We start from the raw sequence: 107299 nt of genomic DNA, 5'->3' as shown, positions 1-107299 counted from the left end.
GACGGGGTGGTCGAGGTCAAGGCCACCAGCGGTGACAACCACCTGGGCGGCGACGACTGGGACAACAAGGTCGTCGAGTGGCTGGTCGAGCGGTTCAAGAACGCCAACGGCGTCGACCTGTCCAAGGACAAGATGGCGCTGCAGCGGCTGCGCGAGGCGGCCGAGAAGGCCAAGATCGAACTGTCGTCCTCCTCGGAGACGCAGATCAACCTGCCCTACATCACCGCCTCGGCCGAGGGCCCGCTGCACCTGGACGAGAAGCTGTCGCGCGCGGAGTTCCAGCGCATGACCGCCGACCTGCTGGAGCGCACCAAGGCGCCCTTCCGGCAGGTGGTGAAGGACGCGGGCATCTCGGTGGGCGACATCGACCAGGTGGTGCTGGTGGGCGGCTCGACGCGCATGCCCGCGGTGACCGAGCTGGTCAAGGAGCTGACCGGCGGCAAGGAGCCGAACAAGGGCGTCAACCCCGACGAGGTCGTGGCGGTGGGCGCGTCGCTGCAGGCCGGTGTGCTCAAGGGCGAGGTGAAGGACGTCCTGCTGCTGGACGTCACGCCGCTGAGCCTGGGCATCGAGACCAAGGGCGGCATCTTCACCAAGATCATCGAGCGGAACACCACCATCCCGACCAAGCGGTCGGAGGTGTTCTCGACCGCCAGCGACAACCAGCCGTCGGTCGGCATCCAGGTGTTCCAGGGCGAGCGTGAGATCGCCGCCTACAACAAGAAGCTCGGCACGTTCACCCTCGACGGGATCCCGCCGGCGCCGAGGGGCGTGCCGCAGATCGAGGTCGCCTTCGACATCGACGCCAACGGCATCGTCCACGTGTCCGCCAAGGACCTGGGCACGGGCAGGGAGCAGTCGGTCACCATCACCGGGGGGTCCGCGCTGCCCAAGGACGACATCGACCGGATGGTCCGGGAGGCCGAGCGGTACGCCGAGGAGGACCGGCGGCGCAAGGAGGAGGCGGAGGTCCGCAACGAGGCCGACACCCTGTCGTACTCGATGGAGAAGTTCCTCAAGGAGAACTCCGAGAAGATCCCCGAGGACGTCAGGAAGGAGGTCGAGGAGGCCGTCGCCGAGGTCAGGAAGAACCTGGAGGGCGACGACGTCGACGCCATCCGTGCCGCCACCCAGCGGCTGGGCCAGGTCGGCCAGAAGATGGGCGCCGCCATCTACGCGCAGGGCCCGCAGGCGGGCGAAGGCGCGTCCGGCGCGTCCGCCGAGTCCGGCGAGGGGGAGGCCCGGCAGGACGACGACGAGGTCGTCGACGCCGAGATCGTGGACGACGACAGGGCCAAGGACGCGCGCTAGGCGGCACCCGATGAGCACGCCCATCGACGACGACACGCCCGTCTACGTCATCTCGGTCGCGGCGCAGCTGTCCGGCCTGCATCCCCAGACGCTGCGCGCCTACGAGCGGATGGGGCTGGTGACGCCGGTGCGCGCGGGCAGCCGCAACCGGCGCTACTCCATGCGCGACATGAGGACGCTGCACGAGATCCAGCGGCTGTCGCGCGACGAGGGCGTCAACCTCGCGGGCGTCCGGCACATCCTCGACCTGCGGCGCGAGACCGAGGCGCTGCGGGCGGAGGTGCGGCGGCTGCGCGAGATGGTCGACCAGCTGGGCAACGAGCTGGAGTCCACCCGCAGCGTGGCCGCCCGCCTGGCCCGGGAGCTGCGCAGGCGGGGAAGGGCGGGGGACGGCGCGCTGGTGCCCGCCTCCACCCGGGCGGACGTCCGGCCGCCGCCCCCGGCCCCGTGAAGTCCCGTGCCGGTCCGCGCCGGCTCAGGCCGCGCGGCCGGCGGGCGTCACCGGGCGGTCCCGGCCGGTCGGGTGCCGGATGAGGAAGGTGCCGCAGCACACCACGACCCCTGACACGATCAGCACCAGGCCGGCGGGGGCGATGCCGAGCGGTGGCGGACGCGTCCGGGCGAGCACGTCGTCGGCGGCGCCCGCCGCCAGCGCGGCCGTGGCCAGGCCGCACCGCAGCACGGCGTGGAAGGCGGTCAGCCCGAGCGTGCGGCAGGCGCCGTCCAGGCTCTCCTGCAGGTAGGTGACCGCGCCGACCAGCGCGCCGGTGGCGGCGGCGCCGAACAGCACCGCGCCGAGGAACGCCCAGGCCGGCGACGCCAGCGCGCCCATCGCGATGATCACCAGGCCCTGTGTCGCCGTGGCCAGCCTGACCTGCCCGACCAGGCCGTGCCGCCCGTACAGGCGGGTGCCGAGCAGGCCGAGGAGCGCACCGACGCCGAACAGCGCCACCAGAGCGCCGAACCCGACGGGCCCGGCGCGCAGCACGTCCCGGACGAACGGTATGCCGACCGAGAACAGCGACCCCAGCCCCAGCGAGACGACCGCCACCGCGGGCAGCACCGCCGCCATCACCGGCATCCGCAGCGCGGCCAGAAGCCCCGCCCCCGGCCGGACGGCGTCGCCGGCGGGCCGCCGTTCGCCGCGGCGCGGCCCGAGGTCGGGCAGGCCGCGCACGGCGACGAACGAGACCAGGTAGGTCACCGCGTCCAGCCAGAACACCGCGACGAAGCGTCCGTGGCCGGTCCAGCCGAGCGAGTCCGACAGGAACAGCAGCGCGCCGAACGCCCCCGCGCCCACCGGGATCATGCCGTAGGACGTCGCCATCGTGATGCCGTTGGCCAGCTGCAACGTCCCGCGGTCGGGTCTTCCGTCGCGGCCCCCGACGATGACGGGGACGGCCGAGTCCCGGGCGGGCAGGAACATCAGGCCGACGACCTCGATGGCGAACGCCCACGCGTACACCCACCACAGCGACGGCACGACGGGCAGGACGAACGCCATGCCCGCGCGGACCAGGTCGGAGGTCATCATCACGCTGCGGCGCCGCCACCTGGTCACCACCCGGGCGGCCAGCGGCGCCCCCAGCGCCGAGGGCAGCAGCCGCAGGACCAGGACGCCGCCGACCGCCGTGGTGGAGCCGCTGAGCTCCAGCACCAGGTACATCAGGGCGAGCGTGCCCATCCAGTCGCCGAACGAGGACACCGTCTGCCCGGCCAGCAGGCGGCGGAAGGCGGGGCGGTTCAGCCGTTCGGCGGTCCCCATGGGATCCCCGAGACGGCGCGTCCGGCGGGCGGGATGTCCACAGCGACCTGCTTCCCCGCCAGCCGCGCGGCATGCTCGAACGGCCCCGCCGCGGCCCCGTAAGCTGCGGGAATGATGTTCCGGCGGCGGCATTCGGCGCGGGGGAGGGTCGCTCTGGTCACCGGCGCGTCGGCGGGCCTGGGCCGGGCGATCGCCGTCGCCCTGGCGCGCGACGGCGCCCGCCTGGTCGTGCACGGCCGCGACGAGCGGCGGCTGGCGGAGACGGCCCGCGCCACCGGCGGCGTCCCGATCACCGCCGACCTGGCCGACCCGGCGCAGGTGCGGCGGCTGGCCGACGAGGCGCTGCGGCGGGCCGGGCGGGTGGACGTCCTGGTGCTCAACGCCGGGGCCGGATGGGCCGGACGGTTCACCGACATGCCGGAGGGCGGCGTCGGCCACCTGCTGGCGGTCGACCTGGCGGCGCCGATCACGCTGACCCGGGCGCTGCTGCCGCAGATGCTGGCGCGGGGCGGCGGGCGGCTGCTGTTCGTCACCTCGATCGCCGGGCGGATGGGGGTGGCGGGCGAGGCCGTCTACGCCGCCGCCAAGGGGGGACTGGACGCCTTCGCCGAGAGCCTGCGCCTGGAGCTGCGCGGCACCGGCGTCACCGTCGGCGTGCTGGTCCCCGGCGTGGTCGACACCGGGTTCTTCGAGCGGCGCGGCGCCCCGTACGCGCGGCGCCGTCCGCGGCCCCTGCCGCCCGAGCACGTCGCCGAGGCCGCCGTGCGGGCCGTCGCCACCGGTTCGGCCGAGGTCCATGTGCCCGGCTGGCTGCGGCTGCCGATCGCCGTCAAAGCCACCGCCCCCGGGCTTTACCGGACCCTCGCGGGCCGATTCGGGGAACGTGTCTGACGGCCTATTTGCCGCGTCGCCGAAAACATTTCCGACACCCTCCGTCTGCTTTTCCAAAGAGGGGGCAGCGATTGGCGGGCGAACGGGCATGACTGCTGCTGAGAGTGACAGGCGGGTGCTTTGTCCGAATCCCGTCGCACCCCGGTCGTGGTGACCGGCCTGGTGGCCTGGCGTGCAACTGGCCTGGTCCTGGTGCCTTGGTCGGCCGGACACCGAAGGGAGGACATGTCCGCGAACGCGCAGGCGTGGGATCCGGCAGCAGGTCCACGGACACTGGACGAATTCGCGCGCCGGGAGAATTTCCCGGTCGCCACGCGATTGCTGCCCGCTCGCCATCGCATGCACCTCCTGGCGGTGTACCGGTACGCCCGCTTCGTCGACGACATCGGGGACCGGGCGCCTCCGCGGGAGCGAAAGGCGCTGCTCGACGAGGTGGAGACGGACCTGCGCCGCCTGTACGAGGGCGGCGCGCCCGAACTGCCGCCGCTCGTCTCGCTGGCCGCGACGGTGCGCGACTGCCGCGTCCCGGCCGAGCCGTTGCGCCGCCTGATCGAGGCCAACCGGCAGGATCAGGTCGTCACCCGGTACGAGACGTTCGACGAGCTGGTGGCCTACTGCGCGCTGTCGGCCGATCCGGTCGGCCGCGTCGTGCTGCACGTCTTCGACGCGGTCACCCCGGACCGGCTCGCCCTGTCCGACCGCGTCTGCACCGCCCTGCAGATCATCGAGCACTGCCAGGACGTCGGCGAGGACTACCGGCGGGGACGGATCTACCTGCCGGAGTCGGACCTGCGCCGGTTCGGCTGCGCCGAGCGGGACCTGACCCGCTCCGCCACCCCGACCCGGCTGCGCGGCGTGATCGCGCTGCAGGCCGCGCGGGCGCGCCGCCTGCTCGACGAGGGCTCGGCGCTGGTCGGCGTGCCGGCCGCCGCCCGGCCCACGGAGCCGGGAGGCGTCGCTTCGGCGCGGCTGCCGGGGTTCGCGCGGCTCGCGGTGGCCGGATACATCGCGGGCGGGCGCGCCGCCCTGGCGGCTCTGCAACACCGCGGCTACGACGTTCTCGCGGATCCGCCGCGTCCCGCGAGAACACGGCTGCTGATCGAGTGGTCACGGATGCTCGGAAGGAGATGACCAGTGGATCCGTCTGACGGCTACCGGTACTGCGAGCAGGTGGTCCGCTCGCGGGCACGGAACTTCTCGTACGGGATCAGGCTGCTGCCACCGCCCAAGCGGCGGGCGTTAAGCGCGGTGTACGCGCTGGCGCGCCGCATCGACGACTTCGGCGACGACGACGCCACGCCCGCCGACAAGCGGCTGGCCGCGCTCGTCGCCACCCGCAAGCAGATCAGCGACCTGGACAGCAGGCCGACCGATCCGGTGTTCGTCGCGATGGCCGACGCGGCGCGGCGCTACCCGATCCCGCTGGAGGCGTTCGCCGAGCTCGTCGACGGCTGCGAGTCCGACGTGCGCGGCGCCGCCTACGAGACCTTCGAGGACCTGCTGGCCTACTGCCGCCGCGTCGCCGGGACGATCGGGCGCCTGTCGCTCGGCGTGTTCGGCGCCACCGACCTGCGGGCCGCCGAGCCGCTGGCCGACGCGCTCGGCGTGGCGCTGCAGCTGACCAACATCCTGCGGGACGTGCGCGAGGACGCCCTGCGCGGCCGCGTCTACCTGCCCGGCGAGGACCTGGCCCGGTTCGGCTGCTCGCTGCAGCGCGACGCGTCCGGCCGGTTCACCGACCCGCCGTCCCGGCTGGTCGCGCTGATGCGCTTCGAGGCGGCGCGGGCCAGCGAGTGGTACGACACCGGTTTCCGGCTGATCCCGATGCTCGACCCGCGCAGCGGCGCGTGCGCCTCGGCGATGGCCGACATCTACCGGCGGCTGCTGGCGCGCATCGCGGCCGACCCGCTCGCCGCGCTGCAGGGCCACGTGTCGCTGCCGCCGTGGGAGAAGGCCGCCGTGGCGCTGCGCTCGCTGTGGATGGTGCGGTGATGGGCGCGGCGGCGGAGGACGCGCACGTCGCCGTCGTGGGCGGCGGCCTGGCCGGGATCAGCGCGGCGCTGGCCCTGCAGGAGGCGGGCCTGCGCACGACGATCTACGAGGCGCGGCCCCGGCTCGGCGGCGCCACCTGCTCGTTCCGGCGCGACGGCCTGACCGTCGACAACGGGCAGCACGTGTTCCTGCGCTGCTGCTCGGCCTACCAGGGGCTGCTGCGCAGGCTGGGCGTGCAGAACCGGGTCCGCGTCCAGGACCGCTTCGACGTCACCGTCCTCACCCCGGACGGCACCGCGGGACGGCTGCGGCGCGCCCGGCTGCCCGGCCCGCTGCACATGCTGCCCGCGCTGGCCGGGTACGGGCTGCTGTCGCCGTCCGACCGGCTGCGCGCCGTCCGCGCGTCGCTGGCCCTGAACCGTCTCGACCCGGGCGACCCCTGGCTCGACCAGCTCGGCATAGGCGCCTGGCTGGCCGCGCACGGCCAACGGCGGTGGCCGCGCGAGGCGCTGTGGGAGCTGTTCGTCACCGCCGCGCTCAACATCCGGCTGGACGAGGCCGCGCTCGGGTCCGCCGCGATGGTGTGCCAGACGGCGCTGCTCGGCCGGGCCGACGCCGCCGACATCGGCGTGGCCGCCGTGCCGCTCGGCGAGCTGCACGGCACGCCCGCGCTGCGGCGCGTGCAGCGCGGCGGCGGGCAGGTGCGGCTGCGGGCGAAGGTCGAGGCGGTGCGGGCCGGGCCGAAGCTGGTGGTGGACGGCACGCCGGTCGCCGCCGACGCCGTCGTGGTGGCCGTGCCGCACCAGGCGGCCGCCGGGATCGTCCCGGACGAGGCGTGCCCCGACCGGACGCGCTGGTCCGGCCTGGGCGCCAGCCCGATCGTCAACGTGCACGTCGTCTACGACACCAGGGTGACGGATCTTCCGTTCGCCGCCGCGGTCGGCTCGCCCGTGCAGTGGGTGTTCGACCGCACCGCCGGGGCCGGCCTGGACCGCGGCCAGTACCTGGCGGTGTCGGTGTCGGCGGCCGACCGGTGGATCGACGTGCCGGCGGCCGAGCTGCGCGCGGTGTTCGTCCCCGCGCTGGAGCGCCTGTTCCCGGCCGCCCGGCGGGCCGGGATCGCCGACTTCTTCGTCACCCGGGAACGCCACGCCACGTTCCGGCAGGGCCCGGGCAGCGGCGCGCTGCGTCCCGCCGCCGAGACCCGGATGCCGGGCGTCTTCCTGGCCGGCGCGTGGACCGACACCGGCTGGCCCGACACGATGGAGGGGGCCGTGCGCAGCGGCCTGACCGCCGCCCGTCTCGTCCGCCGCCACCTGCTCGACCAGCGTCCGCGCGAGGGGGTGGACGCGCGATGACCGGCGTTCCCCTCGCCACCGCCGGCCGCGCGCTGGTCGACGAGGCGATGCGCGCGGCGATCGAACGGCTCGACCCGTGGACCCGCCGCGTCACCGCCTACCACCTCGGCTGGGTCGACGCCGACGGCAGGCCCGTCACCGGGGGCGGCGGCAAGGCGCTGCGGCCGGCGCTGGCGCTGCTGTCGGCCCGCGCCGCCGGCGCGGCGCCCGAGACGGCCCTGCCCGGCGCCGTCGCGGTCGAGCTGGTGCACGCCTTCTCGCTGCTGCACGACGACATCATGGACGGCGACCGCACCCGCCGGCATCGGCCCGCCGCCTGGACCGTCTTCGGCCCGTCCGCCGCCATCCTCGGCGGCGACGCGCTGATGACGATCGCGATCGAGCTGCTGCTGGACGAGGACAGCCCGGCGGCGCAGCGGGCGGCGCGCGTCCTCACCGAGGCCACCCGGCGGCTCATCGCCGGGCAGGCCCGCGACCTGGACTTCGAGTCCCGCGACGACGTCTCGCTCGACGAGTGCCTGGCCATGGTGGCCGACAAGACCGGCGCGCTGCTGGCCTGCTCCTGCGCGATCGGCGCCACGCTCGCCGACGCGCCGCCGGCGCTGGTCGACGCGCTCGACCGGTTCGGCGCCGAGCTCGGCACGGCCTTCCAGCTCGTGGACGACCTGCTGGGCATCTGGGGCAGCCCGGACGCGACCGGCAAGCCCGTCCTGTCGGACCTGCGTGCCCGCAAGAAGTCCCTGCCCGTGGTGGCCGCGCTCGCCGCCGGGACCGCCGAGTCGCGGCGGCTCGCCGAGCTGTACGCGCGCCCGGCGCCGCGGCCCGAGGACGAACTGCGCGAGACGGCCCGGCTGATCGAGGCGGCGGGCGGCCGCGCCTGGGCCGAGGCGCAGGCCGCGCACCGCCTGGAACAGGCCGAGACGCGGCTCGGACGGGCGCGGATGGACGACGGCGTCCGCGCCGAGCTCCGCGACATCGCCCGCTTCGTCACCGCTCGCGACCACTGACCGACCACTCGGGACCACCCGGAACGGATGGCGACATGAGCCCGACCCAAGCGACCACGACACAGAAGACCACGACGCCGGACACCACCCGCACGACGACGGGCGCGCCGCCCGCCGCCGCGCCGCGCACCGAGGACGTGGCGGCCGCCCTGCACCGGGCCCGCGACCACCTGCTGGACCTGCAGTCGCCCGAGGGCTGGTGGAAGGGCGAGCTGCAGACCAACGTCACCATGGACGCCGAGGACCTGCTGCTGCGCGAGTTCCTCGGCGTCCGCACCGCCGACGACACCGCCGAGGCGGCCCGCTGGATCCGCTCCCAGCAGCGCGCCGACGGCACCTGGGCCAACTTCCACGACGGCCCGCCCGACCTGTCCACGACGATCGAGGCGTACGTGGCGCTGCGGCTGGCCGGCGACCCGGTGGACGCCGAGCACATGCGCCGCGCCGCCGCGTACGTGCGCGACGCGGGCGGCATCGAGGCGAGCCGGGTGTTCACCCGCATCTGGCTGGCGCTGTTCGGGCAGTGGTCCTGGGACGACCTGCCGGTCATGCCGCCCGAGATGGTGTTCCTGCCGTCGTGGTTCCCGCTGAACGTCTACGACTGGGCGTGCTGGGCGCGGCAGACGATCGTCCCGCTGACCGTCGTGTGCGCGCTGCGTCCCGTCCGGCCGCTGCCGTTCGACCTGCCGGAGCTGCGCACCGGCCGCCGTCCGCGCCGCGCCAAGGACGCCTGGGGGCACGCGTTCGGCGCGCTGGACCGGGCACTGCACGTCTACCAGAGGCGGCCGGTGCGCACCCTGCGCACCGCCGCGCTGCGCCGCGCCGCCGAGTGGATCGTCGCCCGCCAGGAAGCCGACGGGTCGTGGGGCGGGATCCAGCCGCCGTGGGTGTACTCGCTGATGGCGCTGAACCTGCTCGGCTACGACCTGGAGCACCCCGTCATGCGGCGCGGGCTCGACGGGCTCGACCGGTTCACCGTCCGCGACGAGACGGGCCGCCGCCTGGAGGCGTGCCAGTCCCCGGTGTGGGACACGGTGCTGGCCGTCACCGCCCTGGCCGACGCGGGCCTGCCCGCCGACCATCCCGCGCTGCTGCGCGCCGCCGGCTGGGTGCTGGACGAGGAGGTCAGGGGACCGGGGGACTGGTCGGTGCGGCGGCCGTTCCTGCCGCCCGGCGGCTGGGCCTTCGAGTTCGACAACGACATCTACCCCGACACCGACGACACCGCCGAGGCGATCCTGGCGCTGCGCCGCACCGCCCACCCGGACGCCGGACCGGCGATCAGGCGGGCCGTGCGCTGGCTGACCGGCATGGCCTCGCGCGACGGCGGCTACGGCGCCTTCGACGCCGACAACACCCGCGTGCTGTGCGCCCGCCTGCCGTTCTGCGACTTCGGCGCGGTGATCGACCCGCCGTCGGCCGACGTGACCGCGCACGTCGTCGAGGCGTTGTGCGGGGAGGGCCTGGCCGGGTCGCGGGTGGTGCGGCGGGCGGTGGTGTGGCTGCTCAACGCCCAGGAACCGGACGGCTCCTGGTTCGGACGCTGGGGCGCCAACCACGTCTACGGGACGGGCAGCGTGGTGCCCGCGCTCGTCGCCGCGGGCGTCCGCCGCGACAGACCGGCGATCCGCCGCGCGGTCGCCTGGCTGGAGGCGCACCAGAACCCCGACGGCGGCTGGGGCGAGGACATGCGCTCCTACGACGACCCCGCGTGGATCGGCCGGGGCGTCTCCACCCCGTCCCAGACGGCCTGGGCCCTGCTCGCCCTGCTCGCCGCCGGTGAACGCTCCGCCGCCGTGGACGGCGGCGTCGGCTGGCTCGTCCGGAACCAGCGCGAGGACGGCACCTGGGACGAGGACCACTTCACCGGCACCGGCTTCCCCGGCGACTTCTACATCAACTACCACCTGTACCGGCTGGTGTTCCCGGTGAGCGCCCTGGGCCGCTACCTGGAGGAGGCGATGCCGTGATCCCCGGCGAAGACATGGCACGGCTCGTGGTCTGCGCGGCCCTGGGGATCGAGGCGCGCGCCGTCGCCCGTCCCGGCCTGCGCGTCGTCACGGTCGGCGCCGGACCGCACCGGGCGTACCGGGCCGCCGCGCGGCTGCCGCGCTTCGACGCGCTCGCCGTGACGGGGTTCGCCGGATCGCTGGACCCGCGCGTCCGGCCCGGCAGCCTGTTCGTCGCGACGGAGATCCGCGGCCCGGACGGAACCGTCCCCTGCCCGTCGGCCGAACTGCTCGCCGGGCTGCTGGAACGCGACGGCGCGCCCGTGCACCGCGGCCCGCTGCTGACCAGCGACCACGTCGTGCTGGGCCGCGGCGAGCGCGCCGCGCTCGCCGCCACCGGGGCGCTGGCGGTCGACATGGAGTCCGCCCCGCTGGCCGCCGCGGCGGCGGGCCGGCCCTACGCCGTCGTCCGCGCGATCGTGGACACGCCCGACCGCCCGCTGCTGAGCCCCGCCACCCTCACCGGCGGGCTGGCCGCGCTGCGCCGGCTGCGGACGGTCGGCCCGGCGCTGGCGCGCTGGGGGGCGGCCGTCGGGCCGCGCCGCGTCCTGCTGGCCTCGCCGCGGTCGTTCTGCGCGGGCGTGGAACGCGCCATCGAGATCGTGGAACGCGCGCTGGCCGAGCACGGCCCGCCGGTGTACGTGCGCAAGCAGATCGTCCACAACGTGCACGTGGTGGCGGACCTGCGGCGGCGCGGCGCGGTCTTCGTCGACGACCTCGCCGAGGTGCCCGCCGGAGCCGTCGTGGTCTTCTCCGCGCACGGGGTGGCGCCCGCCGTGCGCGCCCAGGCGGACCGCGCCGGGCTGCGGGTCATCGACGCGACCTGCCCGCTGGTCGCCAAGGTGCACGCCGAGGCACGGCGGTCCGCCGCCCGCGGCGACCTGGTGGCCCTCATCGGCCACGCCGGGCACGAGGAGGTCGAGGGCACCCTCGGCGAGGCGCCCGGCGCCACCGTCCTGGTCGAGACGGCCGAGGACGTGGCGCGGCTGCCCGCCGACCGGCCCGTGTCCTACGTCATGCAGACCACGCTGGCCGTGGAGGAGGCCGAGGAGATCGCCCGCGCCATCACCCGCCGCTTCCCCGACGCCCGGGGGCCGCGCACCGACGACATCTGCTACGCCACGACCAACCGCCAGCGCGCCGTCACCGCCGTCGCCCGCGACGCCGACCTGGTGCTGGTGGTCGGCTCGGCGAACTCGTCCAACTCCCGCCGCCTGGTGGAGGTGGCCGAGCGCGGCGGGACGCCGGCCCTGCTCGTCGACGGGCCCGCGGACGTCCCGCTCGACCGGCTCGCCGCGGCCCGCGTCGTCGGCGTCACCGCGGGCGCCTCGGCGCCGCCGGCGATGGTGGGCGCGGTCGTGGACGCCCTGCGCGGCCTGGGCCCCGTCGAGGTGGAGGAGCACGCCGTGACCGTCGAGACCACCGAGTTCACCCTGCCCAAGGAGGTGCGGCCCTGATGGGCATGCCGCTCCGCCAGACCCTGCGCATCGGCTCCCACATCCTGCGCAACAAAATCCGCGGCCGGGACAGGTTCCCGCTGCTGCTCGAACTGGAGCCGCTGTTCGCCTGCAACCTGGCCTGCGCCGGGTGCGGGAAGATCCAGCATCCGGCCGACGTGCTGAAACGGCGCATGCCCGTCGAGCAGGCCGTCGCCGCCGTCCAGGAGTGCGGCGCGCCGATCGTGTCCATCGCGGGCGGCGAGCCGCTGATGCACCCGCAGATCGGCGAGATGGTCGAGGAACTGGTGCGGCTGCGCAGGTACGTGTTCCTGTGCACCAACGCGCTGCTGATCCCCAGGAAGATCGACCAGTTCCGGCCGTCGCCCTACTTCGCGTGGGCCGTGCACATCGACGGGCTGCGCGACCGCCACGACGAGTCGGTCTGCAAGGACGGCGTGTTCGACGAGGCGGTCGCCGCCGTCCGCGAATGCCGCCGCCGGGGGTTCCGCGTCACGACCAACACCACGTTCTTCAACACCGACACCCCGCGCACCGTCATCGAGGTGCTCGACTACCTCAACGACGAGCTCGGCGTCGACCAGATGATGATCTCGCCGGGCTACGCCTACGAGAAGGCGCCCGACCAGGACCACTTCCTCGGCGTCCGGGAGACCCGGGAGCTGTTCCGCAAGGCGTTCGCCGGGGGCAACCGCAAACGCTGGCGCCTCAACCACTCGCCCCTGTTCCTCGACTTCCTGGAGGGCAAGGTCGACTTTCCGTGCACCGCGTGGGCGATCCCGTCGTACTCGCTGTTCGGCTGGCAGCGCCCCTGCTACCTGATGGCGGACGGCTACGCGCAGACCTACCGGGAACTGCTGGAGGACACCGACTGGGACTCCTACGGCCGGGGCCGCGACCCGCGCTGCGCCAACTGCATGGCCCACTGCGGCTACGAACCCACCGCCGTCTTCACGACCTTGTCGTCGGTGAAACAGTCCCTACGGGCTCTGCGCTCCGCCTAGGGGCGCCCGTTCCGTGGACGGTGCGCAGCAAAACCACCTGACAGCCCATCGCCGCCACGGCGCCGAGCACCGCCCGGCGCGCCCGTACGCCGCCGGGCCGCCCGGGGCCGGAGCCGGCGGCCGTCCTCATGACCGAGGGTGTTGATAGCCTGCGGTTTCCCCGCATCTCGGGCCGAAGCGTGCCCGTCGGCGCCACGTTGATGAGGAACTCATGGGTCATGTCCCGCGGTACGCCAGCAGTCACACCATCGACGTGCCTGACGAGGAGGCGGCCCGGCAGGTCGCCCGGCTGCTGGTGGAGCGCGGTCACTCGGTGGTCCGCATGCCTGCGCCCGGACCGTCCGGCGGACCTCTTTCCGGGAAGGGGTGGCGCAGGGTCCACAGCATTGACGAGGGGCCCTATCCGGACGACGACGAGTCGTGGTGGCGGGCGGTCGAGCAGCAGGCCGTCGCCAAGATCGCCGACGCCTACGGCGGCAGCCACATGACCGGAGTCGCCCACGCCGAGACGTTGCGGAGCTTCGTCGCCGAAGGGGAGACCATCGCCGACCGCACCGTGGAGCAGGTACGCGACCTTCGTCTGGCGGCGCTGTCCGGGGAACCCGCCCGCGCCCCCGCCCCGGTCATCGTCCACGGGCTCGACACACCGGAACCCGTCGGCGACCGGTTCGGCGTGCCGATCGAACTGGACGGTCTCGACGACGTCGACTGGGCCGCACTCGGCCACGCCTACGGTGCGGACGACTCCGTCCCCGCCATCCTGCGCGGGCTCGCGGCCAACGACGAGGGCTGGAAAGAAGCGCAGTTCGAGTATTTCAGCGCCGTGGTCCACCAGGACACCTGCTACGCCACCACCCCGCCGACCATCGGGTTCCTGACGCGGCTCGCGCTCGCCCCCCAGCTGAATCCGCCCTACCGGCTGGAACTGCTGATCGATTTCGTCTACCTGGCGACGATCGACCCCGGCCCGGCGTCCGGCGAACCGGTCGGCGAGGACAGTTCCGACGAGGCGCTCACCTGCCAGGCCGTCATCGACCACCTGCCGCAGGTGCTCTCCCTGTGGCCCGACGGCACGCCGCCGCTCCGGGCCTGGTTGACCGTCCTGGCCGCCCTGGACCCGGCCGCCGCCACCGCCCTGCTCCCCGGAATGCGGGACTTCCGGCGGCGGGTCGAAGGGCCCAGCCCCGCACTGGACCTGGCGTTGGCGCTCCTCACCGGCGACGACGACGCCGCCCTCGACCTCACGGCCGAGGCGGCCGCGCGCGACGAGCGGGTGTCCGACCTGCTGGAGCACCCGCTGCCGTTGCGCGCCCGCCATCTCAAGGTGCTGTTCCACCTGGCCCTGGAGGAACTCGCCCCGAAGACTCGCGGAGGCGGCCACTAGGCTGCGCCGGTGGCCGAAATGATCATCGATGGCAGGGCGCCCCCCGGTGGATCACGGGATGCCGGTCATCTAGACACCGGCCGGCTCCGTCCCCATAGGCCCGGTCTTGTGGGCGGTGACCGGCGCGGACCTGGCCCTGCTCGGCTGCGCGCCCGTGCTGCACGTCCTCCTGGACCGCCCTGCCGCCCTCGGCCCGGCACTGGCCGCCCAGGCCGTCACCGGTGCCGCGACGCTCGGCCTGTACCTGCTGCGGGCGCGAACACGCTGATCGAAGGGATTACTGGATTCCGGCGTCCTTGCACTTGGCGGCGTAGGCGCCTTTGCAGAGGTCTTCCTTCTTGACGAACCCGTCGTCGACGACGCGCTTGACGTTGTTCTTGTCGACCCCGATCGGGGTCAGCAGGACCGACGGGACCTGCCGTTTGCCCTGGGGGTCGTTCACCGTGCCGTTGGTCTCGGCCTTCTCGCCCTTGATGAGCGCGACCGCCAGTTTGGCCGCCGCGTCGGCCTCCTGCTTGACCGGCTTGTAGACCGTCATGCACTGGTTGCCGTCCAGGATGTTCTGCAGCCCCTCCAGGGTGCCGTCCTGGCCGGTCACCGGGACCTTTCCGGCGGCGCGGTTCTTCTTCAGGATCGAGATGGCCGCGTTGCCCACGCCGTCGTTGGCGGCCAGCACGCCGTCGATCTCGCCGTTCTGCTGCGTCCACATCTGCTCGAAGATGGTCGCGGCCTGCTGGGGCTCCCAATCCGGCACCGCCTGCTCGGCGACCTTCTTGTAGGTGGAGACCTTGTCGAGAATGTTGTGGGCGCCCTGCGCGAACAACGTCGCGTTGTTGTCGGTCGGCGCGCCGTTGAGGTAGACGATGTCGGCGTTCTTGTCGCCGAGGCACTTCTGCAGGCCCTTGCCCAGTTCCTCGCCGACCTTGACGTTGTCGAACGAGACGTAGTAGTCGGCGACGCCGCCCAGGGTGAGCCGGTCGTAGTCGATCGTCTTGACGCCCTGCTGCTGCGCCTTGCGCTGCACGGCCGCGGCCGAATTGGAGTCCAGTCCGCTCACGGCCAGGACCGTCACGCCATTGGTGATCATCTGGTCGGCGATGGTCTGGAACCGCTGGGGGTCGCCCTCGGCGTTCTGGATGTCGTACTGCACCCCGGCCGCCTTGAACGCCTGCTCCAGATAGGGCCGGTCGAAGTTCTCCCAGCGGACCGAGGACGTGGTGTCGGGCAGGATCACGCCGACCTTGCCCTGGGCGGCGCCGGAACCGCCCTCGTCGTCACCGGAGTCGCCTCCGCACGCGGTGAGGGTCAGCGCCGCGGCCGCCGACACGGCGGTGAGGCCGAGGACCCCTTTGCCGAGGAACCGCCTGCGGAAACCCGTGCCGCTTTTGTCCAGCGCGGACGCTCGTGTGCGCACGCCAACTCCAAAGGGGGTGGGAAGCCGGGCCGGCACCGACCGCCGGCCGCTGACTTTGGTGAACTGTAGAAATCGCGGTTAATCAGCGTCAAGGACGAATAAGGCCGGATACGGCCATAGTTAATACGGAGTCAGGAGAAAGTGGCTAAGGTGCGGTCATGGATGACTCGCCGGGGTCCCTGGCATCGCTGCGGTCGCGGAATCGGCTGCTGGTCCTGGAGACCGTCCGGCGGCACGGCCGGATCAGCCGGGTCGGCATCGCCCGCGCGACGGGCCTGTCCCGCACGACCGTCTCCAGCCTCGTCGCCGACCTGCTGGCCGAGGGCGTGCTGAGCGAGGCGGCCGCGTCCGCGCCGCCCTCCGCCTCACGGGGCGGCCGTCCCGCCACCCCGCTGTCGCTCAACCCCGAGGGCGGCGGCGTGCTCGGCGTCCATCTGCGGCACACCGACATCCGCGTGCTGCTGGCCGACCTGTCCGGAGGCGTTCTCGGCGAGCGCCATCGCGGGCTCGACGTCGACCACCAGCCCGGCCGGGCGCTGGACTTCGTCGCCGAGACCGCCCTCGACCTGGTCGCGACCGAGGGCCGGGGCATCGGCCGCGTCTTCGGCATGGGCGTGGCGGTGTCGGCGCCCGTCCGGTCGCGGTCGCACACGCTGAGCACCCCGTCCATGCTGGCCGCCTGGACCGACGTCGACATCGCCGCCCGGCTGCGGGAACGCGTCGGGCTCCCGGTGCACGTCGGCAACGACGCGAACCTGGGCGCCCTGGCCGAATGGACGTTCGGGGCGGCGCGCGGCGTCCACGACATGATCTACGTGATGCTGTCGGACGGCGTGGGCGCCGGGCTGATCCTGGACGGGCGGCTCTACGAGGGCGCCACCGGAACCGCGGGCGAACTCGGCCACGTCCCCGTGGTCGACGGCGGGTACGTGTGCCGGTGCGGAAACCGCGGCTGCCTGGAGACCGTCGTGGGCGCCCGCGCGCTGAGCTCGGCGTTCTCCCACATCCGCGGGCCGGACACCACCATCGCCGACCTGGTGGCGCTGCTGGCCGCCGGCGATCCGGGGGCGCGGCGGGTGGTGTCCGACGCGGGCCGCATGATCGGCCAGGCGCTGGCGGGCGTCTGCGCGGTGCTCGAACCCCGCCTCGTGGTGATCGGCGGAGAGGTCGCGGCGGTCGGGCGGCTGCTGCTCGACGGCGTCCGCGACGAGCTGACCCACCGGCTGCCCCCGGCGATCGGCCACGCGGTCGCCGTCACCGCCGGCAGCCTCGGCGACCGCGCCGAGGCGTTCGGCGCCATCGTCCTGGCCACCCACCAGACCTCCGCCCACCTGCTGAAACCCTGACGCGCGCCGGGTGCGGAGCGGCCCCGGGCGGGAAGGGTGAGCCGTGAGGTCCGAGTCCGGCAGGACGGCCCACGCGGACCGGCCACGGCGGGGACGGTGATGTCGCGATGCACGTCTCGATCATGCTCTTCACCCGTGACCTGCGGGTTCGGGACAATCCCGCGCTGGCGGCGGCGTGCCGGGCCGAGCGGGTGGTGCCGCTGTTCGTGTTCGACGACGCCATCCTCAACGGGCGGTTCGCCGCGCCCAACCGCGTCCGGTTCCTCCTCGACTGCCTCGGCGACCTGCGCGAATCGCTGCGCGGCCACGGCGGCGACCTGGTGGTGCGCCGCGGCGATCCGGTCGCGCACGTCGCCCGGATCGCCGCCGAAACAGGCGCCCGCGCGGTGACGCTCGCCGACGAGCGATCGGCGTTCGGGACGCGGCGGCTGGCGGCGCTGCGGGAACTGCGCCTTGAGGTGTCGGCGCACCCGGGCGTCACGGTGGTGCCGCCAGGGGAACTGGCCCCGTCCAGCGGCGACCACTACCGCGTGTTCAGCCCGTACTGGCGGGCCTGGGAGGCGGCCCGGTGGCGGCCGGTCGCCGACGCTCCGGCGAGGATCCGGCTGCCCGGCGGCGTCGAGCCCGGGACGCTGCCGGAACTGCACGACCTGACGTCCGGTTCGCTGTCACCCCACCTGCCGACGGGAGGCGAGCACGCGGGACGGGACCGCATGGCGGCGTGGCTGCGCAGCGACGCCGCCGCCTACGAGCAGGCCCACGACGACCTGGCCGCCGACCGCACCTCGCGGCTCAGCCCGTACCTGAAGTTCGGGTGCGTCTCGCCCCTGGAGCTGGCCAACGCGACCGGCGGGGCCTACCGGCGGCAACTCGCCTGGCGCGACTTCCACCACCAGGTGGCCGCGGCCTTCCCGGACCTGCCCCGCCGCGACTACCGTCCCCGAGAACGACGCTGGAACCGCGAGCACGACGCCCTCGCCGCCTGGTGCGACGGGACGACCGGTGTCCCCATCGTCGACGCGGGCATGCGCCAGCTGCACCGCGAGGGCTTCATGCACAACCGGGCCCGCCTGATCACCGCGTCGTTCCTCACCAGGAACCTGGCCGTCGACTGGCGGGAGGGCTTGGCCCACTTCGGCGACTGGCTCATCGACGGCGACATCGCCGACAACGCGGGCAACTGGCAATGGGTCGCCGGAACCGGCAACGACACCCGCCCCAACCGCGTCATGAACCCGCTGCGGCAGGCGGCCAGGTATGACCCGACCGGCGCCTACGTCCGCACCCACATACCCGAACTCGCCGCCGTCCCCGCACCGCACATCCACCACCCCTGGACGCTCCCCGCCGAAACGCGCCACCCGCTCGCCTACCCACCCCCCATCGTCGACCTCCCCTGACCCGGCGCGACGCCAAGCGATCACCGGGCAGCGGCCATCGCCGACATGATGCCCTCCTCGCCGACTTGGCTCGGCGGCGACGGCGCACACACGCATGACGACGCGGTAAGAGCCCTCCATCAGCTCGCGCGGGTCGAAGGGATGAGCAGAACGACCAAACCCTGGACCGCCGGCTCGCCCAGCGCCTCAGCCCTGACGCCACGTCCAGGCCCTGCGTCGGCCGTCCAGACAACAAGAGAGGCCGCCCGGTGTGCGCGGCCTCTCTTGTTACGTGACCGGCGCCGACCACGGTGAGGGCAGCAGTCCCGATCGGGTGTCACCCACTGCAGTGATCGGCGAGAAGACGCCCGCGAAGTGAACCGGACCGCTCGCAAATGAGGTGTCATGCCCACCGTCCCGGGACGACCGATCGCCTGCGACGCGCCGGTAGGAGATCAAGATCAGTACTCGACCTCGAACCACGTGGTGCGACCGGTCGCGTTCTGGTCGCTGCCCCAGTCATGGGACAGGTTCTGGACGATGATCAGGCCGCGGCCACCGGTCTCGTCCCACAGGTCGACGTTCCGGACGCGGGGCGCCCTGCCGTTGCCGCTACCGGGATCGGTCACCTCCACGCGCACCGTGCACCACGTGTAGGCGAGCAGGACGCGTATCGAGTCGCCGGGCTGCTGATCAGCGTGAACGACCGAGTTGGCGATCACCTCGTCGGCGCACAGCACGATGTCGTCGATCACCTCGGTGTCGATGTGCGCGGGCTCGGGAAACCGGATCGTCTCCTTGATCCGTGACACGATCCAGCCGCGAGCCGCCTCGGCACTCCGCGGATCCTGTGGAAACCGGCGCTCCCCGAAGACCCTCGTCGCGTTGACCGGTATCGAGTACTCGCCCCGCGTCCGGATGTCCTGGGCACGCCGCCACCACTCCGGAAGACGCCACTCGACCAGCGGATTACTCGCGATCACGCCGACCACCCGTCAAGTGCTGGCGCGTGGTCCGGCCGGCGCCTGGTCGCGACGCGGAGTTGGGCACGGCGCAGTGTCTCGATGATCGCGATCGCCGCCTGCTCGATGTCATCAAGGACATCGATGGGTCGCCGCGGCTTGGCCCACCAGAACCATTCGCGGCCTACGAGAATCTCGACCGATCCCACGTCCGGGACGTCAAGAACAAGGGACGGTCGGCTACCGGTGGGCGCGCGTTCCGTGATCGTGAGCCCGTCGAGAGCCCCGGCGAGCCGCTCACCGAGGGGCCTGAGATACCGCTCAGCCCGATCAAGGTCGGTTGATCGGACGATGGGCTGGGGGACTACTGCTGATCTCATGTGACCTACCCGTCTGGCCGTAGAACGGGGCGGATGGAACTGCTGGGTTTCCCTGCACGTGTTCTGTCGTGCTGGCAGTCTTGGACTGTCTGTTAGCATCCATGTACTCACCGTTAAATGCAAGCTTCTACTTAGAACCTTCTATCGATGGAGGAGGGCAAAGATGGCCAAAGGTAGACATGTCCCGACAGTCGCGAGCGCTCGCTTGGCGCGCGAGCTGAGGAGTCGGAGAGAAGCGGCCGGTTTCAGCCAGGAGACCGTGGCGGAGCGCATGGGATGGGCCGAGAGCAAGCTCTATCGCATCGAGAACGACAAGAGTCGCGTACTGATCAGGGACGTCAAGCGGCTGCTCGACCTGTATGGCGTCACCGGTCAGGAAGAGGAGGCGATCGTCGAGCTGTCGCGTCGCGCTCGCGAACCTGACTGGTGGCACCCGTACTCCGGCGTCATCCCGGAGTGGTTCCAGATGTACGTCGTGCTTGAGTCGACAGCGTCTGAAGTGCACGGATACTGGTCCGAGCTGGTTCCGGGCATGCTGCAAACCGAGCGCTACGCGCGGGCGATCATGTTGACCAACCCGACGCTCGACGTGGACGAAGGCGAGATCGAGCAGACGATCAAGGTCCGGGTCAGTCGACAAGCGCGTCTCAGCGGCGAGAACCCCCTGTCGGTATGGCTGGTCCTCAATGAGGCCGTCATAAGGCGCATCGTGGGCGGTCCCGAGATCATGCATGAGCAAGTAGAACATCTCGTCGCGATGGCACGGACATATCGCAACGTGACCTTGCAACTCCTGCCGTTCGACGCTGGCGAGCATGGCGCGATGCACGGAGCGTTCTCGCTCCTCAAGTTTCCGATGCCCGGCGACCCTGACAAGGTCTACCTGGAGCAACAGATCGGCGGGCTCTACACCCAGAAACCCGCAGAAGTGGCCCGGTACGCCCGAGTCTTCGACCAGTTGCGCGCCAAAGCACTCAGTCCGGAACGGACCCTGCAAATGATGGCCGAGCTAGCAGTAGAGTTGACGTAATGCAAGCACCTCGAGAGTTTGAGAGTGTGGGGAAGATGCATCTGGCCGGTGCCGTATGGCGCAAGAGCACCCGTAGTGGCAACAACGGCGGCGAGTGTGTCGAGGTCGCCGCTCCTACCTCCTCCCTGGTCGGCGTCCGGGACTCCAAGAACCCGGACGGTGGTCACCTGTTGCTCGCGCGTGAGGCGTGGGTAGCCCTCACGAACGCGATCAAGGACGGTCGCCACGATCTGTAGGGCTCTCGTCCCCCAGCCGATCTTCACCCAGCACCCCGAGAGCCCGAGAGTGTGGGACTGATCGTGGCTGCGCTGCCCCGTGGGACTCCCGAAGTGTGCTTCTCGACAGGGGCGAGACGCTGTGATGATCAAGTGGCGCAAGTCCAGTCGTAGTGATACAAGCGGCGGGCAATGTGTGGAGCTCGCGGGCATCGAGGGCAGCGTTGGTGTCCGCGACTCGAAGTCCCGTCCGGGCCCAAGCTCATGCTGACTGCGGACGCGTGGCGCGCGTTGCGTGCGGGCATCGTGGACGGCCGTCACGGCTTGAGCTAGCAGCAGCGGACGAAGGTGACGGAGCCGGGGGCGCCCCGGCCCCGTCGACAGCCCGAGAGCGGCGGGCGGTTACCTGTTGCTCGCGCGTGACGCGTGGGGAGCCCTCACGAACGCGACCAAGGGCGGTCGGCACGACTTGTAGGACCCTGTTCTCCAGGCAATGTGCCCTCGGATACCGCCGTAAGCCCAACTGGTGATCAAGGTGGACATGACTGGCGCCGTGTGGCGCAAGAGCCGCCAAAGCAACAACGGCGGCAACTGTGTTGAGGTTGCCAAGCTCCGCAAGACGATCGGTGTCCGTGATTCCAAGGACCCGGACGCCGGTCACCTGTCGCTCACGCCCGCCGCGTGGGCAGCGTTCACGTTGGCCATCCGGGGTGGTCACCACGACCTTTGGGACTCCCGTCCTGCAGGTCAAGTGCTCTCCTAGCACCTGAGAGTCCGAGAGTGGGGCAAGAGAGTGGGCGAAATGAACCTGAACGGCGCCGTGTGGCGCAAGAGTCGGCGGAGCACCCAGAACGGTAGTTGTGTCGAACTCGCCGCCATGAGCCACGTGATCGCCGTTCGGGACTCGAAGAACCCAGAGGGCGGTCACCTGTTGCTCGTGCGACACGCGTGGACAGAGCTGGCGACCGCGATCAAGGACGGTCGGCACGATCTGTAGACAGACCCTCGTGCCCGTCTTACAAATGAAGCGCAGTGCTTCAGATGCAAGCACCCCCGAGGGTTCGAGAGTGGGGGCAAGATGGACCTGACTGGCACCGTGTGGCGTAAGAGTGCTCGTAGCGGCAACGGCAACAACTGTGTGGAGGTCGCTGCTCCTGTCCCAGGCCTGATCGGTGTCCGGGACTCCAAGAACCCGGACGGTGGTCATCTGTTGCTCGCGCGTGACGCGTGGGCAGTATTCGTGGCGGCCGTCCGGGATGGGCGCCACGACTTGTAAGGCTCTCGCTCTACGCGTCCCGAGAGTTCGACCTGATCGCGGCGGACACGCTGTCCCGTGGAGATTCTCGAAGAAACGCTCCTCGAGAAGATGGAGACGCTGTGATGGCGAAGTGACGCAAGAGGTCGTGTAGTGACTCGAGGGGCGAGGGTGTGGAGGTGGCGAGGCTGGCCGACGTCATCAGCGGCGTCCACGACACGAAAAACCCGTCTGGTCCCGACCTCCAGCTGTCGCCGGACGCGTGGCGGGTGCTGCGGGCCGACATCGTGGACGGCCGCCACGACCTGAGCCTCGTGCCGCGTCAGGCACGGTTCGCGCTATCGGCAGTCTGCGAGGATGGGCGACATGGACGAGGATGTCATTCCCATTCTTCGCGTCGAGGACGCTGCGGTGGCGGTCGGGTGGTACGAGCGACTGGGCTTTGCAAAGCTGTGGGAACACCGCTTTGAGCCGGGATTTCCCGCTTTTGTGGAGGTCGCCCGGGGCGGGGCACGGTTGTTCTTGTCGGAGCACAAGGGCGACGCCCGCCCTGACACGTTGGTTTACCTCCGCGTTCGTGATGTCGATTCCATCGCGTCCGAGTTCGGTGTGCAGGTGGAGGACGCTCCGTGGGGGCGTGAGATCGAGCTTCGTGACCCTGACGGCAACCGGCTTCGGATCGGCTCGCCGACGGAATGAACATTTGCCGTCAGGGCGCGGCAGGGAAGCTGTTCTCCCCGTCCGTCGGCCGCTGGTCGACTGACAAGGGATGTTTCGTGCCTGAGAAGAGCACCGTGAACACCCGGCCGGGGTGTCCGCGAGGGGAGACGCCGGAGGTGGCGGCGCCTGCAACTGCGGCTGCCCACCCTGCCGACCTGGGACACCTGGTCGGAGCACCAGGTCAGCCTCCCCCTCAGCCAGGCCCACCCGCTGACCTCCGTGTTCGGCCCGAACGACAACGGCAACGTCAACCTGGACAACATCACCCTCGAACCCGACCCGGGCGTCATCCGCCGATAGCCCACGTCACCAGCACGACAAGCAGGGCGGCGCCGACACCCCACGGCGCCGCCCAACGGTCGGCGCGACCTGGAGGACTTACCCGCTACAGGTCAACCGCCGTGCGCTGAGCCGAGGGCGGGCGGCGCCCGTACGGTCAGGCTTGGTCCATGTCGGCGTACCGGCGGGCGGCGGCGAGGGCCTCGCGCAGCGTGGCGGCGTCCACCGCAACCGGCTTGTCCCAGCCTTCCGGGCCGTCACTGGCGTAGAGGGCCGCGTAGGCGGCCGTGTCGCGCTGGAAGCGCCACCCTTCCGCGAGCGGGCCCGCGTCGACCGTGTCGTAGCCGATCGTGTCCAGGAACTCGGTCACCGTGGCCTTGGCGGCGTCGTCGTCGCCGGCGATCGGCAGCGCGGTGCGGTCGGAAGATCCCGCCGGACGCGCCAGCGCGAGCAGGTGCTTGAAGAAGATGTTGTTGAACCCCTTGACGACCTTCGACCGCGGCAGGTGCGCCTGCAGCAGCTCGCTGGTGGTGGTCGACTCGTCGTCCAGCTCGGGGAACCGGCCGTCCCGCTCCGGGTAGTAGTTGTTCGTGTCGATGACGACCTTGCCCGCGAGCGGTTCGACGGGCACGTCGCGGTAGGCCCGCAGCGGGATCGTCACCACGACGAGGTCGCCGGCCTCCGCCGCCTCCGCGGGAGTCGCGGCACGGGCGTGCGGCCCGAGCTCGTCGACGAGTTCCTTCAGCGTCTCGGGGCCGCGCGAGTTGCTGAGTACCACGTCGTAACCCGCGGCCACGGCCAGCCTGGCCACCGTGCCGCCGATGTTGCCGCTTCCGATCAAACCAATCGTCGTCATGCCCGCGACAACCCGCGGTCACCGCTGGGCATTCCCCCGACCGCACGGCAATGGGCGGGAGCGGGACCTGAGCCCACCGTGGCGTGGCCGCATCCAGCAGCCGGTGGCTCGTCGCCGTCCGGAATCGGTAAACGACCTGCGCATCGGCCAGGTGATCCCATCGCCGGACGAGCCCACGTCCGTCTCCCCGGACGGCCGCCTGTTCGCCACCGCGCACCAGGTGTCTCCCGGCTACCAGCTCAAGAGCCCTGGAGACCGAACGGTCAGCCGTTGCGTACGATTCGCCAGCGGTTGTCGGCGGTGCCGTTGTCCGAGTCCTGGACCGCGAAAGCGCCGACGGCGGTCGAATTGTTCTGGATGCCGAGCAACTTGCCGCTGTTCACGTTGCGGATCTTGTACGTCCCGTCGCCCTGGTCGAGCAGCGTCCACCTGTGGTCGGCGGTGCCGTTGTCCGACCACTGCAGGACATTCGCGTTGTCCGCCGTGGACATGTCCTGAACGCCGAGCACCTTGCCGCTGTGGGCATTGCGGAACCGGACCGCGTTCCCGTCGCCGACCACTTCCCAGTTGTGGTCGGCGGTGCCCGAGTCGTGCCACTGCAGGGCGCGCCCGCCATCGGCCGTGGACATGTCCTGGATGCCCAGCACCAGGCCGCTGCCCACGTTGACGAGCCGGACGGTGCCACCGCCCTGGCCGCTGACGTTCCAGTAGACGGTGTAGTTGTGGCCGTGCGCGTCGTAGAACGGGCCGAGATCGACCGTGGCGCCGTTGGCGGTGGCGGTGAAGGCGAGCGAACTGCCGCTGGTCCGCGTGATCGAGGAGGTGTTCAGCGACGGCAGGGAGCCGAGCGAGGTGTTGCCGTAATTTCCGGACAGCACCACCGGGCCGTAGGTCACCGCGGCGACGTTCGCGTTGTCGTTGGCCGCCCGCATGATCACCCGCATGGGCAGGCGGACCGTGACCGTGTCGCCGGAGGTCCACGAGCGGGTGAGGGTGGCGTAGCCGCCGGGCGTGGTGGAGATGTTCTGCGCCACGCCGTTGACGCTGATGGTGGCACCGGTGGTCCAGCTCGGGATGCGGACGCGCATCGACCAGGTGCCGCTGACGTTGCCGGTGACCTGCAGGGCCGTGGTGTCGCCGACCGGGTACGACGTGGTCTGGGTGACCGTGATTCCGCGCTGCGACCAGGTGAGCACCGAGGGCAGGAACATGTTCACGATCAGCGTGGTGTCGCTGTGGAAGTAGACGGAGTCCATCAGGCTGGTGTGCATTTCCAAGCCCGTGCCCTGGCAGCACCAGAAGGAGTTGTAGTCGGTGCTCCAGGTGCCGCCGCCCCACGCCGGGCCCACCCCCCGGCGGCCCCCCGGATTGAGCGGCGTGAAATAGGTGACGTGCCCGTGGCCGTCGGCCGGGTTCTGCTGGCCGATCATCTGGTTCAGCCACGCCCGTTCGTAGTAGTCGAACAGGGCGGCCCGGTCGGGATCCAGCGTGAACAGCTCCCGGGTGAGCTTCAGCATGTTGTAGGTGTTGCAGCTTTCGCAGGTGTCCTGTTTCAGATAGGCGGCGATGGCGTTGGGCGGGCGGAAATGCTCGGCCTGGCTGTTGCCGCCGATGACGTAGGTGTGCGCGTTGACGCAGATGTTCCAGGCGTTGGTGGCGATGTCCCGGTAGCGGGTGTCGCCGGTCGCCTTGTACTCCCGCGCGGCGCCGATCCACTTGGGCACCTGGGTGTTGGCGTGCAGGCCGTTGAGCTGGTCCTGGTTGGCCGCCAGCGGGTTGAACACCGCCGCGTGGTCGAACCGCCGGGCGGCGGTGAGCCATCGCGCGTCGCCGGTCTGCAGGTACAGGTCGGTCAGCACGGCGTTCATGCCGCCGAACTCCGTCCCCAACATGGCCTGCATTTGCTGGCTGCTCAGCCGCCCGGTGCGCCAGTCGACCCACCCCGCCAGACGCAACAGGACGTCACGGGCCTGCGTGCTGCCCATGTGGCGCCACACGTCCAGCAGGCCGGCCAGGGTCTTATGGATGACGTAATACGGCACGTTGCCGTTGGAAAGCGTCCGCGCCTCCAGCGCGCTGAATTCGGACTCGGGGAAACCGGACAGGTACCCGCTGTTGAACCCGACGGCACCGTTGTTGGCCTGGCACTTGGCCAGCTCCGCCACCATGTGGTTCGCCTTGTCCCGGCAGGTGGTGTCCCCTGTCACGGCATACGCCTGCGCCCACGCCGTGAGGAAATGGCCCTGCATATGGGTGCGGAACGGGAACGTCGGCGCGTCCCAACCCCCGTTGGGGGCGGCACCGCCGGTGGACAACCCGTGGTTGGCCCGGAAGTTGTACAGCAGCCGGTTCACATCGACGAACCGCAGGTAGGCCAGCGTACGGTTCTGGTTGTCCAACCACCGGCTCGCGGTCAGCCGCACCTGGCCGAGCTCGAAGGGGGACGCCGACGCCCCGACCGGGGCGGCCGCCGCCCGGGCGGGCGAGCGGCCGACGGCGGATCCGGCGACGGAAGTGACGGCCACGGCCCCTGCGGCCTCCAGAAACCGCCGGCGGCTGACGGAGGAGGACATCACCACACCCCTTCCAAGATCAATGTTAGCGCTAACATTGAGAGGGACATTGCGCGCATCTTCCTGCCGCCCCGGCATCGACGCAACCCCTCGTTTCCGATCGCGCGAATATTTCAGCGCCGCCGACTCCCGTGGACGCCTTTCACGAGCCACCGCCCGCACAGCTTCATGCCCGGTCAGCCTCGGGAGGGTGTTCCGCGCGGGTCACGGTCTCGGGTCCGAAGGCCTCGCGGCGTTCCCTCTCGGTGGCAGCTCAGATTGGGGCCGTAATGCCTACGAGCGCGCGCACTTTCCGCTCGGCACGCGACCGGCGGCCAGGGCGGACATGATGGCGTCCTCGGTGATCTGGGGGCCGACCAGTTCGGCGGCGACGGTGCCCTCGCGCATCACCACGACGCGGTCGGAGCCCTCCACGAGTTCGCGGGGATCGGACGAGATGAGCAGGACGGCCAGGCCCTCGACGGCCAGCTCGTCCAGCAGCTCCTGCAGTTCGGCCTTGACGCCCACGTCCACGCCCCGGGTCGGCTCGTCCAGCAGCAGGACCTTGGGGTGGGTGGCGAGCCAGCGGGCCAGCAGGACCTTCTGCTGGTTGCCGCCCGACAGTTCGCGGACCTTCTGGTGCGGCGAGGTGGCGGTGATGTGGAGGCGGCGCATGAACGTCGCGACGACGCGGTCGATGCGGGCGGGGGAGACGACGCCGAAGCGGGACAGGCGGGGAAGCGCGGCCAGCGCGATGTTGTCGCGGATGGACAGCGACGGGACGAGCCCCTCGGCGGTGCGGTCCTCGGGCAGCAGGCTGACGCCCGCCCGGATGGCGCCGGTGATGGAGCGCTTGCGCAGCGGCGCCCCCGCGACGGTGACCTCGCCCGCGTCCAGCGGCAGCGCGCCCGCGATCGCCTTGGCGGTCTCGGTGCGGCCCGCGCCGAGCAGCCCGCCGAGCCCCAGCACCTCGCCCTGCCGCAGCGCGATCGACACGTCGGACAGCGCGTGCTTGCGGGTCAGGCCGGTGGCCTGGAGGTACGGCGGGTCCTCCGGCGGCAGCGGGGCCGTCACCGGCACGGGCTCCGGTGCGGCTGCCGGTGCGGGCTTGGCGCGGGGACGGGGAACGTGGCTGCGGCCGAGCATGAGGGAGACCAGGGAGAGACGGTCCAGCGTCGCCAGGGGGCCGGTGTGCACGACACGGCCGCCGCGCAGCACGGTGACGCGGTCGCAGATCTCGTACAGGTCCTCCAGCCGGTGGCTGACGTAGACCACCGAGCGGCCCTCGGCGCGCAGCGCCTTGACGGTGCGCCGCAGCGTGGCGGCCTCGGCGGGCTCCAGTGAGGCGGCGGGCTCGTCCAGGATGACCACCCGCGCCTCGGCGGAGCAGGCGCGGGCCAGCGCGACGAGCCGGCGCGCGCCCGGGGGCAGCGATCCGAGGGGGCGGCGGACGTCGGCGGTCACCTCGTAGCGGTCGAGGATCTCCCGCGCGCGGGCGTTCATGCGGGCGGTGTCGATCAGCCCGAGGCGGGTGCGGGGCTCGCGGCCGAGGAACAGGTTGCGGGCCACGCTCATCAGGGGCAGCAGGCCGGCGTCCTGGTGGACGGCGCCGATCCCGGCGCGCCGGGCGTCGCGTGGCCCGGCGAAGCGGACGGGCTCGCCCGCGACGCGCACCTGGCCCGCGTCGGGACGGTGGATCCCCGCGAGCACCTTCAGCAGCGTCGACTTGCCCGCGCCGTTCTCCCCGACGAGCGCGTGCACCTCGCCCGGGACGAGCGTCAGGGAGACATGGTCGAGCGCCACGACCCCCGGGAACCTCTTGAGGATCCCGGCGGCCTCCAGGATTCTTTCCGCCACGCGTTGCCTCCCGGCCCTCCGGCCGCCGCGCGGTTCCCTGCGGCCCTGTGCGCGACGCGGCTCCCGCTGCACCGATGGTGATCGCGTCGTGTAACGATCGTGGAACGATTGGGGGCAGGTTCGGTCACGGTCGATCGAAAGCGGTCAGAGACGGCCCGCGCTGAGTCATAGCCGGGCCACGTGCAGGCGGACGCCCCGGGCGCTCAGCTCGTCCAGCTCCTCCTGCGGCGCGTGCTCGTCGGTGACCAGGTGGTCGATCCGGTCGGCGGGGACGGTCTGCACCATCGTGTCGACGCCGATCTTGGTGTGGTCGGCGAGCACCACGACCTCCTCGGCCGCCCCCGCCAGGGCGCGGTCGGCGCTGGCGACCTGCAGGTTCGGGGTCGACAGCCCGCGCTCGGCGGTCAGCCCGTTGCCGGAGATGAACGCCCGGCGCACCCGCAGCCCGGCCAGCGCCCGCTCGGCCTCGCTGCCGACCAGCGCCTGGGTGGAGCCGCGCAGGATGCCGCCGGTGAGCATGACCTCGATCCGCGGTGACCCGGCCAGGGCCTGCGCCACCAGCAGCGCGTTGGTGACGACGGCCAGCTCGGTGCGACCGGTCAGCCGCTGCGCCAGCGCCAGCGTCGTGGTGCCGGGGCCGATGACGACCGCGTCGCCGTCCTCCACCAGCGCGGCGGCCAGGTCGGCGATGGCGGCCTTCTCGGTGGAGGCGACCTGCGCCTTCTGCAGGTGGGTGGGCTCGCGTGACAGTTCGCCGGGCAGCGAGGCGCCGCCGTGGTGCCGGTTGAGCAGCCCGTCGGCCTCCAGCGCCCGCACGTCGCGGCGGACGGTGACCTCCGACGACTGCACCGCCTCGGCGAGCTGGCGCAGCGACAGCGCGCCGTTGGCCCGGACCAGCTCCAGGATGCGCCTGCGGCGTTCGGCGGCGAACACCGGCCTGCGCCCGTCCGCCGGTCCCTGGTTCTCGCTCACTGTCTCCCGACCTCGACTCGGCGACCCGAAACGATCCGACCGATTCCGATCGTAGTCAGTCAGGCGGGCCGGTGGGCGCGGTCGGGGCGGACGGCCGGAACCTGTCAAGCTCCGATCGTTTTCGATCGAAAGTGACCGAGATGTCTTGACCGACGCGATCGTTCGGTGCTTGGTTGGGATCGGCCAAGGGTTCATATCTGTTCGTTTCGATCGGTTCCGAGATCCATCCGTCCCCGATCCACCCACCCCCTGCGCAGAGGATCCCCCGGATGAACGCGAAGAGACCCCGTCCCCGAACCAGACCCCGACCCGTGCTCCTGGTGGCCCTGTTCGCCGCGCTCGTCTGGCAGTGCGTCGCGGCGCTCCCGGCCTCCGCCGCCCCGGCCGGCGCCCCCGCCCAGGCCGAGGCGCGCCAGGGCCTGCGCGGCGACTACTACGTCAGCTCCGGCGCCGGCAGGTTCGACTTCCACCAGCTCAAGGCGACCGTCGTCGACCCCGCCATCGAGATGCCGGACCTGGAGGGCGCCTTCCGGGAGCTGACCGGCCAGAACGACGACGTCACGGTGCGCTGGACCGGAAGGATCAGGCCCGCGCACTCCGAGCCGTACACGTTCTCGATGATCGGCGACAACGGCTTCCGGCTGTGGGTCGACGGCCGCCTGGTCATCGACAACTGGACCGACACCTGGGACCAGGAGAAGACCGGCGCGCCGATCGACCTGAAGGCCGGGACGGAGTACGACTTCAAGATCGAGTACTTCGAGCACTACGGCGGCTCCAACCTGCGGCTGCGCTGGCAGAGCCCGTCCCAGCCGAAGCAGATCGTGCCCGCGAGCGCCTTCACGCTCCCGGACGGCTTCGACCCGCCGGGGCCGGGCACGGCCGCCGTGAGCACGTCCGGCGACACGGTGCGGCTCGGCTTCGGCTCGCCGCTCGCCGCCCCGCCCGCGGGTGCGCACCAGCACTTCACCGTGACCGTCGGCGGCACCCCCTGGCCCGTCGACTCCGTCACCCGCGACTCCGGCGACACGTCCGCGTTGCGACTGAAGCTCGCCCACGCGATCCCCCAGCAGGCCGGCAACGGCGTGCGCGTCACCTACGACGGCGCCGGCGGCGTCACCCGGGCCGACGGAACCGCACTGGAGGCGTTCAAGTACGCCCTGGCGTGGAACGAGTCCACCTACACCATCAGGACGCGGTGGGCCGACAAGGTGAACCCGCGCGACCCGCTGCCCGAGTACCCGCGCCCACAGCTCACCCGCGAGCGCTGGCAGAGCCTGAACGGCACCTGGCAGTTCGCCTCCGCCCGCCAGGGCGAGGCGCCCCCGTCCGGCCGCACCCTCGGCGAACGGATCGTCGTGCCGTACCCGGTCGAGTCGGCGCTGTCGGGCATCCAGCGCGCCGAGGAGCGCATGTGGTACCGCCGCACGTTCACCGTCCCGGCCGGCTGGCGGGTGAACAACGGCCGCGGCGGGCAACGGCTGCTGCTGCACCTGGACGCCGTCGACTGGGAGTCCACGGTCTACGTCAACGGCAGGCGCGTCGCCGCGCACAAGGGCGGCTACGACCGGTTCAGCGTGGACGTGACCGACGCCCTCAAGCCGGGACGCGGCCCGCAGGAGCTCATCGTCGGCGTGTACGACCCCACCGACCTGGACGGCCAGGCCGTCGGCAAGCAGCGCAAGACGCCCGGCGGCATCTGGTACACCCCGGCGTCGGGCATCTGGCGGTCGGTGTGGATGGAGCCGGTCGCGCCCGCCCACATCACCGGCCTGCGCAGCACCCCCGACGTCGCCGGACAGGCGCTCCGCGTCACCGTCCAGGCGCAGGGTGCCCAGAACGGCGCCCGCGCCGTCGTCACCGCCCGCGACGGCCGCCGCGTGGTCGGCCGCGCAACCGGCGCCCCCGGCACCGAGCTGCGCGTGCCGGTGCCCAAGCCGAAGCTGTGGTCGCCCGACCGGCCGTTCCTGTACGACCTGGACGTCACCCTGCTCGACGCCCGCGGCCGCGCCCTCGACCGGACCGGCAGCTACTTCGGCATGCGCACGATCGAGGTCAAGCAGGTCGGCGGCGTCAACCGGATGCTGCTCAACGGCGAGCCGGTCTTCCAGATGGGCCCGCTCGACCAGGGCTTCTGGCCGGACGGCATCTACACCGCGCCGACCGACGCGGCGCTGCGCTACGACCTTGAGGAGACCAAGCGGCTCGGCTTCAACACCGTCCGCAAGCACGTCAAGGTGGAGCCGGACCGCTGGTACGCCCACGCCGACCGCCTCGGGCTGCTGGTGTGGCAGGACATGCCGTCGATGTTCGGCTCGTCCGACGCGGCCGAGCGGGCCCGGTTCGAGACCGAGCTGCGCGCCCTGGTCGACCAGCACCACAACTTCCCGTCCATCGTCATGTGGGTGCCGTTCAACGAGGGCTGGGGCCAGTACGACCAGGCCCGCATCGCCGACCTGGTCAAGAGCTGGGACCCGTCCCGCCTCGTCAACAACATGAGCGGCATCAACTGCTGCGGCGCCGTCGACGGCGGCAACGGCGACGTCATGGACTACCACATCTATCCCGGCCCCGGCACGCCGGGCGCTCCGTCCGCCGCCCGCGCCTCGGTGCTCGGCGAGTACGGCGGGCTCGGGCTGCCCGTCATCGGCCACACCTGGTCCGGCGGCGGCTGGGGCTACGCGGTCGAGCCCGACCCCGAGGCGCTCACCAACCGGTACGCCGGGATGAGCGAGCAGCTGCGCAGACTGCGCACCTGCAACGGGCTCAGCGCCGCGATCTACACCCAGACCACCGACGTCGAGACCGAGCTGAACGGGCTCATCACCTATGACCGCGCGGTGGTCAAGCCCGACGTCGACCGGATCCGGGCCGCCAACCGGTCCGTGATCGACGAAACCCCCGTCAGCTGCGGCTGACCCGGCCCATCGCCGCGGACGGGCGGCGCCGCGGAGCGCCGCCCGTCCCGCCCCCTCCCCCCCACCCCGGCACGTAAGGACTCGCGATGCCCAAGCAGCCAGGCCGTTCCCGTCATCTGCCCCTCGCGGCCGTCACCGCCGCCGCCGTCCTGGTCGCGGGCGGCTGCGCCAAGACCGAGGACGACGCCTCGTCCCAGAGCACCCCGGCCGCGCAGGCGCAGCAGCAGGTCGCCCAGTCCCCGGCCGGCACCGCCGGGAAGACCTGCACGCTCCAGCAGTTCGGGGGCGCGAAGTTCGACCTGAAGGGCTCGGTGGTCGGCTTCTCCCAGTCGGAGAAGGAGGCCAACCCGTTCCGCATCGCCGAGACCAAGTCCATCAAGGACGAGGCGGCCAGGCTCGGCATCTCCAAGCTGCGCGTCACCAACGCCCAGTCGCAGTTCTCCAAGCAGATCGCCGACGTGCAGCAGCTCATCGCCCAGGGCGCCCGGCTGCTGGTCATCGCGCCGCTCAACTCCGACGGGTGGGAGCCGGTGCTGCGGCAGGCCGCGGCCAAGAAGATCCCGATCATCACCGTCGACCGCAAGATCAACGCCAGGCCGTGCGGCGACTACCTGACGTTCATCGGCTCGGACTTCTACCAGCAGGGGCAGCGCGCCGCCGACCAGATGATCAACGTGCTGGGCGGTAAGGGGAAGGTCGCCATCCTGCTCGGCGCCCCCGGCAACAACGTCACCACCGACCGCACCAACGGCTTCAAGGACCGGATCAAGGAGAAGGCCCCCGGCATCCAGATCTCCTTCGAGCAGACCGCCGAGTTCACCCGCGAGAAGGGCCAGCAGGTCACCGAGCAGCTCGTGCAGTCCAACCCCGACATCAACGGCGTCTACGCCGAGAACGACGAGATGGCGCTCGGCGCCGTGACCGCGTTGAAGGGCGCGGGCAAGAAGCCCGGCGACATCAAGATCGTCTCGATCGACGGCACGCGCGGGGCGGTGCGCTCCATCGTCGACGGCTGGCTGCAGGCGGTGATCGAGTCCAACCCGAGGTTCGGGCCGCTGGCGTTCTCCACGGCGCAGAAGTTCCTGGCGGGCGAGCCGATCCCCGAGAAGGTCGTCATCGCCGACCGCGAGTACACCACGGCCAACGCCAAGGGCTCGCTGGGGCTGGCCTACTGATGGAGGCGCCGATGGGGGCGCAGGACGCCCCGGTGCTGGAGGCCGACGGCGTGTCCAAGCGGTTCCCGGGCGTGCTGGCGCTGGACGAGGTGTCGTTCGCGCTGCGTCCCGGCGAGGTGCACGCCCTGGTGGGGGAGAACGGCGCGGGCAAGTCCACGCTGATCAAGGTGTTCACGGGCGCGCACCGGCCGGACGGCGGGCGGGTGCTGGTCGGCGGGGAGCCGGTCGCGTTCGGCTCCCCGCTGGACGCCCGGCGCGCCGGGATCTCCGCCGTCCACCAGGAGGTGGGGCTCGTCCCGGCCATGAGCGTGGCGCGCAACCTGCTGCTCGGCCGCGAGCCGCGCACCCGGCTCGGCGTGATCGACCTGCCGCGCCTGCACGCCGCGGCCGAGGAGACGCTCGCCGGGCTCGGGGTGCGCGCGGACGTGCGGGCGCCGCTGCGGTCGCTGGGCATCGGCACGCAGCAGATGGTGGCCCTCGCGCGGGCCGTGTCGGTGGACGCGCGGGTGGTCATCATGGACGAGCCGACGTCCTCGCTGGAGCCCCGGGAGGTGGAGACGCTGTTCGGCGTCGTCCGCGAGCTGCGCGGGCGGGGCATCTCCACCGTCTACGTCAGCCACCGTCTCGACGAGCTGTACCGGCTGTGCGACCGTGTCACGGTGCTGCGGGACGGACGGGTGGCGCACACCGGGCCGCTGGCCGACCTGGACCGGCTGCGGCTGATCTCCCTCATGCTCGGCCGCGACCTGGCCGACGTGCGGGCCCGCGGGGTCACCCGGTTCTCCGGCGAGCACGAGGCCGCCGGGCCGCCCGTCCTGCGGGCGCACCGCCTCACCCGGCGGCACGTCCTGGACGGCGTGTCGGTGACCGTGCGTCCCGGCGAGGTCGTCGGGCTCGGCGGCCTGCTGGGCGCGGGCCGCACCGAGACCGCCAAGGCGATCGTCGGCGCGCTGCCGCTGGACGACGGCGAGGTGGTCGTGGACGGCACGCCGCTGCGCCGCCGCCGGCCCGTCGCCGCCGCGCTGCGCGCCGGGGTGAGCCTGCTGCCCGAGGACCGCAAGGCCGAGGGCATCGTGCCCGGCCTGTCGGTGCGCGAGAACATCGCGCTGGCCGCGCTGCCCAGGCTGGCCCGCGCGGGCCTGGTGTCCGAGGCGCGCATCGACCGGATGGTCGCGGAGTTCATGCGGCGGCTGCGCATCAAGGCCGCCTCGCCGCACCAGCGGGTCGACGAGCTGTCGGGCGGCAACCAGCAGAAGGTGCTGCTGGCGCGGTGGCTGGCGACCAATCCGCGGGTGCTGCTGCTGGACGAGCCGACCCGCGGCATCGACGTCGGCGCCAAGGCCGAGGTGCAGGCGCTGATCGACGAGCTGGCCCGCGACGGCCTGGGCGTGCTGCTGATCTCGGCCGACCTGGAGGAGCTGGTGGAGGGCTCGGACCGGGTGGTCGTACTGCGCGACGGGACGGTGGCCGGGGAGCTGGACGGCGACGAGGTGACCGAGGACCGCGTCATGGCCGTCATCGCCGGCGACCGTCCCGAAGAGAACGAGCGATCCGGCGAGGGACCTGGAGAGGAGCGCCATGGCTGAGGCCGTGGCCGGACGCGGCACCGGCCTCGACCGGGCGCGCGTCCTGGCGTGGCTGCGCGAGTACGGGGTGTACGCCTCCGTGCTGGCCCTGCTGCTGTTCAACGTGATCTTCACGCCGAACTTCCTGGACACCGGCAACTTCCGCACCCAGCTCGTGCAGGTCGCCCCGATCGTCATCGTGGCGCTCGGCATGGCGCTGGTGATCGGCACCGAGGGCATCGACCTGTCGGTCGGGTCGGTGATGGCGCTGGCCGCGTCGATGGTGGTGCTGTACCTGGGCTACGGGACGGTCCCGGCCGTGCTGGCGGCGCTGGCGGCGGGCGCCGTGGTCGGCGCGGCGGGCGGCGCGCTGGTCGCCTACGTCGGGGTGCAGCCGATCGTCGCCACGCTGGCGCTGCTGGTCGGCGTGCGCGGGCTGGCCAACGTGCTGGTCCCGCAGCTCAAGGAGATCGGCGACCCGGGGCTGCTGACGCTGGGCAGCGGCTCGGTCGCGGGCGTGCCGTACGTGGTGCTGGTCGCGGCGGCGCTGACCGCGGTGATGGCGTTCGTCGTCCGCCGCACCACGTTCGGGCGGCGGATCGTGGCGATCGGCGGCAACCGGACCGCCAGCGAGCTGTCCGGGCTGCCGGTCCGGCGGCTGCTGCTGGCCGTCTACGTCATCTCCGGCACGCTGGCGGCCGGGGCCGGGGTGCTGGCCACCGCCCGGCTGCAGGCCGGCGACCCCACGTCCCTCGGCCTGTTCATGGAGCTGTCGGCGATCACCGCCGTGGTCATCGGCGGCACCCCGCTGAGCGGCGGCCGGATCCGCGTGCTCGGCACGGTCATGGGGGCGCTGCTGATGCAGCTGCTGGGCGCCACCCTGATCAAGCACGACCTGCCGCAGTCCTGGGCGCAGATCGTCCAGGCGGCCATCATCCTCGCCGCGGTGTACGCGGCCGGAAACCGAGGTGCGCGATGACCGACCCCACCGCGATCACCGCCGGCGGGGCGGCGGGACGCCCGGCGCCGCCGCCGGACCCGCCCGCCCCCGGGACCGGCGCCGCCCGCCGCGAACGGCTCGGCCACCTGCTGCAGCACCACGGCGCGGCGCTGGTCCTGCTCGGCCTGGTGGCGTTCGGGACGCTCGCCTTCGACTCGTTCGCCACCGGCGCCAACCTGCGCGCCGTCACGGTCTCCTCGGCGTTCCTGGCGATCGTCGCGCTCGGCATGACCTTCGTGATCATCAGCGGCGGGATCGACCTGTCGGTCGGCTCGCTGTTCGTGCTCGGCGGGGTGCTGGCCGCCTACGGCTCCCGCGCGGGGACGCTCGCGGCGCTGGCGCTGCCGCTGGCGGTGTGCGGGACGATCGGCCTGCTGCAGGGCGTGCTGATCGGGCGGCTGGGGATGGCGCCGTTCATCGTCACGCTGGCCGGGCTGCTCGGCGTGCGCGGGATCATGCTGGCGGTGTCCGACGAGGGCGCCACCACCTACCTGGTCGAGGACCGCGCCTTCGCCTCGCTGGGGCAGGACGGGCCGTTCGGCCTCACCTGGCCCGTCCTGATCACGGTGGTGCTCGCCGTCGCCGGGGTCGTGCTGCTGCAGCGCACCGGCTTCGGGCAGAACGTGTACGCGGTCGGCGGCAACGAGGAGGCCGCGGGCCTGATGGGCGTGCCGGTGGTCCGCACCAAGATCCTGGTCTACCTGCTGTCGGGGCTGCTGGCCGGGCTGGCGGGCGCGCTGAACGCGGCCCGCCTGTCGTCCGGCGTGACCATCCTCGGCATCGGCCTGGAACTGGACGCGATCGCCGCCGTGGTCATCGGCGGCACCCTGCTCACCGGCGGGGTCGGCGGCGTGACCGGCACGATGGCCGGGGTGCTGCTGCTCGGCGTGATCCAGAACCTGATCAACCAGGTCGGCAACCTCACCTCCGCCGTCCAGCAGGTGGTCAGCGGCGCGTTCCTGGTCCTGGTCGTGGTCGCCCAGCGGGTCCTCAGCAGGACCCAGCGCCTGACCTGACCGGGCCCGCGCCGCCGACCGCCCGTCACCCTGTGCCCCGCCGCCTCAGGCGCTCTGCTCGGCGGCGGTCACCGGGTCCAGCCTGGGCGCGGCGGCCCGCGCCCTGAGCCGGGCCTTCGGCGGGTCGGCGGGCCGCCGCAGGTGCCAGTCGGTGACGGCCTGGTAGGCCGCGACGACCTCCAGCAGCCGGTCCTCCTCGTAGGGGCCGCCGCCGAGGATCGTCCCGACCGGGACGCCCGCCGCGTCGAACCCGATGGGGAAGCCGATCTCGGGCAGGCCGAGGATGTCGAACGGCACCGGCCCGGTCTGCAGGACGACGTCGCAGTCGTCCAGCACCCCGTCCAGGACCTCGCCCAGCAGGTGCGTCTTGGCCCGCTGCCCGGTGACCCACTCGTCGCCCGACAGCATCAGCCCGGCCAGCCAGCTCAGCAGCGAGACCCCGAACAGCCTGAGGTCCTTCTGCAGCCAGGGCCGGAACGGCTCGGTCCGCTCCGCCAGCCGGATGTCGTTGAACGCGCCCGTCAGCAGCGACCAGTCCGACGGGTAGGACACCTCGACGAGCCGGGCCCCGGGGATCGCCTCCAGGTCGGCGAGGAACTTGCGGCGCAACGCGACCACCTGCGCGTTCCCGCCGCCGAGGTAGTCCGGGGGAACGCCGATGCGCGTGGTGCGCCGCAGCCGCACCTTGCCGCCCCGGCGGACCGGCGTGGCGGCGCGGACGAGGTCCGGCACGGGCGGCAGGCCGAGGGTCCGCACGTCCCTGGGGTCGGGGCCGGACAGCACCGACAGCATGATCGCGGCGTCCAGCGCGTCCCGGGCGATCGGCCCGCTGTGGTCGCGGGTGAACGACAGCGGGACGATCCCGTAGATCGAGGTGCGGCCCATCGTCGGCTTGAGCCCGGTCAGGTTCTGCCGGTTGGCCGGCAGGACGATGCTGCCGCCGGTCTGCGTGCCGATCGAGGAGGTGGCCAGCCGCCCGGCGACCGCGGTCGCCGGGCCGGTGGACGACCCGCCCGGGTCGACCGACGGGTCGGCCGGCGTCCAGGCGTTGACGGTGGTGATCCGGCCGTCGGGCGTCGTCGCCCGGGTGGTGGCCAGCGGCCCCATCTGCCCCTTGCCGATGACGATCCCGCCCGCGTCCTTCAGCCGCGCCACGGCCGTCGCGTCGTGGTCGGGGACGAAGTCGTCGAAGATGAACGAGTTCGCGGTCGTCCGGACCCCGGCGGTGAAGTAGTTGTCCTTGACGCACAGCGGGATGCCCGACAGCGGGCCGGTGCGCCGCCGGTCCGCGGTGCGGGCCGCGGCGAGGGCCTGCTCCGCCGTGACGGTGACGAACGCCTGGTAGGTCGTCTCGTGGGCGGTGATGCGGTCCAGGTGCGCCTGGACGAGCTTCACGGCGGTGATCTTGCGCTGCCGCAGCAGGGTGGCCGCCTCCGCCAGCGTCGCCTCGGCCGGGTCGGCCACCGCCTCGGGGCGCACGGGGACGTCCGGCAGGTCGAGGGCGGGCTTTCGCGCCGCGGCCGAGGCGGCACGGGGAGCGACGGCCGCCGCGGCCACGGCGGCCGTGGTGACCGCGCCGGAGCGGGCCAGGAACAGGCGGCGCGAGACGTCGCGGTTCACTTCGCCTCCGTCCAGGCCGTCGTGATGGACGGGTACTCCAGCGGCGGGGCGGCCTGCTGGGCCAGCGCGGCCGCGTCCTCGCCGGTCGCGGGCGGCCGCCAGGTGTTGATCGCGCCGGGGCGCCCGCCGGTGCGGGTGCCGCCGCTTCTGGCGCCCGCCAGGAACGTCCGCAGGTACTCCATGGCCTGGGCGCGCGTCGGCGCGCCGGTCGCGGGGTCCGGGGACTCGGGAAGCTGGTCCAGATCGACGCCCGCCAGCGCCAGCCGCGCCCTGATCAGCGCGTCGAGCTCGTCATCCGACGGCATGCCCACGGGTCCTCCTCCACTCGTAGATCACGATCGGTGAGGAAATCGGACATCCGTTTCGGGGAGATTTCGGCGGTGTCGGGATGAGGTAACAAGTGTGACAAGTGATGCGATGTGAGGCTTGCGTCCGGCTCTGTACCACATGCGAAGTTGGCTCTCGCCGCCGGCATGCCGCGGGCCGAGTCGGTTCCCTGTTGGTTTCAGAGAGCGAGACGTGTGCGGCTCATGAACGCGTCCTGACCCACCTGGAGAATCCAAAAAAATCTTGGCGGAATTCGCGGGCGGCGACGCGGTTCGGACGGTGGCCGGAGGGGACGTAGCTGTGCCGGACCGGGCACCGGCTTCCGGCGTTCCCCTGTGCGCGCGGACGGGCCGGCCCCGCTGGACAGGAACAGGGAGGGCGTCGATGCCGCACCACGTCGTGGTCGTCGGGGCCGGGTTGTCCGGGCTGTCGGCCGCGCTGCACCTGCTGGGAGCGGGATGCCGGGTCACGGTGGTGGAGCGTTCCGACGAGCCGGGAGGCCGGGCGGGACGGCTCGACCTGGGCGGGTGCCGCGCCGACAGCGGCCCGACCGTGCTGACCATGCCGCACCTGGCCGACGAGGCGTTCCGCGCCGTCGGCGACCGGCTCGCGGACCGGGTGGAGCTGCTCGAACTGCACCCCGCGTACCGCATGGTGTTCCCCGACGGGTCGGCCCTGGACGTCCACACCCGGGCCGAGGCGATGGAGGAGGAGGTCCGCCGGTTCGCCGGCCCCCGTGAGGCCGAGGGCTACCGGCGGCTGCGGGCCTGGCTGCGCGACCTGTACGGCGTGCAGATGCGCCGGTTCATCGACGCCGACTTCGACTCCCCGCTGCAACTGCTCACCCCCGACCTGGCCAGGCTGGCGGCCCTGGGGGGATTCGGCCGCCTGGACGCGCGCGTCGGCCGTTTCCTGTCGGACGAACGGCTGCGCCGCGCGTTCACCTTCCAGGCCCTGTACGCAGGGGTGCCGCCCCACCGGGCCCTGGCCGCCTACGCCGTCATCGCCTACATGGACACCGTGGCCGGGGTGTACTTCCCGCGCGGCGGCATGCACGCCCTGGCGCGGGCCATGGCGGACGCGGCGGCCGACGCGGGAGGCGAGTTCCACTGGGGGAGCGAGGTCACCGCCCTGGACCGGCGCGGCGACCGCGTGACCGCCGTGCGCACCCGCGCGGGCGGCCGCATCCGCTGCGACGCGGTCGTGCTCACCGTGGAGCTGCCGGCCGCCTACCGCCTGCTGGGCCGCGAGCCGCGCCGCCTGGTGCCGCTGCGCCACTCGCCCTCGGCGGTCGTCCTGCACGCGGTCACCGCCCGCACGTGGCCGCGGCTCGGGCACCACACGATCTTCTTCGGCAGGGCCTGGAAACGCACGTTCCACGAGATCACGCGAACCGGCCAGGTCATGAGCGACCCGTCGCTGCTGGTCACCCGTCCCACCGCGAGCGACCCCGCGCTGGCGCCCGAGGGCAGGCAACTGCTCTACATCCTCGCGCCCTGCCCCAACACCGCCATCGGCCCCAGCGCCCGCGACTGGCACGCCCTGGGCCCGCGCTACCGCGACGGGCTGGTGGCGGAACTGGAACGCCGCGGTCTCCACGGCCTGGACGCCTCCATCGAAAGCGAACGGCTGGTCACCCCGGCCGACTGGACGGCGCTGGGCCATGCGGCGGGGACGCCGTTCTCGGTCGCCCACACCTTCGCGCAGACCGGCCCGTTCCGGCCGCGCAACCTCGTGCGGGGCGTCGGCAACGCGGTCCTGGCGGGCTGCGGCACCACCCCCGGCGTCGGCGTCCCCACCGTGCTCATCTCCGGAAAGCTGGCCGCCGCCCGCCTCGTCCGGCCGGGCGCGGCCCGCCGCTCCCGGCCGCACCGCAAGAGGCGGTCGCCATGACCCGGCGGGAACTGGACGCGGCGGGCATCACCGATCCGGCCCTGCGCCGGGCCTACGCGCGCTGCCGGCGGCTCAACGCACGGCACGGCCGCACGTACTTCCTGGCCACCCGGCTGCTGCCCGCGGCGCGCCGGCCCGCCGTCCACGCGCTGTACGGGTTCGCCCGCTGGGCCGACGACATCGTGGACGACCTCGACCGCGATGTCACACCGCGCCGGCGCGCCGAGGCCCTGCGCGGCCTGGAGGAACGGCTGGTGGCCGGGCTGCGCGACGGCACGAGCGCCGAACCCGTCGTCCGGGCCCTGGCGCACACGGCGGCGGCCTACGCCATCGACCACCGGTACTTCCTGGACTTCCTGGCCTCCATGCGCAGCGATCTGGAGGTCACCCGGTACCCCACCTACGCCGACCTGGAGATCTACATGCACGGCTCGGCCGCCGTCATCGGGCTGCAGATGCTGCCGGTGCTCGGCACGGTGGCGCCGCGGGAGGAGGCGGCCCCGCACGCGGCGGCGCTCGGCATCGCCTTCCAGCTGACCAACTTCCTGCGGGACGTGGGCGAGGACCTCGACCGGGGTCGCGTCTACCTGCCGGAGGACCTGCTGGACGCGCACGGGGTGGACCGGGAGCTGCTGCGCTGGAGCCGCGACACCGGCCGGCCCGACCCCCGGATCCGGTCCGCGCTGCGGGCCGCCGCCGACCTGGCCGAAGGGGTGTACCGGGAGGCCGCGCCGGGCCTGGACATGCTCCACCCCGTCTCGCGGCCCTGCATCCGCACCGCCTACGTCCTCTACCGCGACATCCTGCGCGTCATCGAGGCGGACGGCTACGCGGTGCTGCACCGGCGGGCCGTCGTGCCGCGCGGGCGGCGGGCGGCGGTGGCGCTCGGCGGCGCCGCGCGGGCGGCGGCCGCCCGGCTGCGGACCCGCGTGCCGCGCCGGGGTATCGACGCGCCGGAGGCCCCGCGGTGACCGCCCCGCGCCGGTCCCTCCTGCCGCTGCGGCTGCGGCGTCCCGCGCGCTGGCAGGACCAGCGGGCCACCTGGCGGGACGCCCGGCCCTCGATCATCGCGGCGGCGTTGAAGCGGGCCGCCGCCCGGCCGTCCGGCAACTGGTACGTCCTGGGCGCCAGCCGGGACATCGGCCACGGCGGGCGCCCCTACGCGCGGACGGTCGCCGGTCTGGAGGTCATCGCGTGGCGCGGCCGCGACGGGCTGCTGCGGGCGGGCACCGGCACCTGCCCCCATCTGGGCGCCCCGCTGCGGGACGCCCGCGTCCTGTGCGGCACGGTCGTCTGCCACTGGCACGGGCTCGTCCTGGACGGAAGCCCCTACGCGGGGTGGGAACCCTATCCCGCCTACGACGACGGCGTGCTGGCCTGGGTGCGGCTCGACGCGGCCGGCGGCGAGCCGCCGCTGGAGCGCCCCGTCGTGCCGGGCAGGCCGGAGGCGGCGCGCCGCATCGAGGCGGTGTTCGACGCCGAGGGCGTCTGCGAACCGGAGGACGTGATCGCCAATCGCCTCGACCCCTGGCACGGCGGGTGGCTGCACCCGTACTCGTTCGTCGACCTGACGGTGCGGCGGGCACCGGCGGAGCGTCCGGAGCGTCCTGGGGAGGGGGTCGGCGAGGGGCAGGGCGAGGACGACTGCTTCCTCGTGGACGTGTCGTTCAGGGTGGCGGGCCGCGCCGTCGTCCCGGTCCGGGCCCGGTTCACCGCCCCCGGCCCCCGCACGGTCGTCATGCACATCCTCGAAGGCGAAGGCCGCACGTCGGTCGTGGAGACGCACGCCACACCGCTCGGGCCGGGTCCGGACGGTGCTCCGCGGACCGCCGTCGTGGAGGCGGTCCTGGCCGTCTCCGAGCGGCCGGGTTTCGCGGTCGCCCGCGCGATGGCGCCGCTGCTGCGCCCCCTGATGCGGCGGGCCGCCGGACGGCTGTGGCGGGACGACCTCGCCTACGCCGAACGCCGCTGGCGGCTGCGCGCGTCCGGCCGGTTCCCCGGCTGAGACCAGGCCCGTCCGGCTCAGCCCCGTCCCGGCTCAGGCCCGTCCCGGCTCAGGCTCGTCCGACGAGGGCGGCCACCGCGCGCAGCGCCCGCGAGCGGCCCGCGCGGGGGACCGTCCACAGTGGCTGCCCCCGGACGCCCCACCGTGCCAGCAGCGCGTTGGCGGCCAGGAAGCCGCTGGTCGCGGCGCGCTCCATCAGCGCCACCGGCAGGTCCGTGCGGACCAGGTCGCCCGCCACCACCACGTCCGGATGCGGTGTGAGCACCGTCGGCCTGTCGCGGTGGCCGCCCGTGGCGAACAACGGGCAGTCCTCCCGCCACAGGTGCCGGACGTCGACGATCCGCGCCCCGCGCGTCTCCGGGTAGACGCGATGCAACTGGGCCAGGAGACGCTCCTGTTCGGCCCCCCGGTCACAGGTCGCGGGCAACGCGTAGGCGTGCAGCTCGACGACCGAACCGCCGGTGCGCGCGGCCCAGCGCGCGGCCTCGCCCTCCCACCGGTCCAGCACGCTGACGTTGTCGAGCGTCCCGAAGCCGCTGGTGGCCAGGAACGCGGCGCGATGGGCGTGCGGCGGACGGTCCAGCCACAGCCGGGTCACCAGGAAGGGCGGCGCGGTGCGCAGCCGCTGGACGCGCGCCCGCCACGACCGGTCGCCCAGATCGGGCGAACGCGCGACCACTCCGCGCAGCCCGTTGACGTCCAGCGCGAGCACCACCGCGTCATAGCGGCCGAAGTCGCCCTCGGCCACGATGTCGGCGCCGCCGTCCGCCCGCGGCCCGACCCGCTCCACGGGGGTGCCGGTGAGCAGCCGCACCCCCAGCGCGGCCAGGTAGGCGCCCAGCGGGTCCCACAGCGCCTGCGGGAACGGTTCGCGGACGACGTCGAACAGCAGCCCCTCGGCCGAGCCGAGGAAGTAGACGTGGAACATCAGGGCCAGCTCGGCGGCCGACAGCCGGTCCGGGTCGGCGAAGAAGCTGCGGGAGAACACCTCGAATGCCAGGTGCCGGGCCGCGTCGGGGAACCCCACCGCGGCCAGGTACCGCGCGGCGCCGGTGGCGTCGAGCCGTTCGTAGATCTCCGGGACGCGCACGTCCAGCAGGGGCCCGGCCGCCGCCAGGTTCATCCGGGCCAGGTCCCGCCAGCGGAAGCTGGGGCTGAGCGCCACGAAGCCCAGCGCGTTCCACGGCGGCCTCCTCGGCACCCTGGCGAACCGGTCGGACCGGCCGTCGCCGTGCAGGAGCGGATAGTCCGGCAGGCCCGCCAGCATGCCGAGGCCCCCGTCCACGCGGCGCAGCAACCCGCGCAGGTTGTAGTACTGGCGGAAGAACGCGTGGAACCCCCGGGTCATGGTGGCGCGGGATCCGTCGGCCAGCGTCACCGGCCATCCGGCCACCCGCCCGCCGAGCGCCGCCTCCCGCTCGTACAGCGTGACCCGTGCGCCGCGTTCGGCGAGCACGGTCGCGGCCGCCATCCCCGCGATGCCCCCGCCGACGACCGCGACGGCGGGCGCGTCGCCGCTGAACCGGTTCCGCCCGCCGGGCGCGGCGATCAGCTCCGCGCGCCTGTCCCTGCCGGGCCGGTGGTTCACGGCCCCACCACCGAGCGGTCCGCCGCGGACGCCGGGACGGGACGGGCGGGACGGTCCCTGCGGGGCAGCAGCGGCAGCTCCGCGGCGGTGCGCAGCATGGGCAGCACGGGGGTGCGCATGCCGATCGCGATGTCCTCCCACAGGCGCGTGCCGCCGTCCAGGAACCGCAGCAGACGCGCCGTCGGCGTGTTCTCGAACAGGTCGGTGAAGAACCGCGCGCCGTCGACCCGCTCCCGGACCAGGAGCCTCAGCAGCACCGCGTCCATCGCGCGGGCGCGGGCGGGGTACGGTGCGGGCGGCACGGGCACGGCCCCGCGCCGGTAGGCGGCGGCGATGGCCCGGCTCTGCCGCTGCACCGCCGCGAACGTGTAGCCGGTGGCGGGACGCGTCGCACCACCGGCCGTGCCGATACGGAACACCGAACGCCCCACCCGGCGCGGGAACACGGCGTCGGTCATGGGGATCACGCCCTGCTCGCACCTGTGAACCCGTGCGGAACCGAGCCCCAGCACCTCGCGCGTGTAGTGCCGCAGCCGTCGCTCGTAGGCGTCCCGGGTCAGCGGGGCGGGGGAGAACTCGGTGTACTCCACCAGCGCCTCGGCCGGGCCGGTCGGCAGCACGTAGCCGAACGAGACCCCGTGGCGCGGCTGGGGGGTCCGGAAGTCCATCAGCAGCGCGACGTCGGGGTCGAAGGCGGGCGCCTCGGTGCCCACGAACCAGCCGCGGAAGTGCTGCAGCAGGGTGCTGCGGGCCCGTGGCAGATCACGCGGCGGACGCGAGTCGAACACCCAGCGGGCCCGCAGCGTCACCCGCCGCCCTCCGTCCGCGGTGCCGCCGACCTCGGCGCCGCCGCGGACGTCGCGCACCGTGTCGACGTCGGCGTGCACCGTCCGTACTCCGGCGTGCCGGGCGAGCCCGCGTCCCACCAGCTCCTGGAACGCGGTCGAGCGGATCATCTTGTAGCGGTAGGGGGACGTCCGGTGCGAGCCCCCGGTGCCGTCCGCGCCCACCACCCGCAGCCATCGCCAGGACGCGGTGACGGCGTCCTCGAACTCGCCGTCGCCCTCCTCCCAGAAGCACCAGGTGCGCTCGGGCGGGCGCAACGCCTCGTCGAGCGCGTCCACGAGCGTCACCGTGGGCGGCGCTCCGGGACCGTCCGCCCCGACGAGGTGATGGGCCAGTGACAGACCGGCCGCCCCCGCGCCGACGATGATCACGTCCGACTGGTCCATGCCCCCTCCCGTCCCGCCCGCGTCCTCCCCGAAGGGGCGGCCGTTACACTCGCCGCCGAGCCCCCGTAGCGCCACCGCGACTTCCGCGGTCCGGAAAATCCGGTTGATCGTCCTTCGCCGCGCGGGCCGTGCTCTCAGCACATTCTTAGATTTCTCTCAGTTCGCTTATAGATCGGCCACAGCGCGGTCATAAAAATGGCTGGGTACGTTCTTTCGTGTCAGGGCCGTAAAGGCCGGACGACAAAGAACGGGGGTTCTCTCATGAGCTTCCAGAAGATCTTCCCGGGGGCCGGTGGGGGGCAGCCGTATCCGAGGCCGCGGTACCGCAGGCACCGCAGGTTCCACAGGCGGCACCGCCGGTTCTACCGCAGGCACCGCTGGTACTAGGCCGGTCGCGCCGAGCGAACGGGTGATCTGAGCAGAGCCGGGCGGGTGAACGGCCCGCCGGGCTCTTCTCGTGAGCAGGGGAGGGCTGCGTGCCGCTGCTGGCGGTTTCCGGTGAGGTGCGGTCGGTGGTGGCCGCGTTCCGGCGTTTCTGGCCCTACACGCGGGGCGATCGCCGATGGCTGCTGTTCAGCGGAGTGTGCGCGGTCGTCGCGGCGGCGTGCGAGGTCGCCGCGATCTGGCTGTTCGGCGTCATCACCGACAAGGCGCTGGCGACCAGGGACCTGGACGCGTTCTGGACGCCCGCGCTGTCCTGGCTCGCGCTGGCGGTGGCGGCCGGGCTGGTGAGCTTCGGCGGCGAGTACACCACGGCGCTGGCGGGGGAGCGGTTCCTGCTGCGGCTGCGCGACGGGGTGTTCGCCCACATCCAGCGGATGTCGCCCGACTTCTTCGACCGGCGGCGCCTCGGCGACCTGATGGCCCGGCTCACCGACGACATCGAGGCGATCGAGGAACTGGTGGCCTCCGGCCTGGTGCAGGCGGTGACGGCGGCGGTCAGCGTCGTGTTCTTCGCGGGCGCGGCGCTGTACGTGCGGTGGGACCTGGCGCTGGTGGCGTGCGCACTGGTGCCGCTGTTCGTCGTCACGGCCAAGGTGTTCGCGGCGCGGCTGCACGCGGCGGCGGCCCGGGAACGCGCCAGCAACGGCGTGATGAACAGCATCGTCGAGGAGGGCCTGGCCAACCAGGCGCTGGTGCAGTCCTGCAACCGGCAGGCCACCGAGGCGTCCCGGCTGCACCGCGAGGGCCGCCGCTGGATGGCCGCCAAGATGGCCGAGGCGCGGCTGACGGCGTCGTACGGGCCCCTGATCGAGGTGCTGGAGACGGTGTGCGTGCTGGTGGTGCTCGGCATGGGCGTCTGGGAGCTGTCGCGCGACCGCCTCACGCTGGGCGGGCTGCTGGCTTTCGCCGCGTACCTGGGCTACCTGTACCCGCAGATCCAGGCGCTGGGACGGCTGGCGCTCACCGCGGGCGAGGCGGCGGCGGGCGCGGACCGCGTCCTGCAGGTGCTGAACACCCCGCCCGAGATCACCGACCGGCCGTCCGCGCGGCCGCGGGTGGCGGGGCGGGGCCGGGTCGCCTTCGACGCCGTCACCTTCGGCTATCCGGGCACGGGCCGGCCGGTGCTGGACGGGCTGACGTTCCGGACGCGGCCCGGGGACCTGGTGCTGGTGACCGGACCGAGCGGCAGCGGCAAGTCCACGATCGCCAAGCTGCTGCTGCGGTTCCACGACCCGGTGGCGGGCGGCATCCGCCTGGACGGCGTGCCCATCCACGACCTGACCCTGCACGCCCTGCGCGCGAGCGTCACCCTGCTGGCGCAGGAGAACCTGCTGTTCTCCGCGACGGTCCGCGACAACATCGCCTACGGGCGGCCCGGCGCGAGCGAGGACGACATCGTGGCGGCGGCGAAGGCGGCCGACGCGCACGACTTCATCACCGCCCTGCCGCAGGGCTACGACACGCCGGTGGGGCAGCGCGGGCGGCTGCTGTCGGGCGGGCAGCGGCAGCGCATCGCGATCGCCCGCGCGATGATCCGCGACACCCCGGTGCTGATCCTGGACGAGCCGACCACCGGCCTGGACGAGGCCGCCGCGCGCCGCGTCCTGACCCCGCTGCGCCGCCTCATGGAGGGCCGCACCACCATCCTGATCACCCACGACCCGCACCTGGCGCCGCGTCCCGACCAGGTCATCGACCTGGGCGCCGGCGCCGCGTCCCTGCGCGCGGTCGGGGACGGCCGCGCGGACCGGACCGGGCCGGCGGCACAGCCCACCACGAGCCGGTGACCGCGCGGGCCGGCGGACCACGGCCGGCTACAGCGGGCCTTCGCGCAGTGTGTAGCCGACGCCGCGCACCGTCTGGATCAGCCGGGGCTCGCCGCCCTCCTCGGTCTTGCGCCGCAGGTATCCGATGTAGACGTGCAGCGAGTTGGAGTTGCGGCCGTAGTCGCAGCCCCACACCTCCTCCTGCAGCCAGCCGCGTTCCAGCACACGCCGCGGACGCCGCAGCAGGATCTCCAGCAGCGTGAACTCGGTGGGCGACAGCGTCAGCCGGCGCATCCCCCGCCACACCTCGCGGGTCGCCACGTTCATCGTGAGGTCGGCGAACCGCAGCACCTCCCCGTCGCCGCCCGTGGTCTCGCCCCGTGAGCGGCGGATCAGGGCGCGCAGCCGGGCCAGCAACTCCTCCAGCGCGAACGGTTTGCACAGGTAGTCGTCGGCGCCCGCGTCCAGCCCGGTCACCCGGTCCTCCACCTCGGTGCGCGCGGTGAGCATCAGCACCGGCACGTCGTGGCCGCGGCCGCGCATCATCCGGCAGGCGCCGAAGCCGTCGAGGCCGGGCATCACCACGTCCAGGACGACGGCGTCCGGCCGCGTGTCCTCCAGGGCGGCCAGCGCCTCGATGCCGTCCCCGGCCAGGTCGACGTCATAGCCGTGGAACCGCAGGACGTGGTCGAGCGCGGAGCGCACCGCGGGGTCGTCGTCGACCACCAGGATCCGTGCCCGCCGAAGGTCCCCCATAGCGTCGAGCGTAAGGAGAGCAAAGTCAGATTCCGGTCAGCGCAGGATGAGATTCACCTGACGAATCGGGGTGAACAGCCCGTTAATGGCGCTGTTTCCGTCGTTTTTGCGCGGGATGCAGGACGCGGTCGAGGCGCACGGCGACGTAGCCGAGGACGGACAGGCCCAGCACGGCCCCCAGCTCCCCGGCGGTCAGCGGCTCGGTGCCGAGAAGGTCGCGCAGCGGCGGCAGGTAGAGCCCGGCCAGTTGCAGCGCCAGGGCGGACGCGACGGCGACGAGCAGCATCGGGTTGCTGCCGGAGCCCGGCCGGGAGCGGGAGCCGATCGCGACCGCGAGCTGCGTGGCGCCGAGGGCGAGGAACGCCATGCTCTGCCAGGGGTGTCCGGTGTGGTGCGCCCAGACGGCCACCCCCAGGGTGACGGCGGTGAGGACGATCGCGATGCGCAGCACGCGCTGCCACAGCCCGGCGCCCACGATGCTCTCCGAGGGCGGGCGCGGCGGCCGGTCCATGGCACCGCGTTCCACCGGCTCGCCGCCCAGGGCGACGCCCGGCAGCCCGTGGGTGAGCAGGTTGATCCACAGGATCTGCGCGGGCAGCAGCGGCAGCGCCGGCCCGAAGGCGGGGCCGAGCAGCATGACGGCGATCTCGGCGGCCCCGCCGGACAGGGCGTAGACGAGGAAGCGCCGGATGTTGCCGTAGACGCGGCGGCCCTCCTCCGTCGCGGCGACCACGGTGCCCAGGTCGTCGTCGGCCAGCACCAGGTCGGCGGCCTGGCGGGCGACCTCGGTGCCGCGCCGGCCCATGGCCACGCCGATGTCGGAGCGGCGCAGCGCCGGCCCGTCGTTGACCCCGTCCCCGGTCATCGCGACCACCTCGCCGCGCTCGCGCATGGCCTGGATGATGTCCAGCTTCTGCGCGGGGGTGGCGCGGGCGAAGACCGCCGTGCCGGGGTCGTCGGCCGCGTGCGGGACGCGGCAGTCGGCGACCGGGTCGTCCGGGCCGATGACGCCCAGCTCGGCGGCGACGGCGCGGGCGGTGCCGGGATGGTCGCCGGTGATGAGGACCGGCCGGATCCCCGCGCGGCGGCAGGCGGCGATGGTCGCGGCCGCCGCCGTCCGGGGCGGGTCGACGATCGCGACCAGGCCGAGCAGGCGCAGGCCCCGCTCCAGGGGCTCGCCGGGGCCGGGGGCGGACGGCCGGGTGGCCGCGGCGACCGCGAGCACGCGGAAACCGTCGCGGGCCAGCTCGTCGGCGCGGGCGGAGGCCCCGGCCACCAGCTCCGGGTCGTCCGTCAGCACCGCGGCGCCGAGCATCGTCTCCGGCGCCCCCTTGCAGACGACGCGGAACCGACCGTCGGGCAGCCGGTGCACGGTGGTCATGCGCTTGCGGTCGCTGTCGAAGGGCCGTTCGTCCTGGCGCGGAAAGCGTTCGTGCAGGTCGCGGCGGTCGATGCCGAGTTTGGCGGCCGCGGCGAGCAGGGCGGCCTCGGTCGGGTCGCCCAGCGCCGTCCACTCTCCGTCGGCGTCCCCGGGAGGGGACAGCCGCGCGTCGTTGCACAGCACCGCGGCCGTCAGCAGTTCGGTCATCCCGTACGGGTCGGGGCCGTCGAGCGCGCGGCCGCCGACGTCGATCCGGCCCTCCGGGGCGTATCCGGAGCCGGTGACGGTGGCCTCCGCGGCCGGCGTCCACAGGCGGCGCGCGACCATCCGGCCCTCGGTGAGCGTGCCGGTCTTGTCGGTGGCGAGCACCGTGACCGACCCCAGCGTCTCGACCGCCGACAGCCCCCGGATCAGGGCGTGCCGCGCGGCCATCCGGCGGGCGCCCAGCGCCAGGCCGAGCGTGACCACGGCCGGCAGCGATTCGGGGACGGCCGCCACCACCAGGCTGATCGCGGTGATCACCATCAGCTCGACCGGCTGCCCCCGCACCAGCCCGAGCGCCAGCACGACCGCGCACAGGAAGACCGCGACACCGGCCAGCATCCGGCCGACGCCGGCCAGGCGCCGCTGCAACGGTGTCAGGCCGGCGCCGCCGCCCAGCATCGCCGCGATCCGCCCCGTCGTGCTCGCCGCCCCCGTCGCGGTGACGACGGCGCGCCCGCGGCCCTTGACCACCACCGTGCCCGCCGACACCGACGCGTCCTCGGGGACGGCGGCGCCGTCGCGCGCGGCCGTCGCCGTCTTGAGCACCGGGACCGACTCCCCGGTCAGGGCGGACTCGTCCACCAGCAGCGCCGCCGCCTCCACGACCGCGGCGTCGGCCGGGACGATGTCGCCCTCGGCCAGCACGAGCAGGTCGCCCACGACGACGTCGGCGGCGGGGATCTGCAGCTGCGTCCCGTCCCGGACCACCCGCGCGGCCGGTGCGGTCAGATCGGACAGCGCGCTGATCGCGCGGTCGGCGCGGATCTCCTGGCTGACCCCGACCGCGGTGTTCACGACGATCACCAGGAGGATCACCGCCATGTCGGTCCAGTCGCCGGTGGCCAGGGTCAGCGCGGCCGCCGCCAGCAGCACCAGGATCAGCGGGTCCCGCAGCTGGGACAGGACCCGCCGCCACGCGGGCACCGGTGGACGCAACGGCAGGACGTTCGGCCCGTCACGCCGCAGCCGAAGCGCCGCGTCCGCCGACGACAGGCCCTCCGCAAGGGGCGTCGATGTGTCCTCGCGCTGCGTCACAGGTCTCCCACCATCCCGCCGAACCATGGCCGCGCGACGGCGCGGCCAGGCTCCCAGTCTTGGCGGGGCCCTGCCGCGCGGACAGGGACGAAGGTCCCGCCGCGCGGGGCGACGGGACCTTCGGACCGGGCGGCCGTGACGGCGCTCCGTCGGCGGGGCCCGGCGGGTGTCGGCGGGTCAGCCCCGGCCGAGTCGCCTGAGTGCCCGCTGGAAGGCGCGCATGTGCTTGGCCTCGTCCGCCGCGTTGTGCCGGAACCGCGCGGCGGCCTTGGCGTCGCCCGCGGCCTTGGCGCGCCGGGCGAACCTCGGGTACATGGTGCGGGACTCGTACCGCTCCCCGGCGATGGCCCTGGCCAGGTTGGCCCGCGTCGCGCGGACGAGCCCGTACAGCCGGGCCTCGCCGGCGAAGTGCTCGCGCAGTTCCATGGCGGCGGCGCCCCGGAACAGGCGGGCCACGGCCCGGTTCCGGGCGTGCTCGGCGAACCACATGTACTTGGCGTGCGCCAAGGCCTCGCCGTGCATGGCCGTGTCCAGGTTGCGCATGGTGCGCCGCGCGCGGACCTTCGGCGGGCCCGCCTGCACCCGCTCCGGCGTGACCTTCGCCGGCGCGGGGACCTTCCCGCGCCCGGTCTGCAGGAAGCGCAGCGCGGCCCTGAACCTGCGCAGGTGCCCGCCCTCGTCGCGGGCGATCTCGGTGAACAGCGCGGCCGCCGCGCGGTCACCGTCGGCCCTGGCCTGCCGGGCGAACCGGGGGTACATCGTCCGGTGCTCGTAGCTCTCACCGGCGATGGCGTTGCGCAGGTTCGCGGCGTCGCCCCTGGCCAGCCTGCTGAGCATGGCCTCCTCCCTGAAATGCTCGGCCAGCTCCACGCGGGCGGTGCGGTCGAACAGGCGGGCCGTGGACCGCAGGCCCTCCCGCCGGGCCTGCGCGGCGAACAGGCGGTAGGAGGCGTAGGCGAACGCCTCGCCCCGCATCGAGGTGTTGAGATCGGCGAGGGTCCGCGGTTTCGGAACGCGCCCGGTGGTCCGGGCGGTCGGACCGTCCGCCAACGGTGCGGCCAGCGCGCCGCCGGGGGGAGCGCAGAGCGTGAGGGTGGCCGCACCGGTCGCCAGTACCCGCGTCGTCAACAGCCGCATGGACGACCTCCTCGTGGATGGGCACGCGGTGCCCGCGTTCGGTCAACGGCCGCTTACCCAGCGAGTCGGTCGATGGCAGTACATTATGGGCGAAATCGGTACAAGCTTGGCGCCCTCCTTGGCTGCCCGGCCGCGTCGTCTGCCGGGGCAGGCCGTCTCCCGGGCGGGGATCTACAGGAGGATCACGACGGCGGCCAGGTTCTGATGGAGCAGGGCGTGGTGCAGGCCGAGCGCCTCCTCGGTGTCACGGAGACCGCCACGGTTCCGGCTCGGTGACCGGCCCCGGCAGCCGGCTGTGCCGGAGGAGCCGGGTCAGGTCGTCGCCGGTGACCATGCCGACCAGCCGCCCGCCCTCGGCCACGACGGCGACCAGCTCGCGAGCGACGGGCGGCCGCTTGAGCAGCGGGAACACCGGATCGTCGGGCTCGACGACGTGGTCGGGCTCGAGCGGCACGGCGATCTCCCGCAGGGGGACGTCGGTGGCCTGCGGCGGCACGCGGCCGAGCAGGTCGAGGGTGACGACTCCGGTCGGGCGGCCGTCGAAGTCCACGACCGGGAACACCGTCTGCCGGGACCGCCGCGCCACCTCGGCGACGAACGCGCCGACCGTCGACCACGAGGCGCCGTGGTCGGGATCGGCCGTCATCACGTCGCGGACGCGCAGCCCGGCCACCGCGGTCCGCAGCGCGCCGACGCGCTCCTCGGCGGCGGCGGCACCGGCGATGAACCACCCCACCAGCGCCACCCACAGCCCGTCCAGCCGCCGGTACAGCAGCACCTCGGCGCATCCGAACGCGATGAGGACGTAGCCGAGGACCGTCCCGGTGCGCGTGGCGATCCGCGTGGACCTCGCCCGGTCGCCGTTGAACCGCCACAGCAGCGCGTGCAGGATCCGCCCCCCGTCCAGCGGGGCGCCGGGCAGCAGGTTGAACACGGCCAGGATCCCGTTGATCAGGGCGAGCCAGGTCAGCGGCGCGATGACCAGAGCGGGCCCGCCGAGGGCGGAGACGCCGTGGGCGGCCAGCAGGAACACCCCGCCGATCAGCGCGCTGACCAGCGGCCCGACACCGGTGATCCGCAGTTCCGCGCCGGGGGACGGGACGTCGTCGGCCAGTTCCGCCAGGCCGCCGAGCATCCACAGCGTCAGCGACCTGACCCGCACCCCGTTCCGGCGCGCCACCAGCGCGTGCGCGACCTCGTGGGCGCACAGGGACGCCAGGAACAGCAGCGCGGTCGGCACCGCGACCGCCCAGTACAGCCCGGCCGCCCGGCCGGGCGCGCCCGCGGGGAGCACGGCCCCGGCGAGCCCGCCGACGATCAGCGCCAGGACCGCCAGCACCGACCAGTGCACCCCCACGGGGATCCCGGCGATGCTCCCGAGTTTGACCGTCTGCTTCATGCCGATCTCCGTTCGGCCCCGGACGCCGCCGCCCCCTCAAGGCCACCACCGGACGCGGCCGGCCGACATGGACGAACGTCCCCACCGGCCCGGACTTTCGCCGCGACCGGCCGGGCGGACCTTGGGGACGTCGGTACCGGGTCTTTGTCCCCGCTGGTGGATCGGTGCCCGATGCCCGGGTAAGTCCTGCCTGCCGCCCCGAGCAGCGCAGGCGCTCATGGCGGAGGCGTGACCGGTGGCCGCTGCGGCCGTGCGCCGAAGGTGGACGGGGATGGGACTGCCAGGTGATGAGCGTGCCGTGCTGCGGCGGATCGACGCGGACCTGGAGCGCGACGATCCGGACCTGGCCCGGCGGCTGAGGACCTTCTCCCGCACGGACGGGGACGCCGCCGAGACGGCCGTGTCGTGGCGCCCGCCGCGGGTCGCGGTGGCCGTGGCGGCGTCGGTCGCCGCGGTGGCGGTGTTCCTGGTCGCCGCGGTGGTCCTGGCCACACGCCATCCCTGCTCGCCGCCCACCGGCGCGGCCACCGCGGACGAGCGCGCGCACGGGCACAGGTCCGCCGCCCTCTCCGGGGCGAGGCCGTGTTGACCGCGCGTCCCGCCGGCCGCCGTGCCGTCCCCGCGCCGCCGGGCCGCCCAACGGACGAGCGAGGCACCCTGTGACCGACGTACGGAACCCGCCCGAGACCACGCCGCCGGCCGCGCCCGCGCCCACCCTGCGCGGCAGGGTGGTGGACTGGCTGACCACCACCGACCACAAGAAGGTCGGCTACCTGTACCTGGTCGCCTCGTTCTCCTTCTTCCTGGTGGCCGGGCTGCTGGCGCTGCTGATCCGCGCGGAGCTGGTCCATCCCGGCCTGCAGGTGGTGCGGCCCGAACGGTACAACGAGCTGTTCACCCTGCACGGCACGATCATGATGTTCCTGTTCGCCACCCCGCTGTTCGCCGGGTTCGCCAACGTGATCATGCCGTTGCAGATCGGCGCGCCGGACGTGGCGTTCCCGCGGCTGAACGCGCTGAGCTTCTGGCTGTTCCTGTCCGGCGGCCTGATCGTCCTCGGCGGGTACCTGACCGGCATGGGCCCGGCCAAGTTCGGCTGGTACGCCTACGCCCCGCTGACCCTGGACACCTACTCCCCGGAGATCGGCGGCGACCTGTGGGTGCTGGGCCTGATCATGTCGGGGGTCGGCACGATCCTGGGCGCGGTCAACTTCATCACGACCGTGGTCGGGATGCGCGCGCCGGGCATGACCATGTTCCGGATGCCGATCTTCACCTGGAACGTGCTGTTCACCTCGATCCTGGTGCTCCTGGCGTTCCCCGTGCTGGCGGCCGCGCTGGCCGCGCTGTGGGCCGACCGCAGGCTGGGCACGCACATCTACGACCCGGCGACCGGCGGCGCGCTGCTGTGGCAGCACCTGTTCTGGTTCTTCGGGCACCCGGAGGTCTACATCGTCGCGCTGCCGTTCTTCGGGATCATCACCGAGGTCATCCCGGTGTTCGCGCGCAAGCCCCTGTTCGGCTACGTCGGCATGGTGTTCGCCAGCATCGGGATCACCGGCCTGTCGATGGCGGTGTGGGCGCACCACATGTTCGTCACCGGGCTGGTGCTGCTGCCGTTCTTCTCGTTCATGACCTTCCTCATCGCCGTCCCCACCGGGATCAAGTTCTTCAACTGGACCGGCACGCTGTGGCGCGGGCAACTGGAGTTCAAGTCGCCGATGCTGTGGGCGATCGGTTTCCTGGTCACCTTCCTGTTCGGCGGCCTGACCGGCGTCATCCTCGGGTCGCCGCCGCTGGACTTCCAGGCGAACGACTCCTACTTCGTGGTGGCGCACTTCCACTACGTGCTGTTCGGCACCGTGGTGTTCGCGATGTTCGCCGGGTTCGCCTTCTGGTGGCCCAAGATGACCGGCAGGATGCTGGACGAACGGCTGTCGAAGATCCAGTTCTGGATGCTGTTCGTCGGCTTCCACACGACCTTCCTCGTCCAGCACTGGCTCGGAGTCGGGGGCATGCCGCGCCGCTATCCCGACTACGCCGCCGAGTTCACCACCCTCAACCTGGTCTCCTCGGCCGGGGCGGCGCTGCTGGGGCTGTCCATCCTGCCGTTCCTCTACAACGTCTGGCACACCGCCCGCAAGGCACCGCGCGTGGAGACCGACGACCCGTGGGGCTACGGCAACTCGCTGGAATGGGCCACCTCCTGCCCGGTTCCGCGGCACAACTTCAAGGCCATCCCCGCCATCCGCTCCGAACGCCCGGCCTTCGACCTGCACCACCCCCATTCCGACCTCGCAGCACGATCCGCAAGCGAGCCCACCACCCCGTGACCATCGAGGCCGGCGCCCCGCCGAGTCGCCCGGCCCACACGCCGAGTCGGCAATCCCTGGAGCGAAAGGGGAAAGGCGCCACGGGCGGCGTGATACCGGACGCTCTCGGCTTAAGAGCGGGTGCGGCGATGACACCAATCCTGGACGGAGCCTGATAAACGGCTCTCAAGGTGCTTTTGCTTTGCCAATAATTTGCGTCCGGGGACGTTTGTCATGGTTGGCCTGTCGTGCCTGCCCGTAGCCCTCCATGCAGGTCAGCGGCCTCTGCTGGGGGGTGGCGGAGTCCGGGTGACGGTCGCGGGTGAGAGGCCGACGGGTGGTGTGCGACAGGTTTATGGGGGCCTTCTTCGGATAGACCGAAAATGCCCTGCATCTCCGATTCGAGGAGGGGCCATGACACATGAGAGAGAGCCCGGTCGACGGGGCGTGCCGGTCGGCGAACGTCGGGGGCCGGAGGAGTTCCCCGAAGAGCACGCCGTCTGGGAGGACCGCACCCGCATCTTCCTGCAGCCGGTGGCGGCCCCCTCCATCCTGGGGTTGTTCGGCCTCGCCACCGCGCTCATGATGGTGGGGGCCTGGATGGCGGGCTGGTACGGCACCGGCGTGTCGCCCGTGCTGCTGTCCCCGTTCGTGTTCATGTTCAGCGGGCTCGCGCAGTTCCTCGCCGGAATGTGGTCCTACCGGGCGCGCGACGGCCTCGCCACCGCCGTGCACGGCACGTGGGGCTCGTTCTGGCTGGCGTTCGGCCTGCTGTACCTGCTCACCGGCGTAGGCGCGTTCCCGGTGGTGCTGACGCCGGTGGTCGGCGTGTCCAATCCCAGCTTCGGGTTCTGGTTCGTGGCCCTCTGCGTGATCACCGGGTTGACCGCGCTCGCGGCGCTCGGCCGGAACATGGGAATGGCGGCGCTGCTGATCGTGCTGTCGGTGGGCGCCGGGTTCACCGCGGCCGGCTTCTGGTCCGGGGCCGTGTGGCCGGTCCGCATCGGCGGATGGCTGTTCGTGATCTCCTCCGTCATCGCCCTGTACGCGGCGGCCGCCATGCTGATGGAGGACACCTTCGGCAGGACGATCCTCCCGCTGGGCAAGTACCGCGCCGCGGCCAACATCCCCGGCCGCCGGGCCCACCGGCCGCTGGAGTACCCGTACGGCCAGCCGGGAGTCAGGATCGGGCAGTGATCCGGCCGTCGGACGAAGCGGGGGCCCTCGCCACCGGCCGACCCTCGGCGCCGCGGGCGCCGGTCGGGCCCCGGGACGAGGCTCCCGCCGGCCGGTCCTGACGTGACCCCCGCCCGCCGGCCCCGCGGGCGGCCGAACGCCAAGCCGGGGTCAAACGCTCCTCTATTCGTGCCATACCCTTGGGTTTTGTCCCGAGCACGGCATCTGATGGAGGAGCGATGTCAATCGCGGCACGGTACTGGCGGCGGATGGTCCGCGCCTACCATCTCGCCTGCGCCCGCGACGACGCCGCGGCGCACGGCGTCTCGGCCCCGAGCGGGGTGTGGGTCTGCCACGTCTGCGAGCTGCCCGTGCTGAGAATGACCACGCTGGTGCGGCACGTGCGCGCCGAGCACGTCCTCTGACAGCGGCGATCCTGGGGGCCGGTCAGTTCGGCCCCTGCGCCGGAGGCCAGGGATCTCCCCAGTCGGTCTTGCGGGCGGCCCGGTAGACCTCGCCCTGACGCTTGGAGACCGTGGCCTCCAGCAGCCCGTCCGCCTCCGTGCACAGCCGCAGGGACACCATGCCCTTGCGTTGGACGGGGCGCCGCACGACCCGGCCGGCGGCCCGTGACCGGTCGCCCCTCGCCGCCGCGACGTAGGAGAACTTCTCGTCCTCGAACCCCAGGGTGCCGACCTTGATCCTGCGGTGCAGGGCCGTCCTGTTCAGGCGCTCGGCGAAATGGCACCAGTCCTCGCCCCGGGGGATGGGGCAGGCGCGGTCGTGCGGGCACGGCGCCACCACCGACAGGCCCAGTTCGACGAGCAGGTCGCGGGCCTCGATGACCCGTTCGTACCCCGCGGGGGTGCCCGGCTCGACCAGGACGACCATCTCGCTGTCGGCCGCCAGCGAGCGCACCGCGTCCGCGCGCACACCCGGCGGGAGCTCGCCCAGCACGTACGTCATGGTGACCAGGTCGGCGGCGGGCTTGCGCACCGGCCCGGCGATCACCGTCCGCCGCCAGCGTGCGTCCCGCACCGCAGGGGAGTCCGACCGCTCGGCCAGCCGCCGGCCGAAGGCGATCGCCTCGGGCGCCTGCTCCAGCACGGTGGTCTCCTCGATGGACGGCCACACCTCGGCCGCGGCCCAGACCGCCGCCCCGGTGCCCGCGCCGACGTCCACGTGCGTCCGGGGGGAGAAACCGGGCATCAGCTCCGCGCTGCGCTCCAGCGCGGCGACCACCGCGGCGTAGGTGGCGGGCATCCGGTAGGCGGCGTACGCGGCCACGTCGGTCGCGGAGCCGAGCACCATCCGCTCGGCGGGGTCGAACCCGTCGCGGTACTGGTGCATGAGTTTCTGGACCGACCTGCTCAGAGTTCCCGAGTCGGCCCTGCTCAGAGCCTCGTCCAGGGCGGCGCTGAGGTCGCCGGGCAGCTCGGCCATGCGCGTGATGATGCCAGTCGCCCGGCGGCGTTGTCGAACCGCTCCAGAGCCGCGTTCCACCGGAAATCCGGCCCTCCGGGGCGGAGGGCCGGATCGTCACGGCGAATCCCGGACGGTCACCCGGCGCCGGCCGCCGCGGCGAGCGCGGTGAGCGGCCTGCGCGGGGGACGGGCGCTTGTCGGTGGACTGACGCTTGGTCTGTGCACGGTGAACCTCCAGTGGGAGCGGCACCGGCGCCCGCGCCGCGGACGCCGGTGACCGCGATGTGCCACCAAGCGGGAAAGCGCTTTCCAAGCTCTGTCGCCCTTGTACCCCGGCCTGCGGGCGGCGTCAACCCCCGCGTCTCCGGCTCCGGTCGGCGCCGGAGGCCCCCGTCCTGGTGACGACCGGCGCCGCCGCGTCGGCGCGCCGCCGTGAAAGAACCGTGAAAGAGCGGGCTCTCGGCGGTGCCGCGCTCAGGTGGCCTGGCACGGCGCGGAGACGAGCGCGTCCCGCGAGACGCAGGGGGTGGCGCCCGCCTGCTGGAGGATCTTCCGCGCCGAGTCGCTCGCGAGGAACGTGAGGAACGCCGAGGCGGGGCTGTTGTTCGGGGGCGGCCCATGGGTGTAGAAGACCTCGGGCGCGACGAACGGGTAGCGGTTCGCCGCGGCGGAGGCGGCGTCGGCCTTCCGGCCATCCAGGGCGAGGATCCGCACGTTCGGGTAGCGGCGGGTGTTCGCGGCGACGTGCAGCTCGGCGTAGCCGATCGCGCCGGGGAGCTGGTTGACGGTGTCGAGCACCTGGCCCTGGCTGCTGCGCTCGCAGCGGATCACACGGGCGGCGGCGCGGATCTCGTCCTTGCGCCGGCAGTCCCTGGACGACAGCTCCGGCTCCGGTTCCCGGAGCACCTGCTCCTCGAAGATCGTCCGGGTGCCCGAGCCCTCGGTCCTGCTGACCATCCGGATCGGCACGTCGGCGCCGCCCCGGAACCGCTTCCAGCCGGCCGGGCCGCCGTCGCGGGTGTAGATGGACCGCAGGTCCTGCACCGACAGGCCGGTCACGTTCGTGTCCTTGTGGACGACGACGGCGAAGGCGACCAGCGCGACGGGGAAGCCGCGGAACCCCCGCATCCGGATCTCGTCGGAGCCGGGTTTGAGGTGCCCGTCGTGCATGGCGATCGTCGAGGCCGCGTTCGCGGGGGTCAGCGCGCGCACCCCCTCGTTGGAGCCGATGGACTCCACCTCGATGTTCGCGTCCTCGCACAGGGCCTCGTAGCCCCGGCGGATCGCGTCGGCCGTCTGCTCGAAGGCGGTGGACCCGACCAGGTGCAGCGTGCCGCTGAAGCAGATGGAACGATCCGCCGTGCCGCCGCCCGCGCCCATCGCCCGGCCCGCCCCGACGCCGCCCGCGAACAGCAGCGCGGCGACGGCCGCCGACAGCGACCGCCGCTCGCGGGGATCCCACCACCTCCGGTCGCGCCGCGTGTCCGCGGCCGGCGGGGGAAGCGGGGGAGGTGGGGGATCGCGCCGGCTCTCGGCCGCCGCCAGGCGGGCGCGCAGGTCCTGCGCCTCGGCCTCGGCGGCGGTGAGCCGGCGCCGCAGCTCGGCCGCCTCGGCGCGGGCGCGGGCCAGGTCGTCCGGCGGTGCGACGTGCCGGAGCCGCTCGTAGGCCTCGACCCAGCGCGCGACCTCCGCCTCGGGCAGCCCGCACGCCATCGCGAAGTAGCCGACCCGGACACGTTCCCGGTCACTGGTGGTGCGCCAGCGGTCCTTCTGCAGCATCGCGCTGATCGTGGCGTCGGGCAGCGTGCCCCACGAGCGTTTCTCGATCTCCGACTGCCGGGGCGAGCCCGCCCACTCCCGCAACTGCGCCAGCAGCCGGTAGAACTCGCGGATGTCGCCGGCCGTCGCCGGATCGGGCAGGCCGCGGGCGGTGCCGAACGTCGGCAGGGTCCACGGTTCGAACGTCACGGGATGCCGCGAGGTCAGCCGCCGCCACGGGATCCTCGGCCGGTGGCTCTCGACGAGCTTGGCGGGTTTGCCGTTCCGGTTGCGCTCGAACGCGGCGCGGAGGTCGTCGCCCCGCTCCTCCCACAGGGCCTGCTCGGCCGCCGCCCACCGGTCGCGCACCGCCGCCACGTCGCCGCCTTCGACGCCCGCCGCGGCCAGGCACGCGCTGACGACCTCCCACGACATCAGCTCGCCGTCCCCGGCCAGCACCGCCCGGACCGTCACCTCCAGCAGCCCCGTGCGCCGCGCCAGCGCGGCGGGGTCGGTTCCGTCCAGACGGACGACCAGATCACGGGTGAAGTCCGCCTTCCGGTCGAGATAGGAGTCCACCGCCCGCTCCGTCCATCTCCCGCATCGCCCCGCACAGGCGCCCCCCACGGGGCGGCCCTCCATGATGCGGTTCGGGCCGGAGCGAGATCAGCGAGTTGTCCGGAAGTTCGTGTTCTCGTCCCCCTCCGTACGATCGCCGGCCCCGTCCAGGACGTTTCCGGGAGGCGCGGCGGAATTCCTGGAAGCGACCAGGAACCCCCGGAATCCACCAGGACATGGGCGAATCGATCATCCGGCCGGGTGGTCCGCCACGCTGAGGTCATGAGCCGAGGACGCAGCCACCGCTCCGTTTCGTACGCCGACCTGGCGATCGCCCGATTCCGGAACTGGCCGCTGAAGGCATGCCGCGCCGACTGCCCGCCCGGCCGCGCGCTGGCCCTGCCGGGCCTGCAGATCGTCCACTTCCACCACGGGGACCTGGCGGAAGTATTCCTCACCCAGCGGGTCGTCCGCCGTCTCACCGCGACCCTCACCACCTCCGGCCGCGTCGACCTGTCCCCGGACGGCGGCTGGGTCCAGGTGCACCTCGACACCGACGGCGACCTGTTCCTCCTGGAGTCCCTCGTCAGCCTGGCCATCCAGGCCAACGACCCCGTCGTCCGCCCGCTCCGCCACACGTCCCCGGGCTGCCCCCACACGACCTCCGGCCCCCGGCGCGCAGAGGCCGCGACGGCCGGCCCTCATCCTCAACGGCTCGCGCTCGGCCTCCTGACCTCTTCCGGGCGCACAGCTCGGCATGCCGGGCGACGGCAACCTGACCAGGGCTAACGCCTTTACACCCCCGAGCTTCGGGGAAGAGCCCTCCTCGGGGTCACGGCGACGTTGCGGGCCGTGGACGTTTCGTGCGCACGGGGATGGGCGACTTGGCTATCGGGCATGCGGCGGGGGGCCTGCCGGGGCCGCGTCGGGACGTGTCACCTGCGGTTCGATGATCGCGGTCGTGTGCGCGTTGCTCGCGGCGGCGAGCAACGCGCTGGCGTCGGTGTTGCAGCGCCGCGCCGCGCGTTGCGCCCCGGAGGAGTTCGCCTTCCGTCCCGCCCTGCTGTGGAGCCTGATCCGCCGGCCGGTGTGGCTGGCGGGCATCGCGGCGCTCATCGCCGGGTTCCTTCTGCAGGCGCTGGCACTGTCGAACGGCGGCCTGGCCCTGGTGCAGCCGCTGCTGGTGGCGGAGCTGCCGTTCACCATGATCCTGCTGGCCCGGATGTCGCGGATCCGCCTGGACCGGCGCACGTGGGTGGCGGTGGCGGCGATGACGGCCGGGCTGGCCGGGTTCCTGGCGGCGGCGTCGCCCACGCCGGGACGTCACATGCCGGGGACGCTGGACTGGGTGCTGGCCGCGATCGTGACGGTCGGGGCGATCGTGGCGGTGGTCGCGCTGTCCAGGCTGCTGTCCGGCACGTTGCGGGCGGCCGTGCTCGGCGCCAGCGCCGGAACCGGGTTCGCCTTCACCGCGACGTTCATGAAGGCCACCACCAACCTGGCCGACCAGGGGATGGTCGTCCTGCTGACGTCGTGGGAGCCGTACGCGATGGTCGGGGCCGGGGTCGGCAGCGTCTACCTGCTGCAGAACGCCCTGCAGAGCGGCACCCTGGTCGCCGCCCAGCCGGCGTTGACGATCACCGATCCGGTGGCCAGCGTGGTGTACGGCGTCACGATGTTCGGCGAGGGCGTCCGGTCGGGCCCGTGGGTGATCATCGAGGTGGCCGGGTTCGCGCTGATCCTGTTCGGCAGCGTGCGGCTCAGCCAGTCCCGCCCCATCCGCATGCAGGCGGAGACCGAGACCGCCTGAAATCAGCCCGGCCCCTGACGCCGGACCGTCCCGCCCGAGACTGGCAGCGGGCGGTCAGACGGGTTCGCGGCTCGCGGCGGCGATGACGCGGTTGAGCGTGCGGTTGAGGTCCTGGAGTTCCTCCAGGCTCATGCCGAGGCGTTCCATGATGGTGGCGGGGATCTTCTCCGCCCGTTCCCGCAGGGCCTGCCCGGCGGGCGTGACGGTGACGGCCAGCAGCCGCTCGTCCCTGCTGTCGCGCTGGCGGCGGATGAGATCCGCGCTCTCCAGGCGTTTCAACAGGGGAGACAGCGTCCCCGGATCGAGCTGCAGCAGGCGGCTGAGCTCCTTGACCGACAGCCGGCCGTGCTCCCACAGCGCCAGCATCACCAGGTACTGCGGGTGCGTCAGCCCCATCGGCTCCAGGATGGGCCGGTAGTGGGCCAGCACGGTGCGCGAGGCCACCACCAGGGCGAAGCACACCTGGTTCTCCAGGGCGAGCGGGTCGGGAATGTTGCTCAGATCACCTGCCACGGGTCCTCCGTTGCCGGGCGGCTCGGGTTATAAAGATTATACGGCAATGATTGGTGCACCAACTATTAGGGCGGCAATGGAGGACGCGTGTTCCGCAGGGAACCACTGGAGGAGCGCATCGCCCGGCGTCAGGCGGAGCTGCCGCCGCGCACGGGCCGGCGCAGCCAGTTCGACCAGCCCGCCGCCAAGGTCCTGCTGATCCTGCTGGCGGCCGTGACCATCGCCGCCCACGTCATCGGCGGCGTCCTGCTCGCCGTCTGGGCGCACTGAGGAGGCCCTCATGCGACGACCGTCCTTCCTGCCGTCCCTCGACCAGCTGGAGCAGCAGGCGCTGGACCGCTCCGCCCAGCGCTCCCGGCCCGGCTCCCAGTTCGACCACCCCACGGCCAGGAACGTGCTCATCGCCGGACTGATCCTGACCGTCCTCGCCCACGTCGTCGGCGGCATCCTGTTCGCGGTCGTCTTCTGAGCCCCGGCCGTTCTGAGCCCGCCCGCCCCGCCCGGGCGGATCAGCGCGGGCGCAGCCGGGCGAAGGCCGCCGCGGCCGCTCCGGCCAGAGCCGCCGCGGCCGCCCAGGCGACGGAGGGAGCGGCCTCGGTCTCACCGGGGACGCCCGTGGTGGCGGCGGCGGTCAGCAGCAGGGCCGCCGTGCCGGCCGCGGCCCCGATCTGCGCGCTGGTGTTGACGATCCCGGACGCCGTCGCACGGGGCCCTTCCGGCACGCCCGTCGCCAGCGACGTCGTCGCCACCGAGGACAGCCCCAGGCCGAGACCGACGACCGAGAGTCCCCCGGTGAGCAGCGTTGACGACGCCGGTTCCAGGAGCGGCACCGCGAGCCCGGCCCCGATCAGGCCGAGGCCCGTCGCGGCGACCCGCTCGCCGGGACGGCGCGCCAGGAGCCGTGCCGCCGCGGCCGAGCCCGCGATGACCAGCGCGCAGTACGGGAGGAACGCCGCCGCCGCCTGCAACGGCGTCCGGCCGAGCGCGCCCTGCAGGTACAGGGTGATCAGTGTCGCCGCGCCGGTGGTGGTGGCGGTGTTGAAGAAGGCTCCGACGGTGCCGCGCAGGACCTGGGGACGTCCGAGCAGCGAGCCCGGCAGCAGCGGTTCGGACGACCGGGAGTCGGCGACCGAGAACACGCCGAGGACTCCCGCCGCCACGGCCAGCAGGAGGGCGCCCGCCGGCCGGTGCGGTGGTTCGCCCAGGAGCGTGGCGCCCACCACCGCGAGCATGACCCCGGCGGTGAGCAGCACGGTGCCCGTCACGTTCAACGCCCTGGCGTCGCCGGGGCGGGGGACCGGCGGGACGAGGGCGACGACCACCACGGCCAGTACGCCCGCCATGCCCGCCAGGCCCCAGAAGATGAGCCGCCAGCCGCCGGTCTCCGCGACCGTCCCGCCGACGACGAAGCCGGAGGCGCCGGCCGCCGCCCCGGCGGCGCTCCACGCGGCGACCGCGTGGGCCCGCGCCCGGCCGTCGCGGGTGACCGAGGTCAGCATGCGCAGGGCGGACGGGACGGCGGTGGCGGCGCCGGCGCCCTGCACGCAGCGGGCCGCCGCCAGCACGAGCGACGAGGCGGCCGTCGCGGCGAACACCGAGCCCGCGGCGAACACCGCCAGGCTGCCGAGGACGCACCGGCGGTAGCCGATGCGGTCGCTCAGCCGCGCGCCGAACATCAGCAGCCCGCCGAAGAACATGGCGTAGCCGGTGGCCACCAGCGTGCCGCCGGAGGGCGCCGCGCCGACGTCGGCCAGCATGCGCGGCAGCACCGTCAGGACGACGGTGACGCCCATGACGTCGACGAACTGGACGAGGCACAGCGCGGCGACGGCCCCGCGCACCCTTGCCGCCGATGGTGCGTCGGGTTCCGGCATGCGCTGTCTCCTCGGCTGGGACGGGCGATCTCCCGGCAGGGCTTCCCCCGGCCGGACGGTCCAAGCACGTCCCTGGTCTTCCACGCGCGATCGCGACGCGTCGCCCCTGCGGGCCACGGCATCGGCTTCCTGGTGACATGCTGGAGGCGGGCGGGCGTCCCGATGGACGAGGTGCCGGCCGGCGGCGGCGTGGGCGGCCGGTGAGCGACCGCCCGGCGGCCACGTGTTGTTGGTGGGAGGTTTCAGTGGCGAGGTCTGGAAAGATCATCAGGTTCGATGACGCCCGCGGCTACGGGTTCATCGCGCCCGACGGCGGTGGCGAGGACGTCTTCGTCCATGCCAACGAGCTGCTCGAGGACAAGGCCCTGTTCACCCCGGGCACCGCGGTGACCTTCGAGGTCACCGAAGGCGACCGGGGACTGAAGGCGTTCGCCGTGCAGACCGTCGAACGTCCGGCGCCGGTCCGTGTGCCGGCCATGCCGTTCGGCGGGTCCCGCGAGCACGACGCGGACGACGACGTGTGCGACGTGCTGTCCATCGCCGAGATCACGCAGGAGATCACCGAGGCGCTTCTGGCCGGCGCGTCCACGCTGACCGGCCAGCAGATCCTGCAGGTGCGCCGTGTCATGACCGAGCTGGCGGTCAAGCACGGCTGGGTGGAGGGCTGAGCTTCCTTCCACGCGGGGCCGGGCCCTTCGGGCGACTGCGGGTGCCCGGCCGCTTTCTCCTGTCCGCGTGCGGGCCGAATTCGCGAGCCCATTCCGCGGGGCCATTCCGCGGGTCCCATTCCAGGGGCCGATTGCGGCGGCCGAGGACCGTTTCCGGCGGTCGTGAGCGACCCTGAGTGGACTCGACGCGCCGGACATTGCTACGGTGGCGCCCATGTCCAGTCCCGAGGCGTCAAGACGCTAGCCACCGGTCGTCCGGTGGCTCGCCGGTATTCCGTCGCATAGCGCCGTGCGGCCCATGACGCCGCGGCCTGCGATCTCCGCCATCGGATCACCGTAAGGACTGTCTCCCACCCGCGCTCTCGTCGTTGCGGCGACCCGTGCGGGTTCTTCCGCGCGGCAGCCGCGCGATCCGGGCCGGACGTTTCGTCGATCCCACTCCGCCCCGGAATCGCGCGCGGCGCCGTGTCTCCTTTTCCGTGATGCGATGACGGAGTTCGTTGTGCCATTCGCAATTTATGTCCTGGGGCTCGCGGTCTTCGCCCAGGGCACGTCCGAATTCATGCTGTCCGGGCTGGTGGAGGACATCGCCCGGGACATGGGCGTCTCCATCGGGACGGCCGGGACGCTGACGTCGGCGTTCGCCCTGGGAATGATCGTCGGGGCGCCGCTGATGGCCGCGGCGAGCATGCGCTGGTCCAGACGGCGTGCGCTCCTGGTCTTCCTCCTGGTGTTCCTGGCCGTCCACGTCGTCGGCGCGGTCACCACCAGCTTCGCCGTGCTGCTGGCCGCGCGCGTCGTCGGGGCGCTGGCGAACGCCGGGTTCCTGGCGGTCGCGGTGGCGACCGCGGCGGGCATGGTCGCGCCGAACGCCAAGGGCCGCGCCACCGCCACCCTGCTCGCCGGCGTCACCCTCGCCTGCGTCGCGGGGGTGCCCGGCGGCGCCGTGCTCGGTCAGCTGTGGGGATGGCGCGCCGCGTTCTGGGCGGTGGTCGTGCTGTCGGTCCCGGCCGTCTACGCGATCGTCCGGTCGGTACCGGCCGGCGCCCCGGACGCGGCGGCCCCGAGCGCACGCAGCGAACTGCGCGCGCTGCAAAGCCCGCGGCTGCTGGTGATCCTGCTGCTGGGCGCCCTGGTCAACGGGGCCACGTTCTGCAGCTTCACCTACCTGGCGCCGCTGGTCACCAACGTCACCGGCTTCGCGCAGACGTGGGTGCCGCTCGTACTGGCGCTGTTCGGCCTGGGCTCGTTCGCCGGCGTCACCGCCGGCGGCCGGATGGCCGACACCCGTCCGCTGCGGCTGCTGGGATACGGCAGCGTCGCCCTGCTCGCCGGCTGGGTCGTGTTCGCGCTGTCGGCGGGCAGCCCGGCGGCGACGCTGCTGCTCGTGTTCGTCCAGGGGACGCTGTCCTTCGGCGTCGGATCGACGTTGATCTCGCAGGCCCTGTACGCGGCGACCGACGCCCCGACCCTGGCCGGCGGGTTCTCCACGGCGGCCCTGAACGTGGGCGCCATGGTCGGCCCCTCGCTGGGCGCCGTCGCGCTGGACGGGGGCCTGGGCTACCGCTCGCCGCTGTGGATCAGCGCACTCCTGGTGGCCGTCGCCCTGCTCACCGGCGCCGCGGCTCAGGCGCGGACGCGCCCGCGGACGAGGACGAGGGCGCCGAGCAGCAGTGCCGCGGCGGAGTAGGCGGCGAGCACGCCCAGCCCCGCCCACGGGCCGATCGGCTGCCGGTCGGGTGCGACGGTCGCCTGGACGCTGAGGCCCGCGCTCATCGGCGTCCACTTCTCCAGGCGTTCGTGCCACCGCGGGTCGGTGACGAACTCGGCGAAGGTGGGGGACAGGTACAGCAGCGCGAAGACGGTCGTGAGGGCCGCGGCGGTCTCCCGGACGGCCGCCGCGACGCCCAGCGCCAGCAGCGCGACCAGCGCGAGATACAGCACGGTGCCGCAGGACGCGCGCAGCGTCGGGCCGTCCGCCGGCGACAACGGCGGGTAGCCGTGCGCCGTGGTGAAACCGCCGCCGGGCAGCAGCACGCGGCCGACGACCAGGCACAGCAGCACGGTGACCAGCCCGGACGCCATCACCGTCGCCGTCACGACCACGGCCTTGGCGGCCAGGACGGCGGACCGCCGGGGCATGGCGGTCAGCGTCGGCAGGATCGTTCCGGTCCCGTACTCGGCGCTGACCGCCAGCACCGCGAGGACCACCGCGAGGACCTGCCCCAGGCGGACACCGGTGAGCGCCAGCTTGGGGGTGTCCTCGAAGCACCGCTCCGGCGTCGGGCAGCGGGCGGTGTCGGCCGCGCCGGTGGCGGCCGCGCTCACCACGACGGTGAGCGCGACCATGCCCACCAGCAGCAGGCCGGTGCTGCGCAGCGTGCGGAGCTTGGTCCACTCGGCGTGCAGGGCGTGCCTCACGCGTCCCGCCTCGCCAGGAACCGCGCCGCCAGGGCCAGGCAGACGACCGCGTACAGGGCCAGCACGGCCAGCCCCGCCCACGGTCCCATCGCCGTGTCGTAGCGGTGGAAGGTCTGCTGGGCCTCGAATCCGGCGGCGGGCGTGAGCCGCTGCGTCCAGCGCGCCGCCTCCAGCGGCAGGCCGGTCGCGACGATCCTCGGGACGAGCAGCGTCACCAGCGCCACCGCGACGGCGGCCGCGGTGTTCCGGAACAGGGTCGCCAGGGCCAGGCTGAACACCGCGACCAGCGCGACCAGCAACGCGGTGCCGAGGACCGCCCGCAGCACGACCGGATCGGCGAGCGACAGCTCGTCCCGGCGGCTCACCCGGACGAACGGCCTGGTGAGCAGCAGGGACAGCGCGGCGGCCACGGCCCCCACCAGGAACCCCGCGCCCCCCAGGACGAGCGCTCTGGCGGCGAGCACCCGACGCCTGTCCGGGGTGACGGTGAACGTCGTCAGCGCCATGCCGCGCCGGTACTCGGAGGTGACGAACAGCACCGCGACGCCGACGACGCCGATCAGCCCCACGAGGATCCCGGTGAGCGTCATCCTGGTGATGTCGTCGGCGTACGGGTCCGGGCCGACGTCCCCGACGCCGACCAGTGTGGCCTTGCCGTCCGCCCAGGTGAACGGGGCGTGCCGTGGCCCGCCGCCGCGCACCCGCCAGCCGTCGGGACCCGGGGTGACCCGGTCGAAGACCGCCTGGGCGTCGGGCATCTCCGAATGCACGCGTTCCTCGCCGAACCACCGGACCATGGACATCTGCGCGGGGGAGGCGACGAACAGGCCGAGGTGGGCGGTCCCGCCGAGCCGGTAGGTGCCGAGCGCCTTCCAGTTCGTCCCGTCGGCGGACGCGTAGCCGGTGACCCTCGTCCCGGTGCGGGCGAGTTTCAGCCAGGTCCCGGTGCCGGCCGCCATGTCGGCGAAGTCGGCCTGCATCCGCACCCCGTGGGCGGGGGTGAGCATCACCGCCGCGTACCTGGCCCCCGGATCCTCGCTCGCGCGGATCATCAGCCCGGCCTTCGCCCACGGCCCGGTGTTCTTCTGCGCGGCGACGCGCGCCACCAGGCTCCCGTCCCCGGTCAGCTCCCGGTAGGCGAAGGCGCCGCCGTCCTGGTGGCCGCGGGGCGGCTTGGGGGCGTTCACGGCGCCCGGCCCGCCGCCCGAGGCGGTCTTCGCGCCCGCCGTCGTCAGCAGCGCCACCAGCACGGTCAGGGCGACCGCCGCGCCGAGGGTGAGCAGCCAGCGCGGCACCGACCGCAGCTTGGTCCACTCCGAGCGGACCAGCCCGCCGAACTCGTTCACGCGTTCTCCCTGTAGTCGACGACGTCGCGGGTGAGCTCCATGTACGCCTCCTCCAGGGAGGCGCGGTGCCCGGCGAGGCCGGTGAACGGGACGCCTTCCCCGGTGAGGACCGCCACGATCCGTTCGGCGGGCAGCCCCGAGACCGTCACCTGGCCGGGCCCGCCGCTGGCGACCGTCGCCCCGGCCCGCGACAGCACGGTCATCGCGTCGCGGCGCCGGTCGGTCCGGACCACGACCCGGTCGTCGGACGCGGCGGCCAGCAGCGTCTCGACGGGGGTGTCGGCGACGAGCCGCCCCCGGCCGATGACGACGAGGTGGTCGGCGGTGTCCTCCAGCTCGCCCATCAGATGGCTGGACACCAGCACGGCCCGTCCCTCGGCGGCCAGGGAACGCAGCAGCTCCCGGATCCACCGCACGCCTTCGGGATCCAGCCCGTTCACCGGCTCGTCGAAGATCAGCATGGGCGGGTCGCCGAGCAGCGCCCCGGCGATGCCCAGCCGCTGCCGCATGCCGAGCGAGAAGCCGCCCACCGCCTTGCGCGCCACCGACGCCAGGCCGACCTGGTCGAGCACCTCGTCCACCCGGCGCGCGGGCAGGCCCGCCGCGTGCGCCATCCACAGCAGATGGTCGCGGGCCCTGCGCGCGGGATGGACGGCGGAGGCGTCCAGCATCGCGCCGAGGTGCCGCATCGGGCCGCGCAGGCTCCGGTACGGACGCCCGCCGACCAGCGCGGTCCCGGCGTCGGGCCGGTCCAGGCCGAGGATGAGCCGCAGCGTGGTGGTCTTCCCGGCGCCGTTGGGCCCGACGAAGCCGGTGACGCGGCCGGGAGCGACGCCGAACGTCAGGTCGTCGACGGCGACGGCGGAGCCGTAACTCTTGCGCAGGCCCCGTACTTCGATGGTCGTCTCCATGGCACCGGACGCTACGGCTCCCGGCCCCCGCGGGGCGTCCCGCGACGGAGCCGTGTCCGGCGTCCCCGTCCCAGGGGACGCGCCGGGCGGGGTCCCCCTGCGGAGGGACGTCCGGCGACCCGGTGGGAGGGATGTCCGGGCAGTGCGCCTGCCGACAGAATGTCCGGCATGAAGCATGCGCACCGCTGGGCGGCGGCCGGTCTCGCGGCGGCGGCCGTGGCCGAGGCGGTGATCCGGTCGGGTGGTTCGCTGCCGCTGGTGCTGCCGTTGGCCGCCGCGACGACGGCCCCGCCGGCCTTCGCCAGAGGGTGGCGCACCGCCCTGGCGGTGACCGTCGCGGCCGTGCTGCTCTCGGCGGCCTACCGGTCGCCGAGCCTGGCGGGCGTGCTCGCCGTCGGCGCCGCCTGGCTGCCGGTCGTGCGGCGGCGGCTGCGCGTGCGCCGCGAGGAGGCCGCCGCCCGCGCCGCCGACCAGCGCGCCTTCGAGGCGTCCCTGCTGGAGCTGACCGCGCGCGGCGAACGCGCCCGCATCGCCCGCGAGCTGCACGACGTGGTCGCCCACCACATCTCGATGATCTCAGTGCAGGCCGACACCGCGCGGCTGGCCGTGCCGGGCATGCCGCCCGACGGCGTCCGGCACCTGGTCGCCATCGGCGAGACGGCCCGCGCCGCGCTCACCGAGATGCGCCGGCTGCTCGGCGTGCTGCGCGAGGACGCCGAGCCGTCCCCGGCGAACCGGCGTCCGCAGCCCGGCCTGGGTGACCTGCTCGACCTGGTCGACGAGACCCGGGCGTCCGGCGGCGGCCCCGCCCGCCTGATCGTCAGCGGCCCGGTCGCGCCGCTGGACCCCGGCGTCGAGCTCACCGCGTACCGGATCGTCCAGGAGGCCCTGACCAACGCCCGCAGGCACGCGCCCGGCGCGGCCGTCGACGTCGAGGTCGCCTACGCCGCCGCCGAGCTGCGGCTGCGGATCCGCGACAACGGCCCCGGCTCGCCGGCCGCGGCCCGCGCCGCCGGACACGGCCTGCTCGGCATGCGCGAACGCGCCGCCACCGTCGGCGGGACGCTGCGCACCGGCCCCACGACGCCCACCGGCTTCCTGGTGGAGGCCACCCTGCCCACCGGGGCCGCCTCGTGATCCGGCTGGTCGTGGTGGACGACCTGGAGGTCGTGCGGGCGGGATTCGCGGCGCTCCTGGAGACCCAGCCCGACTTCACCGTGACCGGCACCGCCGCCGACGGCGCCGAGGCCCTGGAGGTGTGCCGCTCGGCCGGGCCGGACGTGGTGCTCATGGACGTCCGCATGCCCAGGATGGACGGCATCGAGGCGACCCGGCTGCTGACCGCCGTGCCCGATCCGCCGCGCGTCGTCATGCTCACCACGTTCGACCTGGACGAGCACGTCTACGACGCCCTCGCGGCGGGCGCGAGCGGCTTCCTGCTGAAGGACGCCTCCGCCGAGCGGCTCTTCGACGCCGTCCGCGTCGTCGCGGCGGGCGACGCCCTGATCGCCCCGGCCGTCACCCGCCGCCTGATCTCCGAGTTCGCCCGCAACCGCCCCCGGCCCGCCCCGCCCGCGATCGACGTCCTGACGCCCCGCGAGGTGGACGTCCTGCGCCTGGTCGCCGAGGGGCTGTCCAACGCCGACATCGCCGCCCGCCTCGTCCTCGGCGAGGAGACCGTCAAGACGCACGTCAGCCGGATCCTGCGCAAGCTCGGCCTGCGCGACCGCGCCCAGGCGGTCGTCACGGCCTACGAGTCGGGCCTCGTCGTCCCGCGCTCCCCGCACTGACCGGCCGCCGCCGGCCGATCACGCCCCACCGGAACGGCTCACCGCGTCCGGCTGCCCGGCCGCGGCAGCCACGCCGGTTCCCGCGCCACGGGCGTGCGGAAGCCCTGTCCAGGTTCGGCCGGTCGGCCGTGTCGGTCAGCACGCCCCTCCGTCGAACGCGTCGTCGTCTTCGGCCGCACGGCGTTACGTCCCGGCGGGGCGGGCGTCCATTTCATTGATTGAAAGACGAGGTGGCCGGTTCCGTTCGATCCGGTTAACACAATGTCCGGGAATCCGCACGCCTTTCGCGCGAAACCCGGCTTCGGCGGTGTCCAACTGCAGGAAATGCGCAGTTGGACGAAACGGCGGCGCACGCCGTTAGAGTAAGTTGGCCGAGCCGGACGACGGGTGTCATGACGGAGGTGTCCAATGGAGATTCGGTCGGTGGACCACGGTGAGTTATTCGCCGACGATATTGAAAGGGCGGTGAATCGCCCGCGCGACTCCCATGGCGGCGGTGGCGACACCGCCCGGCCCCTGTACGAAGCGGTGGGACGCCGGCAGGCGGCCGACCCGGCGGGCCGGGACTGAGCGGAGGGAGCAGGCGCCATGGTCGTTGTCATGTCTCCCGACGCCACCGAGGCGGACCTGGAGGAAGTGGTCGAGGTCGTCCGGGCGGCGGGCGCGCAGGCCTTCGTCAGCCGCGGGGTCTCCCGCACCATCGTCGGCGTGGTCGGCGACCCCGCCCAGCTCGGCATGCTGAGCCTGCGCAACCGCCGCGGAGTGGCGGACGTGGTCCGGATCTCGGCCGAGTACAAGCTCGTCAGCAGGGAGCACCACCCCGAGCGGTCGGTCATCGAGGTCGGCGGCGTGCCCATCGGTCCCGGCTTCCTGACCGTGATCGCGGGCCCCTGCGCGGTGGAGACGCCGGAGCAGACGCTGGCCGCCGCCCGCCTGGCCCGCGCCGCGGGCGCGACGCTGCTGCGCGGCGGCGCGTACAAGCCGCGCACCTCCCCGTACGCCTTCCAGGGCCTCGGCGAGGAGGGCCTGAAGATCCTGGCGGACGTGCGCGCGGAGACCGGCATGCCGGTCGTCACCGAGGTGGTCGACGCCCACGACGTCGAGCTGGTCGCCGGCTACGCCGACATGCTGCAGATCGGCACCCGGAACATGCAGAACTTCGCGCTGCTCCGGGCGGTGGGCGCGGCGTCCAGGCCGGTCCTGCTCAAGCGCGGCATGAACGCCACCATCAAGGAGTGGCTGATGGCCGCCGAGTACATCGCCCAGCGCGGCAACCTCGACATCGTGCTGTGCGAGCGCGGCATCCGCACCTTCGAGACGGCCACCCGCAACACCCTCGACGTCAGCGCGGTGCCGGTCGTCCACCGGCTGTCGCACCTGCCCGTCATCGTCGACCCGTCCCACTCGGGCGGGCGCCGCGACCTGGTCCTGCCGCTCGCCCGGGCGGCCGTCGCCGCCGGCGCCGAGGGGCTCATCATCGACGTCCATCCCGACCCCGCGATCGCCCTGTGCGACGGCGACCAGGCGTTGTCCGGCGACGACGTCGAGAAGGTCGCGGAACTGACGGCGAGCCTGGGCGCCCTGATGGGCCGCGTCCCCGCCACCGGCCTGGCGGCGATCCCGGACTGAACGCCGCCCCGCACCGGAAGCCGCCGTGGGCCTGGTGGGTCACCGCGACGTCCCGCCGCCACGGCACCCGTCCGTGACCGGTCAGGTGGCGGTGGTGCGGTAGGTGTCGCGGAGGATGTAGCGCTGGGTCTTGCCGCTGGGCGTCTTGGGCAGGCGGTCCAGGTAGTGGATCGCGCGGGGATAGGCGTGGGCGGCGTAGCGCTGTTTGACGAGCGACTGCAGCTCGCGCGTGAGCTCCTCGGACGGCCGGGCGTCCGCGCTCAGGACGACGCAGGCGTGCAGCACCTCGCCGCGGATGTCGTCGGGGACGCCGATGACGGCGACGTCCACGACGGACGGGTGGGCGATGAGGACGCTCTCGACCTCGAACGGCCCGATGCGGTAGCCGGCCATGATGATGACGTCGTCGTCGCGGGCGGTGAAGAAGAAGTCCCCGTCCTCGTCCTGGCGTCCGGTGTCGGCGGTCAGGTACCAGCGGCCGTCGGCGGTGAACCGTTCGGCGGTCTTGTCGGGGGCGTCGACGTAGCCGGTGAACCACATCAGCGGGCTGTTCACCGTGTCGACGGCGAGCTGCCCGTTCTGGATCCCCACCGTGAAGCCGGGCAGGGCGCGTCCCATGGAGCCCGGTTTGACCGGGGCGCGGACGGCGTCGTGCCAGCCGTTGACGATGACCATGCCGAGTTCGGTCTGCCCGTAGTGGTCGCGCACCTCCACCCCCAGGGCGTCGCGTGACCACTCGGGCACGTCCGGGGTGAGCGGTTCCCCCGCCGACGACGCCCGGCGCAGCGAGATGCCGCTCACCGCGGGGTCCTTGCTGAGGGCGCGGTACACGGTGGGCGCGGCGGCGAAGTTGGTGACGCCGAACTCGCGCAGCACGCGGGCGGTGAGCTCGGCGGAGAAGCCGGCGTGCAGGAGCAGGCTGCGGTGGCCGAGGGCCATGGGGCCGAGGATCGCGTAGTACAGGCCGTAGGCCCAGCCGGGGTCGGCGGCGTTCCAGAACACGTCGTCCTCGGCGACGTCCAGGCCGTACCGCATGTAGGAGACGAACGCCGCCAGCGCGTGCACGGGCACCGGGACGCCCTTGGGCCGGCCCGTCGTCCCGCTGGTGAACAGCCGCACCAGCGTCCCGTCCCCGCCGACGGCCACGGTCCCGGTGAACGGCTCGCTCGTGGCGACCAGGTCGTCGAACTCGGGGCCGCCCTCGATCACGGTCAGGCCGTCCAGGGCGTCGATCTTCGGGCGCTGGTCGGCGTCCACGACGATCACCCGGGCGCCGCTCGCGCGGACGCGGAACTCGATCGCCGGGGTGGCGAACGCGGTGAACAGCGGCAGGTGGACGGCGCCGAGCCGCCAGATGCCCAGCAGCGCGACGACCAGCCGGTCGCTCTTGCCCATGAGCACCGCGACGGCGTCGCCGCGGCCGACGCCGCGCGCGGCCAGGGCGGTGGCGAACCGGCGCGAGGCGTCGGCGAGCTCGCCGTAGGTCAGGTCGCGGGACGACAGGTCGGGCTCGATCACGGTGAAGGCGACCGCGTCACGCGGGTGCCGGTCGCACAACAGGTCGGCCGCGCACGCGTCCGGGCCGCCGAAACGGGCGAGCCAGGTGCCGACGTCTGACGTTGCGAGATCCATGGGATGCCGTCCCCGGGGGTTCAGGAAGGTGGTCTGCATCACGTACATTCCAGGCGATGCACAGATGACCGCCACCCTCCGAAGAGGGGGGTGGGTGCGGGGAGCTCACATGACTCAGGTGCCCTTGGAGCGGCAGATCGCCGCGACTCTCCGGCGGGTGCGGCGCGCCACCGGGGTCTCCCTGGCGTTCGCCGGCGAGGTGCTCGACTCCCGCCAGGTGCGGCTCTCCTTCTTCGACGGGCCGAACGTGGGCGCGATGCGCGGCGTCGAACTGCGGCCGGGGCACGGCCTCGGCGGCAAGGTCGCCGCCCTCTCCCGCACGATCGCCCTCAACGACTACCTGGCCACCCCGCTGATCACCCACCACTACGACCGGCTCATCAGCGCCGAGGGGCTGCGCGCGATGGTCGCGACGCCCGTCATCGTGGAACGTGCCACCGTCGCCGTCGTCTACGGGGCGTTCCGCGACACCCAGGTCATCGGCGACCGCATCCAGGACGCCGTCACCGCTGAGGCCCGCGCGCTGGAACAGCGCCTGGCCGTCGCCGCGGCCACGGAGAACACGCTCGCCGACCCGGCCGACGCGTGCGAGGCCCACCGCCTGCGCGAGCGGATCCGCGACACCTACAGCGACCTGCGGGCCCTGGCGGCCCGTACCGACGACCCCGAGACCAGGGCCGCCATCCTGCGCGCCGGGCGGCGCCTGCTGGACGACGACGCCGAGCCGCCGCCGGTCATGCTCACCCCGCGCGAGTGCGACATCGTCGCGCACGCCGCCCGCGGCCTGTCCAACCGGCGAATCGGTGAGGCGCTCGGCCTCACCACCGGCACCGTCAAGAGCTACATGAAGTCGGCGATGAACAAGCTCGGCGCGTCCACCCGCCACGAAGCGGTCATCTCCGCGCGCCGCACCGGCCAGATTCCCTGAGCGCCCGCCCCGCCGCCGGGGCGAGGCGCCGGGCGCGGCATGCCGCATAGCCGGTCGAACGCACCTCCCCGCGCCCGGAGATCGGGGCGTCAGAGGGCGGCGGCGAGGGCGGTCAGCGCCGGGCCGAGCGGAGCGTCCAGCGTGAGGAGGGCATGGGCGTCGCCCCGGGTCGGCCCCTGGTTGACGATCGCCACCGGGATTTCGTGCTGGTGGGCGCGGCGGACGAACCGCAGGCCGGACATGACCGCCAGCGACGAGCCGAGGACCAGCAGAAGCCCCGCCCGCTCGGTCAGGGCGTAGCACTCGCGGACGCGGGCCGGCGGCACGTTCTCGCCGAAGAACACCACGTCGGGCTTCAGCACACCGCCGCAGTCCGCGCAGTCCACCACGCGGAACGACCGGATCTGCTCGTCCGCCAGCACGGCGTCGCCGTCGGGGTTGATCGCGTCGACCCGGGCGTCCCAGCCGGGATTGGCCGCGAGCATGCGCTCGTCCAGCAGCCGCCGGGGTGTGCGGCGGCCGCATCCCAGGCACACCACCCGGTCGAGGCCGCCGTGCAGCTCGATCACGTCGCGTGCCCCGGCGGCCTGGTGCAGGCCGTCGACGTTCTGGGTGATGATCCCGGCGAGCAGCCCGCGGCGCTGCAGCTCGGCGACCGCGCGGTGGCCGGCGTTCGGCCGGGCGCCGGCGATGTGCCGCCAGCCCAGGAAGCTGCGCGCCCAGTACCGCCGGCGCGCCTCGGCGCTGCCGGTGAACAGCTGGTACGTCATCGGGGTGGCCCGCCGCCGTCGCCCGGTCTCCCCGCGATAATCCGGGATGCCGGACTCGGTGGACAGCCCCGCACCGCTCAGCACCACCACGTCGCCGTCCGCGACGAAGTCCGCCAGCTCCCCGAGGCGGGCGGAGACGTCCGGTGCGAGGGCGAGACCTTCCTCAACGGCCTGAGTCACCCCTCCATGGTGCACGACGAGGCGACGTGCCGGCGGGTGTGCTCACCAGCCCTGGCGTTCGCATTCCTCCCGCCACCAGTCCGCGGCCCGGGCGATGTCGAAGCCGGTGGTCCACAGGTCGGCCGGGTCGTCGGGCATCAGCCGTTCCCGGAACGTCCCCAGGCGGCCGTTGTCACGGCGGAACGCGTGACCGAAGTTCCAGTCCAGCCGTTCACCCTTCGTGGCTTCGAGCAGGTCGACGATCTCGTCGGGAAGGCCCGGGTCGTCCCCCGGCGGCAGGGGCCGACGCCGCAGATGGCCGTCCTCGTTCCCGTACAGGAGATCGACCGCCTTCGCCGTCGTGAGGCCGGTCCGCGCGGCCAGTTCCCGTGCCGACTCGGCGCGGACCGGGGGCGGCCCCTTCTCGGCCAGCAGGCGCTCCAGGCGCAGCAGCCTGTCCTGGGAGAGCCATCCCTGCGGCACGGGGCCGCCGACGAGGTCGCGTTCGGGAAGCCCGATCGGGACGAACCGTCCGTCCGGCGAGTACTCGACCGCCGCGAAGCCCCGGCGGTGCCACCCGCTGAACGACAGCAGCGAACCGTTCCGCGTGCGCCACACCTGGATCTTCGGCGTCGACGGCGGACCGGGGGACGGCTGCCCGAACCACAGCAGCCGGTAACGTCCGCTTCCGTCGCCCCAGCCGGAGTTGGCCCAGGCTCTCAGCCCGTCCAGGCTCCACTGGGCGTGAGGCCGCTGCCACGGCCACAGAACGGGTATGACGTGGCGCGCCATCCCACCGAAGTCCTCGATGAGGAAGTCGTCCCCCTGCGGATGCGCGACCTCGCGCAGCAACCGGGGCTCCGCCGCGTCCGGTTCCTCCACCGCCGCCAGCAGATGCCCTTCGAGCACCCGCAACGACACCAGCTGCCGCAGGCCGACCACCGGCAGTTCGGGATGGACGTCGAGCAGCGGGGCGAGCGGCGGGCGGGGCGCCGTCCCGGCCTTCATCCGGAGCCAGTGCTCGTTCAGCAGGCACTGTGCCGCGCTGTACGTCCGTTCCGCCACCGCGGTGGCCAGCGAAGGTTCGGTGATCTCGGGCACCAGGCGGGCGAGTTCTTCCCGTACGGGCCTCAGCACCCCGCGAGAGGCGGGCAGCGCGGCCAGCACCATGCGCTCGGCCGTGGCCCTGTCCAGCGTGCGCAGCGCGGCCGAACCGGCCGGGTCCACAGGGCTCCGCCTGCCCCACACGCCGGGCGGCGGCACCGCCGGATTCCGCGGGGAGTAGTTCAGCCGGGTGGTCTGCGAGCCGTCGGGCGCGGTGACGGTGATCTCGCCGCGGCGGAGCCGGACCCGGCTCGGCGCGGCGGCCCCCGGAAAGGTGACCTCGCCGGTTCCGGGCGCCTCGGGACGGGCCGTGCCGGCACCGGGCTCGTACGTCAGCGCGAGGTCCTCGCCGTCCCCTCCGACGTCGACCGTGCCCTCCGCCCGGAACGTCTGCCAGCGGCCGCCGGGCCGCACCCGCGACACGCGCATGACCTCGCCGTCGTACCAGGGGAACAGCTCGGCCGGGAAGCGGCCGAGACGCACGGTCCACGGGGATCCGCGGCCGTCGTCGACCTCCACCTCCCGGCGGGTCCGCACGGACAGGTACTCGCGGTGCTGGACGACGGACCGTGCGACCCGGCCGGACAGGGCGACGGGGATCCCGAACTCCTCCGGGACGCCGGCGCGCAGCTTCGCCAGCAGCGCGTCCACCGGATCACAGAACTCCAGTTCGCGCGCGAAGCCGGGATTGCGCTCCAGGAACGGCCGCCCCTTGTCGAACAGCCACGACAGCGCCCGGTCGAGGCGGTCCAGGCAGCCCGCCTCGACGTCGGCCTTCAGCAGGGTTCTCATCTCGGCGTCGGGCACGTCGTCCCACGGCGCCCGCCTGGCCGGGATCGTCGCCGGATCGGTGTCGGGGTCCGGCCCGCCGGCCGGCTCCGCGTCGTCGGGGAACAGCCGGGGTCCGGCCTGGTCGACGAGCGTCAGCAGCACGTCGACGGCGCAGCGGCGGCCGGTGGTGGCGAACCAGTCCGCCGGCAGCCGGGCACCCGCTCCCGCGTCGGCCAGCGTCGCCAGCCACATCTGCCTGATCTTCTCGGCGAGCTCGGAGCCGCCGTCCTCCTCGTGCCGCGCCCGGTCGGGTTCGGCCGCGATCAGAAGATCCAGCAGCTCGGCGTCGCGGCGCGCCACCGTCGCGAGCGCGGTGCCGGCGGCGGCCCAGATCGTCTGCGAGGCGCCGGGCAGCAGCCCGTCCCGCAGCAGCCGCGCCGCGAGGAACTCCTCCTCGTCCTGCCGGGTGATCCCCGCGGCGACGGCCAGCTTCCGCAGGTCGGGGAAGAGCCGGGCGTAGGGGACCAGCCCGGCGGCGAAGCCCGCGCAGATCACCTCGCGGAACCGTGCGTGCGCCTGGCCGGGCGGGAGATGCCCGGCGAGCGTCTTGGCGTAGTCGCGAAGGGCGGTCGCGGCCACCACGCCCGCGGGGACGAACTCCAGGAACAGCGCGTGCAGCCGTTCCACGTCCCGCAGGCTCTCGTCGTCCTTCTCGACCTTGCGGGCCTGGGTGAAGGACCAGGTGGCGAGCTCCGTCGCCGTGTCCGACGCGTCCGCGGCCGTGAACGCGCGGCACGCCTCCTCGAAGAAGCCGATCCGGTCCGCCGCGGGCAGCGGCCGGGCCAGTGTGGTCAGGGCCGACTTGAGCTTGCGCGGATGGCCGGATCCGGCGCTCGCGGCGAGAGCGGCCAGCTCCGGGGCGTGGGGGGAGGTGCTCACCGGAACGATCTTAGTGTTCGGACGAACGTGGGCCCTGAACATCGGACGTTGGATGTCCTATGTCAAGTACCATGGACCGCATGACGGAGAGGCCGGGTCGGCGCGTTCTCGCCCGGCGTACGGGAGAGCTGCTCCAGCAGGAGATCATGCAGTTGATCCTCGACCGGGGCCTGCGCCCGGGCGATCCGCTGCCGACCGAGAACGACCTGATGGACGACCTCGGCGTCAGCCGCAACTCGGTGCGCGAGGCACTGAAGGCGCTGCGGGCGCTCGACATCGTAGAGGTCAGGCACGGGCACGGGACGTACGTGGGCAAGCTGTCGCTCACGCCGCTGGCGGACGGGCTCACCTTCCGTACGCTGCAGGGCTCGGAGAACGACGTGCGGGCCCTCGGCGAGATCCTGGAGGTGCGGGAGGCGCTGGAGGCCGGCCTGATCCGGCGGGTGGCGGCCACCATCCCCGACGAGGACCTCGCCGCGCTCGACGCCGCCGTCCGGAAGATGGACGCCAAGGCGCGCGCGGGCGAGCCGTTCCCCGACGAGGACCGCGAGTTCCACGAGCTCCTCTACCGGTCGCTCGGCAACACCCTCGTCCCGCAGCTGCTCGGGGTCTTCTGGAACGTCTTCGACCGGGTCGCCCAGGTCCGCGGCTGGAACCACGACCCCTCGCCGATCGGGACCGTCCGCCGGCACCGGGCGATCGTGGCGGCGCTGCGGCGGCATGACGTGGAGGAGGCCGAGCAGGCTCTGGCCCGCCACTTCCGCACCATCGACAGCCGGGTGGAGAAGGCCGCGCGCCGCCGCTGAACGGCGGCCGGCGCGGCGGGCGCGCCGGTGTCAGAGGAGCCCGGCCTCGGTCAGGTGCTCGGCCACCCGCGCGGTCTCTTCGGCGTCGAGGGGGATCTGCGGAGGCGCGGTGGTGGGGTGGTCGATGACGCCCCGCAGGTGGAGGGCCGCCTTGAAGGCGCCCAGCGCGGAGGAGCCGCCGCCCATGCGCGACCTGGCGACCTTCACCAGGTCGTAGAGGCGGAAGAGACGTTCCTGCTCGTCGCGGGCCGTGGTCCAGTCGCCCTTGGAGGCGGCGTGGAAGAGCCGGGTGTAGCCGTGCGGGTCGATGTTGCCCAGGCCGGGCACGACGCCGTCCGCGCCCATCCACAGGGCGGTGTCGACGGTGAGCTCCGAGCCGGTGAGCACCGAGAACGACGCGATGCCGCGGTCGCGGCGGCCCAGCAGGACCTCGCGCAGCGCGGCCTCGTTGCCGCTGGAGTCCTTGATGCCGGCGAGCACGCCCTCGGCGGCCAGGTCCAGCACCAGGGCGGCGTCCAGCTTGGTGTGGACGGAGACCGGCAGGTCGTAGGCGTAGAGGGGGACGCCCGCGCGGGCGGCGATCGTCCGGAAGTGCACGGCGATCTCGGCGGGGGAGGTGAGCGTGTAGAAGGGGGCGGTGGCGACGAGGGCGTCGGCGCCCGCGGCCACGGCCGCGCGGACGTGGTCCAGGACGCGGGGCGTGGTCATGTCGATGACACCGGCGAGGACCGGGACCCGCCCGGCGACGTGGCCGACGACGGTGTCGAGCACGGTGCGGCGGTGCCCGTCGGTGAGGAAGGCGGTCTCCGAGGAACTGCCCAGGACGAACAGGCCGTCGACGCCGCCGTCCAGCAGGTGGTCCACCAGGCGCGTGAGGGAGGCGGTGTCGACCTCGTGTGCGGGGGTGAGAGGCGTGCACACCGGGGGGATGACGCCGGACGCCGCGGTGGCGATGGTCATGAACGCTCCTGTGCTTGGCTGATCAGTTCGAGGTCGGTCGCGCCCTTGGGCACCGGGTGATGGCAGCGGAACAGGTGGCCTTCGTCGCGTTCCGGGGCGGGCATCTCGGCGGCGCAGGCGTCGTCGGCCCTCCAGCAGCGGGTGCGGAACGGGCAGCCGGACGGCGGCCGGGTCGCCGACGGCACCGGGCCCTCCAGCGGAATCGGGTCGATGGGCGACAGCAGGCCGGGCGCGGCGGAGAACAGCGCCCGGGTGTAGGGGTGGCGGGCGCGGGCGGGCACCGCGTCGGCCGTGGTCTCCTCCACGATCCGCCCGAGGTACATGGTGACGACCCGGTCGCTCATCCGGCGCACCGTCTGGATGTCGTGGGAGACGAACACCATGGCCAGCTCCAGCCGGCTCTGCAGGTCCAGCAGCAGGTTGAGGATCTGCGCGCGGACCGAGACGTCGAGCGCGCTGGTGGGCTCGTCGGCCACCAGGAGGCGGGGGCCGAGCGCGAGGGCGCGGGCGATCGCCACGCGCTGGCGCTGGCCGCCGGAGATCTGGCTCGGCAGCAGGTCGGCGACGCTCGCGGGCAGGCCGACCAGGGAGAGCAGTTCGCGGACGCGGTCGTCGCGTTCGCGCGGGGTGCCCCTGCCGTGCACGTCGAGCGGGTCGCGCAGCACCTTGCGGACGGGCAGGCGGCGGTTGAGCGCGGTGGCCGGGTCCTGGAAGACCATGCCGATGCTCGACCCGATCGCGGCCCGGCGTTCCCGGGCGGGCATGGACCAGATGTCGCGTCCGGTGAAGCGGACCGTGCCCGCGGTGGGTTTCTCCAGGCCGACGAGGACTCGGGCCAGGGTGGACTTGCCGCACCCGGACTCGCCCACGACGCCGACGGTCTCGCCCGGCTCGACGGTGAGGTCCGCCCCGGTGAGGGCGTGGACGCGGTCGCGGGAGAACACGCCGCCCGAGCGCGCCTTGTAGACCACGTGGACGTCGGCCAGCTCGGCGAGGGGCCGGGCCTCGGGCCGCCGGGGGAGCTCTTCTCGGGTGTTCATCGCGGCTCCTCGGGGGCGGCGGGCGCGGCCACGGGGACCTGGACGGGCTCGGCGGGGTGGTGGCAGGCCACCGCGTGGTTCGGGGCGCGCTCGTGGAGGACGGGCTCGTCGGTCCAGCACACGTCCGTGGCCATCGCGCAGCGGTCGGCGAAGCGGCAGCCGTCCGGGAAGCCTGCGGGGGCGGGCACCACGCCGCGGATCTGGGCGAGGCGTTCGGCGCCGGTCTCCAGCGACAGCACCGAGCCCAGCAGGCCGCGGGCGTAGTGGTGGGCGGGCGCGCCGACCACGGCGGGCGTGACACCGGTCTCGACGATCCGCCCGCCGTACATCACCATGACCCGGTCGGTCACGTCCGCCACCAGCGCCAGGTCGTGCGAGACCAGGACGAGGGCGAAGCCGAGTTCCGCGCGCAGCCTCAGCAGCAGCTCGATGACCTGGGCCTGGACGGTCACGTCGAGCGCGGTGGTCGGCTCGTCCGCGATGATCAGCTTGGGGTCGCGGGACAGCGCCATCGCGATCAGCACCCGCTGCCGCTGCCCGCCCGACAGCTCGTGCGGGTAGGAGCGCAGGGTCCGCGCCGGGTCGAGGCCCACCAGCTCCAGCAGCTCCGCCGGGGTGCGCCGGCCGCCGCGCCGGACGAGCTGCTTGAGCTGCGACTTCACGGTCATCGCCGGGTTCAGCGAGGACAGCGCGTCCTGGTAGATCATCGCCATGTCGTGGCCGAGCAGCCTGCGCCGCGACGACCAGGGCAGGGCGAGCAGGTCGCGTCCGGCGAAGACGATCTCGCCCTCGACGCGCGCCCGGCGCGGCTGCAGGCCCATGATCGTGAGGGCGGTGAGCGACTTGCCGCTGCCGGACTCGCCGACCAGGCCGAGCACCTCGCCGGGACGGACGTCGAAGGAGACCCCGTCGACGATGCTCACGCCGTCGTGGCGGCCCTGGATCGAGACGGTCAGGTTCCGCACGCTCAGGACAGGGTCGCCCTGGGGCAGCGGCCGGGCGCGTTCGGCGAGACGGCGCGCGGCCTCCTCCAGACCGGCCAGCGGCACGTCCTGGCCCGGGCCGGGGACGGGTGCGGGACGGCGGGCCGCCTCCGGCCTCGCGGTAGGGGCGTCTCGGCGTTCGGCGGGGGCGGCCCAGGCGTCGGAGATGCCCTCGGCGAGGACGTTCAGCGCCAGCACCGTGACCAGGATGAGCAGGCCGGGGAACAGGGTGGCCCACCAGCCGCCCACCAGGACCATGTTCCGGCCGTCGGCGATGACGTTCCCCCAGGACGGGTCCGGGGGCCGCACGCCCGCCCCGATGAACGACAGCGACGCCTCGAACACGATCGCGTCGGCGACCATCACCGTGCAGAACACCAGGATCGGCGCGGCGCAGTTCACCGCCACGTGCTTGATCAGGATGTGCGGGGCGCGGGCGCCGATGACGCGTTCGGCGGCGACGTAGTCCTCGCCGTACTGGGCCAGCACGTTCGCGCGCACCACCCGCGCCACCGACGGCATGTTCAGGAACGCGATCGTCGCCACCAGCACCGGGACGCTGCCGCCGAACACGGCCACCAGGACGGCGGCGAGGGCGATGCCGGGGAAGGCCATGATGACGTCGAGCGTCCGCATGGCCGTCTCGTCCGCCCATCTGCGGGACGTCGCGGCGACGGCGCCGACCGCGGCGCCGGCCAGCAGCGCCAGCGCCGTCGCGCCCAGCCCGATGATCAGCGACCAGCGGGCCCCGTACAGCAGCCGGGTGAGGATGTCGCGGTTGGCGCTGTCCAGGCCCATCCAGTGCGCGGCGCTGGGGCCGCCGCCCCCGGCCTCCTGGGTGTAGGGGGAATGCGGGGTCAGCAGCGGGGCGAGGACGGCGGCCACGGCGATCGCCACGACGATGCCGAGGGCGATCCAGGAGGCCGTGTTCAGCCGCCGGAACGCGACGTCCCCCCTGGAAAGCCGCTCGGCGAGTCCGCGGCGCATCATGAGGCGCTCCTGAGACGGGGGTTGACCAGCAGGTAGAGGATGTCGATGACGAGGTTCAGCACGACGAAGCCGGTCGCGATGGTCAGCACCACGCCCTGCACCACGGCCGGGTCGCCGTTGCGCACCCCGTTGATCATGAGTTGCCCCATGCCGGGCAGCGCGAAGATCGTCTCGATGACGACCGCGCCGCCGAGCAGGTAGCCGACCCGCAGGCCCAGCACGGTCAGCGGGGTGATCAGCGCGTTGCGCAGCACGTTGCGGCCGACCACGACGATCGGCGGCAGGCCGCTGCCGATGGCGGTGCGCACGTAGTCCCGGTCGAGTTCCTCGACCATCGAGGTGCGGATGACACGGGTCAGGTAGGCGGCCACGGGCAGCGACAGCGCGAACGCCGGGAGGGTCAGCGAACGCAGCCAGCCGCCGAGGCCGTCCACCGGATTGATGTAGCCGCCGGTCGGGAACCAGCCGAGGTCGACCGCCAGGTACTGGATCATCAGCAGCGCCAGCCAGAACGCGGGCGCGGCCACCCCGAACAGCGACACCAGGCGGATCGCCTGGTCGGGCCAGCGGTCCCGGAACAGCGCCGCGGTGACGCCGAGCACCAGCGACAGCACCACCGCGATGAGCACGCCGTACAGGGTGAGCTGGAGCGTCAGCGGCAGCGCGGTCAGCACCGAGTCGCGCACCGGCGCCTTGGTGAGCACGCTGGTGCCCATGTCGCCCTGGACGAGGTCGCCCACGAACCGCACGTAACGCAGTGGCAGCGGATCGAGGAGGCCGTTCTCCTCCTGGAACGCGCGGATCTGCTCCTGCGTGGGGTTGGCCCCCTGGAAGTAGGCGTACTCCGGCTTGCTGTCGGAGAACCGCATCACGATGAACACCAGCAGGCTGACGCCCAGCAGCAGCGGTATCAGGATCAGCGTGCGCTGCACGAGCATTCGGACGAGGATCGCCACCGCGCACCCCCTTGGACCTCGGAGACAGCAGGGATCGTGGACGGGGCCGTCAGAGGCGGCGCGCCTGGAGGAGGTTGACGCCCGGGTACGCCTGGGCCCGCACCCCGGTGAGCTTCTTGGGGTCCCACGCGGTCATCAGCTCGGTGTGCACCACCGGGTAGAGGACGGCCTGCTCGGCGATGATGTCGATGTAGGCGCGGACGAGTTCGCGCTTCCTGGCCGGGTCGGGCTCGCGGGTGGCCTCGTCCATCTTGGCGAACAGGTCCTTGGCCTCGGCGGTGCCGTCCCACTTGGTGTACTTCATCCAGGTGCCGCCGGAGGTGTAGTTGTAGCGCAGGATCAGGTCGGCGTCGAGGCCGAACTGGTTGGGGTTCGAGGCGGCGGCCACCACCTGGTAGGACTGCGACTGGTCCATCTTGGTGAACAGCGCGCTGGTGTCCTGCGGCTCCAGCGTGGTCTTGACGCCGATCGCCGACCAGGAGTTGGTGATCGTGGGCAGGCACTCGACGATCCAGCTCAGGTTGACCGCCATCAGGTTGATGGTCAGGTTCGTCACCCCGGCCTCGGCGAGCAGCGCCCTGGCCTTGGCCGGGTCGTGCGAGTAGACGGTCCTGGCCCTGGCGTACGACGGGTTCTGCTCGTTGAGGAAGCTGGTCGCCGGCGTGCCGTGGCCCTTCAACCCCACGTTGATCATCGTCTTGGTGTCGATGGCGTACAGCAGCGCCTGGCGGACCCGGACGTCGTCGAACGGCTTCTGCCGGGTGTTGAACATCAGGAACATGTGGTTCATGCCCTTGCCGCCCTCGACCGTCAGCCCGGCCCCGCGCAGCTGCTCGATGTTGGCGAACGGCACGTTGTCGGCGATCTGCGCCTCGGCGGCGCCGCCGGAGACCTTGGCGACCCGGGCCGACGCCTCCACGATCGACAGCCAGTTCATCCGCTTGACCAGCGGCTTGCGCGGCCCGTTGTAGTCGGCGAACGCCTCGAAGGAGGTGTTGGACTTGGGGTTGTGCGCGGTCATCCGGTACGGGCCCGAACCGACCGCCTTGCCCTTGGCCGCCGCGTCCCAGCCGCCCGGCACGCCGAACACGTGCTTCGGCATGATCTTGGCGATGGTCAGCCGGGGCAGCGCGTCCGGGAACGGGAACTTCAGCACCAGCTCGACGGCGTTGGCGCCCGCCCTGCGCACCTCCTTGAGCCAGGTGGCGAAGAAGGAGTACGTCAGCCGCTTGGCCTTCTCGTCCAGGATGGCCTCGAAGGTGAACAGCACGTCGTCGACGGTGACGGGCCTGCCGTCGTGCCACTTGGCGCCGGGCCGCAGCTCGAACCGCCAGGTGGTCGCGGAGGGGTCGGCGGGCAGCGCGGTGGCCAGCGCCGGGTAGGGCGCGCGGGTGATCGGGTCGGTGTCGACCAGGCCCTCGTAGATGTGGTTGTTGCCCGCCATCGCGAACGCCGACGCCGTCATGGTCGGGTCCCAGGTCTGGTCGTTGCCGTAGCCGATCACGGCGGTGATCAGGTCCTTGTCCTTGCCGGCGCCGCTCGACCCGGTCGAGGCCGGGCCGCTGCACGCCGACAGCGTGGCGGTGACGGCCGCGGCGGCGCCGAGCGTTCCGGTGTAGCGCAGAAAGTCCCGGCGGCCGATGGCGGGCCGGGGAACCGACGAGCTCACGATGCCTCCTGGTGGGGGGTGGGCAGGCGGATGCGGAGTCTCACCTTTGGGACAAGGGACATCGGACGTCCTACGTCTTGGGACTGTGAGGCTAGAGTCGGGTTCTCTCCCCGGTCAAGGGCCCGGCGGCCTGATCCGATCACGATCTGGCTCTTGTCGACGGGACGTAGGACGTCCAACATTGGATGTCCCGGCCGCTCCTCGACCACCCCCGGAGGGCACCACATGACGTCCGCGACCACGAGGGCGATGCTCGCCTTGTCGCTCCTGGGCTCGCTCGCCGCCGCCCCGGCGCCGCCCGCCGCCGCCTCGGCGGCCCGCCCGTTCATCGACGAGCAGGTCCTCTTCAGGCAGGGGGACTTCGGTTACGCCTGCTTCCGCATCCCGGCGGTCGTCCGCGCCGCGGACGGCACCGTCCTCGCCTTCGCCGAGGGACGGGTCAAGGACTGCGGTGACGACGAGGACATCGACCTGGTGCTGCGCCGCTCGTCCGACGGCGGACGCACCTGGGGCCCGCTCCAGGTGATCTCCGAGGGCAACGGCTCCACCCACGGCAACCCGGTGCCGATCGTCGACCGGCGGCGCGCCGGACGCGTCGTCCTGGTGAGCACCCGCAACGGCCCCGAGCCCTGCCCCAACGGCTGCGACCGCGACCCGTACGTGCAGGTCAGCGACGACAACGGCGCCACCTGGTCGGCGCCCCGCGAGATGACCGAGGGCAAGCGGCCCGAGTGGAACTTCTGGTACGCGACGGGTCCGATGCACGGCATCCAGCTCACCCGCGGCCCGCACGCCGGACGGCTCGTCGTCGGCGCCAACCACGAGAGTTACGACCGCGCCGGCGGGCCGCACGTCTACGGCACCCACCTGCTCTACAGCGACGACGGCGGCCTGACCTGGCACATCGGCGCCCAGAGCGCCTTCGACGACGGCACGATCATCGCCCAGGAGGTCACCGTCGTCGAACGGACCGACGGGAAGGTCTACGCGCTCGCCCGCGAACGCGGCACCGACCCCGGGCACCGCGCCTACGCGGTGAGCAGCGACGGCGGCGAGACGTTCGACCGCCCCTTCCGGACCCTGGACCTGCCCATGCCGGACGTGCAGGCGTCCACGCTGCGCCTGCACGCGCGCGACGAGGGGGACGCGACAAACCGCATCCTGGTGTCGTCCCCCGCGCACCCCGTGGCGCGGGAGGCCATGGCGGTGCGTTCCTCCTACGACGAGGGCCGCACCTGGCAACCCTGGACCAAGGGCAAGGTCTTCTGGTGGGGCCCGTCGGCCTACTCCGACATGGTGAAACTCGGCGAGGACGAGGTCGGCCTCTACTACGAGGCGGGCACGTCCACGCCCTACGAGACCATCCGCTGGGCCCGCTTCAACGAGGCCTACCTGGCCACCCCCAACGGCACCCCGCCCGGTATCCCCGGGCCGCCCGCGCCGGGACCGAAGACCCCGGACTCCTCGCCCCACCGCAACGACGCCTACGTCAGGGGCGGAGCGGCCACGGCACCCGGCCGCTTCGGCAAGGGCCTGGCCCTGGACGGCGTGGACGACCGCGTGGAGGTGCCGTTCGACCGGTCGATCGACGTCGGCGGCGGCGACTTCACCATGACGACCTGGTTCCGCTACACCGACACCACCGGGTCGCACGCCCTCCTGTGGGCCTACCGGACGGGCAGCGGCACCACCCCGCAACTGTGGCTGCGCGCCGAACCCGGCGCCGGCCGCATCCGCGCGCTGGTCATGGTCGACCGGTTCAACATCACCGTCCAGTCGGCGAGCGCCTACAACGACGGCCAGTGGCACCACGCGGCCCTGCGCCGGGCCGGCGGACGGCTCGGCCTGTGGATCGACGGCGCCGAGGTCGCCTCGGCCGCGGTCCCGCCGGGCTCGGTCACCGAGGGCAAGGAGTTCGGCGTGGACGGCATCCACGTCGGCCAGCGTCTCGACGGCGTCGACCGGTTCCGTGGCACCCTCGACGACGTGCGCGTCTACCGGCGCGCGCTGTCCCCGGCGGAACTCGACCGGGTCCGGTCGGGCGACCGGCCGTCCGCGTCCCGGCTCGGCCTCTGGCTCTCCATGGAGGACATCGCATGACGATCATGTTCGGCGGCGACTACAACCCGGAGCAGTGGCCGCCCTCCGTCTGGGCCGAGGACATGAAGCTGATGGTCGAGGCCGGGGTCTCGCTCGTCTCGGTGGGCATCTTCTCCTGGGCGAGCGTCGAGCCGCGGCCCGGCGAGTACGACTTCGGCTGGTTCGACCAGGTCATGGACAACCTGGCCGACCACGGCATCGGCGCCTGCCTGGCCACGATGACCGCGTCCCCGCCGCCCTGGCTCTCGCGGCTGCATCCCGAGATGCTGCCCGTCCGCGCCGACGGCACCAAGCTGTGGCCGGGTGCGCGCCAGCACTACTGCCCGTCCAGCCCCGTCTACCGCGAGCACGCCCGCCGCCTCGCCGAGCAGGTGGCGGGCCGTTACGCCGCCCATCCCGCGCTGCGGCTCTGGCACATCGGCAACGAGTACGGCTGCCACGTCCGCCAGTGCTACTGCGAGGTGTCGGCGGCCGACTTCCGGCGCTGGCTGCGGGAGCGCTACGGCGACATCGACGCGCTCAACCGGGCCTGGTCCACGGCGTTCTGGTCGCAGCGCTACGACGACTGGGAGGAGATCAACCCGCCCCGCACCACGCCCACGTTCGTCAACCCGGCGCACCGGCTGGACTTCGAGCGGTTCAGCGACGACGCGATCCTGGCCTGCTACCTGCTCGAACGCGACGCCGTCCGGCGGCACTCGCCGGAGGTGCCGGTCACCACCAACTTCACCGGCCTGGTGCACAAGCCGATCGACTCCTTCCGATGGGCCGCCGAACAGGACGTGGCCAGCCTCGACAGCTACCCCGACCCCTACGACCCCCGCGCGCACGTCGACGCCGCGTTCGCCTACGACCTGATCCGCTCCGCACGCTCGGGCCGGCCGTGGATGCTGATGGAGAACGCGCCGAGCGCGGTCAACTGGCGTCCGCGCAACGCGCCGAAACCACCCGGCACCATGCGCCTGTGGTGCTGGCAGGCCGTCGCGCAGGGCGCCGACGCCGTGATGTTCTTCCAGTGGCGTCAGGCCGCCGGGGGCGCGGAGAAGTTCCACTCCGCGATGGTCCCGCACGGCGGCCCCGACACCCGGACGCACCGGGAGATCCGCGCCCTGGGCGCCGAACTGGCGGCCGTCCCCGAGCTCGCGGGCACCCGCGTGCGCGCCGACGTGGCGATCCTGCACGACTGGGACAGCTGGCGCGCCGTCGAGGGAGACGCCCACCCCGCCCCCATCGACCTCCTGGACGCCCACCGCGCCCACTACGCGCCCCTCTTCGACTCCCACGTGACCTGCGACGTCGTCCCGCCGACCGCCGACCTGTCGGCGTACCGGCTGGTGGTCGTCCCGAACCTGTACCTGATGCCCGGCGACGTCGGCGCCCGCCTCACCCGCTACGTCGAGGACGGCGGGCACCTGCTCGTGTCGTTCTTCTCCGGCATCGTCGACGAGTCCGAACGCGTCCACCCGGGCGCCTATCCGGCACCCCTGCGCGACGTGCTCGGCCTGCGCGTCGAAGAGTTCTGGCCCCTCGACGAGCCGACGCACATCGACCTGGGCGGCGAACGCCACGAAGCCGCCATCTGGTCCGAATGGATCGACCTGGAGGGCGCCCAGCCCATCGCCACCTTCACCGAGGGCCCGCTCGGCGGCCGCCCGGCCGTCACCCGCCACGCATACGGCGACGGCATCGCCTGGTACCTGGCCACCCGCCCCGGCCCGACGGCCATGCGCCGGCTCCTGGACCGCGCCCGTGCGGACGCCGAGGTCGACCCCGTCCTTCCCGGCCTGCCCTCGGGCGTCCAAGCCGTCGTACGTCGCGGCCCGGAGCACCGTTACCTCTTCCTCCTCAACCACGGCACCGAGCGCGCCTCCGTCCCTCTCCCGGAACCCGCCACCGACCTCCTAGGAGACCCCTCCCGCCCCGTCCACACCGTCGATTTGGCCCCGCGCGCAGTAGCGGTCCTGCGTCACCCCCGAGACTGATCGACGGTTCCGTCCCACTGCCAGCTCTTCAGGACCTCGATGACGCTGGCGTAGCTGTCGGAGCCGTGTCCCGCGGCCTTGGCTCGTTCCATGAAGTCCTTCAGCAGTTCGGGCAGCGCGTTGTCGACGCCGCGGGCCGCCGCGGCGTGGATGAGGTGGTCGATGGCCGCGATCTGCACGTCGACGGTGGCGTCGTCGCCCGGGTAGCGGCCGGCGTCCACCTGCGGCGCGTACGTGGTCAGGAACCGGTTCACGGTGCCCAGCCAGCGGATCGCGATCGGGGTGAACGCGGTGGCCGCGGTCCTCTCCGCGCCGACCAGCGCGGTGCCGTGCAGCCAGCCGGTCATGGTGGACCACATCAGGCCGAGCAGCGCGGCGTCGTAGAGGGACGCCAGGCCGGGGTCCTCGCCCAGGTACAGGGGGTCGCCCAGCGCCGCCAAGGTCGGACGGCAGGTCTCGAAGACGGCCGGCGCGCCGCTGTAGAGGATCATCACCTCGGGGCTGCCGACGCCGGGCGGGGTGGTCATGATCGCGCCGTCGAGGTAGCCGGCGTCCTGGGCGCGGAACCACGCGACGGCCTCGTGCGCCTGCTCCGGCGCGCCCGAGGTGAGGTTGACCAGGGTCCGTCCCGCGAGGGCGCCGGCGGCCGGTTCCAGGACGCCGCGCAGCGCCGCGTAGTCCAGGACGCAGGCGATGGTGAGCGGGCTGGCCGCGATCGCCTCCTCGACCGTCGCGGCCAGGCGCGCGCCCTTGGCGACCAGCGGTTCGGCCTTGGCCGCCGAGCGGTTCCACACGGTGGTCGGGTGGCCCCGGTCCAGCAGCGCGGCGGCCAGCGCCGAGCCCATCGAGCCGAGCCCGAGCACGGTCACGGCCGGGGAATCGGAAGTCATGGCACTCCTCCTGTACGTCCGCGCGATGGCGGTCGATTCGCGTACAGGGGCAACGCTCGCAGCGCGCGGCGGACGGCAACAGTGACACTGGTGACGGTCACCACCAAATTCCTGCCATACTCCCCCGATATGAGCGCGAGATCCGTCGCCGTGGTCGTGACCGAGGAGATCGAGGTCCCGTCCTGGGGCCTCTACGAGCTGAGCATCCCCTGCACCGTCTTCGGCAAGGCGCAGGCCGACCTCGCCGACCCCTGGTACGACCTGCGGCTGTGCGGTGACGGAGCGGCGGCGCGGAACACCGCGGCCACCGGCCTCGCGGTGCGCACTCCCTACGGGCTCGACGACCTCGCCGACGCGGACACCGTCATCGTCCCCTCGGTCCCCGACCCCTGTGTCGAGGAGGACAGGCCGCTGCCGCCGGACCTGATCAGCGCGCTGCGCAGCGCCTACGACGCGGGCGCCCGCATGGTCTCGCTGTGCACGGGCGCGTTCGCGCTCGCCGAGGCCGGAATCCTGGACGGGCGCCGCGCCACGGCCCACTGGATGCACACCGCCCAGCTCGCCGAGCGCTACCCGAGGGTCCACGTCGACGACTCGGTGCTGTACGTGGACGACGGTGACGTGCTCACCAGCGCCGGCCTGACCGCCGGCCTCGACCTGTGCCTGCACCTGGTGCGCCGCGACCACGGCGCGCACGTCGCCAACCAGCTGGCCCGCCGGATGGTGGTGCCCGCCCACCGCGCCGGCGGCCAGGCGCAGTTCATCGACCTGTCCGTCCCCGGCACCGACGACGAAGGGCTGGGCCCCGTACTGGACTGGGCCCGAGCCAACCTGGACCGCCCTCTCACGGTCGAAGACCTGGCCGAACGCGCCGCGATGAGCCCCCGGACGTTCTACCGGCGCCTCCAGGCCGCCACCGGCACGACACCCCTTCAGTGGCTCCTCAACCAGCGCCTCGCCCGAGCACAGAACCTGCTGGAAGCCACAGACCTCCCCATCGAGAAGATCGGGGAACTGACCGGCCTCGGCACGGCCAACAACCTCCGCCACCACTTCCTTCGCCACGTCGGCGTGTCACCGAGCGCCTACCGCAAGGCGTTCCCCCGAAGAGTGGCCTGAGGTCGCCCCACGGGGGCCGCCTCGGGAGCGGTCAGTGCGGGACCGGGGTGAAGTCGCGCGACGCGATGAAGGAGGGCCGCGGACCGGGCGCGGCGAACGGCTCGACCAGGGTGTTCTCCACACTGTTGAACACCACGAAGATGTTCGACCTCGGGAACGGCGTGATGTTGTTGCCCGATCCGTGCATGGTGTTGGCGTCGAACCACAGCGCCGAACCGGCCGTGCCGGTGAACTGCTCGATGCCGTGGGCCTCGGCCAGCCGCGTGATGTCCTTCCTGCTCGGCACACCGACCCGCTGGTCCCGCAGCGACTCCCTGTAGTGGTCGGCGGGCGTCGCGCCGAGGCACGGCACGAACGTACGGTGCGAGCCCGGCATCAGCAGCAGCCCGCCGTTGTAGGGCAGGTTGTCCGTGAGGGCCAGCGACATGCTCACCGCGCGGGGGAGCGGCATGCCGTCCTCGGCGTGCCAGGTCTCGAAGTCCGAATGCCAGTAGAAGCCCGTGCCGGTGAAACCGGGCATGTAGTTGACCCGGCTCTGGTGGACGTAGACCTCCGAGCCCAGCAGCCGCCGCGCGCGGCCGGCGACCCGGGGATCGCGGATCAGGTCGCCGATCGCGGGGCTGAGCTCGTGCACCGCGAAGATGGACCTGACCTCCGCGGACTCCTTCTCCACGACGACCCGCTCGTCGGCCCTCAGCGCCCGGTCCTCGGTGAGCCGCCGCACCTCCCGCAGGAACTCCTCCACCTCGGACGGGTCGAGCAGGTCCTCGACGACCGAGTACCCGCGGGCCTCGTGCGCGGCCAGTGCGGCGTCCGGCGGTCCGCCGCCGGCGCTCGGCCAGACCGCCGGCTCGCCGCGCACGATCGGCTCGGCGGCCCGGGCGAGCCGGGTCGGATAGCGGTCCTCGGTCCTGGTGTCGTTCGCCGTCATGGTCGCCTCCTCACCGATCGGCCGCCCGCGTCAGGAGCGGATACACGCCGTCCTCGTCATGGACCTCCGAACCCGTGAGCGGGGGAGTGAACACGCAGATCGCGCGCATCCGCGTGCGCGGCAGCAACCGGTGCCGCTCGTGGCCGTCCAGCAGGTACAGGGAGCCCGGGGACAGGTGGTGCACCTCACCGGTCTCCTTGTCCAGCAACTCGCCGTCGCCCTCCACGACGAAGACCGCCTCGACGTGGTTGGCGTACCAGAAGTCGTTGACCGTGCCCGCCTCCAGCGTGGTCTCGTGCAGGGAGAACCCGACGTTCTCCTGGGCGAGCACGACTCTCCTGCTGCGCCAGTTCCGGGTTCGTACGTCCCGGTCCGTGCCGGTGACGTCGTGCACCGATCGGACGATCATCCCAGTGCTCCCTCCACGGATTCGGTGAGCAGGGCCAGTCCCTGGTCCAGCTCGTCGCGGGTCACGGTCAACGGCGGCATGAGCTTGACGACCTCGCCGTCCGGGCCGGACGTCTCCACGAGCAGTCCGCGCTCGAACGCGCCCCGGCACACCCGCCTCGCCAACTGTCCGCTCGGCAGTGCCAGGCCGCGCGCCAGGCCCCTGCCCTTGACCTTCATGGGGATCTCGGGGTGCGCCTGTGCGACCTCGGTGAGCACTCTGGCGACGTGCTCGCCCTTGGCCAGCGTGCTCTTCTCCAGCTCGTCGTCCCGCCAGTAGGTGCGCAGCGCCTCGGCCGACGCGACGAACGCCGGGTTGACCCCGCGGAAGGTCCCGTTGTGCCGGCCCGGCTCCCAGACGTCCAGCTCCGGCTTCACCAGCGTGAGCGCCAGGGGCAGGCCGTAACCGCCGATGGACTTGGACAGGCAGACGATGTCCGGCTGGACGGCGGCCGGTTCGAAACTGAAGAACGGGCCGGTGCGGCCGCAGCCCATCTGCACGTCATCGACGATCAGCAGGATCGCGTGGCGCTCGCAGAGCCGGGCGAGCCCGCGCAGCCACTCGATCCGCGCGGGCGTGAGGCCGCCCTCACCCTGCACCGTCTCGACGATGACGGCGGCGGGCAGGTCGAGCCCGCTGCCGCTGTCGGTGAGCAGCCGTTCGAGGAGGGCGAAGTCCGGAATCCGCCCGTCGACGTAGCCGTCGTAGGGGATCAGCGTCGTGTGCTGGAGCGGAACCCCCGCGGCGTCGCGCTTGGCGGCGTTGCCCGTCACCGACAGCGCGCCGAGCGTCATGCCGTGGAACGCGTTGGTGAAACCGACGACCAGGGAGCGGCCGGTGACCGTACGGGCCAGCTTCAACGCCGCCTCGACGGCGTTGGCGCCGCCCGGACCAGGGAACATGACCTTGTAGCGCAGCCCTCGGGGCTCCAGCACCAGGTCGCGCAGCGTCCACAGGAAGTCCCGCTTCGCCGCGGTCTTCATGTCCAGGCCCTGGGTGACTCCGTCGCGTTCGAGGTAGGCGATGAGGGCGCGCTTGAGCACCGGATTGTTGTGCCCGTAGTTGAGGGCGCCGGCGCCGGCGAAGAAGTCCAGGTACGCGCGGCCGTCCTCGTCGTAGAGGCGGCTTCCGGAGGCCCGGTCGAAGGTCGCCGGCCAGCCCCTGCAGTAGCTGCGCACGTTCGATTCGAGTGTCTCGAAGATATCCACGATGTCCTCGTCCGGGGTGATGGGAGCGCGGCACGGCGCTCCGCCCGCGGGCTCAGTCCGGAACCGCGGCTCCGGCCGGCGTCAGCGGGCCGATGCGGAACAGGTCCTCGTCGTCGTGGGCGTCGGCGAAGTGTTCGGGACGGAACAGCGGCGACCGGTCCACGGACGCGTTCCGGCGGGCCGCGAGCGCGGTGAACAGCGCGATCGAGGCCTGGTTGTCCGCGGCGATGGTGGTCTCCAGGTGCGTCACCCCGGCGTCCGCGGCACGGCGGACGACGTCGTCCAGCAGCGCGCTCGCGACGCCCAGGCCGCGGTGCGCCGCGTCCACGGCGATCTGCCAGATCATCAGGGTGCCGGCCGCACGCGGCCGCACGTAACCGATGACGAAGCCGACCACCGTCTCCCCCATTCTGGCGACGGCCGATGTGTCCGCGAAGTCACGGCACCACAGCGCGTACGAGTACGAGGAGTTCAGGTCCAACTCGGCACAGTCCCGCGCCACGCGCCACATCCCGGCACCGTCCGACACGGCCGGCGCCCCGATGCGCACTCCCCGCGCATCCGCGGATCGGCCGCGCGTACCGTCCCCCAGCCGCTCCACGTCGTTCCCCCCTTCGCGGCACCGTGTCGTGGCGGACGGTGCCGGCTTGCCCCCGTGCCCCGGTCCGAGCGACGCCCCCTCGCAACACCCGGGCCGAGCTCCCTGAGCGGCTTTGTCCCGAATTACCCGCTCAGTCCCCGCGCACACCTGCACCGACCAGGTCAGACACCCACGCAGCCTCCTCCCGAACCGTCCCGCGCCCCCGGAACGCGCCGCACCCCCCGCGACCCAAGGCGACCATCAAAACGACCCACTCACCGCCCCACGCCCGGCACCATGCCACGCAATGGGCCACAACACCCGCCGACCCGAACGCGACCGCCGACCGCACTCGATGTCAGCCCACCCTGCTCGACGTGTACCCGAATACCCCCTGGCGAGCGCCACCAGCCGACTACAACAGGCACCCCACCCCGCTGCGGCGTACCGCACCGACCTCGCCCCGGGCCCCGGTCGCCGTAGGCGCTGAAAGGTCAATACCGCTCGGGTTCCCCGCCGTCGGAAGAGAGTGACGCGACGTCGGACACCCGCTGGAGCCAGGGGACAACGGATCGGTGAGTCCTGGCTGCCGGGTCGGCCGGAGCCGGTAGGCAGAGCGTCGAGTGGCCCTGGGGCCACACGTGTGCGACCGCGTTCGGCGGGCGGCCGCTCAGCCTGTCGTAGAGCAGCATGCAGGCGTTGGCGTCACCGTCGCTGCGCAGGTCGGTGACCCTTGCGGCGAGCGCCCCTCACTGGTGCATCAGTTCGCCGGGCGAGTTGCTGGCAGCAGGGGCGACCTCACTGCACTTGCCCTCCTTCTTCCGCGCCGAGAGATCAAAGATCCCGGCGCCCAGCTGGACGGGCCGCTGACCGTGACGACTGTCGTCAAACTCCAGTCCACTGACTCCCGGCAGGATCGGCGTGGCTTGAATACCTACTGGAAGCGACGCTTCAACCTGCTCGCCGTCATGGCCGGCGACCGGGTGGAGGAGGTCTTCCTCGACGGTTTCAAGCGCCGTCAACAGCCGCCGCAGTCGGTGGAAGACGGCGGTCCGCTGCCTGCCTGTGGACGCCTCCAGCTCTGCGAAGAGGCGACCGATCTCGGCGTGCTGCCGCAGCCGCAGGCTGATGATGTCGTTTTCAGGCATGGCTCGGGACCGTTCGTTCATCCGCGTCTCCAGGAGCGACTCGTCAGATGGGAGGGGCCCTCGCCGCACTGGGAAGGGGCCGCTGGGTGTTTTGCCCCCTCTTGGGCGTTGAAACATCGTGCGCGTACCGCGCCCCTCCCGCCGGGACGTGGCAAAGCCCCTGCTACCGCGAGGCGATCGCCACCACTAGTGCCACCACAAACTGATCGCCGAGCATGGGGCGCCGCAGACCGGCTGCACGATCTGCGGCATGGTGCGGCGCCGCTGGCGGTGGCTGCCGAGGTGCTTCTGATGTCACATGGCGAACTGCCGTTCGCCTTTTCTTCGGCGTTCCTGTGCGATCCACTGCTTGCCCTCCGCGGCGATGCCCTCCATGACATGCAGGGTGTGGTGGATCCCGGAGGCGTCCAGTGTCATCTCGGACACCACGCCGGGGGCTTCGTCCATCTCGAGTTCTTCCATCCCCGAGGTCATCACCTCGACTTGGATCTGCTCCCCGTTGACGAGGGCGAGTTCGAATCTGCGCTCGTCGTCGTCTGCCTGGTGTACTCGCACGGCTGCGACCGCTTCGTAGCGGTAGTTGGTACGGTTCCAGCCGTGGAAGGTGCCTCGCTCGAAGTCGAGTTCGACGCTGAGCTGGCGTACCCCGTCCATGGTGAGCAGGAAGAGGAGCAACTGGTACCGCGTGTAGCGCCAGGGGCCGTTCCGGACGCGGGCGCGCCTGGCGCGGGAGCCGCGCGCTTCGATGAACGCGTAGGCGATCATGTCGCTCATGGCCAGCCCGTAGTGGCGCAGCGCCTCGTCCAATAGCACCTTGCGGTCGCGGTCCAGCCAGGCGGCCATCTCCGGATCCGAGGGTGTGTCGGCCAGCTTCTCCCGCCAGCGCTCATAGGCCGCCGTGCAGTCGTCCAGCGTTTGCGTGCTCTCGGCTTCGTCGGCTGCATGCCGCCTGTGTTCCAGGACGATGCGCAGCCAGGCGAGCGCTCCTATTACCCCGGCCATCAGTGCAACCGTCGCCGAACGGCCCGCGCTTACGGGCGCGACCCCCATTGCGTTCCCCACCGCCCGAGTGGCCCCCATGGCCAGAACGGCGAGACCGAGAATCGTCAGCACCTTGGTGGCCAAGGGGGTCGCGAGTTCCTGCCGGTAGTTCCACAGCGTGCCGTTCTCCCACCGCCTCCTGACATCGCTCACCCGATACCGGATCAGCCAGTTGATCTTCTCAACGCCGATCCGCTGCTCCCGGTAGACGTCGACGATCTCGTCGCGCAGGCTCTTGCGGATCCCTGCCGTCTCCGCCAACCAGGCGGAGCGGCTCGTGTCGCGCGGAACGTACTTGGCGAAGTAGTAGTCGAAACGTTGATCGACCCTGTTCGCGAAGCCGCCGGACGGTGCGCTGGTCGTACGCGCCCGAGGCAGCCCGTACTCCTCGTCCTTCGCCCTGCGCCGCTCGGCGCGATAGCGCCATTCCAGGCCGCCGCGCGCGGCGTAGTAGCCGCCGGCGATGCTCAGCAGGTACGCGAGCAGCGCGAAAGCCTGGAGTTCCCGAGCCAGCAGGTAGCCGATATGGAGCACCGCCACGGTGAAGACGAGCGTCGCCGTCACCGCCTTGATCCAGGTGCCGACCGGGATCTCGGGCGGGCGGGGCGCACGTGTTCGGGGCGGGGCGGGCTTCGGCTCGAAGAACTTCCAGACTCGATCGGCTCGGTCATCGGCCATCTGGTGCTCCCTGGCGCTCTGCAGGGCGCGGTGCCACATCTGATCTTTCAGTGGTCCGTCGAGGAACAACTCCAGGTGCCGCAGGATCATGGCGCGTTGGGGGTCGCCGAGCCCGTCGAAATCCTTGAGCAGGGGACGCAGGTCGGCGTCGGGCTGTCGCGCGGAATCCAGCAGGCGGCGCACGGTGTTCACACCGTCCGCCCATGCGTCGCCGCCGGTGACACGGCACATGAAAGGTGCCTGCCGCAGCAGCGCGATGTCCTCCTCCGGCATCTCGTGCGGCGTTCTGCCGCTGACCAGGGCCAGTTGCCAGTGGAAGCAGACCTTGTTGCCGATGTGATTTCCCATGACGGCTTCGTGGATGAGGTGCCGTGCCTTGCCCGGAATGCCGCCGTCGAGCAGGCTGACACCGGTCTCGAACTTTTCTGCAGGCGAAGCGTCTGCGGGAAGCGAGTAGATGTGGACTCCGCCGTGCACGGTTGCCGCCTGCACTCCGACATGGGCGGAATCCCCGGCGTAGTTCGTCGTGGTGGCACCCGGCTCGGTCATGACAGGCCCTGGACCAGTGCGATCACGCTCGCCACCTCGGCGGCCAGGGTGGCCACGTCCCCGACGAGTCCGCGGACCTTCTTGAGCGCCAGCGTCACCGCGCCGGTGTCCGGCGGCGTGGTCGTGTGCAGCGTCTCGCGAGCGTTGGCGAGTTCGGCTTGTGCCGCCTGGTAGGTGTCCTCGTCCAGGTGCCCTGCCGCTCGTGCCTGCTGAAGCCGGGCGGCCAGGCCGGCGATCGCCTGGGTGGGATCGGCCGGCGGGTCCTGCTCGCCGGACACCCGGATCCCGCCGTGCACGTGGCCGGCCTGCACGACCACCCGTGCGTTGTCCTTCGCGACGTTGCGGACCAACCCATCCATCTGCGAGTTCCCCATCCTTCCGGTTTCGTCGAACCGATCGCGGTTCCGTTCCTCAGCGACCAGGTTTTCGGCCAGTGAGACGGTGAACGCCGCCGCGTTGGCCACCGCCCGCGCCTGCCATCGCTTGCGGTCGGTGGTCTCCTTGGTGCCGTCGGCTCGGTCGCTGATGCCCCGGACGACGACCACCGGAAGCGACCTGTTCAGATGCGCGGCCTGAGCCACGCCTGCTCCTTCCATCTCGATCGCGAGCGCGTCGTTGTAGTTCCGCCGGATCCAGCGGGCGTGCGCCGACACCGTGGAATTCAGAACCACCTCGCCGGCCGCGATCGGCCCGAAATGCACTCCGGGCGCCCGGCGATGAGCACGAAGATCACCTGCCCAGGATCGGTCGCGCGCCACATGCCGGGCGATCTGGTCGGCGCCGTGCGAGACCTCCCAGACACGCGGACGGCTCTTGAACCCGTCGTCCTCACTCGTGCCCCCATGGAACGCGTAGATATGGGTGGCCACCACCACGTCCCCGAGGGCGACATGAGAGTGCAGGGCCCCTGCCACTCCCACAAAGATCAGCGCCACCGGGGAGAACTCGGCGATGGCACGTTCGGCCAGTACCGCCGCGGACTGGTTGCCCTTGCCGACGAGGCCCAGAGCGATCCGGCACCGGCCGCCCGCAAGCCGGCCGACTTCGAAGCGGGTGCCTTGCGGGTGCCGATGCAATCGGGGGGCGTCCAGCTTTTGACGGACGGCCTCGTACTCCACGTCCAGTGCTGTCAGAACGACGATCTGACTGTCGCTCATTCTTTCGGCTCCTTGGCGTTCGACGGCTCGACCGGCCGGACCATCGGCGGATAGAGGATCTTGCGAGGCCCGGCTTTGAACAGCCGGGCCGGCCGTCCGGTCGTGACCTTGCGCTCCGGGCCCGCCGGAACGATGAATCCGCTGGTCTTCTGGACCTTGCGGTAGAAGTTGCGGGGATCGAGCGAGATGCCCCAGACCGCCTCGTAGACCCGCTGCAGGTCGGTGATCGTGAAGGTCGGCCCGCAGAACGCCGTCGCCAGCGCGGAGTGCTCGAGCTTGGCGCGGGCCCTTTCGACGCCGTCCTCGACGATCCGGCGGTGGTCGAAGGCGAGTTCCAAGTCTCCGGAGAGGACCTGGTCGGCCCGCTGCCATCGCGCACCGGCCGCATCCGTGCCGGCGATCGGCTCCGGCAGCCCCGGGGCGATCGCCAGATAGGCGACGGACACCACCCGGCCGCGCGGATCGCGGCCAGGGGTGCCGTAGACGCCCAGATGCTCCAGGTGCAGCTTCTCAACATCCATGGCGGCCTCTTCCGCCAGCTCCCGGTGGGCCGCGGCGGTGAGGTCCTCTTCGGCGTGCCGCAGGAAACCGCCCGGAAGCGCCAGAGCCCCCTCGTACGGCTCGACGCCCCGCTCGACGAGCAGCACGTGCAGGTGCGACTCGCGCAGCGTCAAGATCACCAGGTCCACCGCGAGCATCACGGCGGGCGGCGTCCAGCGGTCCTCGGTCATGCGGCGAGGCTAGCTTATTGTCAGCCTGACAGAAAGTGCCTTCCGGCTGCCGCTCCGGCCACCGCCTTGTCACCGGCCAGCTAGCTTCTGGAGAGGGCTGTGTTGAGCGTGACGATCCGACGTGGCCTCTATCGTGACGCTTCCGGCTCCGGAGCGGTCCTCTATCGGCAACAAGCCCCAGCTTGACGCGCTGGGGGCCGTGGTCCGCGACGACGGGATCCGGGTGTTACCCAGGGCATCAAGCCCGCCGATGACCAGTTACTCCGCGCTGACACCCTTAGCCGCAAGGCGTTGCCAACGGCGCGCGTGCCTGGCCGAACGCGGCTTTGCCCGACCACGCAGCACCCGCGCAAGTACGGCTGGGACTGGCAAGCCGAACGGGAGATCCCGGACCTGTGGCGTCCCACCGACGCCACAGGTCCGGGAGTCGCCGAAGAAGCATCACCGGGGAAGTGCGGTGGCGGGGGTGTGGGCGGTGCGTCGGCGGAGGGGCACCAGGTTGCCGCGTCGGCGGGCCAGCCACAGGAACACGATCGTCAGCAGCAGGCCGAACAGAACCGAGTAGACGCTTCCCTCCGGGCCGAAGTCTCCACCGCTGATCAGATTCGGGCCGGACGTCGTGGCGTCCAGCAGTCCCTGCGGGGTGCCGTTGCCCGAGACCTCGGTGCTGAAGATGCCGGCCGCGGCGAAGTTCCAGCCGAAGTGCAGGCCGATCGGCACCCACAGGTTGCGGGTGGCGGCGTACGCGGCGGCCAGCATGCCGCCTGCCTCGATCGCGATCGCGATCGCGCCCCACAGGCTGGCGTGCGGGTTGAGCAGGTGAGACAGGCCGAACAGTACGCCGGTCAGCGTCAGCGCGATCCACGTGCCGGTGCGTTGCTCGATGATCCGGAACAGGACGCCGCGGAAGATCAGCTCCTCGGTCGTGGCGGCGGCGGCCATGAAGCCGACCAGCCCGACCGCGGCCGTGGGCGATCCCAGGCCGTCGACCTTGTAGTGACCGAGGAAGGCGATGTTCGCGATGACGGCCCCGAACAGCGCGACGCCGATCAACAGACCGAGGCTCAGCGCGGCCCCGGCACCTTTCCGGGCCACCTCCGTGGACGGGCGGCGCTCGGTCCGCCGCACCACCCATCCGTAGACCAACACCCCGAGCACGGCTGTCAGGAGGCCGAGGGCGAGCTCCAGCCAAGGATTGCCGTCCACGGCGGCGACGCCCTGGCTGCCGATCATCGCGACCGCCACGACGGCCAGGAGCTGCCAGACCAATCTCATGAAATCCCCTTCTCCAGGTCCGCGGCCGGAGCGCCGCGGCTCCACGGAACGCTATGGAGTCGAGGGCACTCGAATCGTCACCACTCGGTGGACACTTGCGTGTAGCTCGTACGGGGGACAGATGCCACAGGCCCGCCCGGCGGCGGTCGCCACCCTGCCTGGATAACCGGACTCGGGAGGACGCGGATCATTTCCGGGGGTGCCCACCACCGTCAGCGGCGCCTCCTCGGGAAGGGCGCGGATGAGGCGGTCCAGGCCCTTGTGCGGGGTGAGCCGCCCGACGAAGAGCACACCGACGCGTTCCAGCCGCGGGTCGGGGAAGAACAGGGAGGTGTCGGCACCGCCGTACACGATGTGCGTTCGTTCGGCGGGGGCGTGCGCCGGTCGCCGATGGTCTGGTCGCCCCTGTCAGGCGGTGCCGCTGGTGCCCAGGACGGTGGCGCGGAACCCTGCCACCAGGGGCCGCAGGTCGACTCGGTGCCATGCGGCCCACAGTTGGACGCATGTGTCGTGCCAGGGAAGCTCGCGCACCGCGACATCCTCAGTGGTGGCGCGGGCCATGCTCTTCTGCACGAGTGCGAGTCCGAGCCCGGAGGCGACCAGACCCAGCGCGGTCAGCGGCTCGGCGGCGTCGAGGCGGATGTCGGGCGTGAAGCCGGCCGTCGTGCAGGCGGCGATGAACGTGTCCCGCCAGGCGGGGTCCTGGGGGTTCTCGACCGCGATCCACGGTTGACCATCGAGGTCCTTGGGACTCACTTCTTCCCTGTCGGCGAGTGGATGCCCTGCGGGCAGGGCGAGTAGCAGCGGGTCCTGGAGCAGGGGTGCGGCCAGCAGGTCGGGGTCATCCGCGGTCGGAGGTTCATGGACGAACGCGATGTCGAGGTTGCGTTGCCGCAGGCCTTCGAACTGCTCGGTGGGCGGAAGGTTGTACAGAGCGATGTGGACGCCGGGGCTCTTGCTGTGCAGAGCGCGTAGTGCGCGGGGCAGGACGCCGGTGTGCATGGCGTCGGCAACGTAGCCGATGCACAGGCCGCCCTCTTCCCCACGGCCCAGCCGACGGCCCAAACTCTCCAGACGATCCGCATGCCGCAGCAGCGCGCGGGCCTCGGCCAGGAAGACCTGGCCGTCGCGGGTGAGCCGGATCCTCTGCTGGCCGCGTTCGAACAGGGTGAGACCGAGCTTCTGCTCGAGCTGCGCGATCTGCCGGCTGAGCGGCGACTGGGAGATGTGCAGCCGCTCGGCGGCCTGGCCGACGTGTTCCGTCTCGGCCACGGCGACGAAGTAGCGGAGTTGCCGCAAGTCGATCATTTAAGACCTCAGGGGACTCAAGTGTTGCCAAGCAAGTCTTGGACAGTCTCAAGTCTGGATCCTAGCCTCGAAATCGTCAGACCGGCGGACCGCGCACACCGCGCAGGGAGCACGTCCGTCGCAGCTCGTACGCCGAACAAGGATTCACACGATGTCCATCAAGTCCTTCCTGCCTGGCCGCCTGGGCTTCGGCACCGCACCGCTGGGCAACATGTTCCGGGCCATACCCGATGAGGAGGCCGCCGCCACCGTGGCGGCTGCCTGGGACAACGGCATCCGCTACTTCGACACCGCCCCCTTCTACGGCGCGGGCCTGTCCGAGATCCGGCTCGGTGAAGCGCTGGCCGGCCGCCCCCGCGACGAGTTCGTCCTGAGCACGAAGGTCGGGCGGGTCATCCTCGACGAGATCGAGGACCCCTCCGCCCGCAACCTGGGGGAGAAGGGCGGACTGTTCGAACACGGACGCACCAACAAGATCGTCAACGACTACTCGGCCGACGCCACGCTGCGCTCCATCGATGACAGCCTCAAGCGACTGAAGACGGACCACTTCGACATCGTGTGGGTGCACGACGTCGCGCAGGACTTCTACGGCGACGAGTGGCTCGCCGCCTACGAAACAGCCCGCACCGGCGCTTTCCGGGTGCTGCAGAGGCTGCGCGACGAAGGCGTCATCAGAGCATGGGGCCTTGGTGTCAACCGGGTCGAGCCCCTGGAGTTGACACTGGACCTGGAGGAGCCGAAGCCGGATGCGTTCCTCCTCGCCGGCCGCTACACGCTGCTCGACCACGACCGTGCGCTGCAGCGGCTCATGCCGGCCGCGGAGGCCCAGGACGTCGACATCGTCGTCGGCGGACCGTACAACTCCGGCGTCCTGGCCGGCGGACAGCACTTCGAGTACCAGAAGGCCCCCGCCCCGGTCATCACCAAGGTGGACCGCATCAAGGCACTCGCACGGCAGCACGGCGTCGGCATCAAGGCGGCGGCGCTGCAGTTCTCCCTCGCTCATCCCGCGGTCGCCGCGGCCATCCCCGGTGCCTCCCGGCCGAGCCGCGTCGCAGAGGACGTCGCCGCACTCGGTGAGACGGTCCCGGCGGCCTTCTGGACGGCTCTGCGCACTGAGGGGTTGATCGCTCAGGACGCTCCCGTACCCGGCGCCTGACCCCTACCTCACCTGTTCAGGAGACGACCATGGCGACCACGACCGCGACCATCGACCTCCCCGTGCCCGCCGAGCGTGTCTGGCAGCTCATCGGCGGCTTCGGCTCCCTGCCCGACTGGCTGCCCTACATCCCCGAGAGCACGCTCAGTGAGGGCGGCCGCGTCCGCAGCCTCACGAACGAGGAGGGCGGCGTCATCGTCGAACGCCTCGAAGCGTTCGACAACCAGGCGCGCACGTACAGCTACTCCATTCTCCAGTCCCCGTTCCCTGTCACCGGCTACCGCTCCACCCTCACCGTGCACGAGGTGGCGGGGGGACAGAGCCGTGTGGAGTGGTCCGGGACCTTCACGCCGGCGGGGACGAGCGAAGAAGAGGCGATCAGCCTGTTCCACGGCATCTACACCGAGGGCCTGGCCGCACTGCGGAGGACACTCGGCGCGTGAACGCGGACACGTGATGCCCGGTTGCGCCGATCGGCTTCGCATGGCGCCCGACCGGCTCAACTGACCGGCGGGGGCGGGGCCCTGCCCGGCTCCGCCCCCGCCGTCCGTCATGTGGCGAGCACGGGACGCCCGCGACGGACCCGTGTGACGCCTACGACTTCCGGAACACCAGCGATACAACGAAAGAGACCGATATGACCATGTCCTCGATCCCGGCCGGCCCCCGTACCCCCGAAGAGGTCTTCGCCGATCACGGGCGCCGACTCGGCACGGGAGACCTGGACAGCATCAGTGCCAACTACGCGCCGGACGCGGTCTTCATCACCCCCCGGGGCATCCTGCGGGGGAGGGAAGGCGTCAAGGAAGGCATCGGGGCGCTCCTGGCCGATCTGCCCGACGCCGAGTGGGAGCTGAAGCCACAGTTCGCCGGTGAGGTGCTCTTCCTGGAGTGGTCGGCCACCAGCACAGCGGCGCGCGTGGAGGACGGCGTCGACACCTTCGTGTTCCGGGACGGCCTCATCCAGGCGCAGACCGTCCGGTACACCCTGGTCACCGGCGGCTGACCAATCCGGGGTCGTGGTCACCCGGCACCAACGCCGGTACTCCGTACCAAGTGCCGGGTGCCCCGCTGAGGCACCTGCGGATGCTCCTATAGATGTCAAGCTGCAGGAGCAAGATCGTTTTGGTTGGCTGGTGTGGTGGATGTGCTGGTCAGGGTGCGGTAGACCTCGCGGGC

93 protein-coding genes and 1 pseudogene are annotated in these 107299 nt (G+C 72.6%); 52 read left to right on the top strand and 42 right to left on the bottom strand.

The features are described 5' to 3' along the window. Together ABZ801_RS39590 and ABZ801_RS39585 are read left to right on the top strand one after the other, a co-directional pair. A partial coding sequence (locus ABZ801_RS39590; protein WP_360708589.1) for an Hsp70 family protein occupies window positions 1-1311 on the top strand: 1311 nt, incomplete at its 5' end. Between the two features lie 10 nt (window positions 1312-1321). Then, a complete protein-coding gene (locus ABZ801_RS39585) occupies window positions 1322-1762 on the top strand; it encodes a helix-turn-helix transcriptional regulator (protein ID WP_360708587.1) in 441 nt (146 codons plus the stop codon). A 24-nt stretch (window positions 1763-1786) separates the two neighbouring features. Here ABZ801_RS39585 and ABZ801_RS39580 read toward each other — a convergent pair whose 3' ends face one another. Beyond that, entirely contained in the window at window positions 1787-3076 is a 1290-nt protein-coding gene (locus ABZ801_RS39580) for an MFS transporter (protein ID WP_360708584.1), read from the bottom strand. A gap of 111 nt (window positions 3077-3187) precedes the next feature. Here ABZ801_RS39580 and ABZ801_RS39575 point away from each other — a divergent pair, with 111 nt between their 5' ends. The 10 genes from ABZ801_RS39575 (at window position 3188) to ABZ801_RS39530 (ending at window position 14446) form a co-directional block, all read left to right on the top strand. Then, window positions 3188-3967, top strand: coding sequence for an SDR family oxidoreductase (locus tag ABZ801_RS39575; protein WP_360708582.1), 780 nt, complete (start codon window positions 3188-3190; stop codon window positions 3965-3967). A 225-nt stretch (window positions 3968-4192) separates the two neighbouring features. After that, window positions 4193-5098 (top strand): squalene synthase HpnC, encoded by a 906-nt coding sequence (gene hpnC / locus ABZ801_RS39570; RefSeq protein ID WP_360708580.1) that lies wholly within the window; start codon window positions 4193-4195, stop codon window positions 5096-5098. A gap of 3 nt (window positions 5099-5101) precedes the next feature. Next, the gene (hpnD, locus tag ABZ801_RS39565; RefSeq protein ID WP_360708578.1) at window positions 5102-5959 is read left to right on the top strand and encodes a presqualene diphosphate synthase HpnD; all 858 of its coding nucleotides are present in this window, start codon (window positions 5102-5104) and stop codon (window positions 5957-5959) included. Further along, window positions 5959-7317, top strand: a complete 1359-nt coding sequence (hpnE, locus tag ABZ801_RS39560; protein ID WP_360708576.1) for a hydroxysqualene dehydroxylase HpnE — start codon at window positions 5959-5961, stop codon at window positions 7315-7317. The genes hpnD and hpnE overlap by 1 nt, the downstream gene beginning before the upstream one ends. Next, entirely contained in the window at window positions 7314-8324 is a 1011-nt protein-coding gene (locus ABZ801_RS39555) for a polyprenyl synthetase family protein (RefSeq protein ID WP_360708573.1), read from the top strand. Before hpnE ends, ABZ801_RS39555 begins: the two co-directional genes overlap by 4 nt. A gap of 35 nt (window positions 8325-8359) precedes the next feature. After that, a complete protein-coding gene (gene shc / locus ABZ801_RS39550; RefSeq protein WP_360708571.1) occupies window positions 8360-10294 on the top strand; it encodes a squalene--hopene cyclase in 1935 nt (644 codons plus the stop codon). Beyond that, complete coding sequence (ispH, locus tag ABZ801_RS39545; RefSeq protein ID WP_360708568.1) at window positions 10291-11790, top strand: 4-hydroxy-3-methylbut-2-enyl diphosphate reductase; 1500 nt, start codon at window positions 10291-10293, stop codon at window positions 11788-11790. Before shc ends, ispH begins: the two co-directional genes overlap by 4 nt. Then, the gene (hpnH, locus tag ABZ801_RS39540; RefSeq protein WP_360708565.1) at window positions 11790-12794 is read left to right on the top strand and encodes an adenosyl-hopene transferase HpnH; all 1005 of its coding nucleotides are present in this window, start codon (window positions 11790-11792) and stop codon (window positions 12792-12794) included. The genes ispH and hpnH overlap by 1 nt, the downstream gene beginning before the upstream one ends. Window positions 12795-13005: 211 nt before the next feature. Further along, a complete protein-coding gene (locus ABZ801_RS39535) occupies window positions 13006-14178 on the top strand; it encodes a hypothetical protein (RefSeq protein ID WP_360708562.1) in 1173 nt (390 codons plus the stop codon). 115 nt (window positions 14179-14293) lie between these two features. Next, on the top strand, window positions 14294-14446 hold the full coding sequence (locus tag ABZ801_RS39530) for a hypothetical protein (RefSeq protein WP_360708560.1): 153 nt from the start codon (window positions 14294-14296) through the stop codon (window positions 14444-14446). A gap of 9 nt (window positions 14447-14455) precedes the next feature. Here the strand turns inward: ABZ801_RS39530 and ABZ801_RS39525 are convergent, their stop codons facing one another. Next, window positions 14456-15592: a substrate-binding domain-containing protein gene (locus ABZ801_RS39525; protein ID WP_360708557.1), complete on the bottom strand. Its 1137-nt coding sequence runs from the start codon at window positions 15590-15592 to the stop codon at window positions 14456-14458. A gap of 158 nt (window positions 15593-15750) precedes the next feature. On the opposite strand from ABZ801_RS39525, the gene ABZ801_RS39520 reads away from it, so the two are divergent. Beyond that, window positions 15751-16938 carry an ROK family transcriptional regulator gene (locus ABZ801_RS39520; RefSeq protein ID WP_360708554.1) on the top strand — a complete coding sequence of 396 codons (1188 nt, stop codon included), beginning with the start codon at window positions 15751-15753 and terminating at the stop codon, window positions 16936-16938. Window positions 16939-17045: 107 nt separating this feature from the next. Then, window positions 17046-18338, top strand: coding sequence for a deoxyribodipyrimidine photo-lyase (locus tag ABZ801_RS39515; protein ID WP_360708551.1), 1293 nt, complete (start codon window positions 17046-17048; stop codon window positions 18336-18338). A 440-nt stretch (window positions 18339-18778) separates the two neighbouring features. On the opposite strand, the gene ABZ801_RS39510 is transcribed toward ABZ801_RS39515, so the two are convergent. Both ABZ801_RS39510 and ABZ801_RS39505 read right to left on the bottom strand, forming a co-directional pair. Then, entirely contained in the window at window positions 18779-19300 is a 522-nt protein-coding gene (locus ABZ801_RS39510) for an ATP-binding protein (RefSeq protein WP_360708548.1), read from the bottom strand. Next, the gene (locus ABZ801_RS39505) at window positions 19297-19488 is read right to left on the bottom strand and encodes a hypothetical protein (protein ID WP_360708546.1); all 192 of its coding nucleotides are present in this window, start codon (window positions 19486-19488) and stop codon (window positions 19297-19299) included. Before ABZ801_RS39505 ends, ABZ801_RS39510 begins: the two co-directional genes overlap by 4 nt. 334 nt (window positions 19489-19822) lie before the next feature. On the opposite strand from ABZ801_RS39505, the gene ABZ801_RS39500 reads away from it, so the two are divergent. The 8 genes and pseudogenes from ABZ801_RS39500 (at window position 19823) to ABZ801_RS39465 (ending at window position 22858) form a co-directional block, all read left to right on the top strand. Then, window positions 19823-20689, top strand: coding sequence for a helix-turn-helix transcriptional regulator (locus ABZ801_RS39500; RefSeq protein ID WP_360708543.1), 867 nt, complete (start codon window positions 19823-19825; stop codon window positions 20687-20689). A gap of 35 nt (window positions 20690-20724) precedes the next feature. Then, the gene (locus tag ABZ801_RS39495; protein ID WP_360708541.1) at window positions 20725-20925 is read left to right on the top strand and encodes a DUF397 domain-containing protein; all 201 of its coding nucleotides are present in this window, start codon (window positions 20725-20727) and stop codon (window positions 20923-20925) included. Window positions 20926-21049: 124 nt separating this feature from the next. After that, on the top strand, window positions 21050-21175 hold the full coding sequence (locus ABZ801_RS39490; protein ID WP_360708539.1) for a DUF397 domain-containing protein: 126 nt from the start codon (window positions 21050-21052) through the stop codon (window positions 21173-21175). Window positions 21176-21439: 264 nt separating this feature from the next. Next, window positions 21440-21667: a DUF397 domain-containing protein gene (locus ABZ801_RS39485; protein WP_360708597.1), complete on the top strand. Its 228-nt coding sequence runs from the start codon at window positions 21440-21442 to the stop codon at window positions 21665-21667. A 39-nt stretch (window positions 21668-21706) separates the two neighbouring features. Beyond that, window positions 21707-21901 (top strand): DUF397 domain-containing protein, encoded by a 195-nt coding sequence (locus ABZ801_RS39480; RefSeq protein WP_360708536.1) that lies wholly within the window; start codon window positions 21707-21709, stop codon window positions 21899-21901. 81 nt (window positions 21902-21982) lie between these two features. After that, entirely contained in the window at window positions 21983-22180 is a 198-nt protein-coding gene (locus ABZ801_RS39475; protein WP_360708533.1) for a DUF397 domain-containing protein, read from the top strand. A gap of 134 nt (window positions 22181-22314) precedes the next feature. Beyond that, window positions 22315-22629, top strand: a pseudogene (locus tag ABZ801_RS39470) (DUF397 domain-containing protein); the annotation flags it as partial. Then, window positions 22526-22858: a glyoxalase superfamily protein gene (locus tag ABZ801_RS39465; RefSeq protein ID WP_360708530.1), complete on the top strand. Its 333-nt coding sequence runs from the start codon at window positions 22526-22528 to the stop codon at window positions 22856-22858. The pseudogene ABZ801_RS39470 and the gene ABZ801_RS39465, both read left to right, overlap by 104 nt. Window positions 22859-23315: 457 nt before the next feature. On the opposite strand, the gene ABZ801_RS39460 is transcribed toward ABZ801_RS39465, so the two are convergent. The 4 genes from ABZ801_RS39460 to ABZ801_RS39445 form a co-directional block, all read right to left on the bottom strand. Further along, on the bottom strand, window positions 23316-24014 hold the full coding sequence (locus ABZ801_RS39460) for an NADPH-dependent F420 reductase (RefSeq protein WP_360708528.1): 699 nt from the start codon (window positions 24012-24014) through the stop codon (window positions 23316-23318). 263 nt (window positions 24015-24277) lie between these two features. Further along, complete coding sequence (locus ABZ801_RS39455; protein WP_360708526.1) at window positions 24278-26539, bottom strand: beta-L-arabinofuranosidase domain-containing protein; 2262 nt, start codon at window positions 26537-26539, stop codon at window positions 24278-24280. Window positions 26540-26860: 321 nt separating this feature from the next. After that, window positions 26861-28423 carry a sugar ABC transporter ATP-binding protein gene (locus tag ABZ801_RS39450; protein WP_360708523.1) on the bottom strand — a complete coding sequence of 521 codons (1563 nt, stop codon included), beginning with the start codon at window positions 28421-28423 and terminating at the stop codon, window positions 26861-26863. A 165-nt stretch (window positions 28424-28588) separates the two neighbouring features. Continuing rightward, window positions 28589-29395, bottom strand: a complete 807-nt coding sequence (locus ABZ801_RS39445) for a DeoR/GlpR family DNA-binding transcription regulator (protein WP_360708520.1) — start codon at window positions 29393-29395, stop codon at window positions 28589-28591. Between the two features lie 311 nt (window positions 29396-29706). Here ABZ801_RS39445 and ABZ801_RS39440 point away from each other — a divergent pair, with 311 nt between their 5' ends. The 5 genes from ABZ801_RS39440 to ABZ801_RS39420 all read left to right on the top strand — a co-directional run bounded on the left by ABZ801_RS39440 (window position 29707) and on the right by ABZ801_RS39420 (window position 37069). Next, window positions 29707-32313: a PA14 domain-containing protein gene (locus ABZ801_RS39440; protein WP_360708518.1), complete on the top strand. Its 2607-nt coding sequence runs from the start codon at window positions 29707-29709 to the stop codon at window positions 32311-32313. Window positions 32314-32399: 86 nt separating this feature from the next. Continuing rightward, on the top strand, window positions 32400-33488 hold the full coding sequence (locus ABZ801_RS39435) for an ABC transporter substrate-binding protein (RefSeq protein ID WP_360708515.1): 1089 nt from the start codon (window positions 32400-32402) through the stop codon (window positions 33486-33488). Between the two features lie 11 nt (window positions 33489-33499). Continuing rightward, window positions 33500-35074 (top strand): sugar ABC transporter ATP-binding protein, encoded by a 1575-nt coding sequence (locus ABZ801_RS39430; RefSeq protein ID WP_360708512.1) that lies wholly within the window; start codon window positions 33500-33502, stop codon window positions 35072-35074. After that, window positions 35067-36032, top strand: a complete 966-nt coding sequence (locus ABZ801_RS39425; RefSeq protein WP_360708509.1) for an ABC transporter permease — start codon at window positions 35067-35069, stop codon at window positions 36030-36032. Before ABZ801_RS39430 ends, ABZ801_RS39425 begins: the two co-directional genes overlap by 8 nt. Beyond that, on the top strand, window positions 36029-37069 hold the full coding sequence (locus ABZ801_RS39420) for an ABC transporter permease (RefSeq protein ID WP_360708506.1): 1041 nt from the start codon (window positions 36029-36031) through the stop codon (window positions 37067-37069). Before ABZ801_RS39425 ends, ABZ801_RS39420 begins: the two co-directional genes overlap by 4 nt. 45 nt (window positions 37070-37114) lie before the next feature. Here ABZ801_RS39420 and ABZ801_RS39415 read toward each other — a convergent pair whose 3' ends face one another. Both ABZ801_RS39415 and ABZ801_RS39410 read right to left on the bottom strand, forming a co-directional pair. Continuing rightward, the gene (locus ABZ801_RS39415) at window positions 37115-38689 is read right to left on the bottom strand and encodes an amidase (RefSeq protein WP_360708503.1); all 1575 of its coding nucleotides are present in this window, start codon (window positions 38687-38689) and stop codon (window positions 37115-37117) included. Beyond that, entirely contained in the window at window positions 38686-39000 is a 315-nt protein-coding gene (locus ABZ801_RS39410; protein WP_360708501.1) for a hypothetical protein, read from the bottom strand. The genes ABZ801_RS39415 and ABZ801_RS39410 overlap by 4 nt, the downstream gene beginning before the upstream one ends. Window positions 39001-39400: 400 nt before the next feature. Here ABZ801_RS39410 and crtI point away from each other — a divergent pair, with 400 nt between their 5' ends. From crtI to ABZ801_RS39395, 3 genes are read left to right on the top strand one after another with little or no spacing between them, the layout of a single operon-like run. Further along, window positions 39401-40909 carry a phytoene desaturase family protein gene (crtI, locus tag ABZ801_RS39405; protein WP_360708498.1) on the top strand — a complete coding sequence of 503 codons (1509 nt, stop codon included), beginning with the start codon at window positions 39401-39403 and terminating at the stop codon, window positions 40907-40909. After that, on the top strand, window positions 40906-41880 hold the full coding sequence (locus ABZ801_RS39400) for a phytoene/squalene synthase family protein (RefSeq protein ID WP_360708496.1): 975 nt from the start codon (window positions 40906-40908) through the stop codon (window positions 41878-41880). Before crtI ends, ABZ801_RS39400 begins: the two co-directional genes overlap by 4 nt. Further along, a complete protein-coding gene (locus tag ABZ801_RS39395) occupies window positions 41877-42914 on the top strand; it encodes a DUF5914 domain-containing protein (protein ID WP_360708492.1) in 1038 nt (345 codons plus the stop codon). Before ABZ801_RS39400 ends, ABZ801_RS39395 begins: the two co-directional genes overlap by 4 nt. 49 nt (window positions 42915-42963) lie before the next feature. Here the strand turns inward: ABZ801_RS39395 and ABZ801_RS39390 are convergent, their stop codons facing one another. Continuing rightward, window positions 42964-44466: an FAD-dependent oxidoreductase gene (locus ABZ801_RS39390; RefSeq protein ID WP_360708595.1), complete on the bottom strand. Its 1503-nt coding sequence runs from the start codon at window positions 44464-44466 to the stop codon at window positions 42964-42966. A gap of 32 nt (window positions 44467-44498) precedes the next feature. Next, window positions 44499-45734 carry a lycopene cyclase family protein gene (locus ABZ801_RS39385; RefSeq protein WP_360708489.1) on the bottom strand — a complete coding sequence of 412 codons (1236 nt, stop codon included), beginning with the start codon at window positions 45732-45734 and terminating at the stop codon, window positions 44499-44501. A gap of 476 nt (window positions 45735-46210) precedes the next feature. Here ABZ801_RS39385 and ABZ801_RS39380 point away from each other — a divergent pair, with 476 nt between their 5' ends. Next, window positions 46211-47965 carry an ABC transporter ATP-binding protein gene (locus ABZ801_RS39380; RefSeq protein WP_360708487.1) on the top strand — a complete coding sequence of 585 codons (1755 nt, stop codon included), beginning with the start codon at window positions 46211-46213 and terminating at the stop codon, window positions 47963-47965. Window positions 47966-47992: 27 nt separating this feature from the next. Here the strand turns inward: ABZ801_RS39380 and ABZ801_RS39375 are convergent, their stop codons facing one another. The 4 genes from ABZ801_RS39375 to ABZ801_RS39360 all read right to left on the bottom strand — a co-directional run bounded on the left by ABZ801_RS39375 (window position 47993) and on the right by ABZ801_RS39360 (window position 53916). Continuing rightward, complete coding sequence (locus ABZ801_RS39375) at window positions 47993-48700, bottom strand: response regulator transcription factor (protein ID WP_360708485.1); 708 nt, start codon at window positions 48698-48700, stop codon at window positions 47993-47995. 82 nt (window positions 48701-48782) lie between these two features. Continuing rightward, window positions 48783-51380 (bottom strand): cation-transporting P-type ATPase, encoded by a 2598-nt coding sequence (locus ABZ801_RS39370; RefSeq protein WP_360708482.1) that lies wholly within the window; start codon window positions 51378-51380, stop codon window positions 48783-48785. Between the two features lie 177 nt (window positions 51381-51557). Then, complete coding sequence (locus ABZ801_RS39365) at window positions 51558-52517, bottom strand: ferritin family protein (RefSeq protein ID WP_360708479.1); 960 nt, start codon at window positions 52515-52517, stop codon at window positions 51558-51560. Window positions 52518-52761: 244 nt separating this feature from the next. Next, window positions 52762-53916, bottom strand: a complete 1155-nt coding sequence (locus tag ABZ801_RS39360) for a site-2 protease family protein (protein ID WP_360708477.1) — start codon at window positions 53914-53916, stop codon at window positions 52762-52764. Window positions 53917-54187: 271 nt separating this feature from the next. On the opposite strand from ABZ801_RS39360, the gene ABZ801_RS39355 reads away from it, so the two are divergent. From ABZ801_RS39355 to ABZ801_RS39340, 4 genes are all read left to right on the top strand, one after another. Then, complete coding sequence (locus ABZ801_RS39355) at window positions 54188-54505, top strand: DUF3040 domain-containing protein (RefSeq protein ID WP_360708475.1); 318 nt, start codon at window positions 54188-54190, stop codon at window positions 54503-54505. A 70-nt stretch (window positions 54506-54575) separates the two neighbouring features. Further along, complete coding sequence (gene ctaD, locus ABZ801_RS39350; protein ID WP_360708473.1) at window positions 54576-56249, top strand: cytochrome c oxidase subunit I; 1674 nt, start codon at window positions 54576-54578, stop codon at window positions 56247-56249. 393 nt (window positions 56250-56642) lie between these two features. Next, a complete protein-coding gene (locus ABZ801_RS39345) occupies window positions 56643-57425 on the top strand; it encodes a GPR1/FUN34/YaaH family transporter (RefSeq protein WP_360708470.1) in 783 nt (260 codons plus the stop codon). A 218-nt stretch (window positions 57426-57643) separates the two neighbouring features. Continuing rightward, window positions 57644-57829, top strand: a complete 186-nt coding sequence (locus tag ABZ801_RS39340) for a hypothetical protein (protein WP_344948904.1) — start codon at window positions 57644-57646, stop codon at window positions 57827-57829. A 22-nt stretch (window positions 57830-57851) separates the two neighbouring features. On the opposite strand, the gene ABZ801_RS39335 is transcribed toward ABZ801_RS39340, so the two are convergent. Both ABZ801_RS39335 and ABZ801_RS39330 read right to left on the bottom strand, forming a co-directional pair. Further along, the gene (locus tag ABZ801_RS39335; protein WP_360708467.1) at window positions 57852-58847 is read right to left on the bottom strand and encodes a small ribosomal subunit Rsm22 family protein; all 996 of its coding nucleotides are present in this window, start codon (window positions 58845-58847) and stop codon (window positions 57852-57854) included. Between the two features lie 455 nt (window positions 58848-59302). Further along, window positions 59303-61165, bottom strand: a complete 1863-nt coding sequence (locus ABZ801_RS39330) for a substrate-binding domain-containing protein (protein WP_360708465.1) — start codon at window positions 61163-61165, stop codon at window positions 59303-59305. 261 nt (window positions 61166-61426) lie between these two features. Between ABZ801_RS39330 and ABZ801_RS39325 the strand changes: the two genes are divergently transcribed. Both ABZ801_RS39325 and ABZ801_RS39320 read left to right on the top strand, forming a co-directional pair. Then, window positions 61427-61933 (top strand): luciferase family protein, encoded by a 507-nt coding sequence (locus ABZ801_RS39325; RefSeq protein ID WP_360708463.1) that lies wholly within the window; start codon window positions 61427-61429, stop codon window positions 61931-61933. A 160-nt stretch (window positions 61934-62093) separates the two neighbouring features. Continuing rightward, complete coding sequence (locus ABZ801_RS39320) at window positions 62094-62954, top strand: DMT family transporter (protein ID WP_360708460.1); 861 nt, start codon at window positions 62094-62096, stop codon at window positions 62952-62954. Between the two features lie 54 nt (window positions 62955-63008). Here ABZ801_RS39320 and ABZ801_RS39315 read toward each other — a convergent pair whose 3' ends face one another. Next, entirely contained in the window at window positions 63009-63467 is a 459-nt protein-coding gene (locus ABZ801_RS39315; protein ID WP_360708457.1) for a MarR family transcriptional regulator, read from the bottom strand. An 87-nt stretch (window positions 63468-63554) separates the two neighbouring features. On the opposite strand from ABZ801_RS39315, the gene ABZ801_RS39310 reads away from it, so the two are divergent. Beyond that, on the top strand, window positions 63555-63737 hold the full coding sequence (locus tag ABZ801_RS39310; RefSeq protein WP_344948922.1) for a hypothetical protein: 183 nt from the start codon (window positions 63555-63557) through the stop codon (window positions 63735-63737). Between the two features lie 10 nt (window positions 63738-63747). Beyond that, complete coding sequence (locus ABZ801_RS39305) at window positions 63748-63936, top strand: hypothetical protein (protein WP_344948923.1); 189 nt, start codon at window positions 63748-63750, stop codon at window positions 63934-63936. 40 nt (window positions 63937-63976) lie between these two features. Here ABZ801_RS39305 and ABZ801_RS39300 read toward each other — a convergent pair whose 3' ends face one another. Next, a complete protein-coding gene (locus ABZ801_RS39300) occupies window positions 63977-65341 on the bottom strand; it encodes an MFS transporter (protein ID WP_360708452.1) in 1365 nt (454 codons plus the stop codon). Window positions 65342-65586: 245 nt separating this feature from the next. Between ABZ801_RS39300 and ABZ801_RS39295 the strand changes: the two genes are divergently transcribed. Both ABZ801_RS39295 and ABZ801_RS39290 read left to right on the top strand, forming a co-directional pair. Continuing rightward, entirely contained in the window at window positions 65587-66009 is a 423-nt protein-coding gene (locus tag ABZ801_RS39295; RefSeq protein WP_344948927.1) for a cold shock domain-containing protein, read from the top strand. 487 nt (window positions 66010-66496) lie between these two features. Next, window positions 66497-67699, top strand: a complete 1203-nt coding sequence (locus ABZ801_RS39290) for a Cmx/CmrA family chloramphenicol efflux MFS transporter (RefSeq protein WP_360708450.1) — start codon at window positions 66497-66499, stop codon at window positions 67697-67699. Here the strand turns inward: ABZ801_RS39290 and ABZ801_RS39285 are convergent. Genes ABZ801_RS39285 through ABZ801_RS39275 form a run of 3 tightly spaced genes read right to left on the bottom strand, consistent with a single transcriptional unit; the run spans window position 67636 to window position 70687 of the window. Then, complete coding sequence (locus ABZ801_RS39285) at window positions 67636-68430, bottom strand: ABC transporter permease (protein ID WP_360708447.1); 795 nt, start codon at window positions 68428-68430, stop codon at window positions 67636-67638. The two genes, ABZ801_RS39290 and ABZ801_RS39285, sit on opposite strands and share 64 nt — an antisense overlap. After that, entirely contained in the window at window positions 68427-69776 is a 1350-nt protein-coding gene (locus ABZ801_RS39280; RefSeq protein WP_360708446.1) for a hypothetical protein, read from the bottom strand. The genes ABZ801_RS39285 and ABZ801_RS39280 overlap by 4 nt, the downstream gene beginning before the upstream one ends. After that, window positions 69773-70687 (bottom strand): ATP-binding cassette domain-containing protein, encoded by a 915-nt coding sequence (locus tag ABZ801_RS39275; RefSeq protein WP_360708443.1) that lies wholly within the window; start codon window positions 70685-70687, stop codon window positions 69773-69775. The genes ABZ801_RS39280 and ABZ801_RS39275 overlap by 4 nt, the downstream gene beginning before the upstream one ends. 168 nt (window positions 70688-70855) lie before the next feature. Between ABZ801_RS39275 and ABZ801_RS39270 the strand changes: the two genes are divergently transcribed. From ABZ801_RS39270 to aroF, 3 genes are all read left to right on the top strand, one after another. Further along, a complete protein-coding gene (locus ABZ801_RS39270) occupies window positions 70856-71824 on the top strand; it encodes a sensor histidine kinase (protein ID WP_360708440.1) in 969 nt (322 codons plus the stop codon). Then, on the top strand, window positions 71821-72477 hold the full coding sequence (locus tag ABZ801_RS39265) for a response regulator transcription factor (protein ID WP_360708437.1): 657 nt from the start codon (window positions 71821-71823) through the stop codon (window positions 72475-72477). The genes ABZ801_RS39270 and ABZ801_RS39265 overlap by 4 nt, the downstream gene beginning before the upstream one ends. A gap of 588 nt (window positions 72478-73065) precedes the next feature. After that, entirely contained in the window at window positions 73066-74106 is a 1041-nt protein-coding gene (aroF, locus tag ABZ801_RS39260; protein WP_360708434.1) for a 3-deoxy-7-phosphoheptulonate synthase, read from the top strand. A gap of 81 nt (window positions 74107-74187) precedes the next feature. On the opposite strand, the gene ABZ801_RS39255 is transcribed toward aroF, so the two are convergent. Next, the gene (locus tag ABZ801_RS39255; protein ID WP_344948944.1) at window positions 74188-75738 is read right to left on the bottom strand and encodes an AMP-binding protein; all 1551 of its coding nucleotides are present in this window, start codon (window positions 75736-75738) and stop codon (window positions 74188-74190) included. Window positions 75739-75847: 109 nt separating this feature from the next. Between ABZ801_RS39255 and ABZ801_RS39250 the strand changes: the two genes are divergently transcribed. Next, the gene (locus ABZ801_RS39250; RefSeq protein WP_360708432.1) at window positions 75848-76666 is read left to right on the top strand and encodes a LuxR C-terminal-related transcriptional regulator; all 819 of its coding nucleotides are present in this window, start codon (window positions 75848-75850) and stop codon (window positions 76664-76666) included. Between the two features lie 89 nt (window positions 76667-76755). Here the strand turns inward: ABZ801_RS39250 and ABZ801_RS39245 are convergent, their stop codons facing one another. Together ABZ801_RS39245 and ABZ801_RS39240 are read right to left on the bottom strand one after the other, a co-directional pair. Then, complete coding sequence (locus ABZ801_RS39245; protein ID WP_360708429.1) at window positions 76756-77616, bottom strand: NAD-dependent protein deacetylase; 861 nt, start codon at window positions 77614-77616, stop codon at window positions 76756-76758. A 42-nt stretch (window positions 77617-77658) separates the two neighbouring features. Beyond that, window positions 77659-80409, bottom strand: a complete 2751-nt coding sequence (locus ABZ801_RS39240) for a hypothetical protein (RefSeq protein WP_360708426.1) — start codon at window positions 80407-80409, stop codon at window positions 77659-77661. Between the two features lie 80 nt (window positions 80410-80489). Here ABZ801_RS39240 and ABZ801_RS39235 point away from each other — a divergent pair, with 80 nt between their 5' ends. Further along, the gene (locus ABZ801_RS39235; RefSeq protein WP_344948952.1) at window positions 80490-81215 is read left to right on the top strand and encodes a FadR/GntR family transcriptional regulator; all 726 of its coding nucleotides are present in this window, start codon (window positions 80490-80492) and stop codon (window positions 81213-81215) included. 30 nt (window positions 81216-81245) lie between these two features. Here the strand turns inward: ABZ801_RS39235 and ABZ801_RS39230 are convergent, their stop codons facing one another. The 5 genes from ABZ801_RS39230 to ABZ801_RS39210 are packed head-to-tail and all read right to left on the bottom strand — an operon-like array spanning window position 81246 to window position 87813. Further along, window positions 81246-82175: a dihydrodipicolinate synthase family protein gene (locus ABZ801_RS39230; RefSeq protein WP_360708423.1), complete on the bottom strand. Its 930-nt coding sequence runs from the start codon at window positions 82173-82175 to the stop codon at window positions 81246-81248. Beyond that, a complete protein-coding gene (locus tag ABZ801_RS39225; RefSeq protein ID WP_360708420.1) occupies window positions 82172-83215 on the bottom strand; it encodes an ABC transporter ATP-binding protein in 1044 nt (347 codons plus the stop codon). Before ABZ801_RS39225 ends, ABZ801_RS39230 begins: the two co-directional genes overlap by 4 nt. After that, window positions 83212-85188, bottom strand: coding sequence for a dipeptide/oligopeptide/nickel ABC transporter permease/ATP-binding protein (locus tag ABZ801_RS39220; RefSeq protein ID WP_360708417.1), 1977 nt, complete (start codon window positions 85186-85188; stop codon window positions 83212-83214). Before ABZ801_RS39220 ends, ABZ801_RS39225 begins: the two co-directional genes overlap by 4 nt. Next, a complete protein-coding gene (locus ABZ801_RS39215) occupies window positions 85185-86144 on the bottom strand; it encodes an ABC transporter permease (protein WP_344948961.1) in 960 nt (319 codons plus the stop codon). Before ABZ801_RS39215 ends, ABZ801_RS39220 begins: the two co-directional genes overlap by 4 nt. Window positions 86145-86193: 49 nt before the next feature. Continuing rightward, window positions 86194-87813: an ABC transporter substrate-binding protein gene (locus ABZ801_RS39210; RefSeq protein WP_360708414.1), complete on the bottom strand. Its 1620-nt coding sequence runs from the start codon at window positions 87811-87813 to the stop codon at window positions 86194-86196. Between the two features lie 225 nt (window positions 87814-88038). Between ABZ801_RS39210 and ABZ801_RS39205 the strand changes: the two genes are divergently transcribed. Further along, window positions 88039-89913 carry a sialidase family protein gene (locus ABZ801_RS39205; RefSeq protein ID WP_360708411.1) on the top strand — a complete coding sequence of 625 codons (1875 nt, stop codon included), beginning with the start codon at window positions 88039-88041 and terminating at the stop codon, window positions 89911-89913. Next, complete coding sequence (locus ABZ801_RS39200) at window positions 89910-91895, top strand: beta-galactosidase (protein ID WP_360708408.1); 1986 nt, start codon at window positions 89910-89912, stop codon at window positions 91893-91895. The genes ABZ801_RS39205 and ABZ801_RS39200 overlap by 4 nt, the downstream gene beginning before the upstream one ends. Here the strand turns inward: ABZ801_RS39200 and ABZ801_RS39195 are convergent. Continuing rightward, window positions 91880-92785 (bottom strand): NAD(P)-binding domain-containing protein, encoded by a 906-nt coding sequence (locus ABZ801_RS39195; protein WP_360708405.1) that lies wholly within the window; start codon window positions 92783-92785, stop codon window positions 91880-91882. The genes ABZ801_RS39200 and ABZ801_RS39195 overlap by 16 nt on opposite strands. A 129-nt stretch (window positions 92786-92914) precedes the next feature. Here ABZ801_RS39195 and ABZ801_RS39190 point away from each other — a divergent pair, with 129 nt between their 5' ends. Beyond that, window positions 92915-93904: a helix-turn-helix domain-containing protein gene (locus ABZ801_RS39190; protein WP_360708402.1), complete on the top strand. Its 990-nt coding sequence runs from the start codon at window positions 92915-92917 to the stop codon at window positions 93902-93904. A 31-nt stretch (window positions 93905-93935) separates the two neighbouring features. Here the strand turns inward: ABZ801_RS39190 and thpD are convergent, their stop codons facing one another. The 10 genes from thpD to ABZ801_RS39140 all read right to left on the bottom strand — a co-directional run bounded on the left by thpD (window position 93936) and on the right by ABZ801_RS39140 (window position 104958). Further along, window positions 93936-94835, bottom strand: coding sequence for an ectoine hydroxylase (gene thpD, locus ABZ801_RS39185; protein ID WP_360708400.1), 900 nt, complete (start codon window positions 94833-94835; stop codon window positions 93936-93938). Between the two features lie 10 nt (window positions 94836-94845). Continuing rightward, window positions 94846-95244 (bottom strand): ectoine synthase, encoded by a 399-nt coding sequence (locus tag ABZ801_RS39180; RefSeq protein WP_344948979.1) that lies wholly within the window; start codon window positions 95242-95244, stop codon window positions 94846-94848. Beyond that, window positions 95241-96491 (bottom strand): diaminobutyrate--2-oxoglutarate transaminase, encoded by a 1251-nt coding sequence (gene ectB, locus ABZ801_RS39175; protein ID WP_360708397.1) that lies wholly within the window; start codon window positions 96489-96491, stop codon window positions 95241-95243. Before ectB ends, ABZ801_RS39180 begins: the two co-directional genes overlap by 4 nt. 52 nt (window positions 96492-96543) lie before the next feature. Beyond that, the gene (gene ectA / locus ABZ801_RS39170; RefSeq protein ID WP_360708592.1) at window positions 96544-97020 is read right to left on the bottom strand and encodes a diaminobutyrate acetyltransferase; all 477 of its coding nucleotides are present in this window, start codon (window positions 97018-97020) and stop codon (window positions 96544-96546) included. 800 nt (window positions 97021-97820) lie between these two features. Next, window positions 97821-98240, bottom strand: a complete 420-nt coding sequence (locus tag ABZ801_RS39165; protein WP_360708394.1) for a hypothetical protein — start codon at window positions 98238-98240, stop codon at window positions 97821-97823. Window positions 98241-98513: 273 nt separating this feature from the next. Further along, complete coding sequence (locus tag ABZ801_RS39160) at window positions 98514-100487, bottom strand: hypothetical protein (protein WP_360708391.1); 1974 nt, start codon at window positions 100485-100487, stop codon at window positions 98514-98516. Beyond that, complete coding sequence (locus ABZ801_RS39155) at window positions 100484-101644, bottom strand: 5'-methylthioadenosine/S-adenosylhomocysteine nucleosidase (RefSeq protein ID WP_360708388.1); 1161 nt, start codon at window positions 101642-101644, stop codon at window positions 100484-100486. Before ABZ801_RS39155 ends, ABZ801_RS39160 begins: the two co-directional genes overlap by 4 nt. After that, complete coding sequence (locus ABZ801_RS39150; RefSeq protein ID WP_360708385.1) at window positions 101641-102375, bottom strand: NUDIX domain-containing protein; 735 nt, start codon at window positions 102373-102375, stop codon at window positions 101641-101643. The genes ABZ801_RS39155 and ABZ801_RS39150 overlap by 4 nt, the downstream gene beginning before the upstream one ends. Window positions 102376-102816: 441 nt before the next feature. Next, complete coding sequence (locus tag ABZ801_RS39145) at window positions 102817-103650, bottom strand: type II CAAX endopeptidase family protein (RefSeq protein ID WP_360708383.1); 834 nt, start codon at window positions 103648-103650, stop codon at window positions 102817-102819. Between the two features lie 408 nt (window positions 103651-104058). Continuing rightward, a complete protein-coding gene (locus ABZ801_RS39140; protein ID WP_360708380.1) occupies window positions 104059-104958 on the bottom strand; it encodes a LysR substrate-binding domain-containing protein in 900 nt (299 codons plus the stop codon). A 151-nt stretch (window positions 104959-105109) separates the two neighbouring features. Here ABZ801_RS39140 and ABZ801_RS39135 point away from each other — a divergent pair, with 151 nt between their 5' ends. From ABZ801_RS39135 to ABZ801_RS39125, 3 genes are all read left to right on the top strand, one after another. Then, a complete protein-coding gene (locus ABZ801_RS39135; protein WP_360708377.1) occupies window positions 105110-106120 on the top strand; it encodes an aldo/keto reductase in 1011 nt (336 codons plus the stop codon). A 29-nt stretch (window positions 106121-106149) separates the two neighbouring features. Beyond that, window positions 106150-106563, top strand: coding sequence for an SRPBCC family protein (locus ABZ801_RS39130; protein ID WP_360708374.1), 414 nt, complete (start codon window positions 106150-106152; stop codon window positions 106561-106563). A 194-nt stretch (window positions 106564-106757) separates the two neighbouring features. Next, window positions 106758-107126 (top strand): nuclear transport factor 2 family protein, encoded by a 369-nt coding sequence (locus tag ABZ801_RS39125; RefSeq protein WP_360708371.1) that lies wholly within the window; start codon window positions 106758-106760, stop codon window positions 107124-107126. The last annotated feature ends 173 nt before the right edge of the window (window positions 107127-107299 follow it).

Source organism: Actinomadura sp. NPDC047616, from assembly GCF_040642915.1.
Classification (GTDB): domain Bacteria; phylum Actinomycetota; class Actinomycetes; order Streptosporangiales; family Streptosporangiaceae; genus Spirillospora; species Spirillospora miaoliensis.
The sequence above is the reverse complement of the archived record's forward strand: the minus strand, read 5'-3'. Positions and strand labels throughout refer to the sequence as shown.

Coding starts and splice junctions, on each gene's coding strand:
- ABZ801_RS39275 (WP_360708443.1), bottom strand. CDS start 70,687: ATGGAGACGACCATCGAAGTACGGGGCCTGCGCAAGAGTTACGGCTCC.
- ABZ801_RS39205 (WP_360708411.1), top strand. CDS start 88,039: ATGACGTCCGCGACCACGAGGGCGATGCTCGCCTTGTCGCTCCTGGGC.
- ABZ801_RS39420 (WP_360708506.1), top strand. CDS start 36,029: ATGACCGACCCCACCGCGATCACCGCCGGCGGGGCGGCGGGACGCCCG.
- thpD (WP_360708400.1), bottom strand. CDS start 94,835: ATGACGGCGAACGACACCAGGACCGAGGACCGCTATCCGACCCGGCTC.
- ABZ801_RS39385 (WP_360708489.1), bottom strand. CDS start 45,734: ATGGACCAGTCGGACGTGATCATCGTCGGCGCGGGGGCGGCCGGTCTG.
- ABZ801_RS39360 (WP_360708477.1), bottom strand. CDS start 53,916: ATGAAGCAGACGGTCAAACTCGGGAGCATCGCCGGGATCCCCGTGGGG.
- ABZ801_RS39145 (WP_360708383.1), bottom strand. CDS start 103,650: ATGAGATTGGTCTGGCAGCTCCTGGCCGTCGTGGCGGTCGCGATGATC.
- ABZ801_RS39290 (WP_360708450.1), top strand. CDS start 66,497: ATGACGGAGTTCGTTGTGCCATTCGCAATTTATGTCCTGGGGCTCGCG.
- ABZ801_RS39480 (WP_360708536.1), top strand. CDS start 21,707: ATGAACCTGAACGGCGCCGTGTGGCGCAAGAGTCGGCGGAGCACCCAG.
- ABZ801_RS39125 (WP_360708371.1), top strand. CDS start 106,758: ATGACCATGTCCTCGATCCCGGCCGGCCCCCGTACCCCCGAAGAGGTC.
- ABZ801_RS39155 (WP_360708388.1), bottom strand. CDS start 101,644: ATGAGCGACAGTCAGATCGTCGTTCTGACAGCACTGGACGTGGAGTAC.
- ABZ801_RS39160 (WP_360708391.1), bottom strand. CDS start 100,487: ATGACCGAGCCGGGTGCCACCACGACGAACTACGCCGGGGATTCCGCC.
- ABZ801_RS39575 (WP_360708582.1), top strand. CDS start 3,188: ATGATGTTCCGGCGGCGGCATTCGGCGCGGGGGAGGGTCGCTCTGGTC.
- ABZ801_RS39365 (WP_360708479.1), bottom strand. CDS start 52,517: ATGCGGCTGTTGACGACGCGGGTACTGGCGACCGGTGCGGCCACCCTC.
- ABZ801_RS39320 (WP_360708460.1), top strand. CDS start 62,094: ATGATCGCGGTCGTGTGCGCGTTGCTCGCGGCGGCGAGCAACGCGCTG.
- ABZ801_RS39345 (WP_360708470.1), top strand. CDS start 56,643: ATGACACATGAGAGAGAGCCCGGTCGACGGGGCGTGCCGGTCGGCGAA.
- ABZ801_RS39300 (WP_360708452.1), bottom strand. CDS start 65,341: ATGCCGGAACCCGACGCACCATCGGCGGCAAGGGTGCGCGGGGCCGTC.
- ABZ801_RS39335 (WP_360708467.1), bottom strand. CDS start 58,847: ATGGCCGAGCTGCCCGGCGACCTCAGCGCCGCCCTGGACGAGGCTCTG.
- ABZ801_RS39135 (WP_360708377.1), top strand. CDS start 105,110: ATGTCCATCAAGTCCTTCCTGCCTGGCCGCCTGGGCTTCGGCACCGCA.
- ABZ801_RS39340 (WP_344948904.1), top strand. CDS start 57,644: ATGTCAATCGCGGCACGGTACTGGCGGCGGATGGTCCGCGCCTACCAT.
- hpnH (WP_360708565.1), top strand. CDS start 11,790: ATGGGCATGCCGCTCCGCCAGACCCTGCGCATCGGCTCCCACATCCTG.
- ABZ801_RS39250 (WP_360708432.1), top strand. CDS start 75,848: ATGACTCAGGTGCCCTTGGAGCGGCAGATCGCCGCGACTCTCCGGCGG.
- ABZ801_RS39235 (WP_344948952.1), top strand. CDS start 80,490: ATGACGGAGAGGCCGGGTCGGCGCGTTCTCGCCCGGCGTACGGGAGAG.
- ABZ801_RS39150 (WP_360708385.1), bottom strand. CDS start 102,375: ATGACCGAGGACCGCTGGACGCCGCCCGCCGTGATGCTCGCGGTGGAC.
- hpnE (WP_360708576.1), top strand. CDS start 5,959: ATGGGCGCGGCGGCGGAGGACGCGCACGTCGCCGTCGTGGGCGGCGGC.
- ABZ801_RS39435 (WP_360708515.1), top strand. CDS start 32,400: ATGCCCAAGCAGCCAGGCCGTTCCCGTCATCTGCCCCTCGCGGCCGTC.
- ABZ801_RS39460 (WP_360708528.1), bottom strand. CDS start 24,014: ATGACGACGATTGGTTTGATCGGAAGCGGCAACATCGGCGGCACGGTG.
- ABZ801_RS39165 (WP_360708394.1), bottom strand. CDS start 98,240: ATGAACGAACGGTCCCGAGCCATGCCTGAAAACGACATCATCAGCCTG.
- ABZ801_RS39270 (WP_360708440.1), top strand. CDS start 70,856: ATGAAGCATGCGCACCGCTGGGCGGCGGCCGGTCTCGCGGCGGCGGCC.
- ABZ801_RS39465 (WP_360708530.1), top strand. CDS start 22,526: ATGGACGAGGATGTCATTCCCATTCTTCGCGTCGAGGACGCTGCGGTG.
- ABZ801_RS39355 (WP_360708475.1), top strand. CDS start 54,188: ATGGGACTGCCAGGTGATGAGCGTGCCGTGCTGCGGCGGATCGACGCG.
- ABZ801_RS39500 (WP_360708543.1), top strand. CDS start 19,823: ATGGCCAAAGGTAGACATGTCCCGACAGTCGCGAGCGCTCGCTTGGCG.
- ABZ801_RS39130 (WP_360708374.1), top strand. CDS start 106,150: ATGGCGACCACGACCGCGACCATCGACCTCCCCGTGCCCGCCGAGCGT.
- ABZ801_RS39195 (WP_360708405.1), bottom strand. CDS start 92,785: ATGACTTCCGATTCCCCGGCCGTGACCGTGCTCGGGCTCGGCTCGATG.
- ABZ801_RS39490 (WP_360708539.1), top strand. CDS start 21,050: ATGATCAAGTGGCGCAAGTCCAGTCGTAGTGATACAAGCGGCGGGCAA.
- ABZ801_RS39325 (WP_360708463.1), top strand. CDS start 61,427: ATGAGCCGAGGACGCAGCCACCGCTCCGTTTCGTACGCCGACCTGGCG.
- ABZ801_RS39230 (WP_360708423.1), bottom strand. CDS start 82,175: ATGACCATCGCCACCGCGGCGTCCGGCGTCATCCCCCCGGTGTGCACG.
- ABZ801_RS39190 (WP_360708402.1), top strand. CDS start 92,915: ATGAGCGCGAGATCCGTCGCCGTGGTCGTGACCGAGGAGATCGAGGTC.
- ABZ801_RS39535 (WP_360708562.1), top strand. CDS start 13,006: ATGGGTCATGTCCCGCGGTACGCCAGCAGTCACACCATCGACGTGCCT.
- ABZ801_RS39515 (WP_360708551.1), top strand. CDS start 17,046: ATGCACGTCTCGATCATGCTCTTCACCCGTGACCTGCGGGTTCGGGAC.
- ABZ801_RS39555 (WP_360708573.1), top strand. CDS start 7,314: ATGACCGGCGTTCCCCTCGCCACCGCCGGCCGCGCGCTGGTCGACGAG.
- ABZ801_RS39140 (WP_360708380.1), bottom strand. CDS start 104,958: ATGATCGACTTGCGGCAACTCCGCTACTTCGTCGCCGTGGCCGAGACG.
- ABZ801_RS39430 (WP_360708512.1), top strand. CDS start 33,500: ATGGGGGCGCAGGACGCCCCGGTGCTGGAGGCCGACGGCGTGTCCAAG.
- shc (WP_360708571.1), top strand. CDS start 8,360: ATGAGCCCGACCCAAGCGACCACGACACAGAAGACCACGACGCCGGAC.
- ABZ801_RS39425 (WP_360708509.1), top strand. CDS start 35,067: ATGGCTGAGGCCGTGGCCGGACGCGGCACCGGCCTCGACCGGGCGCGC.
- aroF (WP_360708434.1), top strand. CDS start 73,066: ATGGTCGTTGTCATGTCTCCCGACGCCACCGAGGCGGACCTGGAGGAA.
- ABZ801_RS39220 (WP_360708417.1), bottom strand. CDS start 85,188: ATGATGCGCCGCGGACTCGCCGAGCGGCTTTCCAGGGGGGACGTCGCG.
- ABZ801_RS39475 (WP_360708533.1), top strand. CDS start 21,983: ATGGACCTGACTGGCACCGTGTGGCGTAAGAGTGCTCGTAGCGGCAAC.
- ABZ801_RS39180 (WP_344948979.1), bottom strand. CDS start 95,244: ATGATCGTCCGATCGGTGCACGACGTCACCGGCACGGACCGGGACGTA.
- crtI (WP_360708498.1), top strand. CDS start 39,401: ATGCCGCACCACGTCGTGGTCGTCGGGGCCGGGTTGTCCGGGCTGTCG.
- ABZ801_RS39580 (WP_360708584.1), bottom strand. CDS start 3,076: ATGGGGACCGCCGAACGGCTGAACCGCCCCGCCTTCCGCCGCCTGCTG.
- ABZ801_RS39375 (WP_360708485.1), bottom strand. CDS start 48,700: ATGGGGGACCTTCGGCGGGCACGGATCCTGGTGGTCGACGACGACCCC.
- hpnC (WP_360708580.1), top strand. CDS start 4,193: ATGTCCGCGAACGCGCAGGCGTGGGATCCGGCAGCAGGTCCACGGACA.
- ABZ801_RS39305 (WP_344948923.1), top strand. CDS start 63,748: ATGCGACGACCGTCCTTCCTGCCGTCCCTCGACCAGCTGGAGCAGCAG.
- ABZ801_RS39585 (WP_360708587.1), top strand. CDS start 1,322: ATGAGCACGCCCATCGACGACGACACGCCCGTCTACGTCATCTCGGTC.
- ABZ801_RS39200 (WP_360708408.1), top strand. CDS start 89,910: ATGACGATCATGTTCGGCGGCGACTACAACCCGGAGCAGTGGCCGCCC.
- ABZ801_RS39400 (WP_360708496.1), top strand. CDS start 40,906: ATGACCCGGCGGGAACTGGACGCGGCGGGCATCACCGATCCGGCCCTG.
- ABZ801_RS39520 (WP_360708554.1), top strand. CDS start 15,751: ATGGATGACTCGCCGGGGTCCCTGGCATCGCTGCGGTCGCGGAATCGG.
- ABZ801_RS39225 (WP_360708420.1), bottom strand. CDS start 83,215: ATGAACACCCGAGAAGAGCTCCCCCGGCGGCCCGAGGCCCGGCCCCTC.
- ABZ801_RS39255 (WP_344948944.1), bottom strand. CDS start 75,738: ATGGATCTCGCAACGTCAGACGTCGGCACCTGGCTCGCCCGTTTCGGC.
- ABZ801_RS39495 (WP_360708541.1), top strand. CDS start 20,725: ATGCATCTGGCCGGTGCCGTATGGCGCAAGAGCACCCGTAGTGGCAAC.